The sequence below is a fragment of the Burkholderia pyrrocinia genome, from assembly GCF_001028665.1.
In the GTDB taxonomy this organism is placed as follows: Bacteria; Pseudomonadota; Gammaproteobacteria; order Burkholderiales; family Burkholderiaceae; genus Burkholderia; species Burkholderia pyrrocinia.
The window spans coordinates 2128324-2241699 of record NZ_CP011504.1 but is presented as its reverse complement, the minus strand read 5'-3'; the positions used below and the strand labels follow the sequence as shown (position 1 = coordinate 2241699).

General features: G+C 67.8%; 104 protein-coding genes and 1 pseudogene (2 of these 105 cut by a window edge). 48 read left to right on the top strand and 57 right to left on the bottom strand.

The genetic code is table 11. From position 1 onward, the window contains the following. The 7 genes from ABD05_RS26220 to ABD05_RS26190 all read right to left on the bottom strand — a co-directional run. On the bottom strand, nt 1-1858 hold the 5' portion of the coding sequence (locus ABD05_RS26220) for a tetratricopeptide repeat protein (protein WP_047903815.1). Its footprint begins 374 nt before the window's first position; only the first 1858 of its 2232 coding nucleotides appear in the window; it begins with the start codon at nt 1856-1858; its stop codon lies off the left edge, out of view. Between the two features lie 23 nt (nt 1859-1881). Then, nucleotides 1882-4125, bottom strand: a complete 2244-nt coding sequence (locus ABD05_RS26215) for a tetratricopeptide repeat protein (RefSeq protein ID WP_047902904.1) — start codon at nt 4123-4125, stop codon at nt 1882-1884. A gap of 42 nt (nt 4126-4167) precedes the next feature. Next, a complete protein-coding gene (locus ABD05_RS26210) occupies nt 4168-6390 on the bottom strand; it encodes a tetratricopeptide repeat protein (RefSeq protein ID WP_047902903.1) in 2223 nt (740 codons plus the stop codon). 176 nt (nt 6391-6566) lie between these two features. After that, nucleotides 6567-7229, bottom strand: coding sequence for a PulJ/GspJ family protein (locus ABD05_RS26205; RefSeq protein WP_047902902.1), 663 nt, complete (start codon nt 7227-7229; stop codon nt 6567-6569). Beyond that, nucleotides 7213-7644 (bottom strand): type II secretion system minor pseudopilin GspI, encoded by a 432-nt coding sequence (gene gspI, locus ABD05_RS26200; protein WP_047902901.1) that lies wholly within the window; start codon nt 7642-7644, stop codon nt 7213-7215. Before gspI ends, ABD05_RS26205 begins: the two co-directional genes overlap by 17 nt. A 321-nt stretch (nt 7645-7965) precedes the next feature. Next, nucleotides 7966-8172 (bottom strand): hypothetical protein, encoded by a 207-nt coding sequence (locus ABD05_RS26195; RefSeq protein WP_047902900.1) that lies wholly within the window; start codon nt 8170-8172, stop codon nt 7966-7968. Between the two features lie 343 nt (nt 8173-8515). Beyond that, on the bottom strand, nt 8516-9121 hold the full coding sequence (locus ABD05_RS26190) for an alpha-ketoglutarate-dependent dioxygenase AlkB family protein (protein WP_047902899.1): 606 nt from the start codon (nt 9119-9121) through the stop codon (nt 8516-8518). A gap of 238 nt (nt 9122-9359) precedes the next feature. Here ABD05_RS26190 and ABD05_RS26185 point away from each other — a divergent pair, with 238 nt between their 5' ends. Next, on the top strand, nt 9360-9947 hold the full coding sequence (locus ABD05_RS26185; protein WP_047903814.1) for a malonic semialdehyde reductase: 588 nt from the start codon (nt 9360-9362) through the stop codon (nt 9945-9947). Between the two features lie 7 nt (nt 9948-9954). On the opposite strand, the gene ABD05_RS26180 is transcribed toward ABD05_RS26185, so the two are convergent. Next, nucleotides 9955-11103, bottom strand: coding sequence for a metallophosphoesterase (locus tag ABD05_RS26180; protein ID WP_047902898.1), 1149 nt, complete (start codon nt 11101-11103; stop codon nt 9955-9957). A gap of 407 nt (nt 11104-11510) precedes the next feature. Between ABD05_RS26180 and ABD05_RS26175 the strand changes: the two genes are divergently transcribed. The 5 genes from ABD05_RS26175 (at nt 11511) to ABD05_RS26155 (ending at nt 17428) form a co-directional block, all read left to right on the top strand. Next, nucleotides 11511-11804: a hypothetical protein gene (locus ABD05_RS26175; protein WP_012339766.1), complete on the top strand. Its 294-nt coding sequence runs from the start codon at nt 11511-11513 to the stop codon at nt 11802-11804. Continuing rightward, nucleotides 11801-12850, top strand: a complete 1050-nt coding sequence (gene mdtN / locus ABD05_RS26170; protein WP_047902897.1) for a multidrug transporter subunit MdtN — start codon at nt 11801-11803, stop codon at nt 12848-12850. Before ABD05_RS26175 ends, mdtN begins: the two co-directional genes overlap by 4 nt. Next, entirely contained in the window at nt 12831-14882 is a 2052-nt protein-coding gene (locus ABD05_RS26165; protein WP_047902896.1) for an FUSC family protein, read from the top strand. The genes mdtN and ABD05_RS26165 overlap by 20 nt, the downstream gene beginning before the upstream one ends. Further along, the gene (locus ABD05_RS26160; protein ID WP_047902895.1) at nt 14869-16413 is read left to right on the top strand and encodes a TolC family protein; all 1545 of its coding nucleotides are present in this window, start codon (nt 14869-14871) and stop codon (nt 16411-16413) included. The genes ABD05_RS26165 and ABD05_RS26160 overlap by 14 nt, the downstream gene beginning before the upstream one ends. A 307-nt stretch (nt 16414-16720) precedes the next feature. Further along, entirely contained in the window at nt 16721-17428 is a 708-nt protein-coding gene (locus ABD05_RS26155; RefSeq protein WP_047902894.1) for an MgtC/SapB family protein, read from the top strand. 41 nt (nt 17429-17469) lie between these two features. Here the strand turns inward: ABD05_RS26155 and ABD05_RS36735 are convergent. Further along, nucleotides 17470-18190, bottom strand: a pseudogene (locus ABD05_RS36735) (autoinducer binding domain-containing protein). Nucleotides 18191-18263: 73 nt separating this feature from the next. Between ABD05_RS36735 and ABD05_RS26145 the strand changes: the two are divergent. The 4 genes from ABD05_RS26145 to ABD05_RS26130 all read left to right on the top strand — a co-directional run bounded on the left by ABD05_RS26145 (nt 18264) and on the right by ABD05_RS26130 (nt 21002). Beyond that, on the top strand, nt 18264-18707 hold the full coding sequence (locus ABD05_RS26145; protein ID WP_047902892.1) for a DUF4902 domain-containing protein: 444 nt from the start codon (nt 18264-18266) through the stop codon (nt 18705-18707). A gap of 210 nt (nt 18708-18917) precedes the next feature. After that, the gene (locus ABD05_RS26140; protein ID WP_047902891.1) at nt 18918-19526 is read left to right on the top strand and encodes an acyl-homoserine-lactone synthase; all 609 of its coding nucleotides are present in this window, start codon (nt 18918-18920) and stop codon (nt 19524-19526) included. Nucleotides 19527-19577: 51 nt separating this feature from the next. Beyond that, nucleotides 19578-20342, top strand: a complete 765-nt coding sequence (locus ABD05_RS26135; protein ID WP_047902890.1) for a hypothetical protein — start codon at nt 19578-19580, stop codon at nt 20340-20342. A gap of 273 nt (nt 20343-20615) precedes the next feature. Next, a complete protein-coding gene (locus ABD05_RS26130; protein ID WP_047902889.1) occupies nt 20616-21002 on the top strand; it encodes a VOC family protein in 387 nt (128 codons plus the stop codon). Between the two features lie 21 nt (nt 21003-21023). Here the strand turns inward: ABD05_RS26130 and ABD05_RS26125 are convergent, their stop codons facing one another. After that, on the bottom strand, nt 21024-21590 hold the full coding sequence (locus ABD05_RS26125) for a GNAT family N-acetyltransferase (protein ID WP_047902888.1): 567 nt from the start codon (nt 21588-21590) through the stop codon (nt 21024-21026). A gap of 152 nt (nt 21591-21742) precedes the next feature. After that, a complete protein-coding gene (ribA, locus tag ABD05_RS26120; protein WP_006480964.1) occupies nt 21743-22393 on the bottom strand; it encodes a GTP cyclohydrolase II in 651 nt (216 codons plus the stop codon). Nucleotides 22394-22569: 176 nt separating this feature from the next. Here ribA and ABD05_RS26115 point away from each other — a divergent pair, with 176 nt between their 5' ends. Further along, nucleotides 22570-23031, top strand: coding sequence for a CBS domain-containing protein (locus ABD05_RS26115; protein WP_047902887.1), 462 nt, complete (start codon nt 22570-22572; stop codon nt 23029-23031). A gap of 157 nt (nt 23032-23188) precedes the next feature. Here ABD05_RS26115 and ABD05_RS26110 read toward each other — a convergent pair whose 3' ends face one another. Beyond that, on the bottom strand, nt 23189-23518 hold the full coding sequence (locus ABD05_RS26110; protein ID WP_047902886.1) for a DUF4148 domain-containing protein: 330 nt from the start codon (nt 23516-23518) through the stop codon (nt 23189-23191). 512 nt (nt 23519-24030) lie between these two features. On the opposite strand from ABD05_RS26110, the gene ABD05_RS26105 reads away from it, so the two are divergent. Next, entirely contained in the window at nt 24031-24429 is a 399-nt protein-coding gene (locus ABD05_RS26105) for a GreA/GreB family elongation factor (protein ID WP_006486027.1), read from the top strand. Nucleotides 24430-24607: 178 nt separating this feature from the next. On the opposite strand, the gene ABD05_RS26100 is transcribed toward ABD05_RS26105, so the two are convergent. Next, the gene (locus ABD05_RS26100; protein ID WP_047902885.1) at nt 24608-25726 is read right to left on the bottom strand and encodes a porin; all 1119 of its coding nucleotides are present in this window, start codon (nt 25724-25726) and stop codon (nt 24608-24610) included. Between the two features lie 607 nt (nt 25727-26333). Between ABD05_RS26100 and ABD05_RS36725 the strand changes: the two genes are divergently transcribed. Then, nucleotides 26334-26705, top strand: a complete 372-nt coding sequence (locus ABD05_RS36725) for a YXWGXW repeat-containing protein (RefSeq protein WP_082146223.1) — start codon at nt 26334-26336, stop codon at nt 26703-26705. 495 nt (nt 26706-27200) lie between these two features. Here ABD05_RS36725 and ABD05_RS26095 read toward each other — a convergent pair whose 3' ends face one another. Further along, nucleotides 27201-27587 (bottom strand): winged helix-turn-helix transcriptional regulator, encoded by a 387-nt coding sequence (locus ABD05_RS26095; protein WP_047902884.1) that lies wholly within the window; start codon nt 27585-27587, stop codon nt 27201-27203. 335 nt (nt 27588-27922) lie between these two features. Here ABD05_RS26095 and ABD05_RS26090 point away from each other — a divergent pair, with 335 nt between their 5' ends. From ABD05_RS26090 to ABD05_RS26080, 3 genes are all read left to right on the top strand, one after another. Beyond that, a complete protein-coding gene (locus tag ABD05_RS26090) occupies nt 27923-28399 on the top strand; it encodes a nuclear transport factor 2 family protein (protein WP_047902883.1) in 477 nt (158 codons plus the stop codon). A gap of 229 nt (nt 28400-28628) precedes the next feature. Then, nucleotides 28629-29444, top strand: coding sequence for a helix-turn-helix transcriptional regulator (locus tag ABD05_RS26085; protein ID WP_175804779.1), 816 nt, complete (start codon nt 28629-28631; stop codon nt 29442-29444). A 418-nt stretch (nt 29445-29862) separates the two neighbouring features. After that, entirely contained in the window at nt 29863-31488 is a 1626-nt protein-coding gene (locus tag ABD05_RS26080) for an amidohydrolase (protein WP_047902881.1), read from the top strand. A gap of 19 nt (nt 31489-31507) precedes the next feature. Here ABD05_RS26080 and ABD05_RS26075 read toward each other — a convergent pair whose 3' ends face one another. The 3 genes from ABD05_RS26075 to ABD05_RS26065 form a co-directional block, all read right to left on the bottom strand. Further along, complete coding sequence (locus ABD05_RS26075; protein WP_047902880.1) at nt 31508-32119, bottom strand: cysteine hydrolase family protein; 612 nt, start codon at nt 32117-32119, stop codon at nt 31508-31510. 177 nt (nt 32120-32296) lie between these two features. Beyond that, nucleotides 32297-33547, bottom strand: a complete 1251-nt coding sequence (locus tag ABD05_RS26070; RefSeq protein ID WP_047902879.1) for an MFS transporter — start codon at nt 33545-33547, stop codon at nt 32297-32299. 157 nt (nt 33548-33704) lie between these two features. Further along, the gene (locus ABD05_RS26065; protein WP_047903813.1) at nt 33705-35021 is read right to left on the bottom strand and encodes an MFS transporter; all 1317 of its coding nucleotides are present in this window, start codon (nt 35019-35021) and stop codon (nt 33705-33707) included. Between the two features lie 316 nt (nt 35022-35337). On the opposite strand from ABD05_RS26065, the gene ABD05_RS26060 reads away from it, so the two are divergent. The 3 genes from ABD05_RS26060 (at nt 35338) to ABD05_RS26055 (ending at nt 37382) form a co-directional block, all read left to right on the top strand. Next, nucleotides 35338-36255: a LysR family transcriptional regulator gene (locus ABD05_RS26060; RefSeq protein WP_047902878.1), complete on the top strand. Its 918-nt coding sequence runs from the start codon at nt 35338-35340 to the stop codon at nt 36253-36255. A 202-nt stretch (nt 36256-36457) separates the two neighbouring features. Next, nucleotides 36458-36583, top strand: a complete 126-nt coding sequence (locus ABD05_RS39320; RefSeq protein ID WP_261309879.1) for a hypothetical protein — start codon at nt 36458-36460, stop codon at nt 36581-36583. A 43-nt stretch (nt 36584-36626) separates the two neighbouring features. Next, nucleotides 36627-37382 carry a glucose 1-dehydrogenase gene (locus ABD05_RS26055; protein WP_047902877.1) on the top strand — a complete coding sequence of 252 codons (756 nt, stop codon included), beginning with the start codon at nt 36627-36629 and terminating at the stop codon, nt 37380-37382. Nucleotides 37383-37487: 105 nt separating this feature from the next. Here the strand turns inward: ABD05_RS26055 and ABD05_RS26050 are convergent, their stop codons facing one another. From ABD05_RS26050 to ABD05_RS26025, 6 genes are all read right to left on the bottom strand, one after another. Further along, nucleotides 37488-39005 carry a purine-cytosine permease family protein gene (locus tag ABD05_RS26050; RefSeq protein WP_238594126.1) on the bottom strand — a complete coding sequence of 506 codons (1518 nt, stop codon included), beginning with the start codon at nt 39003-39005 and terminating at the stop codon, nt 37488-37490. A gap of 203 nt (nt 39006-39208) precedes the next feature. After that, a complete protein-coding gene (locus ABD05_RS26045; RefSeq protein WP_047902875.1) occupies nt 39209-39856 on the bottom strand; it encodes a glutathione S-transferase family protein in 648 nt (215 codons plus the stop codon). A gap of 189 nt (nt 39857-40045) precedes the next feature. Then, entirely contained in the window at nt 40046-40501 is a 456-nt protein-coding gene (locus ABD05_RS26040; protein ID WP_047902874.1) for a MarR family winged helix-turn-helix transcriptional regulator, read from the bottom strand. Nucleotides 40502-40681: 180 nt separating this feature from the next. Beyond that, nucleotides 40682-42205, bottom strand: a complete 1524-nt coding sequence (locus ABD05_RS26035) for an efflux transporter outer membrane subunit (protein ID WP_047902873.1) — start codon at nt 42203-42205, stop codon at nt 40682-40684. Continuing rightward, complete coding sequence (locus ABD05_RS26030; protein WP_047902872.1) at nt 42202-45375, bottom strand: efflux RND transporter permease subunit; 3174 nt, start codon at nt 45373-45375, stop codon at nt 42202-42204. The genes ABD05_RS26035 and ABD05_RS26030 overlap by 4 nt, the downstream gene beginning before the upstream one ends. Before the next feature lie 13 nt (nt 45376-45388). Then, nucleotides 45389-46615: an efflux RND transporter periplasmic adaptor subunit gene (locus ABD05_RS26025; protein ID WP_047902871.1), complete on the bottom strand. Its 1227-nt coding sequence runs from the start codon at nt 46613-46615 to the stop codon at nt 45389-45391. An 80-nt stretch (nt 46616-46695) separates the two neighbouring features. On the opposite strand from ABD05_RS26025, the gene soxR reads away from it, so the two are divergent. Further along, complete coding sequence (soxR, locus tag ABD05_RS26020) at nt 46696-47175, top strand: redox-sensitive transcriptional activator SoxR (RefSeq protein ID WP_047902870.1); 480 nt, start codon at nt 46696-46698, stop codon at nt 47173-47175. Nucleotides 47176-47277: 102 nt separating this feature from the next. Here soxR and ABD05_RS26015 read toward each other — a convergent pair whose 3' ends face one another. Beyond that, the gene (locus tag ABD05_RS26015) at nt 47278-47931 is read right to left on the bottom strand and encodes a TetR/AcrR family transcriptional regulator (RefSeq protein WP_047902869.1); all 654 of its coding nucleotides are present in this window, start codon (nt 47929-47931) and stop codon (nt 47278-47280) included. 148 nt (nt 47932-48079) lie between these two features. Between ABD05_RS26015 and ABD05_RS26010 the strand changes: the two genes are divergently transcribed. Together ABD05_RS26010 and ABD05_RS26005 are read left to right on the top strand one after the other, a co-directional pair. Then, nucleotides 48080-49372 (top strand): NAD(P)/FAD-dependent oxidoreductase, encoded by a 1293-nt coding sequence (locus tag ABD05_RS26010; RefSeq protein WP_047902868.1) that lies wholly within the window; start codon nt 48080-48082, stop codon nt 49370-49372. A 44-nt stretch (nt 49373-49416) separates the two neighbouring features. Next, entirely contained in the window at nt 49417-49806 is a 390-nt protein-coding gene (locus ABD05_RS26005) for a DUF3331 domain-containing protein (RefSeq protein ID WP_047902867.1), read from the top strand. Between the two features lie 2 nt (nt 49807-49808). Here ABD05_RS26005 and ABD05_RS26000 read toward each other — a convergent pair whose 3' ends face one another. Together ABD05_RS26000 and ggt are read right to left on the bottom strand one after the other, a co-directional pair. Beyond that, entirely contained in the window at nt 49809-51137 is a 1329-nt protein-coding gene (locus tag ABD05_RS26000) for a dicarboxylate/amino acid:cation symporter (protein WP_047902866.1), read from the bottom strand. A gap of 215 nt (nt 51138-51352) precedes the next feature. Continuing rightward, nucleotides 51353-53104: a gamma-glutamyltransferase gene (ggt, locus tag ABD05_RS25995; RefSeq protein ID WP_047902865.1), complete on the bottom strand. Its 1752-nt coding sequence runs from the start codon at nt 53102-53104 to the stop codon at nt 51353-51355. Nucleotides 53105-53464: 360 nt separating this feature from the next. Between ggt and ABD05_RS25990 the strand changes: the two genes are divergently transcribed. Continuing rightward, complete coding sequence (locus tag ABD05_RS25990; RefSeq protein WP_047902864.1) at nt 53465-54343, top strand: MurR/RpiR family transcriptional regulator; 879 nt, start codon at nt 53465-53467, stop codon at nt 54341-54343. A 28-nt stretch (nt 54344-54371) separates the two neighbouring features. On the opposite strand, the gene ABD05_RS25985 is transcribed toward ABD05_RS25990, so the two are convergent. From ABD05_RS25985 to ABD05_RS25975, 3 genes are all read right to left on the bottom strand, one after another. Further along, nucleotides 54372-55718 (bottom strand): ABC transporter ATP-binding protein, encoded by a 1347-nt coding sequence (locus ABD05_RS25985; RefSeq protein ID WP_047902863.1) that lies wholly within the window; start codon nt 55716-55718, stop codon nt 54372-54374. An 11-nt stretch (nt 55719-55729) separates the two neighbouring features. Then, nucleotides 55730-57484 carry an ABC transporter permease gene (locus ABD05_RS25980; RefSeq protein ID WP_047902862.1) on the bottom strand — a complete coding sequence of 585 codons (1755 nt, stop codon included), beginning with the start codon at nt 57482-57484 and terminating at the stop codon, nt 55730-55732. Between the two features lie 81 nt (nt 57485-57565). Next, nucleotides 57566-59155 carry an inorganic phosphate transporter gene (locus tag ABD05_RS25975; RefSeq protein ID WP_047902861.1) on the bottom strand — a complete coding sequence of 530 codons (1590 nt, stop codon included), beginning with the start codon at nt 59153-59155 and terminating at the stop codon, nt 57566-57568. A gap of 257 nt (nt 59156-59412) precedes the next feature. Here ABD05_RS25975 and ABD05_RS25970 point away from each other — a divergent pair, with 257 nt between their 5' ends. The 4 genes from ABD05_RS25970 (at nt 59413) to ABD05_RS25955 (ending at nt 62487) form a co-directional block, all read left to right on the top strand. After that, nucleotides 59413-60357 (top strand): metallophosphoesterase family protein, encoded by a 945-nt coding sequence (locus ABD05_RS25970; protein WP_047902860.1) that lies wholly within the window; start codon nt 59413-59415, stop codon nt 60355-60357. Between the two features lie 19 nt (nt 60358-60376). After that, on the top strand, nt 60377-60718 hold the full coding sequence (locus tag ABD05_RS25965; protein WP_047902859.1) for a cupredoxin domain-containing protein: 342 nt from the start codon (nt 60377-60379) through the stop codon (nt 60716-60718). A gap of 65 nt (nt 60719-60783) precedes the next feature. Then, nucleotides 60784-61227: a cupin domain-containing protein gene (locus tag ABD05_RS25960; RefSeq protein WP_047903812.1), complete on the top strand. Its 444-nt coding sequence runs from the start codon at nt 60784-60786 to the stop codon at nt 61225-61227. 120 nt (nt 61228-61347) lie between these two features. Next, nucleotides 61348-62487, top strand: a complete 1140-nt coding sequence (locus ABD05_RS25955) for a patatin-like phospholipase family protein (protein ID WP_047902858.1) — start codon at nt 61348-61350, stop codon at nt 62485-62487. A 39-nt stretch (nt 62488-62526) separates the two neighbouring features. Here ABD05_RS25955 and ABD05_RS25950 read toward each other — a convergent pair whose 3' ends face one another. Then, nucleotides 62527-63681: an alpha/beta fold hydrolase gene (locus tag ABD05_RS25950; RefSeq protein ID WP_047902857.1), complete on the bottom strand. Its 1155-nt coding sequence runs from the start codon at nt 63679-63681 to the stop codon at nt 62527-62529. 85 nt (nt 63682-63766) lie between these two features. Continuing rightward, on the bottom strand, nt 63767-64477 hold the full coding sequence (locus ABD05_RS25945) for an HAD family hydrolase (protein WP_047902856.1): 711 nt from the start codon (nt 64475-64477) through the stop codon (nt 63767-63769). Between the two features lie 297 nt (nt 64478-64774). Between ABD05_RS25945 and ABD05_RS25940 the strand changes: the two genes are divergently transcribed. The 5 genes from ABD05_RS25940 to ABD05_RS25920 all read left to right on the top strand — a co-directional run bounded on the left by ABD05_RS25940 (nt 64775) and on the right by ABD05_RS25920 (nt 69293). Further along, complete coding sequence (locus ABD05_RS25940) at nt 64775-65284, top strand: pyridoxamine 5'-phosphate oxidase family protein (RefSeq protein ID WP_047902855.1); 510 nt, start codon at nt 64775-64777, stop codon at nt 65282-65284. 131 nt (nt 65285-65415) lie between these two features. Next, nucleotides 65416-66927 (top strand): phytoene desaturase family protein, encoded by a 1512-nt coding sequence (locus ABD05_RS25935; RefSeq protein ID WP_238594187.1) that lies wholly within the window; start codon nt 65416-65418, stop codon nt 66925-66927. A gap of 153 nt (nt 66928-67080) precedes the next feature. Next, nucleotides 67081-67539, top strand: a complete 459-nt coding sequence (locus ABD05_RS25930) for an MEKHLA domain-containing protein (RefSeq protein WP_047903810.1) — start codon at nt 67081-67083, stop codon at nt 67537-67539. Between the two features lie 301 nt (nt 67540-67840). Further along, nucleotides 67841-68149, top strand: coding sequence for an ArsR/SmtB family transcription factor (locus tag ABD05_RS25925; protein WP_047902854.1), 309 nt, complete (start codon nt 67841-67843; stop codon nt 68147-68149). An 82-nt stretch (nt 68150-68231) separates the two neighbouring features. Beyond that, nucleotides 68232-69293 carry an alkene reductase gene (locus tag ABD05_RS25920; RefSeq protein WP_047902853.1) on the top strand — a complete coding sequence of 354 codons (1062 nt, stop codon included), beginning with the start codon at nt 68232-68234 and terminating at the stop codon, nt 69291-69293. Between the two features lie 18 nt (nt 69294-69311). Here ABD05_RS25920 and ABD05_RS25915 read toward each other — a convergent pair whose 3' ends face one another. Further along, complete coding sequence (locus tag ABD05_RS25915) at nt 69312-69839, bottom strand: GNAT family N-acetyltransferase (protein ID WP_047902852.1); 528 nt, start codon at nt 69837-69839, stop codon at nt 69312-69314. Nucleotides 69840-70205: 366 nt separating this feature from the next. Here ABD05_RS25915 and ABD05_RS25910 point away from each other — a divergent pair, with 366 nt between their 5' ends. Further along, a complete protein-coding gene (locus ABD05_RS25910) occupies nt 70206-72131 on the top strand; it encodes a potassium transporter Kup (RefSeq protein WP_047902851.1) in 1926 nt (641 codons plus the stop codon). Between the two features lie 87 nt (nt 72132-72218). Here the strand turns inward: ABD05_RS25910 and ABD05_RS25905 are convergent, their stop codons facing one another. Beyond that, the gene (locus tag ABD05_RS25905; RefSeq protein WP_047902850.1) at nt 72219-72581 is read right to left on the bottom strand and encodes a helix-turn-helix domain-containing protein; all 363 of its coding nucleotides are present in this window, start codon (nt 72579-72581) and stop codon (nt 72219-72221) included. A gap of 4 nt (nt 72582-72585) precedes the next feature. Continuing rightward, nucleotides 72586-72864 carry a type II toxin-antitoxin system HigB family toxin gene (locus tag ABD05_RS25900; RefSeq protein WP_047902849.1) on the bottom strand — a complete coding sequence of 93 codons (279 nt, stop codon included), beginning with the start codon at nt 72862-72864 and terminating at the stop codon, nt 72586-72588. Nucleotides 72865-73146: 282 nt separating this feature from the next. On the opposite strand from ABD05_RS25900, the gene ABD05_RS25895 reads away from it, so the two are divergent. Continuing rightward, nucleotides 73147-74103 carry an alpha/beta hydrolase family protein gene (locus ABD05_RS25895; RefSeq protein WP_047902848.1) on the top strand — a complete coding sequence of 319 codons (957 nt, stop codon included), beginning with the start codon at nt 73147-73149 and terminating at the stop codon, nt 74101-74103. On the opposite strand, the gene ABD05_RS25890 is transcribed toward ABD05_RS25895, so the two are convergent. After that, nucleotides 74100-75020: a phosphatidylinositol-specific phospholipase C gene (locus ABD05_RS25890; RefSeq protein ID WP_158361670.1), complete on the bottom strand. Its 921-nt coding sequence runs from the start codon at nt 75018-75020 to the stop codon at nt 74100-74102. The genes ABD05_RS25895 and ABD05_RS25890 overlap by 4 nt on opposite strands. Nucleotides 75021-75026: 6 nt before the next feature. Here ABD05_RS25890 and ABD05_RS25885 point away from each other — a divergent pair, with 6 nt between their 5' ends. After that, complete coding sequence (locus ABD05_RS25885) at nt 75027-76049, top strand: LacI family DNA-binding transcriptional regulator (protein ID WP_047902846.1); 1023 nt, start codon at nt 75027-75029, stop codon at nt 76047-76049. Nucleotides 76050-76081: 32 nt separating this feature from the next. Here the strand turns inward: ABD05_RS25885 and ABD05_RS25880 are convergent, their stop codons facing one another. The 11 genes from ABD05_RS25880 to ypfJ all read right to left on the bottom strand — a co-directional run bounded on the left by ABD05_RS25880 (nt 76082) and on the right by ypfJ (nt 88888). Beyond that, nucleotides 76082-76942 carry a carbohydrate ABC transporter permease gene (locus tag ABD05_RS25880; protein ID WP_047903809.1) on the bottom strand — a complete coding sequence of 287 codons (861 nt, stop codon included), beginning with the start codon at nt 76940-76942 and terminating at the stop codon, nt 76082-76084. Next, nucleotides 76939-77808 carry a carbohydrate ABC transporter permease gene (locus tag ABD05_RS25875; protein ID WP_047902845.1) on the bottom strand — a complete coding sequence of 290 codons (870 nt, stop codon included), beginning with the start codon at nt 77806-77808 and terminating at the stop codon, nt 76939-76941. The genes ABD05_RS25880 and ABD05_RS25875 overlap by 4 nt, the downstream gene beginning before the upstream one ends. Nucleotides 77809-77842: 34 nt before the next feature. Then, on the bottom strand, nt 77843-79081 hold the full coding sequence (locus tag ABD05_RS25870) for an ABC transporter substrate-binding protein (protein WP_047902844.1): 1239 nt from the start codon (nt 79079-79081) through the stop codon (nt 77843-77845). Nucleotides 79082-79310: 229 nt separating this feature from the next. After that, a complete protein-coding gene (locus tag ABD05_RS25865) occupies nt 79311-80519 on the bottom strand; it encodes a porin (protein ID WP_047902843.1) in 1209 nt (402 codons plus the stop codon). A 166-nt stretch (nt 80520-80685) separates the two neighbouring features. Beyond that, the gene (locus tag ABD05_RS25860; protein WP_047902842.1) at nt 80686-81624 is read right to left on the bottom strand and encodes a helix-turn-helix domain-containing protein; all 939 of its coding nucleotides are present in this window, start codon (nt 81622-81624) and stop codon (nt 80686-80688) included. Between the two features lie 64 nt (nt 81625-81688). Beyond that, the gene (locus ABD05_RS25855) at nt 81689-82276 is read right to left on the bottom strand and encodes a DUF3156 family protein (protein ID WP_047902841.1); all 588 of its coding nucleotides are present in this window, start codon (nt 82274-82276) and stop codon (nt 81689-81691) included. Beyond that, nucleotides 82273-83772 (bottom strand): APC family permease, encoded by a 1500-nt coding sequence (locus ABD05_RS25850; protein WP_047902840.1) that lies wholly within the window; start codon nt 83770-83772, stop codon nt 82273-82275. The genes ABD05_RS25855 and ABD05_RS25850 overlap by 4 nt, the downstream gene beginning before the upstream one ends. A 190-nt stretch (nt 83773-83962) precedes the next feature. Beyond that, a complete protein-coding gene (locus ABD05_RS25845; RefSeq protein ID WP_047902839.1) occupies nt 83963-85303 on the bottom strand; it encodes an aspartate aminotransferase family protein in 1341 nt (446 codons plus the stop codon). A gap of 70 nt (nt 85304-85373) precedes the next feature. Continuing rightward, entirely contained in the window at nt 85374-86876 is a 1503-nt protein-coding gene (locus tag ABD05_RS25840; protein WP_047902838.1) for an aldehyde dehydrogenase family protein, read from the bottom strand. Between the two features lie 115 nt (nt 86877-86991). Then, entirely contained in the window at nt 86992-87735 is a 744-nt protein-coding gene (locus ABD05_RS25835) for a helix-turn-helix transcriptional regulator (RefSeq protein WP_047902837.1), read from the bottom strand. A 271-nt stretch (nt 87736-88006) separates the two neighbouring features. Then, the gene (gene ypfJ, locus ABD05_RS25830) at nt 88007-88888 is read right to left on the bottom strand and encodes a KPN_02809 family neutral zinc metallopeptidase (RefSeq protein ID WP_047902836.1); all 882 of its coding nucleotides are present in this window, start codon (nt 88886-88888) and stop codon (nt 88007-88009) included. Between the two features lie 403 nt (nt 88889-89291). On the opposite strand from ypfJ, the gene ABD05_RS25825 reads away from it, so the two are divergent. The 5 genes from ABD05_RS25825 (at nt 89292) to ABD05_RS25805 (ending at nt 94273) form a co-directional block, all read left to right on the top strand. After that, a complete protein-coding gene (locus tag ABD05_RS25825) occupies nt 89292-90083 on the top strand; it encodes an SDR family NAD(P)-dependent oxidoreductase (RefSeq protein WP_047902835.1) in 792 nt (263 codons plus the stop codon). 196 nt (nt 90084-90279) lie between these two features. Beyond that, nucleotides 90280-91332 (top strand): LysR family transcriptional regulator, encoded by a 1053-nt coding sequence (locus tag ABD05_RS25820; RefSeq protein ID WP_047902834.1) that lies wholly within the window; start codon nt 90280-90282, stop codon nt 91330-91332. 100 nt (nt 91333-91432) lie between these two features. Further along, nucleotides 91433-92119, top strand: coding sequence for a DUF4286 family protein (locus ABD05_RS25815; RefSeq protein ID WP_047902833.1), 687 nt, complete (start codon nt 91433-91435; stop codon nt 92117-92119). 83 nt (nt 92120-92202) lie between these two features. After that, nucleotides 92203-93522 carry an MFS transporter gene (locus ABD05_RS25810; protein WP_047903808.1) on the top strand — a complete coding sequence of 440 codons (1320 nt, stop codon included), beginning with the start codon at nt 92203-92205 and terminating at the stop codon, nt 93520-93522. A gap of 49 nt (nt 93523-93571) precedes the next feature. Then, nucleotides 93572-94273 (top strand): DUF2848 domain-containing protein, encoded by a 702-nt coding sequence (locus ABD05_RS25805; protein WP_047902832.1) that lies wholly within the window; start codon nt 93572-93574, stop codon nt 94271-94273. Nucleotides 94274-94622: 349 nt separating this feature from the next. On the opposite strand, the gene ABD05_RS25800 is transcribed toward ABD05_RS25805, so the two are convergent. Further along, nucleotides 94623-95603, bottom strand: a complete 981-nt coding sequence (locus ABD05_RS25800; RefSeq protein WP_047902831.1) for an NAD-dependent epimerase/dehydratase family protein — start codon at nt 95601-95603, stop codon at nt 94623-94625. A 98-nt stretch (nt 95604-95701) separates the two neighbouring features. On the opposite strand from ABD05_RS25800, the gene ABD05_RS25795 reads away from it, so the two are divergent. Beyond that, on the top strand, nt 95702-96604 hold the full coding sequence (locus ABD05_RS25795) for a LysR family transcriptional regulator (protein ID WP_047902830.1): 903 nt from the start codon (nt 95702-95704) through the stop codon (nt 96602-96604). Between the two features lie 39 nt (nt 96605-96643). Here the strand turns inward: ABD05_RS25795 and ABD05_RS25790 are convergent, their stop codons facing one another. Both ABD05_RS25790 and ABD05_RS25785 read right to left on the bottom strand, forming a co-directional pair. Beyond that, on the bottom strand, nt 96644-96964 hold the full coding sequence (locus ABD05_RS25790) for a DUF7660 family protein (RefSeq protein ID WP_047902829.1): 321 nt from the start codon (nt 96962-96964) through the stop codon (nt 96644-96646). Nucleotides 96965-97024: 60 nt separating this feature from the next. After that, on the bottom strand, nt 97025-97897 hold the full coding sequence (locus ABD05_RS25785) for a LysR family transcriptional regulator (protein WP_047903807.1): 873 nt from the start codon (nt 97895-97897) through the stop codon (nt 97025-97027). Nucleotides 97898-98044: 147 nt separating this feature from the next. Between ABD05_RS25785 and ABD05_RS25780 the strand changes: the two genes are divergently transcribed. Beyond that, entirely contained in the window at nt 98045-99505 is a 1461-nt protein-coding gene (locus ABD05_RS25780; RefSeq protein ID WP_047902828.1) for an MFS transporter, read from the top strand. Between the two features lie 76 nt (nt 99506-99581). Here ABD05_RS25780 and ABD05_RS25775 read toward each other — a convergent pair whose 3' ends face one another. The 6 genes from ABD05_RS25775 to ABD05_RS25750 all read right to left on the bottom strand — a co-directional run bounded on the left by ABD05_RS25775 (nt 99582) and on the right by ABD05_RS25750 (nt 105563). Next, nucleotides 99582-99788, bottom strand: a complete 207-nt coding sequence (locus tag ABD05_RS25775; RefSeq protein WP_082146282.1) for an oxidoreductase-like domain-containing protein — start codon at nt 99786-99788, stop codon at nt 99582-99584. Between the two features lie 280 nt (nt 99789-100068). Next, nucleotides 100069-101460 carry a cell envelope integrity protein CreD gene (gene creD / locus ABD05_RS25770; RefSeq protein ID WP_047902827.1) on the bottom strand — a complete coding sequence of 464 codons (1392 nt, stop codon included), beginning with the start codon at nt 101458-101460 and terminating at the stop codon, nt 100069-100071. A gap of 103 nt (nt 101461-101563) precedes the next feature. After that, nucleotides 101564-103015: a two-component system sensor histidine kinase CreC gene (creC, locus tag ABD05_RS25765; protein ID WP_047902826.1), complete on the bottom strand. Its 1452-nt coding sequence runs from the start codon at nt 103013-103015 to the stop codon at nt 101564-101566. Between the two features lie 14 nt (nt 103016-103029). Next, the gene (gene creB, locus ABD05_RS25760; protein WP_047902825.1) at nt 103030-103740 is read right to left on the bottom strand and encodes a two-component system response regulator CreB; all 711 of its coding nucleotides are present in this window, start codon (nt 103738-103740) and stop codon (nt 103030-103032) included. Between the two features lie 94 nt (nt 103741-103834). Then, the gene (locus ABD05_RS25755; RefSeq protein WP_047902824.1) at nt 103835-104548 is read right to left on the bottom strand and encodes an SDR family NAD(P)-dependent oxidoreductase; all 714 of its coding nucleotides are present in this window, start codon (nt 104546-104548) and stop codon (nt 103835-103837) included. A 106-nt stretch (nt 104549-104654) separates the two neighbouring features. After that, nucleotides 104655-105563, bottom strand: a complete 909-nt coding sequence (locus ABD05_RS25750) for a sterol desaturase family protein (protein ID WP_047903805.1) — start codon at nt 105561-105563, stop codon at nt 104655-104657. A 728-nt stretch (nt 105564-106291) separates the two neighbouring features. On the opposite strand from ABD05_RS25750, the gene ABD05_RS25745 reads away from it, so the two are divergent. From ABD05_RS25745 to ABD05_RS25720, 6 genes are all read left to right on the top strand, one after another. Then, entirely contained in the window at nt 106292-107410 is a 1119-nt protein-coding gene (locus tag ABD05_RS25745; protein WP_047902823.1) for a hypothetical protein, read from the top strand. A gap of 108 nt (nt 107411-107518) precedes the next feature. Beyond that, a complete protein-coding gene (locus ABD05_RS25740; RefSeq protein WP_141685022.1) occupies nt 107519-107824 on the top strand; it encodes an EF-hand domain-containing protein in 306 nt (101 codons plus the stop codon). Nucleotides 107825-107869: 45 nt separating this feature from the next. Beyond that, a complete protein-coding gene (locus ABD05_RS25735) occupies nt 107870-108583 on the top strand; it encodes a response regulator (protein WP_047902822.1) in 714 nt (237 codons plus the stop codon). Further along, the gene (locus ABD05_RS25730; protein ID WP_047902821.1) at nt 108583-109929 is read left to right on the top strand and encodes an ATP-binding protein; all 1347 of its coding nucleotides are present in this window, start codon (nt 108583-108585) and stop codon (nt 109927-109929) included. Before ABD05_RS25735 ends, ABD05_RS25730 begins: the two co-directional genes overlap by 1 nt. Before the next feature lie 242 nt (nt 109930-110171). Further along, the gene (locus ABD05_RS25725; protein ID WP_047902820.1) at nt 110172-110963 is read left to right on the top strand and encodes a DUF4410 domain-containing protein; all 792 of its coding nucleotides are present in this window, start codon (nt 110172-110174) and stop codon (nt 110961-110963) included. Nucleotides 110964-111118: 155 nt separating this feature from the next. Further along, on the top strand, nt 111119-111826 hold the full coding sequence (locus tag ABD05_RS25720) for a dihydrodipicolinate reductase C-terminal domain-containing protein (RefSeq protein ID WP_047902819.1): 708 nt from the start codon (nt 111119-111121) through the stop codon (nt 111824-111826). A 98-nt stretch (nt 111827-111924) separates the two neighbouring features. On the opposite strand, the gene ABD05_RS25715 is transcribed toward ABD05_RS25720, so the two are convergent. Further along, nucleotides 111925-112734: an SDR family oxidoreductase gene (locus ABD05_RS25715; protein ID WP_047902818.1), complete on the bottom strand. Its 810-nt coding sequence runs from the start codon at nt 112732-112734 to the stop codon at nt 111925-111927. Beyond that, a protein-coding gene (locus tag ABD05_RS25710; protein WP_047903803.1) for a molybdenum cofactor biosynthesis F family protein crosses the window boundary here: on the bottom strand, nt 112731-113376 show its 3' portion. Its footprint extends 188 nt past the window's final position; 646 of the gene's 834 nt are visible here — the last part of the coding sequence; the start codon falls outside the window, past its right edge; its stop codon occupies nt 112731-112733. Before ABD05_RS25710 ends, ABD05_RS25715 begins: the two co-directional genes overlap by 4 nt.

The following is a 113376-nucleotide window of genomic DNA, read 5'->3' as shown; positions in this document are numbered from 1 at the left end:
GCGCCATCAGCGGCGCAAGCGCGGTGAACGGCATCGAGCGGTTCTCGTCGTTCGCATGGCGCGGATTGCCGGACCACGCGAGCCCGACCCGCAGCCGGCCCGGCGGCGCAAGCGCGTCGAGGCGCTGCGCCCACGCAGCGCGCCGCCGCGCATCGGCGCGGAGGTACGGCACGTCGGCCGGCACCGTGCCGAGCGTCGTGCGGAACGCGTACGGCAGGCTCATCAGCGGACACTGCAGGTCGAACGCCGGCGTCGGCTGCCCCTCGGTGACGATCCGGCTCACGCCGCGCAGCGTGCCGAGCAGTTCGCCGAGCGCGGCCGGCGCCTCGACGATCACGGTCGCGCCGAGGTCGTGCGCAAGGCTCGCATAGCGGCAGAACTGCAGCGTGTCGCCGTAACCCTGTTCCGCGTGCAGCAGCAGCGTGCTGCCCGCGAGCGGTTCGTCGCCGGTCCACAGCGGCCGGTCGGCATGACGCCGGCGCAACATCGCGTCGGCCGCGTCCCAGCGCGTCTCGTGCTGCCGCCAGCCCGCGTCGAAATCGCCCATCAGCAGCCGGCAGAATGCCTCGGAGCGGCGTGCGGCGCCGTGGTGCGGATCGCGCCGGCAAGCGTCAGCGTAATCCGCCAGCGCCGCGTCGTAGTCGCCCAGGTGCTGGCGCGCGAGCGCACGCGTAAACAACGCCTGCGCCGCTTCCGCCGGCGCGGCCGCCGCCGCCGCGTGGCTCGCGAGCGCTTCGTCGTAGCGGCCGAGCTGCTGCAGCGCGAGCGCGCGGTTGTAATGCAGCTCAACGTGCGGCCCGGTCAGCGCGAGCGCCGCGTCGTAATCTGCAAGCGCGTCTTCGAACCGGCCCAGCGAACGCAGCGCGGCCGCACTGTTGCGTCGCGCGTCGATATCGTCGGGTTTGCGCGCCAGCGCTTCGCGATACGCGTGCGCGGCTTCGTCGTAGCGTTCGAACCCGAGCAGCGCATTGCCGCGTCCGACCCATGCCGCGACGTTGCCGCGATTCAGCGCGAGCAGCCGGTCGCAGCGCTTCAGCAATTCGTCGCGGGCATGCAGCAGATCCAGCGCGACGCAGCTCGCGTACAGCAACTGTTCGTCGTCCGGCAGCCGCGCAAGCCCTTCGTCGAGGCACGCGAGCGCGTCGGCCGGCCGGCCGAGTTCGGTCATCACCACGCCGCACGCGTACACGAGCTCAGGCGTCTTGCCGCGCACGACCATCGCAAGCTGATAGCTGTGCAGCGCCTGCTCGCGATGGCCGAGCGCGCGCAGCGCATGCCCGCGTTCGGTATGCGCGGCCGGGTCGTTCGCATCGATCCGCAGCGCGCGCTCGATGCTGATCAGCGCGTCGGCGGGCCGCTCGAGCCGCCTCAGCGTCTCGCCTCGCTTGCACCACGCCGCCGCGTGAGCAGGCTCGCGCACGAGCGCGCGATCGTAGGCCGCGAGCGCTGCGTCGTATTGTCCGAGCGCGAGCAGCGCATCGCCGCGCGCCGCATTCGACGGCGCATGGTCCGGATCGGTCGCGAGCGCGCGATCGGCGACCGCGAGCGCGTCGCGATGGCGACCGACGCCGGTCAGCGCCGCCGCGTGATTCGCGAGCGTCCACGGCTGGTTCAACCCGAACCGCATCGACCGCGCAATCAGCGACTCCGCCCGCGCGGGATCGCCGAGCTTCAGGTGTACGAGGCCAAGCAGGTGCAGTGCCTCGACGTGGTCGGGCGCCATCGTCAGCACGCCTTCGTAGAGCCGCCCGGCCCCCGCGAAGTCGCGTTGCTCGAGCTTCGTGCGCGCATTGCGCAGCGCGTCGGCGACCACCGCATGCAGCGGCGCGGCCGCGGCGCCAAGTACCGCACCGGCCATCGGCGCAGCGTCGCGGCGCGCACTCACCGCGCGCCCCCGCCGACGATCGCCGGCAATTCGGCCGCGATACGCTCGACCACCGGCGCCCACTGCCCGCCCTCCGGCTGGCGGAACAACCGCGCGGACGGATACCACGGGCTGTCGTCCCGCTCCAGCAGCCAGCGGAAATCGGGCGTATGCGGAATCATCAGCGCAAGCGGCCGGCCGAGCGCGCCGGCGAGGTGCGCGACGGACGTATCGACGCTGACGATGCCGTCCATCAGCGCGGTCAGCGCCGCCGTGTCGGCGAAGTCCGCCAGATCGTCGCCGACGAAGCGGACCGCGCTCGCGTCGAGCACCGGCCGATCCTCGTCGCGGATCACCTTCTGCAGGCTGATCCACTCGTAGCGGTCATCGAACAGCGGCAGCAGATCCGCGAGCGTCATCGAGCGGTTGCGGTCGTTCAGGTGCAGCGGATTGCCGGACCACACGAGGCCGATGCGCGGCCGCGTCGATGCGCCGAGCCGTTCGCGCCAGCGCGCGACGCGCGCGGGATCGGCGGCGAGATACGGCACGCCCGCCGGAATCGACGCCAGGTCCGTACGGAACTCGAGCGGCAGGCTCAGCAGCGGGCAATGCACGTCGAACGGCGGCAGCGGCTCGCCGCGGGCGACCAGCGTGTCGACGCCGTCGAGCGTCGCCAACAGCGTCTTCAGCTCGACCGGCGCTTCGAGCACGACGCGTGCGCCGAGCGCTTTCACGAGCGGCACGTAACGGCAGAACTGCAACGTATCGCCGAGCCCCTGTTCCGGGTAAAGCAGGATCGTCTTCCCGTCGAACGGCATCCCGTGGGTCCAGCGCGGCTGCGCGAACGTGCGCCGGCTCGCGTCGAGCTGCGTGTCGCGCCAGCGCCATTCGTACTCGGCCCAGCCCGCTTCGAAATCGCCGATCGACAGGCACAGGAACGCGCGCATGCAGTGCGCAAGCACATAGTCGGGATCGAGGTCGATCGCATCCGCGTACGCCTGCCGCGCGGCGTCGTGACGTCGCAGCGCGCGCAGCGCATTACCCTTGTGGAAGTGCGCGAGCTTGTCGCGCGGCGTCGCGTCGATCACGCGCGCGAAATCGTCGAGCGCGGCCTCGTAGCGGTGCGTTTCGAGCTGCACGCGGCCGCGCGTGAACCATGCGGGTACGAAGCGCTCATCGAGCGCGAGCGCGCGGTCGCACATGTCGCGCGCATCGTCGTGACGTGCGACGCGCATCAGTGCGCTCGCGTAGTTGCACAGCACGCCGGTACTGCGCGGTTCCGCATCGAGCGCGCGCGCATAGCTGTCGACCGCGTCGCGGTAGCGCTCCAGATGGCTGGCTGCGTTGCCGCGATTCGCGAGCGCCCGCGCATGGCGCGGATCGATCGCGAGCACGCGGTCGCAGCGCCCGAGCGCCTCATCGTGCCGGCCGAGCTGCTCGAGCGCGATCGAACTGTTGAAGATCGCATCGACGAAGGTCGGGCTCGTCGCGATCGCCGCATTGAAATCCGCGAGCGCACGTTCGGGATCGTGCAGGTCCAGATACGCGACGCCGCGCAGGAACAGCACCTCGGCACTGCCCGGCATCTGCGCGAGCGCGTGGCCATAGCTGTCGACCGCATCGCGGAAACGGCCGAGTTCGCGCAGCGCGAGACCGCGCCCGCGCATCGCGTCGAACGAACGCCCGCCGAGCGTGATCGACCGGTCGCAGTCGGCGAGCGCTTCGTCATGGCGGCCGAGTGCGCGCAGCATGTCGCTGCGCTTCACGTAGCCGTCGGCGAAGCCGGGCGTCAGTTCGAGCAGGCGATCGTAGACCGTGCGCGCGTCGTCGTGCCGCGCGAGTTGCGCAAGCAACCCGGCGCGCTGAAACAGTACGCGCTGATGGACGGGATTGATCGCGAGCGCCTCGTCGAGGCGCGCGAGCGCGTCGTGATCTCGCCCGAGCCCGGCCAGCACCGCCGCATAGTTCGCGAGCGCGAGCGGCACCGGCTGGCGCTCGACCGAGCGCCGCATCAGCGGCTCGGCATCGTCGAGACGCCCCTGCTGGAAGCGCACCGCGCCGAGCAGGTGCAGCGCCTCCGGATGCTCGGGATCGAGCGTCAGCAATTCGGCATACGCGTTCTCCGCATGCTGCAGCGCGCCCTCGTGATGCGCCTTGCGCGCACGCAGGAGCAGCCGTTCGAGCTGCGCGGTGTCGGGCGGACGGCGATCCGGCGCGACCGGCGCGCTCGCGAATGTCATCCCTTCCCCGTTCGGTGTCATCGTGTGGCTCCCACTGGTCGCTGTTCGCATCGCGTGTCGTGTCTAACGTGTCATCGGCTCGAGCGCGGCACGCACCGCGTCGATCGCGCCCGTCCAGTCCCCGGGCGCCGGCTGCCGGAACAGCCGCGCGGACGGATACCACGGGCTGTCGCCGCGCGTCCGCATCCAGCGCCACTCCGCCGGGTCGGGCAGCAGCACCCAGACCGGGTGGTCCAGCGCGCCGGCCAGATGCGCGACCGCGGAATCGACCGCGATCACGAGGTCCAGCGCGCCGATCAGCGCGGCCGTATCCGCGAAGTCGCCGAGTTCGTCGTCGATGCGGCGGACCGGTGCATCCGCGAGCAGCGCCTCGTCGCGTTCGCGCACGGGCTTCTGCAGACTGATCCATTCGACGTCGAGATCGAACAGCGGCGCGAGCCGCGAGAAATCGATCGACCGGTTGTGATCGTTGCGGTGCTCCGGATTGCCGGCCCACGCGATCCCGATGCGCGACCGGCGCCGTTCGCCGAGCAGTGCGTCCCACTGGCGCGTGCGCTGCGGGTCCGCCTGCAGGTAGGCGCCGGTGCGCGGAATGGTGGCTTCTTCGGTGCGAAACGCATGCGGCAGGCTCAACAGCGGCGCGTGGCAGTCGAACGCCGGCAGCGGCTCGCCGCGCGCGATCACGTCGGCCGTGCCGGGCAACGACGCCATCAGCGCGCGCAGCGTCGGCTGCACCTCGATCACGACCCGTGCGCCGCGCGCAGCCACCAGCGGCACATAGCGGCAGAATTGCAGCGTGTCGCCGAAGCCCTGTTCCGCATGAATCAGCACGGTCCGGCCGTCGAGCGGCGTGTCGCCGTGCCACGCCGGCTGCGTGAACGGCCGGTAGTGCCGCGCAAGCTGCGCATCGCGCAGCCGCCATTCGTATTCGGGCCAGCCGCGCGCGAAATCGCCTTCGATCAGAAACAGCGACGCGCGCGCGAAATGCGCTTCGGCGTAGTCGGGACGCAGCGCGATCGCGCGGTCGTACGCGGCGAGCGCGTCGTCCGTGCGTGCCGTTTCGAAATGCAGGTTGCCGCGATTGAGCCAGTTCGTCGCGTGATCGGGACGCAGCGCGAGCGCGCGGTCGAGCGACGCCATCGCTTCGTCGTAGCGGTGCAGGTCCTGCAACACGCTGCTGCGGTTGGTCCACGCCTCGGCGAACCGCGCGTCGCGCGCAAGCGCGGCGTCGTAGCTGGCCAGCGCGTCGTCGTAACGTTTCAGATAACGTAACGCGGTGCCGCGGTTGCACAAGGTCTCCGCCGCGTGCGGATCGAGCGCCAGCGCGCGCGCATATCCGGCCAACGCGTCGTCGTAGCGCTTGAGCTGCAGCAACGCATTGCCGCGGGTCGCATGGGCGCGGACATGATCCGGATCGAGCATCAGCACGCGCTCGCAGCGGACGAGCGATTCGTCGGCGCGACCGAGCCGTTCGAGCGCCACCGCGCTGTTGTAGAGCACGTCGATTCGCGCGGGATCGGCCGCGATCGCTTCGTTGAAAGCGGCGAGCGCCTCGCCCGGCCGATCGAGATCGATCAGCGTGCGGCCGCGCTCGGCCACGATCGCGGCGACGCCGGGCCGGATTGCATTCGCGCGATCGAAGCACTGCAGCGCATCGGCCGGCCGCTGCAGTTCGCGCAACACGAGGCCGCGGTTGAACCACGATTCGAACGAACGCGGGTCGACCATCAGCGCGCGATCGTAGGTGTCGAGCGCTTCGTCGAAGCGGCGCAGCGCACGCAACGCGCTGCCGCGATTGCAGAGCGCATCGAGCACGAGCGGCGACACGGCGAGCGCGCGGTCGAACGATGCCAGCGCGTCGTCGTAGCGGCGCAGCCCGATCAACGTATTGCCGTGACGCACGAGCGTCTGCACGTCGTCGGGCGTCGCGCGCAGCGCGGCCGTGAAATGCTCGAGCGCCTCGTCGACGCGGCCGCGCTCGCCGGCGATCGCGCCGAGGTCCGACAGCGCGCGCGTGCCGGGTGCGATCGCGATCGACTGGCGCAGCAACGCTTCGGCAGCGTCGGCCGCGCCACGCTGGAACTGCAGTACGCCGTACAGGTGCAGCGCCTGGGGATTGTCCGGCTCCTTCGCGAGCACGGCGAGATATTCGCGCGCAGCGTCGTCGAACCGTCCGGCGCTGTGCCAGTTTTGTGCGCGGCTCAGGATCGCCGCCGCTTGCTGTTGCCCGCGCGCGTCGTTCCCCGACGCGCCCGCGTGTGCATCATGCCGGTGCTCGACCGTCACGTTCGCCCCCTTCCCGTTTGCCGATGCCGCCGCTGAACCGGCCGATGGAACCGGTCGCGGCGGTCATGCTCGTCACGAGACTAACGGACGGGCAATAACAGACGTATGACGAAAGTTACGGACCTTTTTGCCCGGGGGACGGAACGCGTTTCGGGCCGGGGCGGCACGCGCCGCCGTCACTGGCCGATCGGAATCGTCCGCACGTATTCGACCGCCGGCGAGCCCGTCGTGATCGCGAAGCGCACCCCGCGCGGCAGCGGCATCCCGAGCGACGTGATGTTGCTGATGCCGTGCTGCGCGAGAAACTGCGCGTAGGCCTGCTCGATGACGGTCTGGCTCGTCGTCCAGCCACCCGGCGGAATCCATACGGCAAGCTGCATCGACCGCGCATCGTTGCTGGCCACCACCCGCGCGAACGCATCCATGTGATGCAGCGCGTCGTCGACCTCGGCCAGCGACGCGAGCGGCTGCGACGCGCTGCGCGCGAGTTCGCGTCCCTTGAGCTGGTAGCGCACGACCTGCATCTGCGTCGGTCCGCCGCCGACACCGAGATGGCGCACCATCACCAGTTCGTTCGGGCGGATGCGCAGCGGCGGCCCGAACACTTCGTCGGCCGTCACGAGGTTCGTCAGGTCGAACTGCAGCTGGGAGAAATAGCGGCCGAGCAGACGCGTTTGCGCCAGATTCGACGCGATATCGTCGCGGCCGCGGATCGTCGCGTCGAGGCCGCGCCACGACAGCAGCGCGATCACGGCGAGCAGCGCGATCGCGACCAGCATCTCGATCAGCGTGAAACCGCGGGCGCGCGCCGCCGCGCGCGGTTCAGCGGCGCGCTTCATTCTGGATCACCGTGACGACTTCGGCGAGCACGTTGCGGCTCGACGCGGACGGATAGACGCTCACCGTCACGCGACGCACGAGCGGGCTCGGCAGCGCGGCCACCGACTGGCGGCACACGAACCGGTAGCGGCCCTGCGGGCAGGCAAACGTATTCGTGCCGACGGGCGGCCAGGTCGATGCGATGCGGATCTCGCCGAGCGCGTTATCGGCGCTCCATAACGCCAGCAGGCGCATGCGTGCCGTATCGGTATCCGACGCGAGCGCGCCGATCGCGCGCATCACGGCACCGAGCGCCACCGCCACGATCGCCAGCGCAATCAGCACCTCGATCAGCGTGAATCCCCGTTCCGGCGCCCGCGCCGTGCGCGATCCGCCGCGCGCATGGCGGTTGTAGTCGGTGTTGTCGTCGCACATGACCTGCGTTCTTGTCGATGGGTCGTCGCCCGGCGCCCGGCGCCCAAACCGCGGCGCAGGCCGCATCGCCGGCGCGACGGGCGCCGTGCAAGGACGTTAAGCGCGGCGTATGGCACACACGTGTCGAATGGTACGGACCATTTGGCGCGGCAAGCGCGGGCGGGCAGGCGCGGCGGCGCGTCGGCGCACCGCATGCGGTATCGCGCGATGCGCGCATCACGGCAGACGGAAGACGGGAAACTGGCAACGATCGGAAAAGACCGTCCGGCAGCGGACGGTACGCGGTGAAGGCGATCCTCAGGCGGGATCGACGCGACGGCGTCAGGCCGTCACGGTGTCGTCATACTCGGCGCGGGCAAGCTGGCCGGCGGCGTAAGCTTCGGCTTCGCCGCGAAAGCCTTCCCGACTGAATGCAACGACTTTCACCCCGACACCGGTCGCCCGCTTCACCGTCAGCGCCCATTGCCATCCGCCGTCTTGTTCGAAGACGTGCAGCGAGGGTTCGAAGGAAGGGTCGAGTACGGTCACGCGTTATGCTCCTGCCCCCTTGCGCATTGCATCGGCAACGCACGGGGCATGTCGAAAGGGTCGCGCCGGTATACGACGCGTTTCAGCCATTCGACAGTCTAGTCAATGATTGTTGCGACGCACCATCAGAGGTTTCACTCATCTATCGGAACCGGACGGTTGATCGAAATTGCCTGAAGCCCATATGGGACAAGCCTCAGAGCCGTTTCAGGCCGCACGGCAAAACACTCATGCGGCAACGTGCCGCACGCGCCGCCGATTGCGTCTATCGCTCGTTCATGGGTCGAAAAAAGGGGCGGGAATCACCCGGCCGCCCAGGCACCGCTGGTGTGACGACCGGCCGCTACCGGCCCGTACCGTCCGGCATCACCCGCCGGAATGTCAGGTTGACGCGCTCGCCCTGCACGCCCGGCGCCTTCGGCACGCGATGCTGCCACTCGGACTGCGTACGCCCGCGCATCACGAGCAGGCTGCCGTGCACGAGGCGAAATGCATGCGTGACGCCGGTCGCGCGATGGCGGAGATCGAACACGCGCATCGCACCGAGGCTCACCGACGCGATCACCGGCGCATCGCCGAGTTCGGGCTCGTTGTCCGCATGCCAGCCCAGGCTGTCCTGCCCGTTGCGGTAGCGATTGAGCAGCACGCTGTTGAAGCGAGCGCCGCACGTCGCCTCGACCGCGTGCTTCAGGTCGAGCACGGCCGGCGTCCACGGCGCCGGCACGTTGCGGATCCCCGAATACACGTAAACGGCATCGGGTTCGCCCTGCCACGCCGTGAGCCTCGGCAACGGAATGCGCCCGCGCGGCGTGCGGATCGTGTCCTGCCGCCACGCGACCTCGCCGATCAGCGCGGCCAGCGCGCGATCGGCGTCGGGCTGCGCGAGCCAGTCCGGATACCAATCCACGTCGGGCGCGGGCGTGTCAGGGAAAAGATCGGGTGTCGACATGTCGGGAAGGAACGGGCGATGAATGGGACGAGCCATGCATGTCTGCATACTAGCCAACGGCGCCGCGCGCCGCCATGCGCTGTCATTCGCCGATGAAAGGAAACCGCCGCGCACCGCGATGCGCTTTCGCGCATCACGCTATCATCGCGGCGTGTTGCGGTACGCCCTGCCGAGGGGTGCCGCTTTCTTCCGCCATGCCGGCCGGCGCGACCCGGCCGCTTTCTTTCCGGATCCCATCATGACGACGCTCTCCGATTCCGCCCTCGATCAACTGTTCCGCACCGCGCGCACGCACAACGCGTGGCAGGACAAACCCGTCGACGACGCGCTGCTGCACCGGCTGATCGACCTGACGAAATTCGGCCCGACGTCGGCGAACTCGAGCCCTGCGCGCTTCGTGTTCGTCAAGTCGCCCGAAGCGAAGGCGCGCCTGAAGCCCGCATTGTCCGAAGGCAATCTCGCGAAGACGATGGCCGCGCCCGTTACCGTGATCGTCGGCATGGATTTCGCGTTTTACGAGCACCTGCCGCGCCTGTTCCCGCACGCCGACGCACGGAGCTGGTTCGCCGGCAACGATGCGCTGGTCGAGGCCACCGCGTTTCGCAACGCGTCGCTGCAAGGCGCGTACCTGATCCTCGCCGCACGCGCGCTCGGCCTCGATGCGGGCCCGATGTCGGGCTTCGACAACGCGAAGGTCGATGCCGAGTTCTTCGCGGGCACCACGATCAAGAGCAATTTCCTCGTGAATCTCGGCTACGGTGATCCGGCCGGCCTGTTTCCGCGCAGCCCGCGCTTCGACTTCGACGATATCGCCCGCATCGAGTGACGGCGCGCTAACCGCCGCGCGTCAGCCGGATCAGCGTGATCTCGGACGGCACGCCGAAGCGGTTCGGCGGCCCCCAGTATCCGGTGCCGCGGCTCGTATAGAGCCACAGATCGCCGAAGCGGCTCAGCCCGCCGATCACCGGCTGCTGCATCCGCACGAACGGCGGCCACGGCAGGAACTGGCCGCCGTGCGTATGCCCCGACAACTGCACGGTAAAGCCCGCGCGGTTCGCCGCTTCCGCGCTGCGCGGCTGGTGCGCGAGCAGGATCTTCGTGCCGACGTCGCGCGGCGCGCCCGCCAGCGCCTGCTCGGGGTCGCTGCGATGCGCGGGATCGAACCCGCCCGCCGTGAAGTCGGTCACGCCGGCAAGCACCGCGCGCGCGCCGTCGTGCTCGATCAGCACGTGCTCGTTCAGCAGCACCGTCAGCCCGATGCGCCTGAATTCGTCGATCCACTCATGCGCGCCCGCGTAATACTCATGGTTGCCCGTCACGAGAAAGCTGCCGTGCCGCGACTGCATGCGGCCGAGCGGCGCGGTGTGGTCGCGCAGGCGCTTGACCGAGCCGTCGACCACGTCGCCCGTCACGACGACGAGGTCCGCATCGAGCGCATTGACCGCGCGCACGATCCGTTCGATATAGGGCCGCTTGATCGTCGGCCCGACGTGGATGTCGGACAGCTGCACGATCGTCAGCCCGTCGAGCGCGGCCGGCAGCCCCGCGACCGGAATCGACACGCGCTTGACCGCCGCCGTGCGGCGCGCGCCGACAAACCCGATCGCGGTGACGAGCACCGCGGCCGCCAGCACGCCGAGCGCCGTGTCGGCCGCGGCGGCGCTCCACGCGCCATCGTGCCCGAGATGCCGCCACGCGAACACGCCGAGCAGTACGAACTCGCGCAGGAACGTCAGCGCGAGCAGCGACGAGAAGAAGCCCATCACGAGCGAGCCGATCCAGCCGACCAGCGTCGCGGCCCAGCCTTCGTCGAAGCGGCGCGAGAACATGCCGACCGGAATCAGCACGACGAAGCTCGCCAGCACGAGCGCCGCGACCGTGCGCGCGACCGGCGACGCGAATGCGTCGGGGATGATCCGCATCCCGACGTACAGATGGAACAACACGCCGATTGCAATGAACCGGACAAAGAAACTTCGCATGGAGCGCTCACCTTCGTTGCGATACGGCTTCCGCGATGCGCGTCCCACCGGGCCGTGACACCCGGTGCCGCGCTTCGCGCCATACGCACGATGGTACACAGATCCCGGCTGCGACGACCGGTCACGGCCGCCGGTGGAGGCTCGCGCGGCGATCGGCCATCCTCGTGCGATCCGGGCCATGCGTTTCGCTTGCGTCGACGTCAAACCATCGAACGCGAGTGCGATCCGCAACGTCTTGAAACGCGACGCCGGCCGGGCCGACGGGGCTTGTCGCACATGCGGGACGAACGGCTGGCGGTCCGCATCGCGCTGCTTTATTATCGGCTCCGTATCGCGGAATCGTCGTCGCGGCGACGCACCGCATTGCGCCGCGCCCGGCATCCCCCCATCGTCGAGCTCGTCACACCATGAGAAAAACAACGCCACGCGCACCCCTGCGCGTCGCCGCCGTCCTGGCGCCAGCCCTGCCGCTCGCGGGCTGCGCATCGCGCGGCGCACCGTCGTACGTGCTGTTCGGCGCGTATTTCCCGCTCTGGCTCGTCAGCGCGATCGTCGGCATCGTCGGCGCGATCGTCGCGCACCGCGTGTTCGTCGCGACCGGCTGGGCCGCCACCGTCCCTTACCAGCTTGCCGTCTGCACCGCGATCGGGCTCGTGGTCGCCGTGATCGTCTGGCTCACCGGCACGGGGCCGTTCGCATGAAGGCCGCCGGAACCGCCCGCCCCTCCATCAAAGGCCGCGTGATCGCGCTCGCGATCGTCGCGCTCGGCATCGCGGCGCTCGCATACGCGTACCACCGCACGACGGCCTACCCGTCCACCGACGACGCGTCGATCGACGCGGACGTCGTGCATGTCGCGTCGCCTGTCGGCGGGCGCATCGTGCGGCTCGCGGTGCATGAAAACCAGCGCGTCGCGAAAGGCGACCTGCTGTATGAAATCGATCCCGTGCCGTACCGGCTGACGGTTGCGCAAGCGCAGGCCGATCTCGAGCTCGCGCGCGCATCGCTCGACACGCGCCGCCGTTCGCTGATCGGCGAACGCTCGAACGCGGCGGTCGCCGCCGAGCAGGTCAAGCGCGCGACGCAGAACGCCGACCTCGCGACGCGCGACGTGAACCGGCTCGCGCCGCTCGCCGCGCAGGGCTACGTCAGCGCGCAGCAGTTCGACCAGGCGAAGGTCCGCCAGCGCGACGCGGCCGTGTCGCTCGCGCAGGCGCAGGAACAGCAGCGCGCGTCCGCGCAGACGATCGGCGACGAAGCCGACGCGATCGCGACGCTGCATGCGCGCGAGGCCGCGCTGGCCCGCGCGCAGCACGCGCTCGACGATACGGTCGTGCGCGCGCCGCACAACGGGCTCGTGACGGGCCTGACCGTGCTCGCCGGCGAAACCCTCGCGCCGAACCAGTCGATCTTCACGCTGATCGACGCGAGCGAATGGTTCGCCGTCGGTAATTTCCGCGAAACGTCGCTGAACCGCATCGAGGTCGGCGACTGCGCGACCGTCTATTCGATGATCGACCGCAGCCGCCCGATGACGGGCAAGGTCGTCGGCATCGGCGCGGGCATCGCGGACAGTGCCCGCATCAACCTGCCGCGCTCGCTGCCGATCGTGCAGAACTCGGTGAACTGGGTGCACGTCGCGCAGCGTTTCCCGGTGCGCGTGAAGCTCGACGAACCCGACGGCAAGCTCGTGCGCGTCGGCGCCAGTGCGATCGTCGAGGTCCGGCATGGCTCAGCCTGCCGCTGACGTCCGCTCGCCGGGCCCGCGCGAAGTCCTGCGACTGCTCGCGCCGTTTCCGGGGCGCACGGCGATGGCCGTGCGCGTCGCGCTGATCTGCGCGCTGGTCGTGCTCGTGACGAGCGGGTACGGCACGCCGGAGGCCGCGATCTCCGTGTACGTCGTGTTCTTCCTGAACCGCGCGGACCGCGTGACGAGCGTCGTGCTCGCGGTCGCGATGCTGCTGCTCGTCACGGTCGTGATCGCGCTCGTGATGGGTGTCGCGATCTTCAGCATCGACTATTCGATCCTCCGCGTCGCGTGCATGGCCGTGCTGTCGGTCGGCCTGCTCTACCTGACGTCGGCGAGCAAGCTGCGCCCGGTCGGCGCGATCCTCGCGATGATCGTCGGCTTCGGGCTCGACCAGCTCGGCCTGGCGCCGTTCGGCGAAGCCGCGACGCGCGCGCTGCTCTATGCATGGCTGATGGTCGCGATCCCGGTCGGCGTCGCGATCGTCGTCAACCTGCTGATCGCACCGTCGCCGCGCAAGCTCGCGCAAGCGCAGCTCGCGAAGCGGCTGCGGCTCGCCGCGCGGCGGCTGCGCGGCGATGACGGCGGCGACGCGCGCGTCGCGTTCGACGCGAGCCTGCGCGAAGGCGACAAGCAGTTGCTCACGTGGCTCAAGCTGTCGAAGCTCGAAGGCTCGTCGACGGCCGCCGACGTCGTCGCGCTGCGGCAGGCCATCGCATCGAGCACCGCGCTGCTCGTCGCGGTCGCGCTCGCCGACCGCGAACCCGACGCAAGGCTGCCCGACACGTTTGCCGAGCCGATCGCAACGACGCTCGACGACATGGCCGCCATCCTCGAACGCGGCGGCTATCCGGTCGACGTGACGCTCGCGCTGCCGGCAGCCGATACGCTGCCGCCACTCGCGCGCGTCGTCGCAACGGATCTGCACACGGCGATCACGCATTTCGCGGAACCGGCCGCGATCGACGCATCGGCCGATGCGGCGCACGCTCACGTCGCCGACACGCCCGCCGCACCGCCGGCGCCGCCCGCCCCGAGCGGCGGTTTCTTCCTGCCCGACGCGCGCACCAATCCCGACCACGTCCGCTACGCGCTGAAAACGACGGCAGCCGCGATGTTCTGCTACCTGCTGTACTCGCAGCTCGACTGGTCGGGCATCCATACCTGCTTCATCACCTGCTACATGGTGTCGCTCGGATCGACGGCCGAAACGGTCGAGAAGCTCACGCTGCGCATCGCCGGCTGCATCGTCGGCGCGCTGATCGGTACAGCCGCGCTCGTGTTCGTCGTGCCGTCGCTGTCGTCGATCGGCGAGCTGATGGCGCTCGTGTTCGCCGGCGCGTGGCTCGCCGCGTGGGTCGCGTTCGGGTCGCCGCGCATCGCATACGCCGGCCTCCAGATCGCATTCGCATTCTTCCTGTGCGTGATCCAGGGCGCGGGCCCCGGCTTCGACCTGACGCTCGCGCGCGATCGCACGATCGGCATCCTGCTCGGCAACGTGGTCGTGTATCTCGTGTTCACGCGGATCTGGCCCGTCAGCATCGGCAAGCAGATCGACACGGCGCTCGCGGCGCTGCTCGACCAGTGGCGGCGCCTCGCGCAAATCGCACAGCCGGCCGAGCGGCGCGCGCTGGCCGCCGAAGCGTTCGCACGCCACGGTGCGATCGCGCAGGAGCTCGGCCTGATCCATTACGAACCGTCGTGGGTGCGGCCGGCCGCCACGTGGCTCGCCGCGCGACGGCGCGCACTCGCGGAACTCGGCGCGCTCGAAGGCCCGCTGTTCCTGCTCGCCGAACGCACGCCGGGCGACGCGGCGATCGGCGATCGGCTCGCACGCGTGGTCGACCTGCGCGACGACGAAGCCGCGCCTCATGCGGATTCCCCCGCGCCGCCGGCCCCACCGCCGAGCGCCGCCCCCACCGACCCCGCGCGCGACGCGCTGCTGAACCTGATCGACACGCGGCTCGCGCACATCGCCGACACCGCCCGTCAAGCCACACCGAAGGAGCCTGTCCCTCATGCGCCTACCTGAACCGCCGGCCGCCTCGATCGCCGCCGCCGCCCTCGCGACCGCCGTCGCGCTGGCCGGCTGCGCGACGTCGTCGATCGATCTGGCGCCGGAGGCGTCCGACCGCCCGTGGCAACCGCAAACGTCGGCCGCGGGCGACATCGTGCCGGCACCGCCGCGCGCGAGCGCGCAAGGCGCGCACGACTACACGCTGCCGGCCACGCCTGCGCTCGCGTCGGTACCGCCGCCTGCCGCGCTCGATGCCGCGCATGCGTACACGCTGCCCGAGCTGATCGACCTCGCCGAATCGGCGAACCCGCTGACGCGCATCGCATGGAACGACGCGCGCAATGCGGCGCTCGCGGTCGGCATCGCGAAATCCGCCTATCTGCCGAAGCTGTCCGCAACGGCCATGGGCGCGTACCAGGCGAGCCACGGCTCGACGTCGACGATACTCGGCGACTCGTCGAGCGACACGACCGTGCACGGCACGATCTCGGCGCTGTCGCTGCAATGGCTGCTGTTCGATTTCGGCGGCCGCGCCGCGCGCGTCGAAGCGGCCGAACAGGCGTCGATCGCGTCGAACGTCGCGTTCACGGCTGTACACCAGCAAGTGATCCACGACGTGACCGTCGCGTACTACCGGTACGAAGCCGCGCGATCGCGCGCACTCAGCGCGCAGCAGGGCCTCGCGAACGCGGACGCGATCCTCGCGGCGTCCCGCGCGCGGCTCAAGCATGGCGTCGGTACGGTCGTCGAGCTTGCGCAGGCGACGCAGAACCGCGCGCAGGCGAACCTCGCGCTCGTGCAGGCGAGCGGCACGGAAAGCGACAGTTACCTCGCACTGGTGTCAGCGCTCGGCATCTCGCCGCTGTCGAAGCCGACGATCGCCGCGCTGCCGAAACGGGCGCTGCCGCCCGCGCTCGGTTCGTCGGTCGACGCGATCGTGTCGGACGCGATCGCGCGCCGCCCCGACCTGCAGGGCGCGTTTGCGCTCGAAAAAGCCAATCGCGCGAAGATCAAGGCCGCCGAAGCCGCGTTCATGCCGAAGATATTCCTGTCCGCTTCGACGTCGTATGCAAGCGGCGGCACCGCCATCTCCGCACTGCCCGCGATCGGCGACCAGGCGCCGACGGTCAACCTGAACGGCAGCCGCTACGGCGGCGGCGTGTTCCTTGGCTTGACGATCCCGCTGTACGACGGCGGCCTGCGCTCGGCCGTGCTGATGCAGGCGCGCAACGATGCGGAAAGCGCATCCGCGCGTCTCACGCGGACCAAGGAGGAAGCGGTTCGCCAGGTCGTTGCCGCGCAGAACGCGGTACAGACCAGCCTCGCGTCGCACGACGCCGCGAAGGCGCTCGTCGATGCCGCGCAGACGAGCTACGATGCGGCGCTGACCGCGTACCGGAACGGCGTCGGCTCGGTGACCGATGCGACGATCGCGCAAAGCCAATTGCTCGCGGCGCGGAATGCGGAGGTCGACAGCTATGCCGGTGCGCTGTCGGCGGCTGCCGCGCTCGCGCTCGCGACCGGGACGATCGGCTCGGCGCAGTAGCGCAACCGCCCCCGGGCGGTTGACGCATGCGCTCGCCGCCCACTAGAATGCCGCCCATTCTTCCTTCAGGAACCATCGTGGACAGTTGCAGCACTCCGTTGCGTGCGCCGCTTGCCGCCTGAACGCCTGTCCGACGCAGTTCTCCTGCCCCGGCTCGCGTTCCGCGAGCCCGCACGCCTCCCGTTTCACACTGAATGACGCATACGCGCGGTACAGTACCGCGCGCTGACGGCTTTCGTCGCGTCGCCTTCGGCATAACGCCGCAGCGACGCGAGCCGGCATGCGCTCCTTGCACGGCAGGACAACCATGACTTTCGATTTCGCACTCCGTCTTTTCACCGCGTTCGCCTGCGGCGTCGCGATCGGCCTCGAGCGCCAGATGCGCCAGCGCACGGCCGGCCTGCGCACGATCACGCTCGTCGCGAGCGGCGCGTGCCTGTTCGTCACGCTCGGCGTGCTGACCGGCAACGGCGTCGCGGGCGTCACGCAGATCGCCGCGTACGTCGTGTCGGGCGTCGGTTTTCTCGGCGGCGGCGTGATCATGCGCGACAAGGGCTCGATCCAGGGCATCAACACGGCCGCGACGCTGTGGTGTTCGGCCGCCGTCGGCGTGCTGGCCGGCTCCGGCCATTACGTGCCCGCGCTCGCCGGCACGGGCGTCGTGCTGCTCACCAACACGGTGCTGCGCGGCGTCAGCCAGGCGATCAACGCGACGCCCGTGTCGAACGCCGATCTCGTGCGCGAATACCAGATCACCGTGATCTGCCTGGCCGCCGACGAAGTACACATCCGCACGCTGCTGTCGAACTCGATGTACGCGAAGCCGCTGTCGTTCCAGAGCCTGACGAGCGAAGACGTGCCCGACCAGCCGGACCGCCTGAAGGTGACCGCGACGCTGAAGCTGCATCCGAAGGATCAGCAGAAGCTCGAGCAGATCGCGAGCCGGATCAGCATGGAGAAGAGCATTTCCAGCGTGAGCTGGACCGCGAAGGAAGCGGAGCCGATGATGGAGTGAGCGGTGTGGCGGCAGCCGTATTCGCCGCCGCCCTCGCCGCGTCAGGGCGCCTCGATGAGCCCGGCCGAGATTGCCTTGACGACCCGCCTGGACCTTGTTCGTCGCGCCGAGCTTCTCGAGGATGTTGTTGACGTGGAAGTTGACCGTCCGCTCCGAGATGCTGAGGATCTGGCCGATTTCGCATGCGGTCTTGCCTTCGGCCGTCCAGCACAGGACCTCGCGCTCGCGCGCGGTCAGCGTGACGCCCGCCGCGGGCGACAGCTTCGGCACCATGAAGCGGCTCATCAGCGAATGCGACAGGTTCGCGAGCCAGTTCGTCTGCAGCGTCAGCATGTTGATCTCGGCCGGCGTGAGCCGGTCGGCGTGGCGCGCGATGCTCAGTAGCCCGAACGCACCGCGGGCCGCCCAGCTCGACTGCGCGACACCCACCGACAGCCCGAATTCGCGCGCGTCCTGCCAAAGCGGGCTCGGGTCGATCCGGTCGACATCCGGCCAGACGATCATGTTGGTGCTGTGCGCGCCATCGCGCACCGTCGAATCGATCTCGATGTAGTTCCGCGCCTGGTAGTGCGCCATCCAGCCGTCCGGATAGGTATCGAAGATCGCGACCGACGGCTTCGACACCGGGAGCGGTACGCGAATGCCGTAACAGCAATATTCGAATCCCAGCCGTCTGGAATAGGCGGCGATCCGCTGGAAGAGCTGCTGCTCGTCTTCCGCGGCGCTGAATTGTTGATAGGCATCCTGCCAGCGCAGTTCCATTCGTTCTCCGACAACGTCACGCTGTCATACTTGTCAGGTTTCAGCTCCCGTTCGGGGCTGCTACATTCCGCGCATGACTTCACCTTTGCTGCACTCGGTCCCCGGCCCGTCCCCGGACGGCTACGTGCGCCTGTCTGAAGGCGCACTGGCCGTGCTTGCGCTCGACCATGTCACAAGCTGCCTCGACTCATCGCTGCTCGCGGAACTACGCGACAACGCGATCGACGCACGCGTCGCCGGCTATACCGAATGGCAGCGTACAGCCGGTGCCGGCGCCCCTTACGTGACGATCGGCTGGGACTGGTACCTCGAACGCGCAACCGGCACGTTCGTGATCGCAGGCGGCGACGTCCGCAGCAATGTGATGGCCGTCGACGCCACGGGTGCCGACATCGGCATGTTCCAAACGGCCGTCGCACTCGCCGCACGGCTCGCCCGCATCGACTGGCCCGCCGCCGTCGCGTCGGCCCTGCTCGGTCGCAACGACGCCTATCATGCCGGTCCGACGCTCCAGTGACAACCGGTCACGCATTCCTCCGACCATTTCCGAGATGCTGGCGCTCTTTATAAGCAAAAGCGGCCCGGTTTTCAATCCCGTCGATCAAGAAACCGTTACCACGTCCTAAATGACGTCTTTGCGTGGCCAACCTGTAAGAGTTACCAGTTACCGCCCCCTCGTGCTGCGCGATGTAATGCACGCATACAAAAGCACAGATCCGAGGACACCATGCGGACCTTCGTTCACGAAGAAGGGCGGTTACCACACGAACTTGCAGCGGATCTCGGGCGTTATCGGCGCCGCGTGTTCGTCGAACAACTCGGGTGGGCGCTCCCGTCGGCGAACGAATGCTTCGAGCGCGACCAGTTCGATCGCGACGATACCGTCTACGTGTTCGCGCGAAACGCCGGCGGCGACATGTGCGGATGTGCGCGCCTGCTGCCCACGACGCGCCCGTACCTGCTGAAGTCGCTATTCGCCGACCTGATCGCCGAAGACATGCCGCTGCCGCAATCGGCGGCCGTCTGGGAGCTGTCCAGGTTCGCGGCAACGGACGACGACGGCGGGCCGGGCAATGCCGAATGGGCCGTGCGGCCGATGCTCGCGGCCGTCGTCGAATGCGCGGCGCAGCTTGGCGCGCGGCAGTTGATCGGCGTGACGTTCGCGAGCATGGAGCGGCTGTTCCGCCGGATCGGCATACACGCGCACCGCGCAGGCCCGCCGAAACAGGTGGACGGGCGTCTGGTGGTCGCGTGCTGGATCGATATTGATCCGCAAACGTTTGCGGCACTAGGAATCGAGCCGGGGCAGGCAGCCCGGCAAGCCATCGCCGCCTGAGCCGGAACACGCGTTTCCGTCCGGGCGGCATCGTAACGAAGGAGAACCAACGTGGACCAGTCTCAGGTCTTTCGCGCGATGATGCCCGGGTTGACGAGCGCCAACGGCGCCCGCATCGCGGTCGCTTATCCGTCGTTTCCCAGGCCGCTGCCGCTCGTGCGGCTCGACCGCCGCGGGCTCGTGTTTCGTGCCGCCGGCGCCGCGCCGCTCGTCTGCGGGCTGCCGCGCGCCGCGACGCTGCTGGTCGCGGACGAGCCGCTCTGCTCGCTGCGCCTCGTGATCCGCGACATCGCCCCGGACGGCGACGGCCGCCACGACCTGACGATGCAGCCGTCCGGCGCCGCCGGCGACGAATTGCTGTGGCATGCGCTGCGCGACCACGCACCTTACCGGCAGATTCAACACCCGCTCGCGCCCGTCGACGCGTCCCTCGCCGCGGACAGCGAATCGCACGCGACAGCCGGCGAAGCCGGGCCGCGCCCGGCGCGCCGCGCGGCGTTCCGCCTGCCGTGCCACAGCGACGCGCTGTTCTTTGCGGACTGGCTCGAATATCACTTCGACGAGTTGCGCGCGCTGTCGCAACAGCACGGGCCGCAACTGCAGCTCAACCAGCTCGAGCGGCAGGTTGCCGACGACGAGGTCGGCGTGCGCTTCGTCTACGACATCGACGGGCACGCGACACGGCACGCGCTGACCGACTGTGCGCGCGAAGCCTGTGCGTGGATCGAGACGGAGATGCGCAACAAGTACGCGCTGCCTGTCGCGCAGGAGCGGTTCAGCGCGTTTGCGGCGCACGCGCGGGCCGGCGGCATGTGAGTGCGGGACCGGCCGCGTCGCGCGAGGCGGTCGGTGCCGCAGCCAAGTTGCATCGATACAACGGGGGCTTGCCAACCTTCGGGTTTTCCCTTAAATTTACGTCTGTCTCCTCCATGTCTCCAAACATGGATTCAGCCCGCTCAAGCAGCGGGCTTTTTCTTGCCTGCACGAATTGCGGGGCCACATCACCGCCCGCCCCGCTCAACCTGCCTCACGCAATCCGGATCGGCCGGCTTATCATTGACCGGCCCGCTACTCCCCGCCGAGGCCATCTTGCACGCCCATCTGCGCATTGCCCGCCCGGTCGGCAACCTCGCCAAAACCGAGCGCATGTATCGCGACGCCCTCGAATTGTCGGTACTCGCGCGCTTCGAAGATCACGACGGCTTTTCCGGCGTGATGCTCGGACGCGAAGGACTCGACTACCACTTCGAATTCACGCACTGTCCGGACCATCCGATCGCGCCGTCCCCGACGCCCGAAGACCTGATCGTGTTCTACCTGCCGGATCGCCCTGAATGGGAGGCCGCCTGCGAGCGCGCGGCCGCGCACGGTTTCATGCCCGTGACGTCGTTCAATCCGTACTGGGAGATATCGGGGCAGACATTCGAGGATGCCGACGGCTACCGGATCGTGCTGCAGAACGGTACGTGGCGCTGACAGGCCGATGCACGTGAGCCGTTACGCACTTATGTTGCCGCCGGGATGCGCGACATACACGACGTGTCGCCGCAGCGCATGCCCTTCCGGCAACGCGGGATGATCGAAATCGCGCGCGGATTCGCGCTGCATGCCGAGCCGCTGCATCACGTGTTGCGATCGCAGGTTGGTGTCGGCCGTCCACGCGAAGATCTCGCCGAGCGCGATCCGGTCGAATCCGTCGGCCAATGCCGCAGCCGCCGCTTCGGCAACGTAACCATGCCCCCACGCGTGACGCGCCTGCCGCCACACGATCTCGACGCACGGCGCCATCGGATGCGCTGTTCGCACTTCGTGCGACAGCCCGCAAAGCCCGACCAGCATCTCGTCGGCGCGACGCTCGACCGCCCACGTTCCGAAACCGTGCGCATCGAAATGCGCTTCGAAGCGCGCAATGACGTCGATCGCCTCGTCGATGGACATCGCGCCGCGCGCGAGCCACGCGGTTACGTCCGGATGCGCATGCATCGCCGCAAGTGCGTCCGCATCTGCCGGTCGCCAGCGACGCAGCGTCAGGCGTTCGGTTTCGATCTGCTGTGGCGTGGTCATGGGTGATACGGATCTACGGGCGGCGACGCAATGCAGGTAACGTCACGAACCCGGATGCAGAATGGATGAACGGGAAATCGCGATCGTCGCGTCGGCCGGTGACGATCGGAAGAACAGACAGCGAGAAACGGGCGCCAGTGCGCCCGCTGTGATTACTCGTTTTCTTCGAAGTAATGGCCGAACTTCGTCTGCTTCGTGCGGATATAACGCTCGTTTTCCTCACGCACGGGCACCGCGAGCGCCACGCGCTCGCAGACGGGAATGCCGTGCTTCACGAGCGTGTCGAACTTCTTCGGGTTGTTGCTCATCAGGCGCACCGACGTCACGCCGAGGATCCGGAGGATCGCGGCGGCCGAGTCGTATTCGCGGGCGTCGTCCGGCAGGCCGAGGTCGAGGTTCGCCTCGACGGTGTCGCGCCCCTGCTCCTGCAGCGCGTATGCGCGGATCTTGTTGCTCAGGCCGATCCCGCGCCCTTCATGGCCGCGCAGATACAGCAGCACGCCGCGGTCTTCGGCCGCGATGTAGCGCAATGCGAGATCGAGTTGCTCGCCGCAATCGCAGCGGTACGAGCCGAACACGTCGCCGGTCAGGCATTCGGAATGCAGCCGCGTCAACACGGACTGCTCGCCGGTCACGTCGCCCATCACGAGCGCGAGATGTTCGGCATCGCTGCCCGATACGCGGAATGCGTATGACGTGAACGTACCGTAGCGCGTAGGCAGCGACGCGGTGGCGACGAGCGTCACGCACTCGTCGGCCTGGCCATTGCCCGGCGTGGGCGATTGGGGACGCGAAGACATCATGAATTCAATCGAAACGTTCAGGAATATAGGAATTGTGTGGATAGTGCGTGACGGGAGTTTACCGCTAATCTGGAAACGTCATGCGACTGCCGCCGCCTGCCCGGCTATACTGGGCTCATCGGGTGACGCGCATCACGCCTGCCTTCCCTGCATCGTCCTGCATACGGAGAAAGCGAATGAGCACGACTGTCGCGCAGATTCTCAAGGCCAAGCCGGATTCGGGCCGCACCATCTACACCGTCAAGAAGACCGATCTCGTCTACGACGCCATCAAGCTGATGGCGGAAAAGGGCATCGGCGCGCTGCTGGTTGTCGACGGCGACGACATCGCGGGCATCGTCACCGAGCGCGACTATGCGCGCAAGGTCGTCCTTCAGGACCGTTCATCGAAAGCCACCCGCGTCGAGGAAATCATGACGGCGAAGGTGCGCTACGTCGAACCGTCGCAATCCACCGACGAGTGCATGGCGCTGATGACCGAGCACCGGATGCGCCACCTGCCCGTCCTCGACGGCGGCAAGCTGATCGGCCTCATCTCGATCGGCGACCTCGTGAAGAGCGTGATTGCCGATCAGCAGTTCACGATCAGCCAGCTCGAACACTATATCCACGGCACGCCTGCGGTTACGTCCGTCTGACCAGCCCCAGCAAAAAAGGCCCAAACGCGTAAGCGTCTGGGCGGAAAGCCGCCGGGTTGCGGCGACGGAGGTTCTGCTCCTGCGGGCGAACGACGCGCGCAAATGGCGCGCGTCTCGTCGATTAAGTGGTGCGCTCGGGCAGACCGGGGACGTTCGGTCAGTTGCCGAAGTAGACCGAGTTCACGGGATTCGGTGCTTCCCGCGTCATGCGACGGCCTGCTTGTCCGGCACCCGTCGCCACCGCACCGTAGCCGCTCGTATCTGCTTGCGCGAGCATCGGCTGGTTCGGCTGGATCCGCTGTTCGGCCGCCTGGATATTGCTCGGATATTGCGAATCGCTCGCCAGCGGCTTGTAGCCGTTCTGTTCGAGTTGCACGAGTTCGGCCTTGACCTGGTCGCGGGTCAGCCCTTGGTCGGACTGCGCAAACGATGCGATCGGGGCGGCAAGGACGGATGCAGCGATGGCTGCATAGATGATCGACTTCATGATTTACCTCCGGAATATGTTCTCGTTTGACGTCGCCTCGGCAGGAATGTCTGAAGCGATTGAGATCAGTGTAGTTCTCGCCACCCCAAGGGGAAACCCTTAGTTTGAACATACAGCGTTGCGATTTTGGAAAATATAGGCGACTGTTTACGGACCGGGTTGCCTCCACTTGCTTCATCCGCACAACAATCGCTGACGAAACGCCAACAGCCGAATCACATATCCCGAAGGTTGTGTTGTAAAATCGTAAGGTTTTATTCGCCAGTCGATATTCCATCCACCATGTACGCGCTCACGCCCCTTTCGGTTTCGCCGTCCGGCCCGGCCGGCGTGCGCGCGCGCGCCGGCCATCCGGCGCACCCACTCGCTCGACGCACGGCCCAGGCGCCGCTCGCCCCTGCCCGGCGCCTGATCTGACGGCTCGGTCTCCTCCCGGAGCCAGGTCAGACAGGCTCCGGGCGATCCCCATAGGCACGCCACGCCTGCCCCTGCCGATCATTTGGAGAACTGCCATGAAACAACGCCTTTATCAGTTGACCGAACTCGACGTCGCTCGCCTCGAGAAGCACGCCGAGCACAACCCGCGATTCCAGACGATGCTCGACACGCTGCTCGAGCGCGCCGACATCGTTCAGCCCGACGCCATCAAGGCGAACGTCGTCACGATGAACTCGCAGATCACGCTGCTCGACGAAGCGACCCAGGAACAAGCCACCTGGACGATTGTTTATCCGGACGCCGCCAATCTCGAACTCGGCCGCCTGAACGTCTTCTCGCCCGTCGGCATGGCGCTGCTGGGTACGCAGCGCGGCCAGATGGTCAAGGTGATGCAGCCGAGCGGTGCCGAAAAGCTGATGAAGGTCGCCGCGATCGTGTTCCAGCCGGAAGCCAACGGCGAATACACGCGCTGACGCCGCCGGCCGGCCAGCGCCGCGCCGCACCGGGCGCAGAACGAAAAAAGCGAGGCACAGGCCTCGCTTTTTTGCGTCCGGACGATCCGGCTTGTCGTCATCGCATGCTGCTGACGAAAAAAAGGCGCCCGAAGGCGCCTTTTTCGATGCTGCGAAGCGGGTTACCCCGCCGTCACGCTTAGAAGCGGTGACGCAGACCAACCGTTGCTGCGGTTTGGTTGATCGACGAGCTCGGCAGGACCGAGTTGTCGCCGTTGTAGATCGATGCGCCGACGCCGTTCTTCGCTGCACGCTGGTACACAGCCTGTGCGTAGACGTCCGTGCGCTTCGACAGTGCGTAGTCAGCTTGCAGACCGAACTGGTTCCAGTGCGTGCTGCCGTTGTTGATCTTCGCGTTCGTGTACGTGTAAGCAGCACCCAGGCCGAGAGCCGGCGTCAGGTTGTACTTTGCGTTGACTTCGTAGTTGTCGGTGCGAACCGAGCCCAGGCTACCGACTGCATTGTTGTCGAGACGCGCTTGCGTCCATGCCGCGCCGACTTGTGCCGGACCGAATGCATAACCAGCAGCAGCACCGTACGTGCGGACGCGGCCTTGGCTAGCGATGCCACCGATCGCCGACGACGTTGCGCCGTTTGCGTTCGTACCGTCACCCAGGTTCGCTTGCGAGTATGCAGCAGCCAGCTTCAGACCTTGGAACTGGTATGCAGCACCCGCGCTGTACGCACGGTTGTTGCCGAAGTTCGTGTTGTTCGAGAACGAGTACGTGCCGCCGAATTGCAGGCCAGCGTAGTTCGCGCTCGTGAACTTGACCGTGTTGTTCTGTGCGACATCGCCGTTCGTGCTCAGACGGTCAAGGTTCAGCGGGTGCGCGAAGTACGTGCCGCCCCACGAGCCCGTTGCCGTCAGCGGCGCCAGGTAGTCTTGCGTTGCGTCGTATTGCTTACCCAGCGTGACCGTGCCGTACTGGCTCGACAGGCCGACGAAAGCTTGACGGTTGAACATGCCGCCGTTGCCGTTCGCGAACTTGCCGTTACCGATGTTGAAGCCGCTTTCCAACGTGAAGATTGCCTTCAGGCCGCCACCCAGGTCTTCCGAGCCACGCAGGCCGAAACGGCTCTGGTCAATGCCCGAACCCATCGACCAACGCGACTTGCCAGCTTGGCCCAGTGCCGGTTGGACGTTGCTTTGGTAGGTGATGCCTGCGTCCAGCACGCCGTACAGCGTGACGCTGCTTTGCGCGTGAGCGACGGTAGCGAACGATGCTGCAGCTGCTGCAACGATCAGAGTCTTGTTCATTCGTGGAGCTCCCTTCTAAAAAGAGGCAGGTCTCGCGACCTTGTTTCATAAACGGTCTCAACCGCCCGGGAACGCCATCGGTCCTGCTGGCCGCGCCCGGATAGTTGCCCGTTTGGGAACCGTGAGTTTAGGGGTGTACCCTAGGGGCGCGATCCGCAAATAAAGAAATAAGCTTTTCCAGAACTAGAAATAATGAAAGTGGGGCCGCGTTATAAGTATTTGTTTTGATGACTGTTTTTGACTTCTTGACGGCTGCTTTTTGGAGGCTTTCATCGCACCATTCTTTCATGTCATCGGCTTGACGGTTGCATAGAAACAACAAACGGGTTCGGGCAAACCCCATAAATCGGCAATTTTTACCCAATCCAACCTCGAATACCGGGTTACAGATCCCTAAAACGGGTCGGCCAGCGGATAAACATCCGGTCGGTCGGATACAGCTCACGTCACGCAGCTGCGCGGCAGGCACAAACGGCCCCGTGCGGCGGCAGCGGCCGGCCCGGCCACCAGCCGTGACATGCGGTAACAGGCTTGACCGCCTGCGTAACCCGGCCCGCCGACCGGCAGGCTAATGTAAGGCGAACCCGATTCAAGAACAGGACACGCCATGAACCGACGCTCGTTGTTGCGCGCCATCGGATTGACCGCCACCTTTGTCGGCACCGGCTGGCTCCGCGCGGCCTCGGCCCAGCCCGCGCCGCCGGTATACCGGCCGTCCGGCCCGCACCGCGTGCCCGGCGGGCCGCCTTATGCCGACCGCCCGGGCTTCGGGCCGCCGGCTGTCCGGCACGATCGCCGACCGCCGCCGCCACGGCCGCACGGCTATATATGGACGGATGGTTACTGGCGCTGGCAGCGCGGCCGCTATATATGGGTGTCCGGCCGCTGGGTCGCGCGGCGCCCCGGGCGTCGGTGGGTGCCCGGCTACTGGCGTCGCCAGGGGCAGGTGTGGGTCTATGTCGACGGTTCGTGGCGATAGGCGGTTGCCCGGCTCAGGCCCGTGACAGGCCCGGAGCCGGGCAACGCGTGCGAACCCGTGCCGTTCGACTCCGGAATCATGGTGCCCGGCAGGTACGCTTGCGACTGCTGCGCAGGTTGCCCCTCTCGGGAACGATCCCGACCAGCCAAACCGATGCCCAGGCGTTCAATCCGCCAACGTCCATAACAGACAAGCCTGCCGATCTCCGGCGCGTAATCGTGCATCAACCGGATTCCTCCCGGCCTCCGGGCTTGCGCATTGCACGCCACCCCACAGAAGACTGCATGTTTCGCTCGCGCGGATGCAAGGCCCGCGATTCGGACGTCGAGTCGCAAGCACATTGCCGCATTCGCAACGAACACGGCAACGTATCGTCAGGCTTTCCATTCTGACGAGTTCCTTCGGATAACGAAATCACGCGATGCCGATGCTGCGCATCGAGCCCCTCTCCATTTGCAACACACCGCCAATGGCCAGAATGGTGCGTGCCCCCCCTCAGCGCCCGCCGCCCTCCTGCTCCCGCGCCCGGCGGCGCGCGGCGCAGATCGCGCGATGATGCTCATCGGCCCACCGGATCATCGCCTGCATCGGCGTCAGGAACGAACGCCCGAGGTCGGTCAGCGCATATTCGACGCGCGGCGGCACTTCGGCAAACAGCGTGCGGCTGACGAAACCGTCCTGCTCGAGCCGCTTGAGCGTGCGCGACAGCATCTGGTTCGACACATCGCCGATCGCGCGGCCGAGTTCGTTGAAGCGCATCGTCCCTCCGGACAGCGCTTCGAGCACGAGCAGGCTCCACTGGTCGCCGAGGCGGTCGAGTACATCGCGGATCGGGCACGGCTGATCGAGTTCGACGGTTTCGTCGGCGGACGGGAACGGCATGACTGGATTCTCTTTCACGGGCAACGCACGGTCACCGCGGTGTGACCTGTTCACACCGCGGTGACTTCTTGTGACGGGTTCGCGGCAACTGTACCATTCGATCGGCCCGGAAGCCGCACGTACGAATTGGGCAGTTCAACGAAGCATGACGGCGCAGCCCGTCATCGCAATGTCGCCGGCCGTGACGGCACCGGATTCGCAACGCACCCTGCGTGTCGATACGGCATGCGTGCTCGCGGCCACGCCCCCATCGCCCGCCGATCGTCACGATCGGCACAACCCGCAGTCGCGCATCGCGCGCCAACCGACGAATCGCCAGACAAGGAAAACGCCACATGTCATCGCTCCGCTCCCCCGTTCGCGCCGTTGCCGCGCTCGTCCTGCTGGCCGCATCGGCGGCCGCACTCGCCGCCGGCCCGGCCACGCGCGACCTGGCCGCCGAGGAAGCCAACCGCCAGCTCGTGCTGACGTTCTACGACCGCTTCTTCAACAAGCACGAAGCAGTCGAAGCCGCTGCCGTCGTCGCGGACGACTACAAGCAGCACAACCCGCAAGTGCCGGACGGCAAGAAGCCGTTCGTGTCGTACTTCGTCGGCGCATTCCAGAAGAACCCGGCATCGCAGGCGCGCATCGTCCGCAGCGCGACCGGCGGCGATCTCGTTTACCTGCACGTGCACGCGACCGAGCATCCGGGCGATCGCGGCGAAGCGGTCGTCGACATCTTCCGCGTGAAGAACGGCAAGATCGTCGAACACTGGGACGTGATCCAGCCGGTGCCCGAAGCATCCGAGAACAAGAACACGATGTTCTGACGCGCGGGGCCGGTACGCGACGAAGCGCGCCGCCCGTTGACGGCCGATCCGGCCGCCGCACCGGCCAGACACGGCTGCCCCGCACCGGCGAACTCCCCTACAATCGAGCATCGCCGCCGCGCCGGCATCCGTCTCGCCTGACCGCACCGCCGGCCGCCGCCCCGCCAGCGCGCGGCCGCACGCGAAGTACGGCCGGCACAAGCGGCCGTTCGCGAAGACGGTGTCAACGATGAGCCCCGCCCACATTTCCCTGAGCAACGCCGGCGACCTGGTCGCCAGCCTCGGCAGTGCGCAGTTTCCCGCCCGGCTTTGGGCGTGGCTGCGCGAAACCGTCGACCCGCAGTCCCATTACAGCGTCGCGACGCGTTACCGGCGCGACGCGCCGTCGCAATCGGTCGACAGCGTCGACGTACTGTTCTTCGCCGGCGGCGACGATCCCGACGGCACGCGCCATGCACTCGATCTGTATACACAGGGCGACTGGCGCACCGACACGCTGCTTCCGCATATCGAGCGCGTCACCGATTCGCAGCTCGTGTTCTCGTGCAACGAGGAAATCGACACGGCGACCGAATACGGCCGCCAATTCGCGCTCGGCGAACTCGGCGAGGACTGCACGCTGCTCGGCAGCGAGCGCGACTATGTCTATGCGTTCTCGCTGTTCCGCCGGCGCGGCCAGCCGTCCTACACGCTGGCCGAACTGGCGCTCTTGCGGCAGCTCGGCGATTTCGTGCTGCCGCTCTTGATCCAGCATGCGCGGCTCGCACGCCTGACGCCACGTTCGGACGACGGCGCGCTGCTGCAGCGCTTCGAACAGCGGCTGTCGGCCAGCGGCGCGGCACTGTCGCAACGCGAACGGCTCGTGTGCCGCGCCGTGCTGCAAGGCCAGCCCGTCCCGCAGATCGCCGACACGCTCGCGCTCAAGCCGAGCAGCGTGCGCACCTATCTCGCGCGTGCGCTCGCGAAGCTCGGCGTCGCGAACCGGGCCGGGCTCTTCGCGTGGTGCGTGACCGAAGACGAAACACCGGATGACCGCGGTCGCTAGATGACGCCACCGCATCACCGCAGCAGCGCCCGCCCCCGCCGCCTTTGTCGCGCGTTGTCCTCAAAACGATGACAGACAGCCGGCTCTCCCGCTCCTAGTATCTGACTCACCCAACGCCAGGAACGCGTCGGATGCCACGGAGACACGGAATGCCGAATACCGGATGGACGCCGGCCCGCACGGCCGCGAGCGCGCCGCCCATCGCGTCGCCGATACGAACCGATCGGCGAACTCGGCATGACGCGCCGCCGGCGGCGCCCGGCCTTCGCCGCAACGCGTCGCCGCCTGTGCCACGCAGCACCGGCACGTAACGCCACACCCATTCCAACCCGACCGGGTACACGCGACCGGACGAGCCAGACGGCCCGCCCGCGGGACACGTGCGCCCGTCGATCAGCCCCCGATCCGGAGGAGACACATGCAACACGCCGATACCATCTATCTGAACGGCCTGCTTTACACGGGCGATGCGCAGCGCCGCTTCGCGCAGGCGCTCGCCACGAAGGACGGCAAGATCGTCGCCGTCGGCCGCGACGACGACATCCGCCCGCTGGCCGGCCCCGCGACACGGATGGTCGACCTGGCCGGCCGGCTGATGCTGCCGGGCCTCATCGACGGCCACGTGCACCCGCTCGAAGGCCACCAGATCCTCGGCGACTTCGACCTGTCCGGCATCAACGATCCCGACGCGATCGTGCAGCGCATCCGCGCGTGCGCCGAAGCGACGCCGAACGAACCGTGGGTCTATCTCGGTGGCGCCAACCTCGCCGCGTTCGGCGCGTATCCGACTCGCGAGCTGCTCGACCGGATCGTGCCCGACCGGCCGCTGCTCGTGGTCGGCTTCGACGTGCACAGCGGCTGCCTCAACACGAAGGGGCTCGAAGCGGCCGGCATCAAGGCCGATACGCCCGATCCGACCGGCGGCGTGTACGAGCGCGATGCGTCGGGCGCGCCGAACGGCGTCGTGCACGAAGCGGCGTTCTACCGGATCTGCCCGATCATTCCGCAACTGAGCCCGGCCGGCTACCCGAAGTCGCTCGCGAAGGCGCACTCGATGGCGCACGGTTTCGGCATCACGGGCTGGTTCGACGCGCGTGTCGAGGAGGCCGAACTCAAGGCCTACGCCGCCGCGCAGCGCGCCGGCACGCTCAAGGCCTACATGAGTGCGGGCCTCTATGCGAACCCGCGCCGCGATCCGCGCGAGCAGGTCGAGCGCTTCGTTGCATGGCGTCGCGAATACGAACGCGACAACCTGCGCCTGCATACGGTGAAGATCTTCGTCGACGGCGTACCCGAATCGAAAACCGCCGCACTGCTCGAACCGTACGCCGACACCGACGATTGCGGCCTCGCACTGTGGAGCCAGGATGCGCTGAACGAGATCTGCCTGCTCGCCGATACGGCCGGCTTCGACCTGCACTTCCATACGCTCGCCGACCGTGCGGTGCGCATGACGCTCGACGCGCTCGAACACGTGCAGCGCCGCAACGGGATGCGCGACCGGCGCGCGCAGCTCGCGCACCTGCAGCTCGTCGATCCGGCCGACATGAGCCGTTTCAACCGGCTCGGCGCGATCGCGAGCGTGCAGACGCTGTGGACGGCCGCACGCGAGGAGCAGCAACAGCTCTACCGCGATCTGCTCGGCGACGAGCGCGCCGCGCGCAATTACCCGTTCCGCAGCATGCGCAACGCGGGCGTGATGCTCGCGGCCGGTTCCGACTGGTCGGTCAGCACGATGGACCCGATGCAGATCATCCAGACAGGCGTCACGCACCTGCTGATCGACCAGCCCGACAGCCCGCCGTGGAATCCGCACGAACGCCTCGACCTGCTCACGATGCTCGAAGCCTATACGGTGAACACCGCATATGCGCTGCGCTTCGACGACTGCACGGGCTCGCTCGAAACGGGCAAGGACGCGAGCTTCGCGATCCTCGACCGCAATCCGTTCGCGCACCCGGTCGAGACCTTCGCGCAAACCCGCGTGATCGAGACGTGCTTCCGCGGCGAAGTCGTGTACGCCGCGCCGGGCTGGGCCGACTGAAGCACGGACCGGGCGGCCGTCAGGCGACGTCGAGCGCCAGCACCTGCCCGGTCGTCAGCACGTCGCCGAACGTGTCGGACAGCGCGGCCAGCGTCGCGCGATGGAGGTCGCGGTGCGGCACCGTGCCGCCGTCCGCGACGTCGAGATCGCGCGTCGCGCATGCGTCGTCGACGACGATCACCGCATAGCCGAGCGGCACGGCATCGCGTGCCGCGCCGGCGACACAGGCATGCGTCATCAGGCCCGTGACGATCAGCGTATCGATGCCGGCCGCCCTCAGGCGCACATCGATGTCCGTGGTCGGGAACACGCTCACCGACGTCTTCTTCACGACCGTGTGGTGCGGCGCCGGCTGCAGGTCCGCGTGAAAGCGGAAGCCATCGCTGCCGTCGGCAAAGATCGGGCTGTCGGCCGTATCGACGTGCTGGACATGAAACACCGGAATGCCCGCGCGATCGGCGAACGCGATCACGCGCTGCGCGTTGCCCAGCGCGCGCGACCCTTCCGGAATCGGCAGCCGACCGCTGAAATATTCATTCTGGAAATCGATCACCAGCAGCGCGGTGCGGGCGGCGACGATCGACGTCGGCGCCGTTGCGCCGGCCAGGGTACGGATGGTCGGATGTTGCATGGGTCACTCTCTCGGTTGGCACACTGAACGAAACGGCGCGCCGGGCCTGCCAGCGCCGCCGGACGCGGCCTGGGGCCTCCCCGGCCGCGAGACGCCAGTGTCGGGCCGCGCGGCTTTGCACGACAGCGGCCCGCGGGACAACGTCCGACAGGATCGGGCCAACGTGCGCGCGACCGCCTACGACAGCGCTGCCGCCCGCGCGCCCGGTCGCGTGCGCCCGTACGCGACCATCATCACGAAGCTGAGCAGGAAGCCCGCGCCGCCGATCAGCAGCAGGCCGGTCTCGCCGAACACGGGCAGCAGGTTCGTCAGCGCGCCCGTGACGACCCACGCGACGGCCATCACCGACCCCGCGACGCCGAGCGCCCAGCCCTGCCGGTCCTCGCTGACCGCGTCGGAGAACGCCGTATACATCGTCGTGTACGCGACCATGTCGAAGCACCCGACGACCATCGCGAGCGCCCACAACACGGGCTCGTGCGGGAACAGCGCGGACAGGACCTGGCCGACACCGGCGACGAGCAGGCCCGTCTTCGCGATGTCGATCACGCGCCACACGCGCAGCATCAGCCGCACGACGCACAGCAGGCCGAACACGAAGCAGATGCCGATCACGCCGCTGAACAGCCCGAGCTGCGCGCTCGTATAGCCGAATTTCGCCTGCAGCAGCAGCATGATGGTCTGCAGGTAGAGGCCATAACCGACCTGCATCAGGAAGAACACCACCGACAGGAACGCGACGTTGGGCTGGCGCGCGGCCTCCCGGATGATCCGCAGCGGCAGCAGCGGATCGATGCGCGTGTCGCCGCGCGGCGCGGCCGAGTCGCGATACGACGCCCAGGTCCAGCATGCGCAGATCAGCGACAGCGCCGCGACCAGCACGAACGGCGTGCCATAGTCGAACAGCGGCGAGATCGTCCGGTCGGACGTGACGCCGCCGAGTACGGGGCCGACGATCACGCCCGCGCTGAACGCGAGCGACATGATGCTCATGTTGACCGCCTTGTTCGCGGGTGTGCTCAGGTCGGTGATCGCCGCCTGCGCGATGCCCTGGCAGCCGGCCATCAGGCCGGTGAGCCCGCGCCCGGCCAGCAGCAGCGCGACGCTCGCGCGCCATGCGCCGGCCGCCATCATCGCGTAGCCGGCCGCGAGGCCGAGCACGCACAGCAGCAGGATCCTGCGGCGTCCGTAGCGATCGGACAGCTCGCCCATCAGCGACGAGCCGAAGAACATGCACAGCGGGTAGATCCCGTAGCCGAGACCGAGGTAGAAATTGCGCGCATGCGCGCCGGCGTCGGCCGGCAGGATGCCCGCGTGCGGATCGCTGAAGATCGCGGACATCATCGGATAGACGAGCCCGAACCCCATCGCATCGATCGCGATGGCGAGCAGGCAGGGGCCGAGCAGCTTGTAATCGAGCCGGGACATGGCGACCTTCCGGACAGAGTGGATGATCGCCCAAGCGTAATGATCGGGTGGCCGCCGCGGTAGGCCGCCGCCCGCGATGTTGACCATCGGCTGCGCCGACACCCTGCATGCCGCCCGCACCGATGGCTGGCCGGCGCGGGCGACGGACCGCCGGCCGCTACCTGGCGCTCAGCGGCTCGCCCTGGAACTGCCGGCGCGCGAGCACGCACGGCGCGCTGTCGTGCATGAACACGCTCGCGAGCAGCCCGAACGACGCCGCGAACAGCACGTACCACGCGGGCGCGACCGGCGACCCGCTCGCGTGCGTCAGCCACGTGACGATGAACGGCGCGAAGCCGCCGAAGACCATCACCGCGACGTTGTACGCGAGCGCGATGCCGGTCGAACGCGAGCGCGTCGCGAACTGTTCGGCGAGCGTGGTCGGCGCGGGGCCGTAGCAGATGCCGATGATCGTGCAGATCACGAGCTGCATCACCAGCAGGCGCCCGATGCCCGGCGCCGCGGCCAGCCACGAGAACAGCGGATAGGTGACCGTCAGCAGCGCCAGCGTGCCGGCGATCAGCACGGGCCGTCGACCGATGCGGTCGGACACGATCGCGGCGAACGGAATCGTCACCGTCAGCAGCGCGACCGCCGCCATCTGCACCTTGAATACCTGGTCGAGCGGCAGCCCGAAGGTCTTGTGCACGAACGTCGGCATGTTGACGAGCATCACGTAGAACACGGCCGTGCCGGTGATCGTCTGCCCCATCGACACCAGCACGCCGCGCAGGTTGTCGCGCAGCACGCGCGACACGCTCGCCGGCGGCTCGACGGTCGACTTGCTCGCGTCGAGGAACGCCTCGGTCTCCTCCATGTGCCGGCGGATCCACAGGCCGACCGGCCCGATCAGCAGCCCGAGCGCGAACGGCACGCGCCAGCCCCAGCTGTGCAGCGCGGCATCCGACAGCGACTGCGTGGCCCACGCGCCCATCGCCGCGCCCGAGAACACCGCGAGGCACTGGCCGATCAGTTGCCACGACCCGTACAGTCCGCGCCGGTTCGCGGGCGCGCTCTCGACGAGGAATGCGGTGGCGCTCGCATATTCGCCGCCCGTCGCGAAACCCTGCAGCAACCGCGCGACGACGATCAGGATCGGCGCCGCCGGGCCGATCGCCGCGTACGACGGCGCGAACGTGATCAGCGCGATCGACAGCGTCATTAGCAAGATGATGAGCTGCATCGCGGCCTTGCGGCCCTTGCGATCCGCATAGAGCCCGAGCAGGATGCCGCCCACCGGACGCATGAAGAAACCGACGCCGAACGTCGCGAGCGACATCAGCAGCGACGCGTACTGGCTCTCGGCGGGGAAGAACAGCCGCGCGATGATGCCGGAGAAGAACCCGTAAACGATGAAGTCGTACCACTCGAGGGTATTGCCGACGACAGCGGCAACCACCTGCCGATGCCGCGTGTTCCGACGTGAGTCGTGCATGCCTTTCTCCTGCAGTCCCATGGTGCCGCGCCGCATGCGTGCCGCCTTCCGTGGCAGGCATCGACGAATCGGCCGTTCGCATCGTCGACGGTTCGCGGCGGAACGACGAAACCTGTCGCCCCGCGCGCACGACCGGCGTGAAACGATCATAGGGACGCCGAAAACCCGCATCAATTAATGCCGGCGGTAGATGATTAGCCGGAGATTAAATGTTTGCCGAACCGGCCCCGCCGCGCGACAAACCCGGTGATTCGCGCATTGTTGCGGCCCGGGTTCTGCGGCAGAATCGTCGGCTGCCCCTCCCGTCGCCCGCATCATGCGCAACCGCATCAACGAAGAGATCACGTTCCGCAAGCTCGAGGTGCTCCTCGCGTTCATGGAAGCCGGCAGCCTCGCGAAGGCGGCCGAGGCCCTGGGCGTCAGCACGGTCAGCGTGCATCGCGCGCTGCATACGCTCGAGGAAGGGATGCACTGCGCGCTGTTCCGCCACGAGGGGCGCAACCTGATTCCGACCGAAGCCGCGCAAGTGCTCGCCGAAGTCGCGGGCGAAGTGCTGAAGACGATGACGGACGGGATCCGCGCGACGCGCGAGGCGGCCGGCTACGGCGCCGGCCAGTTGAAGATCGGTTCGCTCTACTCGCTGACGATCCGCACCGTGCCCGAAGTCGTGATCGCACTGAAGGCGCGGCGCCCCGAGCTGCAGGCCGAGCTCGTGCTCGGCTCGAACGCCGACCTGCTCGACAAGCTCAGGCAGGGCGCGATCGACGCGACGCTGATGGCGCTGCCCGAACCGGACGCCGAGATCGAGTCGATCGCGCTGTTCGAGGACGAGATGTTTTTCGCCGCGCCGATCGATTCGCCGTATGCGCCATGCGACGCGATCGATCTCGGCGCGTGTCGCGACGAGCCGTTCGTGTCGCTCGGCGAAGGCTTCGCGACACATCAAGGCTTCACGGAGGCGTTCCGTGCTGCCGGCGTCACGCCGAACGTCGTGATGCGGGTGGGCGACATCTTCTCGCTGATCAACCTCGTGTCGGGCGGCGTCGGCTGCTCGCTGCTGCCCGGCCGCGTGCGCGACCTGTTCGCGCACAAGATCGCGCTGGTGCCGCTCGCCGGCCCCACGATCCGCCAGACGATCGGCCTGAGCTTCCTGCACCGGCGCGAACGCGACCCGAACCTGCTCGCGCTCGCGACCGTGTGCCGGCTGACGGTCAAGGGGCCGAACGCGCGGTGATGCGCGGATCGGTCTGTATCACTCGGCGTCCGCCATTTTCCTTCCGTCTCACGGATCCACATCCGCTTCGTCGCAACACCGCGTAACGCGGCCGTGAAAACCGCGGTTCCCCGCGATGCAAACAACGCGTGCTAGTCCGTTCGGACGGCACGAAACGCGCGCTTTGTTGCGATCATGGCCGTCCGACGCCGACGATCCCGGCGTGCGCGTCGAAGTCATCGAAGGCACCGGCATGCGGGACATGATCGCGCACGGCATTGCCGAAGCGCGCGCCTGGGACGGCACCGATCCGGTTCGCATCATCGACGCGGCGGCCGCCTCCACGTGAGCGAGCCCGCGCGCGTCCCCTCTCACTCACCGGAGCAAGCAGCATGAAACGACTCGAAGGCAAGGTAGCGCTGATCACGGGCGGTGCGCGCGGCCAGGGCGAAGCGGAAGCGCGCCGGTTCGTCGCCGAAGGCGCACGCGTGGTGATCGCCGACGTACTGGACGAAGCCGGCCAGCGCGTCGCGGCCGAACTCGGCGACGCCGCGCGATTCCAGCATCTCGACGTGACGAACGAAGGCGACTGGCAGGCGGCCGTTCAAGCGACGCTCGCGCATTTCGGCCGGCTGGACATCCTCGTGAACAACGCGGCGATCCTGAAACTCGTGCCGATCGAATCGTGTTCGCTCGACGACTATCGCAAGGTGATCGAAGTCAACCAGGTCGGCTGCTGGCTCGGCATGAAGTCGGCGCTTGCCGCGCTGAAGGATGCGGGCGGCGGCTCGATCGTCAACGTGTCGTCGACGGCCGGGATGGAAGGCGTCGCGGGCGGCAGCGCGTACGTATCGAGCAAGTTCGCGGTACGTGGGATGACGAAGGCCGCCGCGCTCGAATTCGGCCGCCACGGCATTCGCGTGAACTCGGTGCATCCGGGCGGCATCGATACGGTGATGGCACGCCCGCCCGAGTTCGCGGACTTCGATCCGTCGTCCATCTACAGCGGCTTGCCGATCGCGCGCATCGGCAAGCCTGACGAAGTGGCCAGCCTCGTGCTGTTCCTCGCGTCCGACGAATCCGCGTATTGCACGGGATCGGAATTCATCGTCGACGGCGGGATGCTCGCGGGCAGCACGTTCCACTGACACCCCGCTCCTGCCGGCAACGCAAACGGAAACGACTACGCCGCCGGCGGTTATGCCCGCACGGCGGCGTTATCGTGCCGAAGCCCGGCGCAACGCGCCTCTGACTCAGTATCCCTTCGGCTGGATCGCCGGTGCGCCGACGCCGCGCGCCGCGTGCTTGCCGCCGCGCACGAAACGGCGCCCATGCGGACCGTACACGCCGTCCGGTTCCGGATACAGCGTCAGCAGCACGAAGTACAGCACCCCGCCGACCGCCAGCGACAGCGGCACGCTCAGGTCGAGCCCGCCCGCGAGGTTGCCGAGCGGCCCGACGAACTGGCCCGGCAGGTTCACGAACGACAGCCCGACGAACGCGGCCGGCAGCCATGCGCCCATCGCGCGCACGTTCCAGCCATGCGTGAACCAGTAGTGGCCGCCGCGCAGCCCGCGGTTGAACACCTGCAGGTCGTCGCCGAGATAGTAGCCGCGGCGCGTCACGTAGCCGATCACCATGATCGCCATCCACGGGCAGCTGAACGTGTCGATCAGCGTCGAGAACGTCGCGACGCTTTCGACGAGGTTGAACCAGAAACGGCCGACGAAAATGAACGCGATCGCGATCGTGCCGATCAGCAGCGTCGCACGCACGCGGTTCAGGAAGCGCGGGAACATGCTCGATACGTCGAGCCCCGTGCCGTACAGCGCGGTCGTGCCGGTCGACATCCCGCCGATGATCGCGATCAGGCACATCGGCAGCAGGAACCAGCGCGGCGAGATCGCGAGCAGCCCGCCGACGTAGTCGTTCGACGCGATGAACGCGGGCGCCTTCGACGCGATGATCGTCGCGGTCGCTAGGCCGAAGAAGAACGGTACGAAGGTCGCGATCTGCGCGGCGAATACGGCGCCCATCACGCGATGCTTCGGCGTGTGCTGCGGGATGTAGCGCGCCCAGTCGCCGAGCGTCGATGCGAACGACACCGGGTTGCTCAGCGCAACCAGCACCGCGCCGACGAACGCGGCCCAGAAACCTGCGCTGCCCTGCTGCAGCGTGCCGGCGTAGTTCATGTCGAACAGGCCGGCGAACGCGAACAGGCCCGCGACGAACAGCACGCTCGCCGCCCACACGGCGATCTTGTTGACCCACAGCATGAAGCGGAAGCCGTAGATGCAGACGATCAGCACGAGCACCGCGAACACCATGTACGCCGCGCCGAGCGTGAAGCCGTTGACGGGCACGCCGACCATGTCGTGCGCGCCGCCGACGAGCGCGTCGCCCGAGCTCCACACCGCGAGCGAGAAAAACGCGATCGACGTGAGCAGCGCCAGGAACGAGCCGACGATCCGGCCGTGGATGCCGAAATGCGCGCCGGACGACACGGGGTCGCTCGTGCCGTTGCGCGGGCCGAACAGGCTCATCGGCGCGAGGATGCAGGTGCCGGCCAGCACGCCGAGCACGATCGCGGCGACGCCCGCCTTGAACGACAGCCCGACCAGCACGGGAAAGCTGCCGAGCACCGATGTGGAAAATGTATTGCAGCCGCCGAACAGCAACCGGAACAGATCGATCGGCCGCGCATAGCGCGATGCATCGGGAATGCGCTCGAAACCGAACGACTCGACCTGCGTAATCCTGCCTTCACCCATTTGTCTCCAACTCCTCTGGTGCATCTGTACGGCCCCGGGGCTGCGGCCATACGACACATCGTCTTCGATTCACGGCCACTCTAAACCGGATCGAGCGGCGCAAATATCACGCATTCGAGACGTTTACGACGAAGGAGAACAATGTTTCCCGGCGGGCGAGCGGCCGGCTCCCGCGCCGCCCGTGCGGCACGGGCGATGCATCGTCAGTGCGCCGGCGCTGCGGCCGGCGCGAGGCATGCGGCCAGGCCTCGCTGAACGGCCGGCCGCGCGGCGATGTCGGCGAGCCAGCGCTCGACGTGCGGGTAGTCGGCAACATCGAGATCGAGCTCGTCTGCCGAGCGCAGCCACGGAAACGCGGCGATATCGGCGATCGAGTATCGCGACGATGCGAGATACGCCGATTCCGACAATCGGCCGTTTACGACCCCATAGAGACGCCGTGCTTCGTTCCGATAGCGGTCGATCGCTTCCGCATTGACCGTCTTCGATGCATGCAGGAACCACCAGAGCTGGCCGAGCATCGGCCCGATCCCGCCGATCTGGAAATGCAGCCATTGCTGGACAGCAGTGCGCTCGGCCAGCGTTTCGGGATGCAGGCAGCCCGTCTTCGCGGCGAGATAGCCGAGGATCGCGCCGGATTCGAACACGGCCAGCCCGGTGTCGTGGTCGACGATGGCCGGAATCTTGCCGTTCGGGTTGATCGCGAGAAACGCCGGGCTGCGCTGCTCGCCGGCGGACAGGTTCACGTGCACGAGGTCGTGCGCGAGCCCCGCCTCTTCCAGATAGATCGCGATCTTTTGGCCGTTCGGCGTGTCGGCCGTATAGAACGTGAGGGAGTGCGTCGAGGTCATGTCGGGTCCTTGTCATTCGGTTAGCGTTGCAACTGCAATCGTTGCAATTGCAATCCTATGCCGGGACCGATGGCTTCGGCAACATGCCAATACTCGAAGGAGGGATATGCAGATTGCGCGATCCGGGCGGGCCGAGCAGCGCAGGCGATGCGTCGGCAGGTGCGCGACCGACGTGCGTGCCGGCCGCCGCTACCTGGCGTCGGCCGCCGCTTCGCGCGCCGCGGCGGTCACCCGATCGAGCGCAGCGGTCAACGCCGCCTGATCCTTGCCGGAGAACTGGCCGAGAAAGAGTTCCGCGACCGTCGACTGGTACACCTTCCACATCTTCTTGCGCAGCGCCCGCCCCTTGTCGGTAATGCTCGCAAAAGCGGCGCGGCCGTCGTCGGCCGAACGGGCACGCGTGACGAGCCCCTCCTGCTCGAGCCGGTCGACGAGCCGCGTGAGGTTGTAGCGCTCGATCGCGAGCACGTCGGCCAGTTCGTGCATCCGGCGCGTGCCGTCGGGCCCGCTTTCGAGCCCCCACAACGCGTCGTACCACGCATACGCGGGCAGGCCGGCATCCGCGAGGCGGCGTTCGATCTCGCGAATCATCGTCCGGTGCGCGCGGACGAACGAGAACCACAGATCGGGTTCGGGTGCGCTCATGTCAGGTCGTTCCTTTCGTTTAATTGCAGTTGCAATTAAATTTTACCTCGATACGATTTCCCTCCACGTCGTTGCAATTGCAGTCGCATGCACACCCATCGGCGGGCAGATCCGCGCGGTCGTCGACGACGGCGCGCGGCAGGCACATCCGCTTCGGCCTGCCGCACCACCGTGCCCGTGCTACTGCCCCGACTGCGCGAGCGGGCCTTGCGCATGCTGCGCCGTTCCCGACGGCCAGCCGCCCGCGAGCGCCTTGTACAGCGCGACCGTCGATGCCGCGCTGCGCGTTCGCGCGTCGGCCGCCGCATCCTGCGCCTGCAGCAGCGTCCGTTGCGCGTCGAGCACTTCGTAGTAGTCGATCGCGCCCGCCGAGAAGCGCGTCTGCGCGAGCTGCGCGGCACGCGCGCTGTCGTCCGCCGCACGCACGAGATGGGTCGTCTCGTCACGCGTACGCGCAACACGCAGCAGCGCGTTCTCCGTTTCCTCCAGCGCACCGAGCACGGTCTGCCGATACTGCGCGAGCTGGCCGGCCGCTTCCGCGTCGCTCGCGGCGATCCGTGCGCGCACGCGGCCGACGTCGAGGAACGACCAGTCGATGCCGAGCGCGATCAGGTTCGTGTCGCTGCCCGCGCGAAAGAACCCGTAGCTGCTCGTCGCGCTGCCGAGCAACCCCGACAGCGTGAAGCGCGGAAACAGGTCGGCCGTCGCGACGCCGACACGTGCGGTCGCCGCATGCAGCCGCGCCTCGGCGGCCGCGACATCGGGACGCCGGCGCAGCAGGTCGCCCGGCGTGCCGGGATCGAGATCGGCGGCAAGCGCCGGCAGCGGCACGGGCGTGCCCGCCGACGCGACTGCCTTCGGGAGATCGAACCGGCCGATCAGCACATCCGGCGTCTGCCCGGTCAGCACCGCGAGCCGGTGTTCGTCGACGCCAATCGCGGCTTCGTACACGGCAATCCGCGACGTCGTCGATTCGTACTGCGCCCGCGCACGCGCCGCATCGAGTTCGGAGCCGCGCCCCGCACCGACGCGCGCATTGATCAGCGCGAGCGTCTGCTTCTGGTTGTCGGCGTTGTCGCGCGCAATCCGCAACCGCTCCTGCGAGCCGCGCAGATCGACGTACGTGCTCGCGACCTCGCCGGCGATCGCGACGCGCACCGCGCGCACGTCCGCGGCGCTCGCGGCCGTTTCCGCGCGCTGCGACTCGATCGAGCGGCGCACCCGGCCGAACAGGTCGAGCTCCCACGCGGCATTGATCCCGATGCTGGAGATCGCCGTATCGCGCTGGCTGCGCGGCGCGCCGAACGCCTGGTCCTTGCTCATCAGCTGATGACCGATCTGGCCGCTCGCGGTGATCGTCGGATAGCGGTCGAACGTCGCCTGCGACAGCAGCGCGTTCGACGCGTCGTAGCGCGACACGGCGACCTGCAGGTCCTGGTTCGCCGCGAGCGCCGTGTCGATCAGCCGCGTCAGCGCCGGATCGCCGAAGCCGCGCCAGAACGCGGCATCGGCATCGGCCGACGCGTCGGGCGGTGTATCGGACGGTGTATCGGACGGCAATGCATCGCGCTGCGTGGCCGGCGACGCGTCGCGCGCGAACCGCGCGGCAGTGGCCGTGTCAGGCCTTTTGAAATCGGGGCCGACCGCGCACGCGGCCAGCGTCACCGACATCGCGAGCGCGGAAAGACGGAAAGCGGCGCTCATCGGTTTTCTCCTTCAAGGGTGCCGTGCTGTTCGCTCCAGACGGCCGGCGTACCGCCCGCGAGCTTGCGGATCGCGACATAGAACACGGGTGTCAGGAACAGCCCGAACAGCGTGACGCCCAGCATCCCCGCGAACACGGTGACGCCGGTGGCCGCGCGCACTTCGCTGCCCGCGCCGCCGCCGATCAGCAACGGCACCGAACCGGCGATAAACGCGACCGACGTCATCACGATCGGGCGCAGCCGCAGCTTGCATGCCTCAAGCGCCGCCTCGATCATGCCCTTGCCCTGGATTTCGAGCTCGCGCGCGAACTCGACGATCAGGATCGCGTTCTTGCACGCGAGCCCCATCAGCACGACGAGACCGACCTGCACGAACACGTTGTTGTCGCCACCCGACAGCCACACGCCGAACAGCGCCGCGCACATGCAAACCGGCACGATCAGGATCACCGCGAGCGGCAACGTCCAGCTTTCGTACAGCGATGCAAGCACGAGGAACACGAGCATCACCGCGAGCGGGAACACGACGAGCGCCGCGTTGCTCTGCGTGACCTGCTGGTAGCTGAGGTCGGTCCATTCGAGCGTGATGCCGGGCGGCAGCACCTCCTTCGCGATCTGCTGGAGCTTCGCAATCGCCTGCGACGACGACATCGCTTTCGGATCGGCGTCGCCGATCAGGTCGGCGGCCGGATAGCCGTTGTAGCGGACGACCGGGTCGGGCCCGTACGCGGGCCCCACCGTCACCATCGAGCCGATCGGCACCATCTCGCCCTTCGCGTTGCGCGTGCGCAGGTTCGCGATGTCCGCGGCCGTCTGCCGGTGACCGGCATCGGCCTGCGCCATCACGCGGTACACGCGGCCGAACACGTTGAAGTCGTTCACGTACATCGAGCCGAGATAGACCTGCAGCGTGTTGAACAGGTCGGTCAGCGCGACGCCCTGCGCCTTCGCCTTCAGCCGGTCGACCTTCACCTCGAGCTGCGGGATGTTCGCCTGGTACGAGCTGACGGGGTAGCTCATCCCCGGCGTCTTCGCGACCGCCGCCTGGAACGCGGTGAGCGCATTCTGCAATGCGCCGTAGCCGAGCCCGCCGCGATCCTCCAGGTACAGCGAGTAGCCCGAGCCGTTGCCGAGGCCCTGGATCGGCGGCGGCATCAGCGCATAGGTGATGCCGCCGCCGATGGCCGCGAAGCGCGCGTTCAGGTCCGCGTTGATCTGCGCGGCGCTGCGGTGACGCTGGTCGAACGGCTTCAGGATCACGTACGAGTTCGTGATGTTCGGCGTGTTCACGCCCTGCAGCGCATTCAGCCCCGCAAACGCCGGCACCATCTCGACGCCGTCGGTGCCGAGCGCGATCTTCGTCATCTGCTCGGTCACCGCGCTGGTGCGCGAAAGCGACGCGCCTTCCGGCAGCTTCGCGCCCGCGAACAGGTACAGCTTGTCCTGCACGGGGATGAAGCCGCCCGGCACCGCGTTGAACAGCAGCGCGGTCGCCGCGAGCAGCGCCGCATAGACCGCGAACACCGCGCCGCGCCGCTTCAGCGTGCGCGCGACGACCCCGTGATAACGGTCGGAGCTGCGTTCGAAGAAACGGTTGAACGGATGGAACAGCCAGCCGAACGCGCGGTCGAGCGCGCGCGTAAGCGCATCCTTCGGCGCGCCGTGCGGGCGCAGCAGCTTCGCGGCGAGCGCGGGCGACAGCGTCAGCGAGTTGATCGCGGAGATCACCGTCGAGATCGCGATCGTCACCGCGAACTGCCTGTAGAACTGGCCCGTGACGCCCGACATGAACGCCATCGGCACGAACACCGCGCACAGCACCAGTGCGATCGCGACGATCGGCCCCGACACCTCGCGCATCGCCTGGTGCGCGGCATCGCGCGGGCTCAGCCCCTGCGCGATGTTGCGCTCGACGTTCTCGACGACGACGATCGCGTCGTCGACGACGATCCCGATCGCGAGCACGAGCCCGAACAGCGTCAGCGTGTTGATCGAGTAGCCGAGCAGATGGAGAAACGCGAACGTGCCGACCACCGATACCGGCACCGCGACGAGCGGAATGATCGACGCGCGCCAGGTCTGCAGGAACAGGATCACGACGAGCACGACCAGCACGACGGCCTCGATCAGCGTGTGCTGCACCGCGCGGATCGATTCGCGCACGAATACGGTCGGGTCCCACACGGGGCGATATGCGACGCCGGGCGGGAACCGCTTCGACAGTTCGTCGAGCTTCGCATACACGGCCTTCGCGACGTCGAGCGCGTTCGCGCCCGGCGACAGGAAGATGCCGACCACGGCCGAATGCCTGTCGTTGAAATACGAACGCAGCGTGTAGTCGCCCGCGCCGAGCTCGATGCGCGCGACGTCGGACAGCTTCACGACCTGGCCGTCGTCGCCGTTGCGCAGCACGATGTCGCTGAATTCCTGCACCGTGCGCAGGCGGCCGCGCACGTTGATCGACACGAGGAAGTCGTTCGCCTTCGGCGACGGCTCCGCGCCGAGCTGGCCGGCCGACACCTGCACGTTCTGCTCGCGCACGGCCGCGATCACGTCGCTCGCGGTCAGCCCGCGCGACGCGAGCCGGTTCGGGTCGAGCCACAGCCGCATCGCGTAGTCGCCCGAGCCGTACACGCCGACGTCGCCGATGCCGGTGAGCCGCGACAACTCGTCCTTCACGTTCAGCGTCAGGTAGTTGCGCAGATACAGCGAATCGCGGCTGTTGTCCGGCGAGTAGAGGCTCACGTACATCAGCGGTGTCGGCGACTGCTTCTGCGTGGTCACGCCGTACTGGCGCACCTCGTCGGGCAGGCGCGACAGCGCCTGGCTCACGCGGTTCTGCACGCGCACGGCCGCCGTGTCGGGATCGACGCCCTGCAGGAACGTGACGACGACCTGCAGGCTGCCGTCCGACCCGGCGACCGACTTCATGTACATGATGCCTTCGACGCCGTTGATCGCCTCTTCCAGCGGTTCGGCGACCGATTCGGCGATTTCCTTCGGGTTCGCGCCCGGGTACGTCGCACGCACGACGACGCTCGGCGGCACGACTTCCGGATATTCGCCGGCCGGCAGCATCGGAATCGAGATCAGGCCGATCGCAAAGATGACGATCGACAGTACGACCGCGAAGATCGGCCGGTCGATGAAGAATCGGGAGAAATCCATCACATGTCTCCCGTCATTGCGCGGCCGGCGCGCCGGCATCGGCCACCGCCTGCGTGCCGCCGCCCATGCCGCTGCCATTGCCGTTGCCGGCACCGGCGTCGGCACGTACGGGCAACGCCTTCGGCTTCACCTGCGCGCCCGGATAGTAGATCCGCTGCACGCCGTCGACCACCACGCGATCGCCCGCCAGCAGCCCCTTCTCGACGATCCGCTCGCCCTGGAGTTCACGGCCGATCGTCACGTCGCGCCGCAGCGCCTTGTCGCCGGGGCCGATCACGTACACGTACTTGCGGTCCTGGTCGGTGAGCACAGCCTTGTCGTCGACGAGCAGCGCATCCTGGTCGCGGCCGCTGACGAGCTGCACGCGTGCATACAGCCCCGGCGTGAACGTGTGGTCCGCGTTCGCCAGCCGCACACGCGCGCGGATCGTGCCGGTTTGCGGGTCGAGCCGGTTGTCGAGGAAATCGACGGTGCCTGCATGCGGGAAGCCCGTCTCGTTCGCGAGGCCCACGCGCACCGGATCGGCGCCGATCGCACGATGCTTCGGATCGGCGCGACGCGCGTTGTAGCGCAGGTAGCTCTGCTCGTCGCAGTCGAAATACACGTAGACAGGATCCTGCGACACGACGGTCGTCAGCAGCGTGTCGTCCGCGCGCGCGAGATTGCCGACGGTCGCGACCGCACGGCCGACGCGGCCCGCGATCGGTGCGCGCACTCCGGTGAAGCCGAGGTTGAGCTTTGCGTCGGCAACGGCCGCGTCGGCCGCCTGCAGGTCCGCACGCGCCTGCTCGGCGGTGGCTCGGGCGTTGTCGAGCTCTTCCTGCGACGTCGCATGCGCATCGATCAGCGTCTGCACGCGCTTGAGCTGCACATTCGCGAGGCTCGCAGCCGCGCGGGCCCGCTGCTGCTGCGCATTCGCGCGGTCGAGCGCGATCCGGTACGGGCGCGGGTCGATCTCGAACAACAGCGTGCCCTGCGCGACGAGGTCGCCCTCCTTGTACGCGACGCGCTGCAGATAGCCGCTCACGCGCGGCCGCAATTCGACCGCGTCGACCGCTTCGACGCGTCCGTTGAATTCGTCGGCAAGGCGGACCGTGCGCGGCGCGACGGTTGCCACGCCGACTTCGGGAAGGGGATGGGCTGACGCTGCGCCTTTGCCGTCGTGACAGCCCGACAACGCCAGCAGCAGTGCGCAGGCGGCGCCCAAAGGCGACGTCCTGCGTAGGGATAAGGAAAACATGATGCCTCGCGACGGGTTAAACTGCCGCGTAGCATAAAAGTTGAAGTTAACTTCAAGTCAAGCTTTTCCCGGAGAACGTCATGGGTACCCCGGAAGAACCGAAATGGCCGCTGATGTCGATCCGCGAAGTGGCCGCGCGCAGCGGCGTGCCGGCGTCGACACTGCGGTTCTACGAGACGCGCGGGCTCATCAAGTCGCACCGCAACGGCTCGAGCCACCGCCACTATTCGCGCGCGGTGCTGCGGCTGATCGCGTTCATCGTCTTCGCGCAGAAGATCGGCTATTCGCTCGACGAGATCGCCGAGCAGCTCGTCAGCCTGCCCGAGGACGCCGCGCCGAGCAACAAGGACTGGCAGCGGCTGTCGCGCGGCTGGAAGCAGCGCGTCGCGAGCCGGATCGAGGAACTGCAGCGGCTCTACATCAACCTCGACGAGTGCATCGGCTGCGGTTGCCTGTCGCTGAAGCGCTGCAAGCTGACCAACCCGGAGGACCGCGCGGGCCGCAACGGGCCCGGCGCGCGGCGTTGGCTCGGCGACAAGCCGCCTACCGATCTCGAATGAGGTGCGACTCCGCGCCCGCCATCGGCGCGGATTGCATCACCCGACGCGGCAGCCGCCGTACACCGCGATCGTCACACCCGTGACGAACGACGCGCGCGGAACTCAGTCGCCGAGGAGGTTGAGCGCGACGTCGAGCACGGCCTGCCGGAACGCGTCCCGCTGCGTCGGCAGCGAAGTGAACTCCAGCATCATGTGGCTGTACGACACCGTCGTGCCGATCGCGCTCGCGAACATGAAGAACAGCACGTTCGGATCGACCGCGCGAATCGCGCCGGCCTGCACGGCGTCCGACAGCAGCGGGAACATCACGTCGTGATACGGCCGCACGATCCGCTCCTGCAGCCGGTCGAGCCGCCCGCCCACTTCGGTCGCCGCCGTCGAGAAGAACATGCCCATGTCGGGCTCGTCGAACTCGTGGTCGACGCACAGCTCGAGTGCGCGCCGCACACGGTCGCGATGCGGCAGTGACGACGTGCGCAACGCACGCAGCGCGTCGAACATCGGCTCGGCGAGTTCGACGATCTGCTCGACGACGGCCAGCCACAACGTTTCCTTCGTCCCGAAATGATGGGCGATCAGTGCCGCGTCGACGCCCAGCTCGCGCGCGACTTCGCGCACGCTCGTCGCGTCGTAGCCACGCTTTGCGAACGTGCGGCGCGCGGCCCGCAATATCACGTCCGGACCGACGGACGCATCCGCCAGCGGCCGCCCGCGCGTACGCCGCTTCGACGGCGCGCGCTCAGTGACTTCAGCCACGTTTTCCTGCTCCCCTTGAATGGTTCGAATGCCCGTGTTCGGGCCCCGGTTTCACGTCGCCGGAACCGGACTGCCTGCCCCGCTCCGTTGACACGCGAAGCCGGGAAGCGCTAGGATCATACATTATTCATCACGTGATGATTTATCCATGACAACCCCTACACGCATCGTCATCGTCGGTGGCGGGATCGCCGGACTGCAGCTCGCGACCCGCCTCGGCGAGCGCCTCGGCCGGTCCGGGCGTGCGCAGGTCACCGTCGTCGACCGCAGTCCCACCCACATCTGGAAGCCGATGCTGCACACGATCGCGGCCGGCACGCGCGACGTCCAGCAGCAACAGGTGATCTTCCTCGCCCATGCACGCGACCACGGCTACACGTACCAGCCCGGCGAACTGAAAGGGCTTGATCGTGCGCGCCGCCGCGTGCAGCTCGGCGAGATCCGCTCGCAGGAAGGCGATGTGGTGATCGAGGCCCGCGAACTCGACTACGACGTGCTGATCGTCGCGCTCGGCAGCCAGGCCAACGATTTCGGCGTACCGGGCGTACGCGAGCACTGCTACTTCATCGACAGCCAGCAGCAGGCCGAAACCTTCAACGAAGCGTTGCGGATGCGCGTGTTCCGCAGCATCGCGCGCGACGAGCCGTTTCGCGTTGCGATCGTCGGCGCGGGCGCGACGGGCGTGGAACTCGCGGCGGAATTGAGCCGGTTACTGGAAGTGGCGCAGGCGTATGGCGACGCGACGGTGCGCGAGCGGCTGCAGCTCACGCTGCTCGAAAGCGGCCCGCGCATCCTCGCTGCATTTCCGCCTAGGATTTCCGCGTCAGCGCAGCGGCGGCTCGAACAGATCGGTTTTCACGTGCTGACGTCGACGCGCGTCACGTCGGCCGACGCGACCGGCTTCCACTACGGCGACGGTTCGTACGCCGAAGCAGACCTGATGGTCTGGGCGGCCGGCGTGAAAGCGCCCGATTTCATGCAGGCGCTGGGCGGGCTCGACACGAACCGCGCGAACCAGATCGTCGTCGGGCCGACGCTGCAGGCCACGGACGACGAGCACGTGTTCGCGATCGGCGATTGCGCGAGCCTGTTGCCCGACGGCCATGAGCGGCCGCTGCCGCCGACCGCGCAGGTCGCGACGCAGCAGGCCGAGCATCTCGCGAAGCACCTGCCCGCGTGGCTCGACGGCAAGCCGATTCCGCCGTTCGCGTTCCACGATTTCGGCGCGCTCGTGTCGATCAGCGACTACGACGCGTTCGGCACGCTCGGGCAGTTCGGGTTCTTTCGCGGCGGCTTCATCCAGGGGCGCTTCGCGCAGTTCAGCCACCTGATGCTCTACCGGCGGCACCAGCAGGCGCTGCACGGTTTCTCCAAGGCGACCCTGCTGTGGATCGCCGAACGGATCAACGGCTGCGTGCAGCCGCGCATCCGCCTGTCGTGATGCCGCACGTCGCGGCGTCGCGTAATGTTTCGAGGAAAATCGACATGAACAACAGTGCAGCGCGCTGGCTCATGACCGTCGCCGCGATCGGCAGCTTCGACATGCCGTCCGTATCGTGGGGCGTGCCGCGGCGGCGCAGCGTCACGCGCGACCGGCTGCCGTCGTGGGACGCGACGAGCAAGCCGAGCATCAGCGTGCTCGAGCGGCCCACGGCCGACACCGTGATGATTTCGTGGTGCGACGCATGCACCGGGCACTACGGCTACCAGAAATGGCGGCTGTTCACGACGCGCAAGCGCGGCACCTGCGCGCTGTCGGGGCGGCCGATCGGGATCGGCGACAGCGTCTATGCGCCGCAATTGCTCGGCTCGACGCCGGGCAACGCCGCCGCGATGGTGCTGGCGGCGTGCATCGACGACGCGCTGGCTGCCTGACGTCAGGTCGACGTGGCCTGACCGGCGCCGTAGGCCGGATCGTTGTTCTGCCGTTCCAGTTCGGCATCGAGATGCGCGGCATGCGCGTCCGCCTCGGCTTCCGACATCAGCTCGCCTTCCCACTTCGCGACCACCGCGCTGGCGATCGAGTTGCCCACCGCGTTCGTGGCCGAGCGGCCCATGTCGAGGAACGTGTCGACGCCGAGAATCAGCAGCAGCCCGGCTTCCGGGATGTTGAACTGGTGCAGCGTCGCCGCGATCACGACGAGCGATGCGCGCGGCACGCCGGCCATCCCCTTCGACGTCAGCATCAGGATCAGCAGCATCGTGACCTGCGTGCCGAGCGACAGGTGGATGTTGTAGGCCTGCGCGATGAACAGCGACGCGAACGTGCAGTACATCATCGAGCCGTCGAGGTTGAACGAATAGCCCATCGGCATCACGAAGCTCGCGATCTTGCGCCGCACGCCGAAACGGTCGAGCGCGTCGAGGATCTTCGGATACGCGGCCTCGGAGCTCGCGGTCGCGAACGACAGCATGAACGCTTCCTTGATCAGCACCAGCAGCTTGAACACGCGGCGGCCGAGGAACAGCAGCCCGGCGGCGACGAGCGTGGCCCACAGCAGCACCAGGCTCACGTAGAAGTCGCCCATGAATACCGCGAACTTCAGCAGGATCGACAGCCCGTTGATCGCCACCGTCGACGCCATCGCGGCCATCACCGCGAGCGGCGCGAGCTTCATCACGTAGCCGGTGATCTTGAGCATCACGTGCGACAACTGGTCGATCGCGGCGACGAGGATCTTGCCGCGCTCGCCGAGCGCCGACAGCGCGACGCCGAAGAACATCGAGAACACGACGATCTGCAGGATCTCGTTGTTCGCCATCGCCTCGGCGAACGACTTCGGCACCATGTGACCGACGAAATCCTTCAGCGTGAACTTGGCCGTCGCGAGATGCGCGGACGCGCCGATGTCCGGCAGCGGCAGGCCGAGGTTCTCGCCGGGCCGCAGCAGGTTCGCCATCAGCAGCCCGAGCAGCAGCGAGATCAGCGACGCGGTGACGAACCAGCCGAGCGCCTTCACGAACACGCGCCCCACGGACGACGCATCGCCCATGTGCGCAATGCCGACGACGAGCGTCGAGAACACCAGCGGGCCGATCACCATCTTGATCAGCCGCAGGAACACATCGGACACGAGCGAGATGTAGCCGGCGATTTCCGCGGCCGACTGCTTGTCCGGAAGCTGCGTGAAGATCATGTAGCCGATGAAGATGCCGGCCGCCATCGCGAGCAGGATCCAGCCTGCCGCAGACATTCGTTTGTTCATAACGGAATTCGTCGCACGGTGAAGGGGTTGACGGATGAAAGGCGCGCGTCCGGTGTCGTGCCAGGGCGCGCGCATGACGGGCCGGTCGTGCGCGGTGTGCCACGCACGGGCACCGATCGGACTTGCGGATGTTCGCGAACGGACGCGCCGCCGCCATCACGACCTTCGCGGGAACGCGAACGCGGGCGGCAGCGGTCCGGCATGATGCGATCGGGTCAGTAGCCGATCGCCGATCCGGCCGGACGGCGCGGATCGTTGTAGCCGTAGATGAAGCCGACACGCACGCTGCCGGACACGGACGAGTCGTTCCCGGAACTCTGGCGGCTCGCCGCTTCGGTACCCGGCAGGCCGACCATGATCAGTTCGGCTGCACCCCACGGCGTCTGCTCGACCATCTTGTAGCCCATGTTGCGCAGGATCGCGAGCGTGTCGGGCGACAGGCCGTAGGTTTCGTAGTAGACCTCGTCGGGCAGCCACTGGTGGTGGATGCGCGGCGCGGTGACCGCATCCTGCGGCGTCATCCCGTAATCGATCACGTTCAGCACGGTCTGCAGCGTGATCGTGATGATGCGTGACCCGCCCGGCGAGCCGACCACCATGAACACCTTGCCGTCCTTCTTCACGATGGTCGGCGCCATCGACGACAGCGGACGCTTGCCCGGCGCGATCGAGTTGCGCGTGCCCTGCACCAGGCCGAACAGGTTCTGCGCGCCGACCTTCGTGGTGAAGTCGTCCATCTCGTCATTCAGGAAGAAGCCCGTGCCCGGCGCGATGACCACGGCGCCGAAGCGACCGTTGACCGTATAGGTCGTCGACACCGCATTGCCGTCATGGTCGATGATCGAGTAATGCGTCGTTTCCGGCTTCTCGTGAATGCCGACACCGGGCTGCACGTCGACCGACGGCGTCGCCGTATCGGCATGGATGCTCTTGCGGATCTGCGCCGCATACTCCTTGCTCGTCAGCTTCGCGATCGGGTTGTCGATGAAGTTCGGATCGCCGAGCAGCGTGTTGCGATCCTCGTACGCGTGCCGCATCGCTTCGGTCATGTAGTGGACCGACGCCGCGGAGTGATAACCGAGCTTGCGCAGGTCATACCCTTCGAGGATGTTCAGCGTCTCGCACATCGTCACGCCGCCCGAGCTCGGCGGCGGCGCCGACACGAACTCGTAGCCGCGATACGTGCACGTCAGCGGCGCCATGTCCTGCGCGCGGTAGGACGCGAAATCGGCCGCCGTGATCAGGCCGCCCGCCTGCTTCGACGCGGCCTCGACGATCTTCGGAATCTCGCCGTGATAGAACGCGTCGGGCCCCTGCTCCGCGATCCGCTCGAGTGTGCGGGCCAGGTCCTTCTGCACCAGGCGGTCACCCGGCTGCAGCGGCGTGCCGTCCGGCCGCAGGAAGATGCGCGCCGCGTCCGGGTCCTTCTTGAAGCGCTCGATCGTCGTGTCGAGGATGTCCGTATCGCCGCGCGTCAGCACGAAGCCGTCGCGCGCGAGCCGGATCGCCGGCGCCATCACCTGCTTGCGCGTCAGCTTCCCGTATTTGCGCTGCGCGAGATCGAGGCCGGCGACCGTGCCCGGCACGCCGACGGCGCGATAGCCGTACAGGCTTTCGCCCGGACGCACGTTGCCCGATGCGTCGAGATACATGTTCGCCGTCGCCGCGGCCGGCGCGGTCTCGCGGAAATTGATGAAGCGGTCGCGGCCGTCGGCCAGGTGCACGGTCATGAAACCGCCGCCGCCTATGTTGCCGCAGCACGGATTGGTCACCGCCTGCGCGTAACCGACCGCCACCGCCGCGTCCACCGCGTTGCCGCCTTCCTTCAGGATGTCGACGCCGATCTGCGACGCGAAGTGCTGCGACGACACGACCATGCCGTTCTTCGCTTCAACCGCGGGGTCCGAAGCGGCGAACGCGCACACGCTCAATGCCGACAACAGGGTGAGTACGACGAGCCGCCTCATGCGGAATCCTCCAGACAAATGACCGGGCCAGGCCGGGATGCGCCGCCGCATCATCGCGGGTCGACGCTGCCAATCCGACATGTAATAAACCGTACATTCCGGCGAGGCCGCGATCATAGCACTCGTCTTTTTGCGCCAAAACCTAGGGTTAGTACTGAATTTAAAGGGAATGTGCGCGGAAACGCTTTCCGGGAAATGTTCGTTTCATTACATTGAATGAAGGACAACCTGGCCGGGTGATGCGTCCCTCTAATTTCGGAGCATCCGCGGCCCACTGCACGTCGATCGGCTAACATGCGTGGGGTCCCGGCAGACGCACGTCTGCCGTTTGTCATTCAGATAAGAGAGCTGGAGTGCCCGATGGGGACGAGCATCAGGGCGTTGCTGTTATCCCAGATGGATAGCTTCACGCCGTCGGAACAGAAGGTTGCGCATGCGTTGCTGGATCGCTATCCGAGCCTCGGCCTCGGGCCGATCGCGAGCGTCGCCAAGCAGGCTGAAGTCAGCGACCCGACCGTGTTCCGCTTTGTCGTCCGGATCGGCTTTCCGAACTACTCGTCGTTCCAGCAGGCGCTGTACGACGAGATCGACACCGCGATGAATTCGCCGCTCGCGCGAATGGATGCGTTCCATTCGGAAACGGGCATGCGCGACAGCCATTCGGCGATTTTCCAGCGGCTGTCCGAGTCGCTCGCGACCACAATCGAAGGGCTCGACGCGGCCGCGTTCGACGCTGCCGTGGCGCTGCTGGCCGATACCGACATCCGCATCTTCTGCGGCGGCGGGCGCTACACGGCGCCGCTCGCGTCGCTGTTTTCGTTCACGCTGGCCTATGCGCGCCCGCACGTCCAGTACGTCGAACCGAACGTGAATCTCGCGTCGGTCGCACTGACCGACATGGGGCGTGACGACGTGCTCGTCATCTTCGACTTTCGCCGCTACCAGAAGGACAGCATCCGCTTCGCGCAGGCCGCGCACCGGCTCGGCACGCGGATCCTGCTGATCACCGACGAATGGATGTCGCCGATCGGCCAGTTCGCGGAGATCGTGCTGCGGATCCAGGGGCGCCCGTTCGCGATGCTGCAGACCAATGTGCCGGCGCTGGCGCTCACGGAAGCGCTCGTGATCGGTGTGACGAACCGGCTGCCGGAACTGGCGCGGCAGCGGATGGAGAAGATCGAGCATCTCAATACCGGGGGGATCGAGCTGGACGCCAACCAGCGCGATTTGCCAGAATGACGATCGCTCGCCATTCGGGGCGCAGGCATCAGCTCTCGACATCCTCGAGACTGAACACCTCGGTCTTGTCGTTATACGAAAACACTTCGCCGTAACGCCCCCAGTCGATCACCGCGTCGAGCGTTTCCTCGGCCGCTTCGTCCGACAGGAAATCCTCGAGTTCCTGCTCGAAGCGCACGCGCGGCGCACGATGGCCGGGACGCTCGTTCAGCACCTTCCTGATCCGTGCGGCGAGCGGCACGTGCTTCAGCAGGTGATCCGCGAACATCAGCTTGCGCTCCTGCGTGCCGAATTCCGCGAACACGCGCGCGGGCGGCGTGAGGAACACGTCGCCTTCCCGCACGTCCGCAAAGCCGAGGTACTGCAGCACTTCCGCGATCGGGAACAGCTCGTCGACTTCCAGATGCAGCGTGCGCGCGATCTCCGGCATGTCGGCGCGGCCATGGTACGGCGCCATCGCGAGCGTTTCGATCAGGCCGGCCATCAGGTTGGTCGACACGCGCGGCATCCAGCTGCCGAGCTCGAGCCCCTTCTTCGTCGCCTCGTTGGTCTGGCGCGCGGTCATCTTCGCGTAGATGTCGTCGACGAGCTTGCGGAAATCGGTGTCGAGCCGGTTGCGCGGGTGCTTGAACGGCACCTTGATCTCGGCGATCACGCGGCCCGGGTTCGACGACAGCACGAGGATCCGGTCGCACATGAACACGGCTTCCTCGATGTTGTGCGTGACGATCAGCACCGACTTGATCGGCATCCGCCCTTGCGTCCACAGGTCGAGCAGGTCGGTACGCAGCGTCTCTGCCGTCAGCACGTCGAGCGCCGAGAACGGCTCGTCCATCAGCAGGATCGTCGGATCGACGACGAGCGCGCGCGCAAAGCCCACGCGCTGGCGCATGCCGCCCGACAGCTCGCGCGGATACGCGTTCTCGAAACCGTCGAGACCGATCAGGTCGATCGCGGCGAGTGCACGCTCGCGCCGCTCACGCGCGCCGACGCCGAGCGCTTCGAGGCCGGCCTCCACGTTCTGCAGCACGGTGAGCCACGGGAACAGCGCGAACGTCTGGAACACCATCGCGACACCCTCGGCCGGGCCGCGCAGCGGCTGGCCGAGGTAGGTCACTTCACCGCCGGTCGGTTCGATCAGGCCGGCGATGATTCGCAGCAGCGTCGACTTGCCCGAGCCGGAACGGCCGAGCAGCCCGACGATCTCGCCTTCGCGCAGCGACAGGTTCGCGTCGTCGAGCACGAGCAGTTCGCCCTGCGACTTGTTGAAGCCGCGATTCACATGCTCGACGCGCAGGATTTCTTCGCCGAGGCGCGGCGGCTGCAGCGGCTGGGATGGCTTGACAGGGGCGTTGATAACGGTCGAATTTTGCATCGCGCTTACTCTCAATCGAGACGGAGCCGGGATTCCGCATAGGCGTACATCGGACGCCACAGCAGACGGTTGAACAAGGTAACGAACAGGGACATCACCGCGATGCCCAGGATGATCTTCGGGAAATCGCCGGCGGCGGTCATCTGCGCGATGTACGCGCCGAGGCCGTGCGCGACGACCTTCGTGTCGCCCCACTGCACGAACTCGGACACGATGCTCGCGTTCCACGCGCCGCCCGACGCGGTGATCGCGCCCGTCACGTAGTACGGGAAGATGCCGGGCAGGATCGCCTGCCGCCACCACTGCCAGCCGCGGATGCGGAAATTCTTCGTCGCTTCCTTGTAGTCGTTCGGATAGGACATCGCACCGGCGATCACGTTGAACAGGATGTACCACTGCGTGCCGAGCACGATCAGCGGCGACAGCCAGATGTCCGCATTCAGGTGGAAGTGGACAATCACGATCACGAACACCGGGAACAGCAGGTTCGCCGGGAACGCGGCGAGAAACTGCGCGAGCGGCTGGATCTTCTCGGCCAGCGCGGGGCGCAGCCCGATCAGCACGCCGAGCGGCACCCAGATCACCGACGCGATCGCGATCAGCACCAACACGCGCAGCAGCGTGATGAGCCCGAGCACGAGCACGTGGCCGACCTCGGCCATCGTCACGCCCGTCGCGACGAAGCTGACGACGCGCCAGACGACGTACACCGTCAGCAGGATCACGAACGCGCCCCACACGATGTCGCCGATGCGCGACGAGGCACGCGCCGATGCGTCGCGCGAGCGCGTGCCCTTCAGCGACGGCACGCGCAGCGGAATCCGCGCGGCCTGCGACAGCAGCCAGCCGGCCGGCACGAGCAACTGATGGATCAGGTGCGTGCGGCGCATCATGTCGAGCAGCCAGGATTGCGGCGCATCGCCCGACGCGGTGTTCTCCATCCGGAACTTGTCGGCCCACGCGACGAGCGGGCGGAACAGGAACTGGTCATAGGCCAGGATCACGACCGACATCGCAACGATCACCCAGCCGATCGCGCCGATGTTCTTGTCCGAGATGGCTTGCGCGAGATATGCGCCGACCCCCGGCAGCGTGATGGTCTGGTTGCCGACGGTGATCGCCTCCGACGCGACGACGAAGAACCAGCCGCCCGACATCGACATCATCATGTTCCAGATCAGCCCTGGCATCGAGAACGGCACCTCGAGCTTCCAGAAGCGCTGCCACGGCGTCAGGTGAAAGCCGCGCGACACTTCGCTCAGGTCGCGCGGCACCGTGCGCAGCGACTGGTAGAAGCTGAACGTCATGTTCCACGCCTGGCTCGTGAAGATCGCGAAGATCGCCGCGAACTCCGCGCCGAGCACGCGGCCCGGGAACAGCGCGAGAAAGAACGTGACCGTAAACGAGATGTAGCCGAGCACCGGCACCGACTGCAGGATGTCGAGGATCGGGATCAGCACCATGCCCGCGCGGCGGCTCTTGGCCGCGAGCGTGCCGTAGACGAGCGTGAACACGAGCGACGCGACCATCGCCGCGAGCATCCGCAGCGTGGTGCGCAATGCGTATTCGGGCAGGTTCGACGGATCGAGCGTGATCTTCTGCGTCTGCAGCACGCCGATCGGCGCCATCGTCTGATGGAAGCCGACGATCGCCATCGCCAGCAGGCAGATGATCAGCGGAAACGCGATGGCATCCCAGCGGTTGGGGAGCACGCGCCACGCCGAGGCGTTCGCGGTGCGATTCGGATCGAAGAACCTGATATCCATCGGTAGCGTCTTGTGTTGAATTGAAAATCGATGGGACCGGCCGCATGCCGCGCGGCCGGGCAGCGCACCCGCCAGCGCCGGTCAGAACAGCCCGTGCAGCGCCCAGTACAGGGTGGCCGACAGCGCGATCGACGCGGGCAGCGTCAGCACCCACGCGAGCACGAGGTTGCGCACCGTGTCCCAGCGCAGGCCCGCGCCGCTCGCGGTCATCGTGCCCGCCACGCCCGATGCGAGCACGTGCGTCGTCGATACCGGCAGCCCGTATGCGTCGGCCATCCCGATCGTCAGCATCGCGACGGCCTCGGCCGACGCGCCCTGCCCGTACGTGAGATGCGACTTGCCGATCTTCTCGCCGACCGTCACGACGATCCGCTTCCAGCCGACCATCGTGCCGAGGCCGAGTGCGATCGCGACCGCGACCTTCACCCACGTCGGGATGAATTTCGTCGCGCGGTCCATCTGCTTCTTGAACGCATCGAGCGCGCTCGCATCCTCGACCGAGAACGCTGGCGCCTTCGCCTTTTCCATCAGGCGGATCGCCTCGGACGCGACGTACATGTTGTTGCGCACGTTGTCGACGAGGTTCTGCGGCACGCTCGAAATGCCGCCGGCCTGCGCGACCTGGTCGGCGATCGTGTCGGTCAGCTTGCCCAGCGCGGGAATCGTCGCAGGCGTCAGCTTGTGCGTGCGCACGTATGCCTCGACGTCGGCGCGCGGGTCGGCGGACTGCACGGCCGGGCCCGCGTACTTGACGAGCGTCGTCGACGCGTGGCGCGCGACCGCGACGAACGTGCTCGTCTGGTCGGGCGTCACGGCCTTGTTCAGCGCGTAGGCGGTGGGCATCACGCCGATCAGGATCAGCATGATCAGCCCCATGCCCTTCTGCCCGTCGTTCGAGCCGTGCGCGAACGACACGCCCGTGCAGGTGAGGATCAGCAGCAGGCGGATCCAGAACGGCGGCGGCTTGTTGCCCTTCGGCTCCTGGTACAGCGCCGGCACGCGCACCAGCGCCTTCAGCAGCAGCAACACGAGTGCGGACAGCACGAAGCCGATCAGCGGCGACAGCAGCAGCGCCTTGCCGACGCCGAGCGCCTGGTTCCAGTCGACGCCGCTCGTGCCCGACGGGCCGCTGACGATCTGGTTCATCAGGCCGACGCCGATGATCGAGCCGACGAGCGTGTGCGAGCTCGACGACGGCAGCCCGAAATACCAGGTCGCGAGGTTCCACGCGACGGCCGCGATCAGCAGCGCGAACACCATCGCGAAACCGGCGCCGCTGCCGACCTGCAGGATCAGCTCGACGGGCAGCAACTGCACGATGCCGAATGCGACGGCGCCGCTCGACACGAGCACGCCGAACAGGTTCCAGAGGCCGGACCAGACGACGGCCAGGTGCGGGTCGAGCGAATGCGTGTAGATGACGGTCGCGACCGCGTTCGCGGTGTCGTGAAAGCCGTTCACGAATTCGAAGCCGAGCGCGATCAGCAGCGCGACGACGAGCAGCACGAACGGCAGGACCGAACTTTCCCTGACCGGACTGAGGTCGGCACTCAGGTGAATCGCGATATAGACGATGCCGCAGGCAATGATCAGAAAAAACAGCGCGAAGCTGAGGGTGCGGGTGCGCTGGCTGGCCGCGCCGCTGGTTTCCGTTGCCGCGAGATTCGGCATGAAGGGGGCTCCGGAGAGGTGACTCGGTGTCGCAGGCTATCGGGCGGCCATGACGCAAATATGACGTATCGATTACAGGACATTAACAAGTCATCTTCCGGCATCCGGACGGCCACCGTGCGGGCCGCGGGCACCGGCGCCCGAATTCGAACATGGCGGGAATAAAACCGTCGTTGCCCCGGTATGGCACACGAAGGCGCCGGTTTATTCCAGGACGATCCGGCCGTCCCGTTTCGTCATACGATTGCGAGGCTCCCATGTCTTCATCGAATCCCACCCGCCCGTCGCGCCGCAAGGCCCTGCAGTGCATGGCCTTCGGCGGCCTCGGCACACTGTTTACGCTGTCGGGCGGCATCCTGACGCCGTTCGACCTCGCGCTCGCGCAAACCGGCGATGCACTCCCGGCCGGTGCGGGCCGGCCGCTGTTCGTACAGATCAGCGACACGCACATCGGCTTCAACAAGGACGCCAATCCCGACGTGTCGGCCACGCTGCGGCAGACGATCGACCTCGTCAACGGAATGCCCTCGATGCCCGCGCTGACCATCCACACCGGCGACATCACGCACTTGTCCAAACCGGAGGAATTCGACCACGCGTCGCAACTGCTGTCCGCGCTGCGCGTGCCGGAACTGCACACGGTGCCCGGCGAGCACGACGTCACCGACGGTTCGGGCGCCGAATACTTCGGCCGCTTCGGCAAGGCGTCGGACAACCGCGGTTATTACAGCTTCGATCACGCGGGCGTGCATTTCATCGGCCTCGTCAACGTGATGCATTTCAAGCCGAACGGGCTCGGCAGCTTCGGCGACGACCAGCTCGCGTGGCTCGCGCAGGATCTGAAGGGCCGCTCGTCGAGCACGCCGATCGTCGTGTTCTCGCACATGCCGATGTGGACCATCTACGAGCCGTGGGGCTGGGGCACCGGCGACGCGCCGCAGACGATGGCGCTGCTGCGCCGCTTCGGCTCGGTCACCGTGCTGAACGGGCACATCCACCAGATCGTGTCGAAGGTCGAGGGCAACATCACGTTCCATACGGCGCGCTCGACCGCGTTCCCGCAGCCGACGGCCGGCAACGGCCCGGGCCCCGTGCCGCTCACCGTGCCGCGCGACCAGTTGCCGAAGATGCTCGGCGTGACGACCGTGGAATTCGCCGGCCACCCGGCCGCATCGGCGCTGCACGACGCGACGCTGGCCTGATAGCCATAAGGAGACCGACATGACCCGTCTCAAGCAACCAAAAATCATCGCGGCGCTGATCCTGTGCGCGGCCGCCGCCGGCACGCCGCTCGCCGCGTTCGCGCAGGGGCCGGCCGGCCCGCTGGTCACGATCCACAACTTCATGTTTTCGCCGATGTCGACCACGATCAAGGCCGGCACGACGGTCACGTGGAAGAACCTCGACGGGGAACCGCACACCATCGTCAACGACGCCGGCATCTTTCATTCGAAGGCGCTCGACCAGGACGATACGTACTCGTTCCGCTTCGACAAGCCGGGCGTCTACAAGGTGTTCTGCGGGATTCATCCGTACATGAAGGAGACGATCACCGTGGAATGACGCGGCCCGCCACGAAACGCGCGGGCGAACGGCGGGCGGTGGCGGCCTACAATGACCACCGTCCCATTCGCCCGCGTGGCAGACGGAGCCGCCCATGCCCAGGATCGACCTCAGCGCCGTGCGCGCAGCGCATCCGCCAGCGCCTCGGCGACGCCGGCGGGCTGCGCGATTTCGGTGTCAACCTGATGCGCGTGCCACCGGGCGGCTGGTCGAGCCAGCGCCACTGGCATTCCGACGAAGACGAGTTCGTGTACGTGCTCGAAGGCGAACTCGTGATGATCGAGGATGGCGGCGAGACCGTGCTGTGCGCGGGCGACTGCGCGGCGTTTCCGAAAGGCTCGGGCAACGGCCATCACCTGGTCAACCGGTCGGACGCGGTTGCCGTCTATCTCGAGGTCGGCTCGCGCTCGCCGGACGACGTGATCACCTGCCCCGACATCGACATGATGAGCCCGAGCCGCGACGGCCGGTTCCTGCACAAGGACGGTACGCCGTACCCGGACGCGTGACGCCAGCCGCCCGGCGGCGCATGCCCGCCGATACGCATCAGGCGATCCCCTGCCGCCGATCGCCTACACTGAATCGAACTGTTCGGATCCGACCCACCGTCACACGCAGCGAGGCAAGCCATGACCGCGAGCCAGCCGGCACGAATGGACCTCCCCGGGCAAGTCGTACTCGTGCTCCAGGGCGGCGGCGCACTGGGCGCGTACCAGCTCGGCGTCTTCCAGGCGATGGACGAAGCCGGTATCCGGCCCGACTGGGTGGTCGGCACGTCGATCGGCGCGATCAACGCGGCGCTGATCGCCGGGAATCCGCCGGAACGGCGTTACGAGAAGCTGCTGGCGTTCTGGCAGCGCGTGACCGAACGGACCCGTTTCGACGTCTCGCCGCTGCTGCCCGGCTGGGACAAGACACTGGCCGAGCTGATGATCATCGGCGGCGGCATCGCGGGCTTCTTCCAGCCCAATCCGGCGTCGTGGCTCGGGCCGATGGTCCGCCTCGGCGTCGATCGCGCATCGTATTACCGGATCGCGCCGCTGCGCGACACGCTCGCGTCGCTGATCGATCCCGACCTGCTGAACGCGGGCCACCCGCGCCTGACCGTCAGTGCGGTCAATGCGTGCACGGGCGCGATGCGCTATTTCGATTCGCGCGATACGCACCTGGGAATCGACCACATCATGAGTTCGGGCGCGCTGCCGCCCGCGTTCCCGGCGATACGGATCGACGGCGAGCCGTACTGGGACGGCGGCGTGTATTCGAATACGCCGGTCGAGGTCGTGCTCGACGACAACCCGCGCCGGAGTTCGATCATCTTCTCGGTGCAGATGTGGAATCCGGCCGGCCCCGAGCCCGAGAGCATCTGGCAGGTGTCGGAACGGCAGAAGGACATCCAGTACGCGAGCCGCACCGACAGCCACATCGCGCGCCAGCAGCAGATCCACCGGCTGCGCCACGTGATCCGCGAACTGGCCCGGCACGTGCCGGAAGCCGAACGCGCGTCGCCTGCCGTGCGCCGGCTCGCCGCATGGGGATGCGAGACCACGATGCACCTGATCAAGCTCGCGGCACCGCGACTCGACGGCGACAATCAGTTGAAGGACATCGATTTCACGCCGGCCGGCATCGCAGCCCGCCGGCAGGCCGGCTACGACGCCGCGAAGCGGGCCATCGCCGCACGTCCGTGGGACATTCCGACGGACCCGACGGAAGGATTGACCGTATTCGACCCGGACGCACCGCCGGCCGCTGAAAAACCGGCTTGACGCGCGGCGCTGCACCGCGCGCCGATCGTACCGGCGCGATCAGGTGGGCGCGGCCGGCGCGGTTCCGGCGACGACCGGACACGATTGCGGCAACGCCTGGCCGAACAGCACGGCCAGCCCGCAAGCCGACGTGAACATGCCGAGATTGTCGTGCCCGACGCCCGGCACTTCGACGACCTGCTGCGCAAGATCGTCCGGATGGCGCTTCTTCAGGTAATCGAAATACGCGAGCCCGCGCGCGAGCCGGTACGGCCCCTGCGCCATCGCCGCGCACGAGCGGTCGATGAAATGCGTGTAAGGGTTCGTGTCGGCCTGCCCGAGCAGGTACACGACATGGCGCTCGACATAGCGCGTTTCGAGATCGCGCACGTCCTGCGACGCGACGTAAGGCGGCGCCGATTTCAACCCGTATTTCCATTCCGTCGCGCGCGGGCAGGCGCCGCCCGCGATTGCGCCGGCGTCCGGCCGTTCGTCGTCGAAATACAGGTAGCTCGACGGGTTCGCCACCACATAGCGCACGGCAATGCCGGCCTGCGCCAGCGCGTCGCCTTCGTGCCCGGCCACCGCGTAGCGCTGCAGCAACTGCGCGCCGGCGGAATGACCGATCACGACCACGGTCGACAGCGCGGGGTACAGGCTGCGATCGGAGAAATGTGCGAGCAACGCATCGAGCGCGGCGAACGAACTGACCGGGCCCGGCTGGCGCGCCGGTTCGCCGCCCTTCCATCCTTCCTGGGTCCAGGCCAGCGTTTGCGCGGGCAGCGAGAACGCACGCGTATCGGCGCGCGTCAGGAACTGCGGGGCGACGACCATCGTGCCCTGCCCGGCCGCGCCGGCCTTCCCGACGACCTTGAGCCCCGACGCGTAGTACGCGTCGGCATTCCGAAGCGTGCCGTGAATCACGATGAAGACGCGCGTGACGTCGGGCGCGGCCTTGTCGAGCGGATGGTCGGCGTAGACCGGCAGCATCGCGCTGCCCTGCGGCGTAGCGACGGCCACGCGCTGGTCGGCGACGGCCTTGACCGGGGCCTCGAGACGTTCGCGCTGCGTGGCGGCATCGGCCGGACGCGCGCCGCCCAGCACACCGATTGCGGCACAGGCTGCCGCGAGCGGAATCGTGTATGACAGCGTTCGGGCGGCCGGCAGCACGCGCGAGAGCCGGATTCTTGCAAAGGCGACGGAAATGAGTGACATGGCGACGGACCGGGTTGCGGATAGGACTTTAACGGCGATGGTCGCAGAATCCGTCGCGCGCTGCCGACCGGTTGCGGAAAGCGGTTCAGTCGGCCTGTTCTGCACCACGTTCGGCATCGACGCGGACTTCACCCGAAGCACGCTGCATCCGCCGCACGATCGCGGCCAGTTCGCCGATATGCGCGGTCACCGCCTGCTTGCCCGCACGCGCCCATGCGTCGAACGACGTCATCCCGCTCACCGCGCCGACAAACGGCACGCCGGCCCGCTCGGCCGCCTGCGCGTCCACCGCATGGTCGCCCACGTAGATCGCCGAAGCGGCCGGCAAGCCAAGCCGCGCCAGCGCCAGCTCGAGCCCTTCCGGATCCGGCTTGTGACGCTGCACGTCTTCTCCGCCGATCAGCACGTCGACCAGCGACTGCAATCCGTTCAGCGCGAGGATTGCGTCGATCCGGTAACGAAACTTCGACGAAACGATCGCGACCGCGAGACCCTGCTCGCGCAGACGCGCGAGCAGCGGCGGGACTTCGGGATAGATGCGCGTGCCGTGCACCATGATCTCGTCGGCGCGCGCCACGAAGTGCCGCGCGAACGCGTCGGCCCGCGCCGGGTCGGTTTCGCCTGTCGCCGAACGGAACATCTCGTGCAGCGGCAGCCCGATCACGGCGCCGATCTGCGCAGGCGTCGCGCCGGCGACGCCAAGCTGGTGCAACGCGTATTCCGTGCACTCGATGATCGCGGCGGACGAATCCGCCAGCGTCAGATCGAAGTCGAATATGACGGCCCGAACAGGCATGAAAGGTCTCCTCAAACAAGAAAGGCCCGCGCGCACGTGCAGACCGTTTCACAGCATGGGCAAAGAGGTCAGCGAACAGTTGCATATCGAGGTGCAGACGTCAGTACGGCAGCACGTGCGGAACACCACGCGGACACCTCCAGCGCATGTTGTCAAAATAATGCACGACGTATACAGTTGCATTTAGTGCACTAAATGGCATTACCTCCCGAGCAATTTGACATCTACGGCAGGCCTGACGTCCTGCGAAGCCTTCGATGTTCAAGGCTCACCACTGAAACGCTATCGCACATCATCATGAATGCAAGCCAACTCTTTCAACAAGCAACTGAAATCGTCAGCAATTGCGCCTTCTGTTTTGTATCTTCGAACGACGCGTCCGGTCAGATCAACTCCAGGGTCGTCGAGGTGCTGGAGATCGGGCAGGACCTCACGATTCGTTTCATGACCGATTCGAGAACGCGCAAGGCGCTGGAGATTCGCCAGGGGCAGGCGATCAGTCTGTCCTTCCTCAGCATGGCTGACCGAGGATACGTGACGATCGGGACCATCCCGACAGTCTCCGCGGAAACTGCGCTGAAGCAACGCATCTGGAAAGAATCACTGCGCACCTGGTTCCCGAACGGGCCGGACGATCCTTATGTGGTGACCATTACCTGTGAGCCCGCCTGGGTTGAACTGTGGTCGCGCATGCGGGGGATTGCGCCTGATCCGGTGGGTCTCAACTCGGTTCGGCTGATTCGGAAGGATGGCGACTGGCACGCCCGGAATACGTTCCCGGCCGATGGCGAACCGTTGCATCCTTGACCGCCCTCTCGACGCGGCAAGCCGAGCGTCGATCGTTGCCCTGTGATGGCAAGTCTTGTTCGCCGGCATTCGATGCGGTCGAGACTTGTCACGACTTCGCCTTTTATGCACGATACGCAATATTGCTCATCGTGCAAATCATGAGGGATCGTATGACGAGCAATGGCAAGGAACCCGTCGTCGTGATCGGCGCAGGCTTGGCCGGCCTGGCTGCCGCGCTGACGCTGGCACGCAATGACAGACCTGTCGTCGTACTGGAGGCCTCGGACGAGGCCGGCGGTTGCTGTTCCACCACGACGGCCAACGGGTTCACCTTCAACAACGGCGCGATGTATGTCGCGGTGCCCTCGCTCATTCGCGCGTCGTTCCGGCGCCTTGGTCTCGACTTCGATCGCGAGGTTCCGATGGTGGCCATCGAACGGCCTCACGTTACGCATCTGGAGAATAGAACGGCCGTTCATCTGTCCAGTGCCGGCACGTCATATGTGGAAGGCGACAGGGAGGCTTCACGGACACAGCAACTGCGTGACGGCCTTGGCAGGCTCCAACAGCAATGGGGCCCCGTCTACCGGATGCTGGTTGATGACGTTCTGCCGCAGGAGCCTTCGCTTCTGCGGACGTTAAGCAAACTGTGGCGTTACCTGCCCCGCATGAATGGGCAGGTCAGCCGCCTGATCGCGTCGCACTTCGCTGATGCAGACCTGCAGGCGGCTGTTGCATCGACACTGCTCTACACCGGGCAACCGCCCGATCGCCTTCCGGCAACGCAGATCATTGGCTTGCTGGCCATGCTGGAAGAGGGATTCCATTTGCCTCGCGCAGGCATGGGCGCCATCAGCTCCGCCATGGCGCGCGAACTGGCCAGGAGGTCGGTGCCGATCAGGTTCGGTGCCCATGTACGCGAAATCCTCGTAGAGAACGGGGCCGCCCGGGGCATCGCGCTTGCCGACGGCGAGCGCATCTCGACCGATTGCGTCGTGGCGACGTGTTCAGGTTTCGAAGTGGTCCGCCACCTGTTGCCCGCCCACGCCGTACCTCGACGGCTAGCGCACAAGGCCCGCGTGGCGCCGCTCTCGCATCGCGCGATTTCAATCCAGATCGGCTGCACCGGCGCCGCGCTGCCACGCGCCTTCATTACCAATCATGTTCCCCCGATGCCGCAACAGGCGGCCATGCATGAATTGACGCCCGGCGCTCCTCGCTGGCTCGCCTACACCTGTCCGTCACAGGTGCTGCCGGGTCTTGCGCCAAATGGCAAGGCAGTATTGGAACTGTATGCGCCAGCAACGGGAATCCATTCCGCATCGGGATGGACGAGCGCGATGACGCAGGCCGCGGTCGGCGACTATCTCAACGCGATACAGGCCCATCTTCCCGGCGTTTGCTTCGAAAACATCCGTGTATCGGATCCGCAGGATTTCGCGCGCGGACGGCATCTATACGAGGGGGCGCTCTACGGCATTGCGCCAGGCACCACGCCTGACAAGTTCTTTCCGCATCGGACTGGGCTGCGCGGTCTCTATCTCGGAGGACAAACTACGTTCCCGGGGTATGGCGTACCCACGGCGATTCTCTCCGGCGCCCAGGCCGCGGAAGCGGCAGTACGGGACATACGCGGGCATGTGCGAGTGAGCCTTGCATGACTTCGGGCAGGTCGATCCAGTGAAGCGGAAGGCTTGAGCGGTATTTGCATCCTGGCGATTTCAAACGATCCGGGAAATTCGGTGACGGCCCCGGCGTCGCATGAAGCTGCTGTATCGTAACGGCTTCCGATATTCCCGGGTGTGATGTGTCAGATGACTCCGCTCTTTCGCGATCCAGCCTTCTATCAGTTGCTTGCCGACAGCCATGCTCAACTGCTCGGTCGTCCGCTCGTGCCGGCAACCGTTCCCGAGAATGACGCAACCGAGTGGCTCTATGAGTGCGCCCCGTTCGCAGTGCTTGCACACAACACCGACCCTGATCCGCTCTTTATCTACGCCAACAAGGCCGCGCAGCGCCGATTCGGATATAGCTGGGATGAAATCACCCGACTTCCATCCCGGCTCTCTGCCGAAGCGCCGAATCGCGAGGAACGGCAGCAATTCCTCGCACGCGTACAGCGGCTTGGTTACGAGACCGGATACAAAGGCGTTCGCATCACGAAATCCGGCCAGCGCTTCATGATCGAGGAAGCAACACTGTGGCAACTTCTCGACACGGACGGCAGATTGCACGGCCAGGCAGTCGTCATTCCCCGTACAAGTGACATCTGATTGCATCACCGGCGGTCCGCACGACACAACGCAAAGCCGGTATTGATTGCGCCCCCAACCGGAAAAGGAGCACCTGCGACAAGCGTGCGTGCAGCGCCGGACCACCCGGCGCATCGTGAGCGATGGTTAGCTCTGGCCCCATAGCATGCGCCGGTCGGCCTCCCGCGGCGACAGCGGATCGCCTCGGTCGACAGCTATCAACCCCATAGCCAGCAGTGCTTTCAAACATATCGTCAAATCCCGATATATGATTCGCCCATCGACGATACCCGTCTGCCCGACCGAAACACCCGCTCCATCCATGCCGACCGAAATCGACATCGACGCAATCCTGAAAGCGCTCTCGAACCCCGTACGCCGGGAAATCCTCGTCTGGCTGAAAACGCCGGGCGAGCATTTTCCGGCGCAGACGCTGCCGTACGAACACGGCGTCTGCGCGGGCCAGATCGACGCGCGCTGCGGGCTGTCGCAGTCGACCGTTTCCGCGCACCTCGCGACGTTGGAACGCGCGGGGCTCGTGACGTCGACGCGGATCGGCCAGTGGGCGTTCTTCCGGCGCAACGAGGCCGTCATCGACGCATTTCACGACGCTTTGCGCCGCGATCTCTAGCCAACCGGCCGTATCGGCCATGCGGGCCTGCGTTGCGCATGACGCGACGGCGCGCCCGCCTTTCGTGAAGAGGTTATCTGCCATGCCCACGTTGTTCGATCCCGTTACCCTCGGCGACCTGACCCTGCCGAACCGCATCGTGATGGCGCCGCTCACCCGCTCCCGTGCGGGCGCGACGCGCGTGCCGAACGCACTGATGGCCCGCTATTACGCCGAACGCGCGTCGGCCGGCCTGATCATTACCGAGGCGACCTCGGTCACGCCGCAGGGTGTCGGCTACGCGGACACGCCCGGCATCTGGTCCGACGAGCAGGTCGAGGGCTGGAAGCAGGTGACGCAGGCCGTGCACGCGGCCGGCGGGCGCATCGTGCTGCAACTCTGGCACGTCGGCCGGATCTCCGATCCGGTATTCCTGGACGGCGACCTGCCGGTTGCGCCGAGCGCGATCGCCGCGGGCGGCCACGTGAGCCTCGTGCGTCCGCAGCGTCCGTACGTGACGCCGCGCGCGCTCGAACTCGACGAGATCCCGGGCATCGTCGCCGCGTACCGCAAGGGTGCCGAAAACGCGAAGGCGGCCGGCTTCGACGGCGTCGAGATCCACGGCGCGAACGGCTACCTGCTCGACCAGTTCCTGCAGGACAGCACCAATCGCCGCACCGATGCCTACGGCGGCCCGATCGAGAACCGCGCGCGCCTGCTGCTCGAAGTGGTCGACGCGGCGGTCGACGTGTGGGGCGCCGGCCGTGTCGGCGTGCACCTCGCGCCGCGCGGCGACGCGCACACGATGGGCGATTCCGATCCGGCGGCGACGTTCGGCTATGTCGCGCGCGAACTCGGCCGCCGCAAGATCGCGTTCATCTTCACGCGCGAATCGTATTCGGGCGACCACTTGAGCCCGCGCCTGAAGGAAGCGTTCGGCGGCCCGCTGATCGCGAACGAGCAGTTCACGCTCGATTCCGCGCAGGCCGCACTCGAGAGCGGCAGCGCCGACGCGATCGCATGGGGCAAGCTGTTCATCGCGAACCCCGACCTGCCGCGCCGCCTCGAACTCGGCGCGCCGCTGAACAAGCCGGTGCCGGAGACGTTCTACGCGGAAGGCGAAACGGGCTATACCGACTACCCGGCGCTGAGCGACGCGGCCTGACGGCCGGGCAGCACGTGTTCAGGCGCGCACGTCCGCGCGCATGAACACGCGCTGTGTCTCGTCGAGCCCGCGCGCGACGTGATGCGCGCGGATCGCGCGCAGCGTGTCGTCGAGCGATGCGTCGTCGATGATCCGGAAACCGAGGCGCGCGTAGTACGGCGCATTCCACGGTGCATCGCGGAACGTCGACAGCACGACCTGCGCGATACCCTGCTGCGCCGCGCGCGCCGCCACCTGTTCGATCAGACGCGCGCCGATCCGCTGTCCGGCATGCGACGGCGCGACATCCAGCTCCTCCAGATACAACCGCTGCGCATCGAGCAGCCGGTAGAACGCAAACCCGACGCACGCACCCTGCGAGTCGACCGCGACAACCGCGCGGCCATCGTCGATACGCGCAAGCACGTCGGCCGTATCGGTCGGCTCTGCGTCCGCAATGTCGGTCATGCCGATCTCGCGAAACCGCTGCGCGGCGGCGACTTCCACGGCGGCCATTGCGGCCGCGTCTTCCCGCTTGGCGGGACGGATCTGGATCGATGCGGACATGAAGGCAATTCAGGCAGGTAGTCTGGAACGGCCGTCACTATAATCGAAACTTCATACGTTTCGAACGCCCCACACACGAGGTCCGTCGCGCGGCCGCAATGGCCGGTGCGGCAGTGGCGATCGCGACGCGCTGAGCGGCGCGCCAACCGCTTCACCCTTCGCAAGCGCGCGCAAGTCAACGCCCGACCTGCCACGTTGCGCCCCCTTTCCAATGTCTTGCAAGCTATTCCTATACTTTCTCTAACCGCAGCGCCCAACGACGTTGTCGGCATTCGGATCTCACCCCGATAAAGAAAGAAACGAGCGACGGAGCACATCGGCCCGTATGGCCGCTTCGCCGCTGCGCGACAGAATCCGGAGGGACAGATGGGACATTCTGCATCCGCCGCGTCGGAGGCCGACCGGCTCGGCATGCCCGACCCTCACAAGCCGGCCCTCCCGGCGCTGGCGCTGGCCACACTCGGCGTCGTCTACGGCGACATCGGCACGAGCCCGCTCTACACGCTGTCGACCGTGTTCGATCCGGTCAACGGCCTGGCGCTCAACGCATTCAATATCGTCGGGATCGTGTCGTTGATCTTCTGGTCGCTGATGGTGGTCGTCTCGCTCAAGTACGTGATGCTGATCCTGCGAGCGAACAACCATGGCGAAGGCGGCATCATGGCGCTGCTTGCGCTCGCCGCGTCGTCGGTCACGACGCGTCCGCGGCTGCGCCGCACGCTGCTCGTCGTCGGTGTGATGGGCGCCGCACTCTTTTTCGGCGACAGCGTGATCACGCCGGCAATCTCGGTACTGAGCGCCGTCGAGGGCCTCGAGGTCGTGGCGCCGGTGCTGAAAACCTACGTGATTCCGGTCACCTTGGCGGCGCTCGTCGCGCTCTTCATCATGCAGAAGCATGGCACGAGCGGGATTGGCGCCGTGTTCGGGCCGGTGATGGTGGCATGGTTCGTCGTGATCGGCATCGCGGGCCTCGTCAATATCGCCGACGCACCGGCCATTCTGGCCGCGCTCGATCCGCTGCGCGGCCTCGGCTTCTGCCTGCATCACCGCTGGCTCGCGTTCGTCGCGCTCGGCGCCGTCGTGCTGTCGTTGACGGGAGCCGAGGCACTGTATGCGGACATGGGCCATTTCGGCAAACGGCCGATTCGCGTCACATGGTTCGGCGTCGTGTTCCCCGCACTCGCGCTCAATTACCTCGGCCAGGGTGCGCTGCTGCTCGCCAATCCCGGCGCGCTGCAGAACCCGTTCTATCGGCTCTTTACGCAATGGGCGATCCTGCCGATGATCGTGCTTGCGACGATCTCGACGGTCGTCGCATCGCAGGCCGTGATCTCCGGCACCTACTCGATGACGAAACAGGCGATGCAGCTCGGCTTCCTGCCGCGGATGAACATCGTCTACACGTCGGGCGAGGAAATGGGCCAGATCTACGTGCCCGGCATCAACTGGACACTGCTCGCCGCGGTGGTCGCGGCGGTGCTCGGCTTCGGCTCGTCCACCGCGCTTGGCTCCGCATACGGCATCGCCGTCACCGGCACGATGCTGATCACGACGTTCCTCACGTTCTTCGTCGTCCGCTACGCATGGCATTACAACTGGCTGCTCTGCGTGTTCGCGACCGCGTTCTTCTTCATGATCGACGCGATGTTCTTGTCCGCGAACCTGCTGAAGATCGTCGAGGGCGGCTGGTTCCCGCTCGCGATCGGCACGGTGGCGTTCACGATCATGGCGACCTGGGGCCGCGGTTGGGAAATGTTGCTTGCCGAAGCACGCGTGCGCGCCGGCACGACGCCGCTCAAGCCCTACCTGGCGTCGCTGCTCGCGCGCTCGCCGGCTCGTGTGGGCGGCACCGCGATTTTCCTGACGCCGACTCCCGAGGCGGTACCGCATGCGCTGGTCAACAACCTGATCCATAACCGGGTGTTGCATGAACGCGTGGTGTTCGTGACGGTGATCACCGCGGAGGTACCTTGGGTGCCCGACAGCGAGCGCATGCGGGTGCAGCTGCTCTGCCCCGGCTGTCATCAGGTAACGGTCACGTACGGATTCAAGGACGAAGTCGATCTGCCGAAGGCGCTCGGCGAGAGCAAGGCGGCGGGTCTCAAGTTCGAACCCGCGGAGACATCGTGGTTCCTGAGCCGCGCGTCGGTCGTGCCGACGCCAGGCCACGGGATGGCGCTATGGCGCGAACGCCTGTTCGCGGTGATGCTGCACAACGTCGGCAATATCGCCGCATTCTTCAAGTTGCCGGCCAACCGCGTGATCGAGGTCGGCGCACGGGTCGAGATCTAGCACGGCTCGCGCACTGGAATGCGGATATCGCGAATCGCAACCGCTTCCGGCGCGAACGCGCTACACGACCAGACACCCTTGCGTCGATTACGAAGTCCCGATCAGCACGTCTGCAGGGATATGCAACCCAGCATGCAGCTTGCGGATCATGGCAAGGCTCAGTGCCCGTCGGCCAGCCAGCACCTCGTACACGCGATTGCTGTTTCCAATGTACGGCTGCATGTCAGGAACCGACAGCTCTGCCTGCTCCATTCGAAACTTGATCGCATCGATCGGATTCGGTGCTTTCAACGGGAAGTGCTCGCTTTCGTAGCGCTCGATCAGGATCGCCAGAATCTCCAGTTCGTCGCCATCCTGCGTGCCAGGCGCCGGATCGGCATCGACAAGCGCGGACACTGCCTTCAAAGCGGCATCGTAATCGGCCTCGGTTCGGATCGGGTGAATGTTCATTTCGTTACTCCATGTCTACGGTTGCTGCATCCACCTTGTCGTATTCCGCATGCGTGCCGACAAACTTCACGTACACCACGCCGATCTGGTAGGCCACCGCAACGATCAGCCGAAAGTCGTTGCCCTTGATGTTGAAGACCACACGATTCCGACCGACGAAGCTGGCGCTAGCGTACTGATCCTTGATGTGCTGCGGGGCCTTCCAATCGGCCTTCGACGCTTCCGCGTGCCACGCGAGCAATGCCTGCTCGGCCTGCAGACAACCGCGCATCATTCCGCGCATGCGCACCAGTCGCCCGATTATTCGTTATGAAGTGTGGCGAACATATCAGATCGCAGGCAGAACTCTCGCAGTGCCGCGACACGGAACTCGTTCCAGCACCACTGCACCGCGCTCAATAATGTGCGTTGTGACGTGCAGCGGATATTGACCGATGCATCGGCGATTGGGTCACGGCAGAGCGAGGTCGGTAAAGGCGCCTCTGTACACGGCTGCAGATTTTCGTCACGATACGCCGCATCGTGATGGCGACCTGCCAACGCCCTGCTCCGGGAACCATACACAATGAAAACCTGGCTATCGGCTATCCTGCTCTGTCTGTCCGCAACGGTCGCGCATGCGGCCGGCGTCAAGTTCGTCCGGATCCCGGCCGACGCCGCCGGCCCCGAACTGAAGGCCATCGTATGGACGCCCTGCGCGGACACCGCGCAGGCATTCACAGTCGGCCCTTACGAGCTGAAAGGGAAGCGCGATTGCCCGACCGCCGGCGACAAGCTGCCGCTCGTCGTGATCTCGCACGGCCACGGCGGCACGTTCCTCGACCACCACGATCTCCCGGAAACGCTCGCCGACGCGGGCTTCGTGGTCGCGGCGATCAATCATCCGGGCGACACGTTCTCCGACATGAGCCGCGCGGCCGACATTCAAGAGTTCGTCGAACGCCCCGTCGACATCAAGCGCCTGGTCGACTACATGCTGGGCAATGCATCCGACGCCGCTCGAATCGATCCCGCACGGATCGGCTTCTTCGGTTTTTCGCGCGGCGGCTATACCGGTCTGGTGCTGGCCGGCGGCAATCCGGATTACGTGCATGCGCAGGTCGCGTGCACAGACCCGACCTTGCTGATCTGCCGGCAGATTCGCGACCGCGAACTTGTCCTCCCGCCGCCGACGCACGACCCGCGCATCAAGGCCTACGTGCTGGCCGATCCGCTCGACGAATTCCCGACCGCCGACACGGTGAAGGACGTTCATGCCCCGATCCAGCTCTGGGCGTCGGAGGATGGCGGCGACGGCGTCGAGCCGGCCACCCTCCCCGCGCTGGCCGGCCTGTTGCCGCAGCGGCCGGAATTCCACGTCGTTCGGCATGCCGCACATTTCGCGTTCGTCGCACCCTGCTCCGACGCATTGAAACAAAAGGTGCCGCGCGTGTGCGTCGACGCCGGTGAATTCGATCGCGTCGCCTTTCACCAGGCATTCGACGCCAAAGCGCTCGCGTTCTTCAGCGCGAAGCTCCGCTAACAGCGAAACGCCTTGCGCCAGACGCCCCGCGCCGGCGCATGGTCGTTGCACTCGATCAGCGCGCGCACCAACGCCCAATCGTCGTCGTCGCAGAAATCGAGCAGCATCGCGCCGCACGGGCCGCGCTGCTCGCGCAATCGTTCGGCCAGCCGCGCATGAATGCCCTGCACCCGGCCGTCGCCATGCGCGACCGTCGACGGATTCGCGCCCATCCCGGTCCCGCTGCAGAAATTGATTGCCCAGCGGCCGCTTTCCGGCGACGGCAGATGCGTCAGCAGCGTGTCGATCGCGCGCCACTTCCAGCCGATCGACGCGGCGATGGGCACGCGGTATTCGTCCTGGATCACGAACGCGCCGTCGGGATGATCGATCGTGAACGTCGCATTGTCGGGCCACGCGGTCAGGTCGATGCCGAGCGGCCGGCCGCTGCGAAAGCGCCGCAGCAGCACGACCGCGCCGCGCACGTCGCCGAGCGCGGGCAGCGTGCCACCGGCATGCCAGCGCAGCCGCGGGTGCCGCGCACGATGCGCGTCGAACGTCGCATCGAAACTGCGCGTGCACGCGTGCGCCGGCCATTCGTCCTTCACCGACATCACGATGCATTCGCGCGGATGCGCATCGAGAAAACGCGTACAGGTTGCCAGCACATCGTCGAACGTCATGCCGAGCGCGATGCCGCCGTGATGGATGTCGAACGCATCGCGCACGTGCCGGCAACGGATGTCGAGCAGCCGCACACCGTGCGCGAGCTGCGCGTCGAGCGGTGCACGCTGCGTGCGCACGAGCCGATCGTCGACCGTATACGCACAGGTGTCATGGCTGCCCGGTAGGGTCAGCGTATGCAGCAGCCGCGCATCGTCGAGCGCCGACATCCAGTCGGCGAGCGGCATGCACGTTTCGTGGCTCGAAGGGATCATGAATCGATGAATGACAAGGAAAGAAAACCGTGGGTGACGGCGTCGGATGTCGCGGCGCGGGCCGGTGTATCGCGCTCCGCGGTGTCGCGCGCGTTCTCGCCGACGGCGAGCATCGCGCCGCAAACGCGCGAACGCGTGATGGTCGCCGCGCGTGCGCTCGGCTACCAGGTCAACCTGATCGCGCGCGACATGATCACGCAGCGCAGCAGCATGATCGGCGTCGTGACGGCCGGCTTCGAGAATCCGTTTCGCGCGCGGCTGCTGACGGACCTGATGGCCGCGCTCGGGCAGCGCGCGCTCACGCCGCTCGTGACCAATGCGGAAGACCCGCGCCAGGTCCGGCAATCGCTCGAGCAACTGCTCAGCTACCGGATCGCAGGCCTCGTGATGACGTCCGCGTCGCCGCCGCTGTCGGTGGCGCAGCAGTATCTCGAACACCGGATCCCCGTCGTGATGATCAACCGCGACGCGAACCTGCCGGGCGCGGATGTCGTCGTCAGCGACAACGCGGCGGGCGCCGTCCATGCGGCGCAGCGGCTCGTGCGGGCCGGCGCGCGCCGGCTCGCGTTCGTCGGGCCGCGCGGTGCGAGCTACAGCGCGCAGTCGCGCGCCGCCGCGTTCGAGCAGGCGATCGGGCACGGCGACGCATTCGACGCGACGCTCGCGCGGGTGCTCGACACGCCATCCGACACCCATGCATGCGGGATCGACGCCGCGCGGCAACTGTTCGCGGCCGGCGAGCGGCCCGACGGCGTGTTCTGTTCGTCCGACCTGCTCGCGCTCGGCGTGATCGACGTCGCGCGCAGCGAATTCGGCTTGCGCGTGCCGGACGACCTGCGCGTGATCGGCTTCGACGACATCCCGGCCGCCGAATACGACGCCTATCGGCTGACGACGCTCCGGCAGGACACGCGCGGCCTCGCGCGCGCGGCGATCGACCTGCTCGCCGACCGGATGCAGACGTTCGACGGCCCGTCGCGCACGCGCGTCGTGCCGGTCACGCAGGTGGTGCGGCATAGCTGCGCATGACACGGTGAAATCGGGCGCGGCATTGCCGCGCGTCACTTCAACCCGCCCGCGAACCCCCGCAACAGGTAGCGCTGCACATAACCGGCCACGGCCAGCGTGGGCAGCGACGCCATCAAGCCTGCGCTCATCAGGTCGCCCCAATCGATCCCGTTCTCCGTCACATAGCCGGCGATCGCGAGCGGCAGCGTGAAGCGGCTCGGCGTCGACACGAACAGCAGCGCGATCAGGAACTCGTTCCATGCGGCGATGAACACGAAGATCGCGGTCGCGATCAGCCCCGGCGCGCACAGCGGCAGCACGATCTGCACGAGTCGCCGCGCGAGTCCCGCGCCGTCGATGCAGGCCGCCTCCTCGTATTCGACTGGCACGTCGCGCACGAACGCGAGCAGCATCCAGATCGCCATCGGCAACGCATAGATTTGATACGCGAGCATCAGGCCGAGCGTCGAATCGAGCAGGTGCAGCCGCTTCGCGAGCGCGAACAACGGCACCGCGATCGTGATCGGCGGCATCAGCTTCAACGCCAGCACGAGCACCAGGAACAGCAGGTCGAGCCGCGCCGGGAACCGCAGCCGCACGAGCGCATACGCGGCCGGAAACGCGAGCGCCAGCGCCAGCAGCGTCGTGCCGAATCCGACCAGCAGCGAATTGAAGAGCGGCGCGCCGATGCCGTTGGACCACACCGACGCAAAATGCTCGAAGGTCGGCGCGGCCGGCCAGATCCGCAACGGATGATCGAGGCGTTCGAGCGTCGGCATGAAAGCCGCGCCGGCCATCCACAGGCACGGCAGCAGCAACAGCGCGAGCGCGGCGACGCGCAGCGCCCACGGCATCGCGCGACCGAATGCGGCGCCCGTTCGCGCGTGCGTGATGCCTGCAGGGCGCGCCGTCATGCGCGCCGCTTGCGAACCGTTTGCCATACATACCCCGAAACCAGCACCGCGGACGCCGCGAGCATCAGCACCGACGCGGCACTCGCCGGCCCGACGTTGAAGAAGCGGAAGCCCGTGTCGTAGATATAGGTCGACAGCGTCTGCGTCGCGTTGCCGGGGCCGCCGCCCGTCAGCGCATAGACCTTGTCGAACAGCTTGAACGTGTCGATCGAGCGCAGCAGCAGCGCGAGACCGATCTGCGGCGCCGCGAGCGGCAGCGTGATGTCGCGCAGGCACTGCCACTCGCTCGCGCCGTCGGTGCGCGCGGCTTCGTACAGTTCGCCGGGAATCGACTGCAGCCCGGCCAGCACGATCAGGAACGCCATCGGCGTCCACTGCCATATGTCGACGAGCGCGAGCGACCACAGCGCGAGATGCGGATCGGACAACCAGCGCACGCCTTCGATGCCGAACGCCGCGAGCAGCGCGTTCAGGAAGCCGTCGAAGTTGAGCCAGTTGCGCCAGATCGCCGAGCACACGAGCGTGGACAGCATCATCGGCAGGATCGCGAGCGGCAGCGCGATGCGCCGCCCCGGAAACGCGCGCACGAACAGCAGCGCGAGGCCGAAACCGAGCGCGACCTCGGCGAGCGACGCCACGATCGTGAAGCGCAGCGTGTTGCCGAAGCCGGCCGTGAACGCGTCGTCGCCGAGCACCGCGCGATAGTTCGCGAGCCCCGCGAACGCACGGCGGCCGGCCGCGTAGTCGACCCGGCAGAACGAATCGATCAGCACCTGCGCGACCGGATACAGCGCGAGCGCGGCGAGCACCAGCAGCGCCGGACCGAGCAGCGCGACGAACGGCAGGCTGCGGCCGAAGGTTTTCATGCGCGGTGTCCGGGCGATGTATCGAAGCGGGCCGTCACTTGCCGGCCGCAGCCATCGCCTGCGCGATCTTCTGCTGCGCCTGGCGCAGCGCGGCATCGGGCGCCGACTGCCCGGTCAGCGCGAGCTGGAGCTGGTCGCCGAGAATGCTCTCGACCTGCTGCCAGTCCTTCACGCGCGGCCGCGCACGGCCGGCCTCGAGCGCCTTCAACTGATCGGGATACCAGCGATACTGGCGCACCAGCGCCGGATCGGCGAACACGCTGCGGCGGGTCGGCGGAATGCCGATTCCGGCGAGGCGCGTCTGCGTGTCGCGCGAGCTCAGGTACGCCAGGAAGTCCTGCGCGAGCTTCGCGTGCGGCGCGTCCTTCGGAATGCCCATCTGCCAGATGCCGAGCATCGGCGCCGGGCCGGCGGTCTGCCCGGGCGGCGGCTGCAGCGCGATCTGCCCGACCACGCGCGACTGCTTCGGATCGTCGAGCGCCGGCACCCACGCGGGCCACACTTCGATCGACTGCGCAGCCGTGCCGCGCTGCAGCGCATCGCGCACTTCCGCCGCGCCGTACACGTCGACGTCCTTCGGCGCGGACGCCTTCAGCGCGAGGAACGTCTTCAGTGCGGCCTGCGCCTCGCGCGAATCGATCGTCACGTTGCCGGCATGGTCGAACACGTCGCCGCCGTACGCCCACAGGATCGGCAGGAAGCCCGTCACGACCGGGTTGCCCTTCGTGCCGCGAAACACCACGCCCGACACGCTCTTGTCCGCGCCGCCGACGGTCTGCGCGATCTTCAGCACGTCGTCCCAGTTGCGCGGCGGCTGCAGCTTGTATTTCGCGAGCAGGTCCTTGCGGTACGCGAACATCTCGACGTTGCCGACGATCGGCAGCGCATACAGCGCGCCGGCCGCGTTGCGGCCGAGTGCGACGGCGGACGGCACGAGATCGGCGTCCGCAAGCGACGCCGGCAGCGGCTTCAGCCAGCCGTTGCCGATGAATTCGGGCGCCCACGTGTCGTCCATCATCACGAGGTCGTACGCACCGGTGCCTTCGCGCATCGACAGCTTGAGCTTCTGGTACAGGTTCGCGTTCGGCAGCTTGAGCAGTTCGATCTCGGTGCCCGGGTGCAGTTTGTTGAAGCCGGCGACGGCGTCGGCCAGCCCCTTGCCGTAGATGTCGTCGCGGCCTGCGATGACGAGATCCGCGGCAACGGCGTGCGTGGCGGCGAAGGACAGCGCAAGGGCGGCGGACAGCGCGCGCAGGCGGCTCAGCAAGGTCATGAGGTCTCTCTCGTTCGGCGTGGTGGCGGGACGGCCAGGCGTTGCACACGTGTGCAACACGAGTGACGCTTCCGGCCGCCTGAAGCGAACGCCATTGTTCACGCCGATCGTTAAGAATTTATGGCACGCGACGGAAGAGACAGCCGCCGTGCCCTGCCGCCCCGCCCGCCTGACCGCCCCGGCGCCGCCTTCCCGGCCGGACCTTCCCGGCCAGACCTTCCCGGCCGGGTCAGAAGTTCACGCGGATCCCGGCCATCACCGCCAGTTGCCGGCTCGAGTTGCTGTTCGCGAGCACCGGAATCTGCGCGTAGTTCACCGCGCTGCCGTTCGCGTCGGTCCCGAGCCCCGTGCCGCTCGCGATCTGGCCGATCGCGACCGCATACAGCGCCGTGCGCTTCGACAGGCTGTAGTTCGTGCCGACGTTCACCTGGTGGAAACGCGTCGTGCCGCGCCCGTCGGTATGTGCGGCGTTGAAGATGTACGCGACGCCGCCCTGCAGCGCGGGCGTGAACATGTACGTGACGTTCAGCTCGCCGATGTCGAACGTGAACGCCTGCGTGCGCGGCTGCGCGGTGGTCGAGAAATAGCGGCTGTCGCCGAGGTGCGTATGCGTGTACGTGAGCGCGACCGTCGCCGCGCCGAGCGTCACCGAGCCGCCCGCGCCGAACGCGCGCATCGAGCCGGCGTCCTGCAGCAGGCAGTACATCGCGCCCGGGTTGCTGCACGCGAAATCGCCGATATAGCCGCTCGCGCCGCCGAGCGCCGCGTCGAGCGGCTGGTGCAGGTCAAGATAGCCGACCGAGAACGCCACCGGCGCGCGCGCGTACGTCGCGGCCACCGCATAACCGCGCTTCGCGGAAAAGTCGCCGGCCTGCCCGCCGAAGCTGAACGTGCCGCCGAACGTGAGGCCGTTGAAATCGGCGCTGGTGAACTTCACCGCGTTGTTGAAGTTGAACGCGGCGTTCAGGTTGTCGACGTCGCCGAGATGCGAGCCGTACGGCGTCGCCCAGTTGTTGCTCGACACATACGCGCCGAGCATGTCGGTGTACGAATCGTATTGGCGGCCGAGGCCGAGCGTGCCGATCCCGTCCTGGCGCAGCCCGACCCACGCCTGCCGGCTGAATGCGGTGCCGCCCTGCAGCGCCTGCCCGTTCGCGGACAGGAACTGCTGCTCGAGCGTGAACACCGCGTCGAGCCCGCCGCCTAGCGGCTCGGCGCCCTGGAACCCGAAGCGGGATGGCACGAGGTTGCCGCCGCCCATCTGCCACGCATGGCCGCCGCCCGTGCTGCCGTCGGCACGCGTGAACTGCTGGTTCGTCGAGTAGATGATGCCGGTGTCCACGGTGCCGTACAGCGTCACGCTGCCCGAGGTCTGCGCGTGCGCGTGCATGCAACCCAGCGTAGCCGCGGCGGCGGCCAGTCGTCGTCCGATCGTCATGTCCCGTCCTCTGGTGTCGTCGATTCGCAGTGCAAATCGATGATGTTGTCGATATGAGTGACGGGACTCTATCCAGCGAAAATTCAGGACCTCTATCGCAAATCGGCAAACGGTGGATCGCGCCGCCTGCGACGGTGCCCGACGGCGCCGTCGCGGTGCGCGTGCGTCAGTCGGGACGCGTCGTCTGGGAAGGCAGTTCGCCGAACAGGTCGCGATACTCGCGCGCGAAATAGCCGAGATGCGTAAACCCCCAGCTCGCGGCGGCCTCGCCGACGCCGAGCTGCTGCACCGACGTCGTGCGCAGCATGCGCCGCACCGCGTTCAGCCGGATCGTGCGCAGATAACCGACCGGCGTGACGTCGGCGACGCGTTGAAAGCTGGTTTGCAGCGTGCGGCGGCTGCAGCGCAGCGCGCGGCACAGTTCGAGCACGGTGACGGGTTCTTCGGGCCGGTCGCGCAGATGCTTCTCGCAGCGGCTCACGATGTCGCTGTAGGTGGCATGCGTGATGTCGCGGCGCTCGACGCCGATGCCCTGTTCGAGCGCATCGAGGAACATGCCGAGCATCGCGTCGCGGAACATCTTGCGGGTGGCCGCGTATTCGAGGTGGCCCGGGTCGCGCTGCGCATCGTCGATCAGCGACGACAGCCGCACGCCGAGCGCGACACCCTGCGCATCGGACAGCCGCGTCACGTGCCGCAGCTTGCGCGCGCCGGCCGTGCCGAATTCGGCCTCGCACAGCTCGTCGACCATGTCGGACGCCGCGCTGATCCCGACGAGCCCCATCCCTTCCGGCGTGTGGAATTCGAAATCCTCGCCCGCGCGCAGCGCGAGCAGCGCGTAGCCGTCGACCGGCTGGCCCTGGAACGTGCCCGCCAGCGGCACGGACAGCGGCACCGCGAGCGACGTGCGCCCGGCCGGTGCGAGCCCGGTTTGCGCGACGCGCCGGTTGGTCGTTTCGCGGAAGAAGTGGAAATCGTCGTACAGCACCTGCGTGACCGTGCCCCTGAAGCGGCCCGGCGTCATCTGGCGGTAGACCTGATGCCAGCCCGCAATCGCGAGCCCGTGGTCGTGCACGTCTTCGTGCGAGCGTGACTGGAACAACATCGGCGCCTCCGGTGAAACCCTGATTCCTGGGCGCGGCCGCCGGCGCGGCGCGCAACGCCACACTTTACCCGCGCAAAATCCCGTGCAGTGCGGTTTCGAACGCAAGACAGGCCGCCGACAGCGCGGCGGCCTGCTCGCCGGTCAGCCGGACGTAGCGGCGAAACGACGGCATCCGGTTCACGACCTCGCTGCCGCCGAACGGCACGATCGCGAGCGTCCAGCGGCCGTCGCGCGCGTCGATCGCGCAGTCGGTCAGGTGCAGCAGCCGCAGCGCGTCGGCCAGCGACGGCTCGGCGACCAGCGCAGCCACCGTGTCGACGAACCCGGGGTCGCATCCCGGCGCGGGCACTGCATCGATGCCGGTGCGACGCAGCCAGCCGGTTTGCCGCACGCGGGCGCGGCCCTCGGCGGCCGGGCCGCGTACGGTCGCCGACACCGTCACGCTGACCGTATGCATCAGGAACTGGCCTTCGACGCGCTCTTCGACGCTCACGCGCACGCCGTTCGGCAGCCGCGCCGTCGGACTGCCGGCACCGTCGGCGTCGCGCGCGGCATGCAGGTCGGCGAGCACGCGTGCGGCGATCGCGCCGGGCCGATGGCCGGGTGGCGGCGCATCGGGCGCCGCGCGCCACCGGGCAAGTGCGGCCTTCACGATGCGACGTGCTCGTTGCGCAGCACTTCCTCGACCGGCACCGGCCTGAACGGATGCCGGCGCTGCACGACGAGCGTCCAGAACAGCGCATACAGCGCAGTGAGCCCGAGCATCGCGCCGAACGGCACGTAGATGTCGCGCGCGTTCATGCCGGGCGGCGTGATGTACCAGATCGCGAGCACGATGCCGACGCTCGACACGATCTGCGGCAGCGGGAACAGCGGCGAACGGTACGGGCGCGGCAGGTCCGGGCGGCGGATGCGCAGCATCACGACCGACGCGGTGACGAGCAGGTACGCGGTGCCCCACGCGCAGGTCGCGGCGAGCACCAGGTGCAGGATGCTGTCGAGATTGCCGTTGATCAGCCACGCATGGAAGATCGGCACGACGGCCGCCGCGACGATGCCGACCACCGGCGTCTTGAAGCGCGGATGCAGGTACGCGAAGCAGCGCGGCAGCGCGCCGTCGATCGCCATCCCGTACAGGATGCGCGGCAGCCCGGCCATCAGCGTGTTGATCGTCGCGGCGCCCGCGAACAGGAACGCGACGCCGAACCAGATGCGGCCGAACGGGCCGAGCACCTGCAGCGCGAACGCGGGAATCGCGCCCGGCGTGTCGAGCAGGTGCGTGAGGCCGTCGGGGCTCACGGGCACGTTCGCGACCTGGCGGCGGATCGCCGCGCCGTACAGGAACATGCAGATCGCGACGCCGACGAGGCCGATCGTCATCGCACGTGGAATCGTGCGGCCGGGCTCCTTCATTTCCGGTGCGAGCGGCGTGACGAACTCGCAACCGACGAACATGAACATCGCCATCCCGACCAGCGACAGCACGGCCGGCACCGACGTGCCGACTTCCGAGCCGCCGAACCAGCCGTCGAGGTGCACGGCCGGCGCGGCCGCGAGCCCGAGGATCCCGAAGATCATCAGCGACAGCCACATGCCGGCCGTCAGCACGATCTCGAGCTTGCTGAACACCTTGATGCCGATGATGTTGGTGATCGCGAACGTGATCACGAGGCCGACGCCGACGAGCCAGGAGCTGTTGTGCTTCTCGAACGCGGCGTTCAGCGATTCGAAGTTGACGAGCGCCATGATGCCGCTCAGGATCGTCTCGGCCGTGCCGGCGAACACGTGCACGAGGAAATACGCGGAGATCGTGCCGGTGATGGCCCAGAAGCGGCCCAGCCCGCACGACAGGTAATCGTAAACCGAGCCGGCCGTCGGCAGCATCGCGGCAGCTTCCGAGAAGGTGGTCGCCTGCGCCTGCATCATCACGAACGCGATGATCATCGCGACCGCGAACGCCCAGCCGCCCATCCCGAAGCCCGACGTCGCGGTGAGGATCACCGGGCTTGCCATGATGAGGCCGACGGCGCTCGCCAGCGCGGTCGGAAAACCGACCGCGCCTGCCTTCAGCGCCGTGCCGCCCGCTTCGGCCGGCGTGCCGGCGGACGACTCGCCCGCGGCGCCGGTAACTCCTGACCATCCCGACATCTTAGTCTCCTTCCCTTGTTGACCTGAACCCGCGCTACGGCGCCCGGGCCCGCTGTCGATCACACGTTGATCCGATGTCGAAAAAATACGCAGGCAAAATAATCCGGTCATAGCGCAAATCGGCAAACCGGCGGCGGCGGCCACGCCGCACGCCGCCGGTTAGCGGTCACGCACTCACGCCGTCATGCCATTAAGCGAACGGCACGGCCTCGAAGCCCGCCGCGAGCGCGTCGACGATCCGGTCGAGCTGTTCGCGCTGGATCACGAGCGGCGGCGACAGGATGATCTTCGTGCCGACCGGCCGCACCAGCACGCCGTTCTCGCGCGCGACTTCCGCGACCGCGTTCGCATAGCCGGACAGCGGGTCGATCGGCTCGCGCGTCTCCTTGTTCGCGACGAGGTCGAGCGCGAGCATCAGCCCCTTGCCGCGCACCTCGCCGACCGCCGCGAAGCGTTCCGCGAACGGCTGCAGCGCTTCGAGCAGATACGCACCCTGCTTCGCCGCATTCGCCGGCAGGTCTTCCTTCACGACGATGTCGAGGCTCGCGATCGCGGCCGCGCACGCGACCGGGTGGCCCGCATACGTGTAGCCGTGCATGATCGCGCCGCCGAAGTCCGCATTCGCGGCGAACGCGTCCTCGATCCGCGCGTTCACGACCGTCGCGCCGAGCGGCACGTAACCCGACGAGATCCCCTTCGCGAGACACATGATGTCCGGGCGCACGCCCCAGCCGCGGCTGCCGAACAGGCTGCCGCTGCGGCCGAAGCCCGTCACGACTTCGTCGGCGATCAGCAGCACGCCGTAGCGGTCGCACACCTCGCGCACGAGCGGCCAGTAGTTGGCCGGCGGCACGATCACGCCGCCCGCGCCCTGGATCGGCTCCGCGATGAACGCGGCGACCGTGTCGGGGCTCTGGAACAGGATCTCGCGCTCGAGCATTTCCGCGCAGATCCGACCGAGTTCCTCCGGATCCTGCGTGAACGGGTTGCGGTACAGCCACGGCGTCTCGACGTGGAAGCAGCCGGGCAGGTTCGGCTCGTAGTTGCGGCGAAACACCGTGTTGCCGTTCACCGACGCGCCGCCGAAGTGCGTGCCGTGATAACCCTGCTTCAGCGAGATGAATTTCGTGCGATCGGCCTGGCCGCGCACCTTCCAGTACTGGCGCGCGATCTTCAGTGCGGTCTCGATCGAGTCGGAACCGCCCGAGCTGTACAGCACGCGGCGCATCCCTTCCGGTTCGAGCATGTCGATCACCTTCTTCGACAACTCTTCCGCGCGCGGATGCGAGATCCCGTCGAACAGCTGGAAGTATTCGAGCTCGTCGAGCTGGCGCACGATCGCGTCCTTCACTTCCTCGCGGTTGTGGCCGACGTTCACATTCCACAGGCCCGCGACGCCGTCGACGAGCTTTCGCCCCTCTTCGTCGAACACGTAGCAACCGTCGCCGCGCACGATGCGGATCGGCTTGCGCTGCTTCATTTCGTTCGGGTGCACCATCGGATGCCAGAATTTCGCTTCGTTGTAGCTCATTGCAGTCTCCACTGTCGGATCGTTTGAACTTGGGTCGTTCGGGGTCGAGGTTCGAGGTTCGCGCCGCGCGTCAGTGCGCGATGCAGACGGATTTGGTTTCGGTGAAGCCTTCGATCGCGTACTGGCCGAACTCGCGGCCGATGCCCGATTGCTTGTAGCCGCCGAACGGCATCGACGGGTCGAGCGGGATATGGCAGTTCACCCACACGGTGCCGGCCTCGATCTGCGGCACGAGGTTCATCACACGCTTCAGGTCGTTGCTCCAGATGCTCGCGGCGAGGCCGTACGGCGACGCGTTCGCGAGGCGCACGGCGTCGGCCGCGTCGTCGAACGGCACGACGACGATCACCGGGCCGAACACCTCGTCGCGCACGATCGCGCTGTCCGGATGCGGATCGGCGATCACGGCCGGTTTCACGAAATAGCCGGGCAAGTCGCCGGCCGGCGTGCCGCCCGCGAGGAACGTGAGGCCGGCGCGACGCGCGCCCTCGATGTGCTGGACGACCTTGTCGCGATGGTGAGCGGAGACGAGCGGGTTGATCTGCGCGGTCGTGTCGAGGCCCGCGCCGAGCTTCATCGACTGCGCGACGTCCGCGAGGCCGTCCGCGAGCTGCGCGAACTTGCTGCGATGCACGTAGATGCGCGATGCGGCCGCGCACACCTGCCCCTGGTTGAAGAACGCGCCGGCGGCGACGCCGTCGAGCGCCTGCGCGACGTCGATGTCGTCGAGCATCACGATCGGGTTCTTGCCGCCGAGCTCGAGCGAGAAGCGCGTCATGTTCTGCACGGCCGCCGCACCGACCAGCTTGCCGGTCGCGGTCGAGCCGGTGAACGAGATCTTCGCGACCGACGGATGGCTCGCGAGCGCGGCGCCGCACGTGCGGCCGCCGGTGACGACGTTGAACGCGCCGGGCGGCACGCCGGCTTCGCGCGCGAGCTCGGCGAGGCGCAGCGCGGTGAGCGGCGTTTCCGGCGACGGCTTCAGCACGATCGTGCAGCCGGCCGCGAGCGCGGGAATCAGCTTCCACACCGCGATCATCAGCGGGAAATTCCACGGCACGATCGCGGCGACCACGCCGACGGGTTCCTTGCGCGTATAGGCCGTATAGCGCGTGCCGGGCGGGAACGGGATCGACACGTCGAGCGTCTGGCCGGTGATCTTGGTCGCCCAGCCGGCCATGTAGCGCACGTATTCGACGCTCGCGCCGACCTCGATCGCGCGCGACACGTGGATCGACTTGCCCTGGTTCAGCGTTTCGAGCTGCGCGAGCGTTTCGGCGTCGCGTTCGATCAGGTCGGCGAGTTTCAGCAGGATGCGTTCGCGGTCGGCCGGACGCAGGCCGCTCCACACGCGCGTGTCGAACGCGTGCTTCGCGCTGGCGACCGCGCGGTCGACGTCGTGCTCGTCGGCGTCCGCGACCGTTGCGAGCCGCTCGCCTGTCGCGGGGTCGTACACGTCGAGCCGAGCAGCCGCGTGAGCGGGCTGCATGTCACCGTCGATGAAGAGGCCGAAATCGCGCGCAACGAAGGTGCGCACGGTGTCGCTGACGGCGACGAAGTTCGTGTTGCTCATGGGCGTCTCGATGATTGTCGTGGCTGGACCGCGTGCGCGTGGGCACGCGGGCGTCGGACCACTGTATCGAGCGAGGCAGGCGCGCAGTTAGCGCAAATTGGCAGCGCGTGGTGAGTTACAGAAACAACGCGCCGACCAGTTCAGTGCGATTCGACACGCCGAGCTTGCGGTACATGCGCATCAGGTGCGTCTTGATGGTCGGTTGGCCAAGCGCGAGATCGCGCGCGATCTCCTTGTTCGAACGGCCGTCGCGCACGAGGCGCGCGATCTGTTCCTCGCGATAGGTCAGCCGTTCCTCGCAGCCGATCCGGTGAATCCCGCGCCGCGCGCGCAGCAGCGGGCTCAGCGCGGCTTCGGCGACAGGCTGCAGCCGGGCGAGCGCGTCGACCTCGCCGGGCGCGAACCGGCCCGCCGTGCTGTTCCCGGCCGCGCCTCCGCCCGCTTCATCCGTGCCGAAGCGCAGCAACGAGAACGCGCCGACCGTGCGGCCCGCGTCACGCAGCCAGATCTCGACGACGTCGGCCACGTCGTGGCGCCGCAGGAAACGGGTCCAGTACGCGGACGCCTCGCGTCTTTCGTCAGGCAATTGGGAAGCGAGCGTGACGACCGCGCATTCCCCTGCCGCGCAACGCGACGGATGCAGCGGATCGAGCATCCGGTAACGCGCGACATAGGTGCGATGCATCGACTCCGACATCCCGAACAGCTCGAAATCGGCCGGTTCGCCGCTCTGGTCGAGCCGGTAGAACACGATCGCGGACGGGCTCGCGAACGCGTCGAACGCGTCCACGCACGCGCGCAGCGCGCGTTGCCAGTCGTCGGCGGCGCACTGGTCGGCGGGAACGGATGGGGTCGGCATGGTGGAGTCGGCTGGCGGTCGAACGCGTCGAAGTTCGGGCCAGCCTACCGGCGCCTAAAAGCGCCGGTGAGCACAAATCGGCAAGTCGTCCCGGTGTGGCCGGTTCAGCCGGTGTGTCCGGTGTGGCCGGCCGGTTTGGCGGTTTGGCGGTTTGGCGGTTTGGCGGTTTGGCGGTTTGGCGGGTCGGCGGGTCGGCGGGTCGGCGGGTCGGCGGGTCGGCGGGTCGGCGGGTCGGCCCAGACGATGCGGGCGCGACGGTGCGCGCCCTCCGTCAGCGCGCGTTCGCGGCGAACGTGTCGCAGGCGCTCAGTTGGCCCGCCTCCATCCCGCGCCGCAGCCAGTACACGCGCTGGTCGCTGCTGCCGTGCGTGAAGCTTTCCGGCACGACATAACCCTGCCCTTGCTGCTGCAGCCGATCGTCGCCGATCGCGGCCGCCGCCTTCAGCCCCTGCTCGAAATCGCCGGGTTCCATCAGCCGCTGGTTCGCGTGCTGCGCGTTGTTCGCCCACACGCCGGCGAAGCAATCGGCCTGCAGTTCCATCCGCACCGACAGCGCGTTCGAGCGCGCCTGGCTCGAACGCCTGCGTGCGGCGTCGACCTTGTCGGAAATACCGAGCAGGTTCTGCACGTGATGGCCGACTTCGTGCGCGATCACGTAAGCCTGCGCGAAATCGCCGCCCGCGCCGAAACGCTTGCGCAACTCGTCGTAGAAGCCGAGATCGATATAGACCTTGCGGTCGGCCGGACAATAGAACGGCCCCATCGCCGTCTGGCCCGTGCCGCATGCGGTCGGCGTCGAGTTCGTGAACATCACGAGCTTCGGCGGCTCGTACTGCGCATGCAACTGCGTGTTGAACACGCCCGTCCACGTGCGCTCGATATTGCCGAGCACCTTGCGCGTAAACACCGAGCCCGGATCGTTCGCCGGCGCGCCCTGACGTTGCGTCGGCGCAGGCTGCGCCTGCTGCTGGCGGCCCTGCAGCGCCGATGCGCCTTCGAGCACCACGCGCGGGTCGATCCCGAAGAAATACGACGCGGCCAGCGCGACCACAATCGTGCCGATGCCGATCGTCGCGCCGCGCCCGCCGCCGAAACCGCCGGCGCCGCGGCGATCCTCGACGTTCACGCTTTCTCTTTCGTCGTCCAGCCTCATTGCCGGCCCCTCCCTGTTCTTGTCGATGGTCCGGCCGCGCCAACGCGCAACCGGAAGAAACGCCGTGGCGACACGATCCATCGGCAAACACGATGCCTGCACATCGGGCGCATGCTCGCGCCGATCTCTCCGGCCTGCTGCTCCGCACGCACGCCGGAATCGGCCGTCGACGCGCCGCGCGTCGATGCGCTCGCTCGCCCGCGCTATTTTGCCGGGCTTTCGTGACTTATCCCAAAAATGTGGAGGATAGAGCGATTCGACGCCGGACATCGTCAGCTTTTGCAAAATGGGCCACGCCTGTTCCTGCCGGGCGGATGCCCTCCGCGTTCATCCTTTCGGCTGATACCCGCGTTTGCCGGTGCCGCCTAAAGTGACCGGAAACGACCCCCTTCCGGAGAACGACATGACACACCCGCAACCGCGCACGATCGCCATCACCGGTGCGGGCACCGGCATCGGCGCAGCATGCGCGCGCCGCTTCGCCAGTCGCGGCGATCGCGTCGTGCTGATCGGGCGGCGTCAAGCGCCGCTCGACGCGCTGGCCGCCGAAACGGGCGGCCTCGCGCTCGCCGGCGACGCTGCGCGCACCGCCGACTGGACCGGCTTCCTGCCACGAATCGCCGCACGCTTCGGCCGCGTCGACGCGCTCGTCGCATGCGCGGGCGGCCACGGCGTCGGCCGCGCGGACGAAACCGACGACGCGCAGTGGCGCGACGCGATGCACGCAAACCTCGACACCGCATTCGTCAGCGCGCGTGCGTGCCTGCCCGACCTGATTGCGCAGCGCGGCAGCATCGTGCTGGTCGCGTCGATCGCGGCGCTCGCGGCCGGGCCCGGCGTGTGCGGCTACACGGTCGGCAAGCACGCGCTGCTCGGGCTCGCGCGGTCGCTCGCGCGCGACTACGGCCCGCACGGCGTGCGGGCGAACGCCGTCTGTCCGGGCTGGGTCCGCACGCCGATGGCCGACGCGGAAATGGAGCCGCTGATGGCCGCACATGGCGACACACTCGACGGTGCGTACGCACGCGTCAGCGCCGACGTGCCGCTGCGGCGCGCTGCCGATCCGGACGAAATCGCAGCCGTGTGCGCGTTCCTCGCGTCGCCGGATGCATCGTTCGTGACCGGTGCGACGCTCGTCGCGGACGGCGGTGCGATGGTCGTCGACGTGCCGACGCTCGCGTTCGACAAGCTTTGATGCGCGGGGGCACACCGCCCGCGTGACGCGTCGCTGCGGGCGGGGTGCCGTGCACGTCCTCCGGCACTCCGCCGCCGGCCCCGGCGCCTGCTGCGGCACGCTCGCCGCACCGCCCGCTCGTTTCCCGCCCCGAAAATCCGCTACCATCGACCGATCCCGCCGCCCCGCCCGGCGCCGCCTTACCGATCGAACGTCGATGAACATCCGGTTTCTTGAAACCTTCGTCTGGCTCGCGAAGCTGGAAAACTTCCGGCTGACCGCCGAAAAACTGCACACGACGCAAGCCGCCGTGTCGAGCCGCATCGCGTCGCTCGAAGAGGCGTTCGACGTGCGCCTGTTCGACCGCAACACGCGCTCGGCCACGCTCACGCCCGCGGGCCGGCGCATGCTGGCCTACGCGGAGCGGATCGTGCGGCTCGACGGCGAAATGCGCCGCGACATCGACGCAGCGAGCGATGCCGGCCTGATCCGCATCGGCGTGATCGAATCGATCGTGCATAGCTGGTTCCCGGCGCTGATGGCGCAACTGCGCGAGCGCTATCCGCGGCTCGACGTCGAGATCACGAGCGACACGACGCTGCACCTGATCCGCCTGCTCAGCACCGACGGCGTCGACCTGATCCTGCAGACCGACCCGGTGCCGGGCCCCGACTTCACGAACCTGCCGCTGTGCGAATTCCCGGTGCGCTGGGCCGCGAGCCCGCGCCTCGGGCTCGGCGGCCAGCCGCTCGACGTCGCGCGCCTCGCGGAATTCCCGATCATCAGCTTCTCGCGCCACTCGGGGCCGCACGCGACGATCGAGCGGCTGTTCGCAGCGGTCGAGCGGCCGGCCAGCATCAACTGCATCACGTCGGTCGCCGCGATGATCCGCCTCGTCGCCGACGGCCTCGGCGTGGCCGCGCTGCCGCCCGCGATCATCGGGCGCGAGCTGCACGAAGGCGCGCTCGAACTGCTCGACGTCGAGCCCGAATTCCCCGCGCTGCCGCTCGTCGCGACGTACCGCAGCCAGGGCCTGCCGGTCGCCGCGCGCATCGCGGAACTGGCAAGCGAAGTCGCACGCGCGATGTCGGCCGCCGCGAGCGTCGCGAAGCCGGCCGCACCGGCCAGCCCCGATACTGTCGACGCATCGCGCGCCCGTACGGCGGCCAAAACAAAAACAAAAACAAATACGAAGACAACAGCAAAGCGCACGACAAAATCCGCGCCGCCCGCCGCCGCCCCGGCAAAACGCCGCCCGCGCCGCTCATAAGAAAACCTGTTCACCGCGAATTTGTTTTCTTGTTGGACGGGCGCGGCCCGTCTTCGGGAAACTGCGGTTCCTGACACCCCCCGTCACGAGGAACCCCGCGATGATCCGCCTTTCCCTTCCGCACGGCCAGCTTTGCGTCTGGACGGATATCGACCCCGCGCACGAAGCCGATTTCAACGCGTGGTACGACCGCGAGCACATGCAGGAACGTGTCGCGATTCCCGGCTTCACGCACGCACGGCGCTTTCGCGCGACCGACGGCGGCCCGCGCCAGTACCTCGCGCTGTACGTGACCGACGCGCTCGACGTGTTCCGTAGCGACGCATACCGGCGCGCGTTCACGCAGCAGACCGCTTGGTCGCTCGCGAACTTCGAACGCATGACGGGCACGCAGCGGCGCGTCGGCGAACTGACGATCGAAGCCGGCGACGGCGAAGGTGCGCATCTCGCGCTGTTCGTGCTGCCGCCGGAGCGCATCGACTTGCCACGACTGCGCGAGCGCTTCGACGCCGCGCTGCAGGAACCCGGCATCCACGCCGCGCGGCTCTTCCGCACCGCGCCCGAGCTGTCCGCGCCGATCGGCGCCGATGCGGCCGCCCGCCCGGCCGCCGATGCGCTCGTGCTGATCGAAGGCAGCGACGCGGCCGCGACGCGCCGCGTGGCCGCCGCGCTCGCCGGGCACGACGACGTGCGCACCTTCGACCTGCTGTGGCGCGCCGCCGCGCCGCTGCCGGTTGCGCGCCAAGGCTTCGAAGCCGAACCGGCCGCCGCCGCACTGCCGGCCTGAACGCCAACGCCGACGCCGGCCGCGCCGCTTCCGCACGCGGCCGACGCGTCGGGCCCGCGCCTGATCCCGTTCTCCGTCACGACATACCCGATACCATGAGCACTCTCGCCCAGCCCGCCGTCCACGCGCCCCGCCGCGTCCGCAACAGCCGACTCGCGACCGCGAGCATGATCGGCACGTCGCTCGAGTGGTACGACTTCACGATCTACAACACGCTCGCCGCGCTCGTCTTCAACCACCTGTTCTTCCCGTCGGTCGATCCGCTGGCCGGCACGATCCTCGCGTTCTCGACCTATGCGGTCGGCTACGTGTCGCGCCCGCTCGGCGGCTTCGTGTTCGGCAATCTCGGCGACCGCATCGGCCGCCGCGCGGTGCTGATGCTCACGCTCGTGCTGATGGGCGTGACGACCGCGCTGATGGGTGCGCTGCCGACCTATGCGCAGGCCGGCATCCTCAGCCCGATCCTGCTCGTCGCGCTGCGCTTCGTGCAGGGCGTCGCGCTCGGCGGCGAATGGGCCGGCGCGGTGCTGCTGTCGGTCGAGCATGGCGACCAGAACCGGCGCGGGCTGTCCGCGTCGTGGACACAGATGGGCCCGTCGTTCGGCACGCTGCTCGGCACCGGCTGCATCGCGCTCGTGACGCTGTCGACCACGTCCGCGAACTTCCTGTCGTGGGGCTGGCGCGTGCCGTTCGCGGCCAGCGCGCTGCTCGTCGTGTTCGGCTTCTGGCTGCGGCACGGCGTCGACGAAACGCCGCAGTTCGAGCAGCTCGCCGAATCGCACGCGACCGCCGAGGTGCCCGTTGCCGACGTGCTGAAGTACCACTGGCGGCGCCTGCTGATCGCGGGCGGCGCGCGGATCGGCTCGGACGTGCTGTACGCGCTGATCGTCGTATTCACGCTGACCTACGTGACGACCGTGCTGCACTTGTCGCGCCCCGTCGCGCTGACGGCCGTGATGATCGGCACGGCCTGCAACGCGCTCGCGGTGCCGTTCTTCGGCGCGCTGTCGGACCGTTTCGGCCGCCGCCCCGTGTATCTCGCCGGCGCGATCGCCGGCATCGTGTGGGCGTTCGCGTTCTTCGCGCTGCTCGATTCTGCACGGCCCGTCGCGATCGTCGCGGCCGTCGCGATCGGCCTCGTGATCCATGCGGTGATGTACGGCCCGCAGGGTGCGTTCGTCACCGAACAGTTCCCGACGCGCGTGCGCTATGCGGGCTCGTCGCTCGCGTACACGCTCGCCGGCATCGTCGGCGGCGGCTTCGCGCCGCTCGTGATCGCCACGCTGTTCCGGCAGACGGGCTCGACGACGGCCGTGTCGCTGTACGTCACCGCAGCGCTCGTCGTCACGTCGATCGCACTCCTCGCCGCGCGCGAGACCGCGCACCGGCCGCTCGCGGATTGAGCGTCGCCGCAAGCCGATTCATTCCTTCGCACTTCAAACGGATATCCGCATGCAAGCCCTGTCGTTCAACGTGATTTCCCTGCAACGCGCGCCGGCCGCCGTCGATGTCGAGATCGAGCGCGTCGTGATTGCCGGCTGGGCCGGCCGCGATCCGGCCGCGATCCGCGCGCACATCGACGAACTCGCAGCGCTCGGCGTCGCGCCGCCTTCGACCACGCCGTGCTTCTATCGCGTGTCGTCCGCGCTGCTTACGCAGGCGCCGTCGATCGGCGTGCTCGGCGCACGCTCGGGCGGCGAGATCGAATGCGTGCTGGTCGACAGCCCGGCCGGCACGCTGGTCACGGTCGGCTCCGATCATACGGATCGCGAAGTCGAGGCGTACGGCGTCGCGGTGTCGAAGCAGGTGTGCGCGAAACCGCTCGGGTGCGATGCGTGGCTTTATGCGGATGTCGCCGATCACTGGGATGCGATCGAGATGCGCTCGTGGTTGATCGCGCGTGACGGCGAGCGGGTTGCGTACCAGCACGGCACGGTCGGCGGCCTGCTCGCGCCGGACGCGCTGTGGCAACGCTTCGACGACCGCCGCACGATGCCCGCGCGCTGCGCGATGTATGGCGGCACCGTCGCCGTGCATGGTGCGATCGCGGCGATGGGTGACGGCGACGCGTTCGAGATGGAACTGCACGATCCGGTGCTCGGGCGTAGTCTTCGGCACCGGTATGCGGTCGAGGTGTTGCCGGTCGTGGCGTGACGGACAGCGGGAAACCGCACGGGACGCGGGCGCGGCGGCCTTCCGTCGTCGCGCCTGTTCCTACCGGTACGACTCAAAGCAGTGGTAGTCCGGGAAGTTGAACTGCGAGTTGACGCAGGACAGCACATCTGCCAGGTTGGTACATCCACTCAATGTGAACATGATTGCTCCCGCAACCGACATTTTCCATCCGAAATACCACATCGCCCCCCCGTTTTCGCATTATCGGTGTTGACCGACATGATGCGCATCGGACGCGCGCGGGTATGTGGAGAATTGTTGTCCCGGCGTTCTTCAATTCGCGATGACGCTTTCCCGTACACGGGCGTAGCCGTGGCACGGGCCCCATTCACTTGAGACACCCCAGCCCCGCCAGCGTCGCCTCCACCGCCGTATCGAGCGGCGTCAACGGCTCGCGGCCGAGCACCGCGGTCACCCGCGCGTTGTCCATGCGGAGCGGCTCGCGCCACAGGTAGCGCATCTCCAGCATCTCGCGCAGCGTCGTGACGAACGGCGCCGCGGCCCACACGACCCACCACGGGAATTTGCGTACAGCAGGCCGCATCCCGTGCCGCTGCGCCACACGACTGATGGCCTCTGCCATCTGCGTGCCGTCCGCGTCCCAATGCCCGCCGAGATGAAAGCGCGCAAACGGCTCCAGCGTGTCGCGCCGCTCGATCAGCTCGACCATCGTGCGCGCGACGTCCGGCAGATACGCCCACTGATGGCCAACGCCCGGCCGCCCCGGCACGCTGATCGTCGAGATTGGCCGCCCCGGCTTGATCAGCCCCTGCGCAAACCAGTTGTTGCCGGCACGCACTCCGAAGAAATCGCCCGCGCGCACGATGATCGTGCGGACGCCCTGCGCGGTCGCCTCCTGCAGCCGCCGTTCCAGTTCGACGCGGATTGCACCCTTGCGGGTCGTCGGATGCTGCGGCGCGTCTTCGCGCAGCACCGGAAACGCGTCGGCGCCGTAGTTGTAGACCGTGCCGGGCAGCACGACGGTCGCCTGCGCCACCGTCGCCGCCGCGATCGTGTTGTCGATCATCGGCAGCACCTGCGTCGGCCAGTTCCGGTAGCCGGGCGGGTTCACCGCGTGGACGATCACACTGCAGCCGCGCGCGGCCCGCACCACCGCCTCGCGATCCAGCGCGTCGCCGCGCATCCACGTCATCCCGTCACGCTCCACGACATCGGCATCGAGCCCGCGCTTCAGCGCACGCACCTGCCAGCCGGCATCGCGCAACTGCCGTGCGACTTCCCCGCCAATCCCGCCGCTCGCGCCGAGCACGAGTGCCTGTCGTTGCGTCCCGCCTGCGTTCGTCGTCATAACCGTTCTCCTTGAATGAACCGTCGTGAGATGCATTCTGGCGTGCCGACGGCTAACAAGGAATTGCCTAACCCGGTAGATCAGCTATACATTTATGCATGACCACCGATCTGAACTGGGAACGCTACCGCACCTTCCTCGCGGTGCTGACGGAAGGCTCTCTGTCCGGCGCGGCACGCGCGCTCGGCATTACGCAGCCGACGGCCGGCCGTCACGTCGCGGCGCTCGAAGCCGCCTTCGGCCAGACGCTGTTCACGCGCTCGCCGTCGGGCCTGCTGCCGACCGAGGCGGCGCTCGCGCTGCGCGGCCATGCGGAGGCGCTGCGCAGCGCGGCGGCCGCGTTCGAACGCGCGGCTGCGAGCCACGGCGCCGGCGTGCGCGGCACCGTGCGGATTTCGGCCAGCGACGTGATCGCCGTCGAGGTGCTGCCGCCCATGCTCGCGCAATTGCGGCGCGACCATCCGGGGCTCGTCATCGAACTGGTGCCGACCGACCGCATCCAGGACGTGCTGAACCGCGAAGCCGACATCGCGGTGCGGATGGCGCCGCCCGCGCAGGACGCGCTCGTCGCGCGGCGCGTCGGCGCGATCGAAGTCGGGATGTATGCGCGCGACGACTACGTGGCGCACAACGGTACGCCCGCGACGGTCGACGAACTCGCGCATCACGCGCTGATCGGCTTCGATACCATCACGCCGTTCATCCGCTCGGCGGGGCGCGGGATGCCGCTGTGGAATCGCGATGCGTTCGCGCTGCGCACCGACAGCAACCTCGCGCAACTCGCGATGATCCGCGCGGGCTACGGCATCGGCTTCTGCCAGACGGGGCTCGCGAAACGCGACGCGCGGCTCGTGCGCGTGCTGCCGGACGGGCCGGCGATGAAGCTGGAAACCTGGGTCGTGATGCACGAGGACCTGCGGACGAGCCCGCGCTGCCGGGCCGTGTTCGATGCGCTGGCGGACGGGCTGCGTGCGTATGCCGACGGAGAAGCCGCCGAGTAGCGGCGCACGAAGCGGCATGCGCGAATCGCCCGGACGCTACTACTCGTAGATTTTCCCGGCGAACAGGATGTCCGCCATGCGCCGCCACGGATTGCCGGGCACGTCGTAGAAGCGCAGCCCTTCCTCCGACGCTTCGGCCCACTCGACCATCGCCTCCAGGTACTCGCCGATCGAGCGGTTTTCCCAGCCGAGTGCGGCGCGCGCGTACGGCGACGGCGGCAAGTCGGCTTCGAGCTGCCGTTCCGTGTTCCAGTCATGGCCGAGCACGCGCAGGAAATGGATCAGCGAGCGCTCGTCGACCACACGCTCCAGCGCGTCCTGCAGCCTGTCGGCCATCTGGCTTTTCAGTTCGTCGTTCATGCGTAGGCCCCCCTACTGCTGCTCTCGAATGCGCGCCGCTGCGTGTCGCGCGGCGCGTTTTTACATCAGCAATTGCCGCGACAGCACCTCGCGCGCCTGCGTGACGGTCTCGCGTTCGCCCGGCATCGGCGGCGTCAGCGAAAACACCGCGTCGGGCAGCGGCGGCAGACGGTGTTTCGCGCCGAGCCGCATCATGCCGTCGCCGATCGCCGACGCGCACAGGCAACCGACACCGAGCCCCGCCGCGAGCATCGACTGCAGCCCCGCGACGCCCGACGCGCTGTGCACGAGCACGTACGGCATGTGCTGCTCGTCGAGCGAGCGCACCGCGATCTGATGCATCATGCAGTCGTCCGGCAGCAGCACGAGCGGCAACGGCTCGGGCAATTGCTCGGCCAGCGCCGGCGACGCAACCCACGACAGCGGCTCGCGCCGCAACACCCAGCGCGTATCGGCCGACGCCGGCCGGAACGGCCCGCTAGACATGTTCATCACGACGCCGAGATCGATCTGCCCCCGCGCGTGCGCCGCTTCGATATCCACGCTCTTCATCGCGCTCACGTGCAGGCTCAACTGCGGGTAGCACTCCCGCAGCCGCGCCAGCATGCCCGCGACTTCGTTCGTCCGGTAGTAGTCGGTGATCGCGACACGCAGCTCGCCCTTGATCGCCTGCCCGCGCAGCTCGTCGAACGCGGCCTCGTTCAGCGCGACGATGCGCCGTGCATGCTGCAGCAGCCGCGTGCCGGCCGGCGTCGGCTCGACGCCGCGCTTGCTGCGCACGAACAGCGGCACGCCGGCGCGCACTTCGAGCTTGCGCACCTGCTCGCTGACAGTCGACTGCGACAGGTGCAGCAGCGGCGCGGCGGCCGTCAGGCTGCCGGCGTCCGCGACCGCCGCGAACGTGCGCAACTGGTCCAGGTCGAAACCGCGCATCGCCATTCCCCATCCATCGATTAACCCGATGGATGCTACCACTCTTTCCCGCTTTTCCGATTCGTTGACCGCACCCAGAATACGGGGTCAATGGCCGACCTGCGCCGCTCGTGCATACGGCCCTCATTCTTTTCGGACCCTTCGTTCATGACGACCCCCACCCTTGCCCCCTGCGCGCCGGCCGGCGCGGCTGCCGCGGCGACGCCGCGCAGCCATCACGGCTGGGCGCTCGCGGTCCTGCTGGTCGGCGCCATTCTGCCGCCGCTCGACTACTTCATCGTGAATCTCGCGCTGCCGGCCATCCGCGACGGCATCGGCGCGCGCCCGGCCGAACTTCAGCTCGTCGTGTCGGCCTATGCGTGCGCGAGCGCCGTCGTGCAGATCACGGGCGGCCGCCTCGGCGACCTGTACGGCCGCAAGCGCATGTTCATGCTGGGGATGGCCGGTTTCGTGCTCGCGTCGACGCTGTGCGGGCTCGCCGGCAGCGGTACGGTGCTCGTCGGCGGCCGCGTGCTGCAGGGCCTGTTCGCGGCGATCCTCGCGCCGCAGGTGCTCGCGACGATCCGCAGCGTGTTCAGCCCGCAGGAACAGGTGCGCGTGATGGGCTTCTACGGTTTCGCGTTCGGCCTCGCGGCCGTGATCGGCCAGCTCGGCGGCGGCGCACTGATCAGCCTGCATCCGTTCGGGCTCGGCTGGCGCGCGATCTTCCTCGTCAATCTGCCGATCGGCATCCTTGCGCTGATCGGAAGCTGGCGCTTCATCCCGGAAAACCGGCCGCCGCGCGGCCAGCGCATCGACGTGCCGGGCACGGTGCTGATGTCGCTGTTCCTGCTGATGCTCGTGTATCCGCTCACGCAGGGCCGCGAGGCGGGCTGGCCGCTGTGGATGATCGCGTGCGTCGTCGGCGCGTTGCCGATGCTCGGCGCGCTGCTGGCGGTCGAAGCGCGCAGGCTCGCCCGCGGCCACGATCCGCTGCTCGACGTGCGCCTGTTCCGCAACCCGGTCGTCGCGCTCGGGCTCTTGCTCGCGTTCCTGTTCTACACGCTGAGCGCGTTCTTCCTGAGCTACGGGATCTATCTGCAGGGCTGCCTGAACTGGTCGCCGCTCGCGTCCGGGTTCGCGATCCTGCCGCTCGGGCTCGGCTTCCTCGCGAGCCCGCTGCTGATGCCGCGCCTCGTCGGCCGGTTCGGCGGGTATCGCGTGCTGACGCTCGGCTTCGTCATGCTCGCGGCCGGCGTCGCGACCGCCGCCGCGCTCGCCCGCGAAGGCGCGCCGGGGCCCGGCTTCTACGCGGGCATCGCGGCGATCGGCATCGGGCAAGGGCTCGTGCTGCCGTCGGTCGTGCGGATCGTGCTCGCGGAAGTCGACGCGGCCCGCGCGGGCGTCGCGTCAGGGATGGTCAGCGCGATGCTGCAGATCGGCGCGGCCGTCGGCGCCGCGACGATCGGCGGCGTGTTCTTCGCGCGGCTCGGCGTGCATCCGGCCGCGGTCGACTACGTGCAGGGGTTCCGGACGTCGATGTTCACGCTGACGGTCGTATTGCTTGCGTGCATCGCACTGTCGACGGCGCTCGGGCCGCTGCATCGGCGGCTGCATGCGGGCGCGTGACGCGGGACGAAGATCGCACCGCCGGCAGGACCCGAAGCGGGAATGGCGAATGCGCGGCCGCTCGCCGGCATCCGGCTTACCGGTGTTGTTTGCGTTGCGCCTGCCGCGCTTCCCACTCGGCCAGTTCGATGCGATAGCGCGCGAGCGCTTCGTCGTACAGATCGAAAACGCACGGTGAGCAGCCGCTGTTGCAGCAGTCTTCCAGTTCAGGCTGTTCGGGCGGGGTCGGACGGGGATCGTCGGCGGACGGATCGGACGGATCGATGGGGGCAGGCGTGGGCACGGCGAAGATCGAATGACGAGGAACGTCCACCAGTATAAGTGGATGCCGCCCGGCCTGCCGGCAGCGTCACATCCTTCGGCAGGCGTGCGCAGATGGCCCGCCCATGAGTTCGAGGTACGCGGTACCGTCGAGCGCCGCGAGATCCCTGATCACGGCCGTCGCCGACATTCCGCTGGCTCGGTATCGGCGGCCTTCGTCTCACGCGTGAATCGCGGCCGTCCCGCGCGGCGTTGCGCGCCGACCGGGCAACCCCGGCCGGCAACGCACGCGAAACCTGCGCTTACTTCGCCGGCGCACCCGGCTTCAAGGCATCCGCGCCCGACTTGTCGGCCAGCGGCTGCCACGCGGCGCCGAGCGCATACCAGTCGATGCGGCGCGTGAGCGTCATGATGCCGGCGAGGATCGCGAACAGCAGCAGCGAACCGAGCATCAGCGCGTTGTCTTCCGACAGCAGCAGCCCGTAGAGCGCCGCGTACAGCATCGCGAGCAGCGCCGCGAACGTCGCGCCGCGCTTCACGCTGTGCAGCACGAACGACAGGTAGAAACCGAGCAGCCCGATGCAAGCGCCGCTCGCCGCGAGATACGCATAACCGAACGCGATGTGCTCGGACAGGCTCAGCAGCAGCAGGAAGAACAGCGCGAGCGACAGGCCGACCAGCAGGTACTGGATCGGGTGAATGCGCAGCCGCTTCACGAGTTCGTACATGAAGAAGCTCGCGAACGTGAGCATCACGAACAGCGCGCCGTACTTCGTCGCGCGTTCGGCTTGCAGATAAACGTTCACGGGTTCGATCACCGACACCGACGCCATCTCGATCGCGCCTTCCCCGTTGCCGGTCGCGACCTGCTCGCGTGCCTTCGTGTTGAACGACGTCACGTGCCAGTTGCTGGTGAACCCGTGCGCATCGATCGTTCGCTCGCCCGGCAGGAACGCGCCGCCGAAGCTCGGATGCGGCCACGTCGATGTCAGCGCGAAATCGTTCTGGTCAGCCACCGGTGCGAACGCGACGGATTCCGCCCCCGCCAGCGGCAGGTCGACGCTGAACGGCACGACGGCCCCTGCGTTTGCGTCCGCCAGCGCCGCGAGGTCGAGATTCGCGTGCACGCCCTGACGCAGGCTGTCCAGCCGCGTGCCCTGCTCCACGTCGAACCGCTTGCCGCCGACGCGCAGATCGGGCTGCGCCTTCAGCCCGCGAATGTCGCCGATGCCGATCGCGACATACGCGCTGTCGACCGCGAAGCTCACGTGGCCGTCGGCCTGCGGCAGCTTCTTCAGGTCCGGCAGCGCCAGCGTGCCCGTCAGCCGGCTGTCCAGCCCGTACACGAGCGCCTTGTGGATGCCACGGTAGCGCACCTCGACCTTGAGCGTGCCGTCGACGTTCAGCGTCTTCGGAAACACGAGCAGGCGCTTCGTCTCGCTCTTGAGGCTCGTTTTCGCCGCGCCGCCGGCCTTCGTTTCGTCGCGCACGCGCGTGACTTCCGTGTAGCGCACGACGAGCACCGGCCCCGTCACCGTCTGCGGCCCCGCGTAGCTCGCCCAGATGCTCTGCAATGCGCTCTCGCGATACTCGGCGCGTTCCTGCACGATGCTTTGGACCATGTGCAGCGGGATCAGGATCGACAGCGCGAGAAACGCGGTGATCACGGACTTGAACAACAGGACTCGATTCATTGCTGACGGGTACCGGAGTGGAAGATACGGTCAGCATGAGCGGGCCCGGTGAAGGGCGATTGAAGCCGGTGTGAAGCGAATGTGTGGCGAACGTGAAGCGCGTTCAGCCAGCCGACGGCAGCGTGAGCGTCGCGCACGCGCCGCCTTCGTCGCGGTTCGCGAGTGCGACCTGGCCGCGATGCAGCATCGCGACTTCGCGGACGAAACACAGCCCGAGGCCCGTGCTGCGATCCTGCCCGTCGGGGCGCGGCAGCGAATAGAAGCGTTCGAACACGCGCGACAGCGCATAGTCGGGCACGCCAGGGCCGTCGTCGGCGACGCGCACGACCGCGACGTGCGCCCTGCCCGCCGGCTGCCGTTCGAGCGCTATCCGGATCGTGCTGCCCTGCGGCGCGAAATCCAGCGCGTTGTCGAGCAGGTTGCCGAGCGCCTGGCGCAGCAGGAACGGATCGCCTTCGACGATGGCCGGATCGGCCGCGTCGTTCGCGTCGATCCGCAGGCTCACGCCGCGCTGGCGCGCACGCGGCTCGATATCCTCGACGAGCTGTTCGAGCACCGGCAGCAGTGCCACCGGTTCGTGCACCGACAGGCGTTGCTTCTGCTCGACTTCGGCCAGCGCGAGCAGCTTGCGGATCATCTGTTCGAGGCGGCCGGCCTGACGGCGGATGTTCTCGGTGAAGCGCCGGCGGTTCGCGACCGGCATCTCTTCCTGCAGCAGTTCCGCCGCGCCGCTGATCGCGGCCAGCGGGCTTTTCATCTCGTGCGTGAGCGTGTGGATGTAGGTTTCGACGTACTGCCGGTCTTCCAGGCGCTGGTGCATGCTTTCCACCGCGCGCCCGAGCTCGGCCAGTTCGTTCGCGCCCTGCAGCGGCATCGCCGCGCGCTCGCCGGCCGCGATCGCGCGCGCATAGCGTTGCAGGCGCCGCAGCCCGAGCACCAGCCACCACGTGCAAGCAGCGCCGATCAGGATTGCGCCGCCCATCAGCAACGCGCCGTACAGCATGATCTTGCGCTGGCTGCGCGCGATGAACGGCGCGACGGTCTGGTTCGGTTTCGCGATCGTCAGCACGCCGATGATCTCGTTCCCGCGCCGGATCGGGGCAGCTACGTGCATCACGGTGCTGCTCTCGTCGTTCGGATCGGCGCGCGTGCTGCGTGCGCCGTATTCGCCGCGCAGCGTCCGGTACACGTCGTTCCAGCGCGAATAGTCCTGCCCGACCGCACCGCCGGCCGAGTCGTAGCGCACGATGCCGTGCACGTCGGTAATGTAGATGCGGTAGCTGATCGTGTTCTTGTGCATGCCCCACACGTTCGCGCTGACCGGGCTCTCGTGCAGTTTTTCGAGCTGCCGCGCGAAGGCGCCGTCGGCGATATGCCCGTTCGCCATGTCGTCGGCGGACAGTGTCGCCAACACCTGCGCGGTGTCGACGAGCGTGTCTTCCATCGCCTCGCGCACGCCGGGTTTCACCTCCTGCACGAACACGCGCAGCGTGATCAGCGCGGCGAGACCGACGATCAGGAAAAAGCCGAAGAAGATGCGCAGGCCGATATGCATGGCAGTGCCGGTCGTTACGGTTGCAGCGAATAACCCATCCCGCGATGCGTGCGGATCGGGTCGCGCCCGGGATCGATCGCGCGCAGTTTCGCGCGCAGCGTCTTGATGTGCGTATCGACCGTGCGGTCGGCCGAATCGAGCGCCTCGTGCCACACGAGGTCCATCAGTTGCTCGCGCGAATAGATGCGCCCCGGATGCCGGACCAGCAGCGCCAGCAGGCCGAATTCGTAGCGCGTGAGGTCCAGCGCGTGGCCGAGCCACGACACGCGCGCGCCGTCGGCGTCGAGCACGAAGCCCGGCGCGGTTGTCGTGGCCTGCGCCTCTGCCGGCGCGGGCGTCGGTTGCGGCGTGGCCGTCCGGTAGAAGCGCCGCAGGATCACGCGCACCCGCGCGGCCAGCTCGCGCGGCGAAAACGGCTTGACCACATAATCGTCGGCGCCGATTTCGAGCCCGACGATCCGGTCGATCTCGTCGTGCCGCGCGGTCAGGAAGATCACCGGTACGTCGGTGAACGTGCGCAGCCGCCGGCATACTTCGAAGCCGCTGAGGTCCGGCAGGCCGACGTCGAGCACGACCAGGTCGAAGCGCGTATCGCGCAGATGGTCGAGCGCCGCCTGCCCGAGCGTGCAGTGGACGGTCTGCATGCCGTCCGTGCCGAGGGCATAGACGATCGTGTCCGCGATCGCCATTTCATCTTCGACGATCAGGATATTGGGCTGATTCATGGTCTCAGGCTGGGCTCGCGCGTTTCCGGTGCGACATTGTACGCACGGCCGGCCGCGGCGCGAGCCGCCGCACGGCGAGCCCAGCCCGGGCGCGCTACGCGACGCGGCCGTTCACCGGAATCGATGCGCCGGTGATCGCCTGCGCGTCGGCCGACAGCAGGAACCCGATCGTCGCCGCGATCTGTTCCGGCCGGACCCAGCGCGTGAAATCCGCGTCGGGCATGTCCGCGCGGTTCGGCGGCGTATCGATGATGCTCGGCAGGATCGCGTTCACCGTCACGCCGCGGTCGAGCAGTTCGGCTGCCAGCGCCTCGGTGAGCCGCGCGACGCCGGCCTTCGCGGCCGCATAAGCGCCCATGCCCGCGCCGGCCTTGAACGCCGCGCCCGCACCGATGTTGACGACACGGCCGGCCGGGCTCGCGAGCAGGTAAGGCAGCGCAGCCTTCGACGCGTTCAGTGCGGTCTTCACGTTCAGCTCGTACATGCGGTCCCACGTGGCGGCGTCGCCATCGGCGATCGTCTGCCACACGAATGCACCGGCGATGTTCAGCAGCGCGTCGACCCGGCCGAATTCGCCGTGCACCGATTCGAGCGCCCGTGCGGCGGCCTGCGGGTCGACGAGGTCGATGCCGCCTATGCACAGCGCGTCGGCCGGCACGCCGGGCAGCGTCTGCGCAGCCGGCGCCGCGCCGCGGCCGATCAGCGCGACGCGTGCGCCGCGCTTGCCCAGCCACGCGGCCGTCGCGACGCCCAGATGACCGAAGCCGCCGGTGATCGCGACTGCCTTGCCTTTCAGGTCGTGTTCCATCGATGTGCTCTCCTGGATCGAAGATGGGTTGGTTGTGCGTGATGCATGGGGCATGCCGGCCGCGGCACGGGCGTGCGCGGCCGGCGTTTCGACAGCGTAGCGCCGTTCACGCCTGCGTGCGCGTAGCGCCGAGGCTGCGGCGGCGCAGCTCCTCCGTCGTTTCGCCCTGGTTGCCCGGACGCCAGCCCGGCGGCAGCATCACGAAGCGGATCGCGGTCCACACGTCGCGGGCCGTCGCGACGTCGCGGGCGAGGCTCGCCCAGTGCTCGAGCTCGACGACGAACGGATTGCGCGAGCGGGTCGGCGTGACGAGGCCGTAGCGGCACGGCTCGTCGGCGCGCTCGGCGACGTAGGTGCCGAACAGCCGGTCGAACACGATCAGCACGCCGCCGTAGTTCGCATCGAGGTAGTCGAGATTCGACGCATGGTGCACGCGATGCGCGGACGGCGTGTTGAACACGTATTCGAGCCAGCCGAGCTTCGGCATCCACGTGTTGTGCAGCCAGAACTGGTACATCAGGTTGAACGACAGGATCGCGAGCACGGCTTCCGGACGCACGCCGAGCCACACGAGCGGCGTGAAGAACATCGCGGCGCCGGCGATCTTGCCGGTCCAGCCGAGACGGAATGCGGACGACAGCGTCAACTGGTTCGGCGAATGGTGCACCGCGTGCGTCGACCAGAAGAAGCGCACGCGGTGCGACGCGCGGTGATACCAGTAGTAGCAGAACTCCTGGCCGACGAACACGAGCAGCGCGAGCGCGACACTGTGGAGCGGGATCGTGAAGAGCCGGTGCGCCCATGCGAAATCGAACACCGGCGTGGCGAGCGACAGCGGCACCAGCGCGAGCAGCTTGCGGCCCGCGAGATCGGCGAGCGAAAGCCAGACCTCGTTCCAGTCGAACGGTTCGGGCTGGCGGCTGCGGCGCCAGGTGAGCACGACCGCCTCGACGAGCGAAACGACGACGATGAAGAGTGTGACGAAGTACGCGAGCTTTCCTGTGGTCGTGAGCATGATGGGTCTTTCCTTCGGTTGAGTCGGACGCGTCATGTGCGGTACGTGCTGCCGTCGCGTCGAATGGAACGCACTGTAGTGGGCGCGGAATGGAAAAACCACGCATCAAATGTGTCGCCGTATGTCGTGGCGAATTGCGTTCGGGCGGCGGGTGGCGGTTGCGGGCGCTTGTGGACTGGAGGTTCGACGGTTGATGGCCCCGCGTGAACATGTCGCGCGCGAAATGTGTCGCCGTATGTCGTGGCGGGGCCGGTCGACAGTGCGCGACACATGTGTCGACGGATGCGGATGCACGACACACGAACACGGAGGTTTCCGATCGCGTGGTGATTCATCGGCCGGTACATGGCTACGGCTGCACGTTGACGTTGAGCGGACTCCGGTCGTACGTGCCGCACCGTCGGCGTTCAATATGCGCTGCGCCTCCGTGAACCGGTCGGCAAATATGTCGCCGCGTGTCACCGTGACACCTGTTCGGACTGCGCACGACACGCGTTGACCGATGCGGCCGCCTGCCACCCGAACGCGACTGCGTCGCCGTCATCCTTGCCTGGCATGGCTCGCCCCTGATCGACGCTTCCGATTCGGGCATTCGTCGTACTGAAAAAAGGCACGTCACGTGTAACACCGCGACATCTTTTATGACGCGACTGGCGCGCGTTGCCGTCCTAAAGTTCGTCCCGTCGCCACGCCACCGCGTGCACCGAAACGAACCGCAAGGACACCCGATGAAATCCCGCTTCCTCTTCACCGCCGCCGCACTCGTCACGCTCGCCAGCGCGCCGGCCTTCGCCGGCTGGTCCGGCCACGGCACCGCCTACACGCCGCACGGTGCCTACAGCGGCGCGCACGCCGGCTCATGCGGCGGCGGCAGTTGCTCGCATGCGGGCGGCGTGATCGGCCCGGGCGGCGGCATCGCGACCAATACGGGCACCGTGACGCGCACCGCGCCGGGCCAGTTCTCGAACAGCGGCACCGCCGTCGGCCCCAACGGGCGCTCGGTCGAACACAGCGGCGACACGAGCTGCGCGGACGGCACCTGCTCGCATACCGGTTCGCTGACGGGCTCGGACGGCCGCAGCGCATCGACGTCGGGCAGCGTGACACGCAACGGCCCGGGCCAGTACTCGTCGAGCGGCACGATCACGGGATCGGGCGGCAACACGGCCAGCCACACGGCGTCGACGAATTGCGCGGGCTCGACCTGCTCGCGCTCGGGCGCCGTGACGGGCCCGGACGGCGGGAGCGTTACCCATTCCGGCAGCGCCACGCGCGTGGCGCCGGGCATCGTGACGACGTCGGGCGGCTCGACGATCGTGCACGGCGGCACGGTATCGACCGGCGGCACGGCGGTGATTCACGGCAGTACGGCGGCAGGCGGCACGGTGGTCGTAGCCGGGGGGACGGTTCCGCTGCCGGTGCCAGTGCCGGTGCCCGTCGCGCCGCCCCCGCCGGCCGCGGTGGTCGTGACGGCTCCGCCGCCGACCGCCACCACGGTCGCGGTGGCAGCGCCTGCGCCGCCACCGGCCACAGTCGTCGTCGCACCGCCGCCGCCCGCACCGGCCGCCGTCGTCGTCACTCCTGCGCCCCCCAAAGCCGTCGTCGTCACGCCGCCACCGCCGAAAGTCGTGCATGTTGCGCCGCCGAAGGCCGTCGTGATCGCGCCCGCGCCGCGCATCGTCTATGTCGCACCGCCGCCGCCGAAGGTCCTGTACCTCGCGCCGCCGCTGCCTCGGTCGGTGTACGTCGCACCGCGCGCCGTGTATGTCGCTCATCCGCCGCGCGCCGTCGTCTGGGTGCCCGGCCACTGGGCCGGCCGCGTCTGGGTGCCCGCGCACTGGGCGTGACCCGGTATCTGCCTGAATCCATTCATCGACCCGTTTCGCTTTCCATCCGTTTCAGTTTCATCAACCACCCGGCCGGCGCAGACCGTCGGCCACGCAAGGAGAAACCCAATGAAGTCCATCAAGAAGATGATTGCCGTCGTCGTTTTGTGTATCGTCTCAGCAGCAGCGTCGGCCCAGCAGGTGCCGCCGGGCGCGGCGAACGGCGGTGCACGCGTCGAACATGCGCTCATGCAGTTGCAGACCCGCTTCGCCACCGCAAACACGACGCACGACGGCAAGCTCACCCGCGAGCAGGCCGCCGCGGGCATGCCGATGGTTGCGCAGCATTTCGACGAGATCGACGCGCAGCACAACGGCTACGTCACGCTCGCGCAGATCGGCAGTTTCATGCGCCAGCGCATGGCGGCCCGCTGACCCGGACGCAAGTCCGGCCGCGCGGAACGCACCGGGAGGCAACCGATGGAACAGTCCTGCAGGATCGTCGTGCTCGACGACGAAGCCGAGTTGCGCAACATGCTGCAGCGCTTCCTGACCGGCCACGGCTTTCAGGTCCGCGCGGTCGCCGACGGCAAGCGGCTCGACCGCCTGCTGCAGCGCGAACCGTACGACCTGCTGGTGCTCGATCTGATGATGGAGCCCGAAGACGGCCTGAGCGTATGCCGGCGCCTGCGCGCGGAAGGCCAGACGCTGCCGATCCTGATGCTCACCGCGAAAGGCGATGCGACGGACAAGGTCGTCGGCCTCGAGACCGGCGCCGACGATTACCTGGCGAAGCCGTTTCTCCCCGACGAACTCGTGGCCCGCGTCCGCGCGCTGCTGCGGCGGCAGAAGATGGCGGCCGGCGAGCCGACGGTGACGTCGCAACGATTGCGCTTCGGTGCGTTCACGTTCGACGTCGGCCAGCAGACGCTGATGCGCGACGACGTGCCCGTCGAAATCCATTCGGCGCAGATGCTGCTGTTGCATGCGCTCGGCTCGTCGCCGAACCGTGCGGTGAGCCGCGAGAACCTGCTTGCCCGCGCGCGCGGCCGCGACCACGCCGCGCTCGACCGCAGCGTCGACGTACAGATCCTGCGGCTGCGCCAGATCGTCGAGGACGATCCCGGCAAGCCGCGCTTCATCAAGACGGTCTGGGGCATCGGCTACATGCTGGTGGCCGGCGTCGAGCCGTGATGCGCGTCCCGCTGCCGCGCTCGCTGCTCGCGCGCAACATCGCGCTGCTGGTTGCGCTCGTCGCGCTGTCGCTTTCCAGTTCGCTCGGCGTGCTGCTGCACTACGTGCAGCGCCCGCGCATCGAGCGTGCCTCGATCATCTTCTCCGACTACGTGCAATTGCTCGACCGCACGCTGGCCAGCATGCCGCCTGACGCGGGCCGCACGATGGTCGCGCAGTTCGGCGGCCAGGCATCGCCGCCGCCGGCTGCGCCGCCGCATGCGCCGAGCCTGGCCGCCTTCTTCCGCACCTGGCAGCGCGACGTGTTCATGCAGGCGCTCGAACGCCACCTGCCGCCCGGCCTCCCGGCGCGCTGGCAGTCGGGCGACGACGAACGCCTGTGGATCCGGCTGCACGCCGCCGGCTCGCCTGTCTGGGTGCCGCTGCCAATGGCCGCCGACGCGCAGGCAAGCGGCATTACGACGGCGCTCGTGCTGTCGGTCGGGCTGGCGCTGCTCGCGGCGCTGACCGGCTACCTGATCCAGCTCCACCTGAACCGGCCGCTCGACGCGCTGGCGCGCGCGGCGCAGCGCGTCAGCGCGGGTGAGCGCCCGCCACCGCTGCCCACCGACGGCCCGACCGAGATCGCCGACGTAAGCCGCGCGTTCAACCGGATGGCCGACGCGCTGCAACAGGCGGAAGCCACCCGCTCGCTGATGCTGGCCGGCGTGTCGCACGACATCCGCACGCCGCTCACCAAGCTGCGCCTTGCGATCGCGATGGCGCTGCCGCGCGGCACGCACGACGCGCTCACCGCATCGGCCGAGCACTACCTCGACCAGATCGACACGATCCTGCAGCAATTCATGGACTACGCGGGCAGCGGCGAGCGCGAAACGCCGCAAACGAGCGACCTGAATGCGCTGATCGGCCAGCTCGTCGCGGATTTTGCGGGGCTCGGCCACGAATTCGAATTCGACGAAGGGGATGTACCCGCGTTCGCGTTCCGCCCGATCAGCCTGATGCGGCTGCTGATGAACCTGATGCAGAACGCGGCCGTCTACGGCCGTACGGGCCTCGGCGTGCGCACGTGGAGCGAACGCGGCATCGCGTACGCGGTGGTCAGCGATCGCGGCAACGGTATCGGCGCGGCGGAACTCGAACGGCTCAAGGCGCCGTTCAGCCGCGGCGCGAACGCGCGCAGCCACGCCGGCGGCACCGGCCTCGGCCTCGCGATCGTCGAGCGGATCGCCCGCCTGCACGGCGGGTCGCTGACGTTCCGCGACCGCGATGGCGGCGGGCTGGAGGCCGTCGTCGCGCTGCCGCTCGATGCGTCCGTGCCGGGCCGCCCGTCGCTGTCGGCTTGAGGGCTTGAGGGCTTGAGGGCTCGACTGCTTGACTGCTTGACGGCCGCGCACGCCGGCCCGCGACATGCGCCGACATAATTCCTGCGTGGCGTACACCGCCCCATCTCCGCATACTTGCGCCTGCGTGTTGCGCAACGGCATGAAACCGCTCTCCCGCCCGCGTCCACGCCCCGCTTCCGATCGTTCGCGTTCCTGAATGCCGCGACAGTATCGGCAACTTCATCCAGGCAACGGAGATCGACATGTTCACTTCCCTTCACGCACTTACCGCCCACGCCAAACATCTGACCAGTGCCGCGCTGATCGCCGGCGCGCTCGCGATGACCGGCTGCGCATCGACCGCGACCACGGCCACGGCCACGGCGCCCGTCGCCCGCACGCTGCCGCAGGTTCATGCGGACGTCGTCTATGTGTCCACGTTCGACGTGGCCGCGACCGACGTGAAGGTCGACGGCGGGATGATCAACAAGCTCGCGACGCTCGCGAACGGCTTGTCCGCCGACGTGCAGCGCCAGCAGAGCGCGCTGAAGACCCGCGCGCAACTCGCCGACGCGCTCGTGCGCGAACTCCGGTCGCAACGCATTCCCGCGCTGCGCGCCGACGGCCCGGTGCCGAACGACCGCGCCGCGCTGGTCGTCCAGGGCCGGTTCGAGACGATCGACGCCGGCAACCGCCGCCGCCGCATCCTGATCGGGCTTGGCGCGGGCAAGAGCGAAGTGGGCGCATCGGTGACCGTGCTGTTCCAGCCGGCCCACGGCACACCGCAGCCGCTCGCCACGTTCTCCGTCAGCGCGAACAGCGGCCACCTGCCCGGCATGGCGGAAACCGCCGGGGTCGGCGCGGTGGCCGGCCGCCTCGCGACGTCGGCGGCGGTCGGCGCCGGCCTGCACGGCGTGTCGGAGGCGAAGCACGATACGGTGGCGTCCGATACCGACCGGCTCGCACGCTCGATCGCAAGGCAGCTTGCCGCGCAGAACACCGCGAATGCCTGGTTGCCGATGACGTCGGCGTCGGCGTCGGCATCGGCAAGCTGACACGCCACGGCTGCCCATGCGCGGCCCGACAGGCGCACATGCGGGCGGCCGGGCATAATGCGCGAGGCTGGCCCGGCGCGCACCTCGACCGGGCCGGGCTACCCGACGCCCTCGCCGATCCCGTATCGAATCCTGAACCTCAACCCGTCAATCCCATGCAAGTACTCGTCGTTGGAACCGGCAAGCTGGCTAACGAGCTGCTCGACGCCCACAAGCTCGACCCGGCAACCTGTCGCGTGATGTCCTGGCCGGACAGCGCGCGAACCGATGAGCGACGTAGCGACGCCCGACGTAGCGACGCCCGATCGATCGTCGTGCATGCCGGTTCCGGCCGCGAACTCCCCGCCGTAATCGCGTTCTGCGAAGCCACTGCGTCGCCGCTCGTCGAACTGTCTACCGGCTCCGACCTCGAAACCGGATCGCACGACTTCCCGGTCGTGCTGTGTCCGAACACGAACATCCTGATGCTCAAGTTCATGAGCATGCTGGAAACGAGCGGCCACCTGTTTCGCGACTGCGAGATCAGCCTGACGGAGTCGCATCAGGCAGGCAAGACGTCCGTCCCCGGCACGGCCGTCGGCATCGGCCAGTCGCTCGGTGTACGGCCGGAGGACATCCGCTCCGTACGCGACCCGGACACACAGCGCAACGAATTCGCGATCCCCGACGATCAGCTCGGCCGCCATGCGGTTCACCGGATACGCATCGACGACGGCGCGTGCAGCCTGCAATTCGAATCGCGCGTGTACGGTGCGACACCCTACGCGGACGGCGTATCACGCATCGTCGAGGCCGTCCGGCAGCACGATCTGGAGAACCGCCGCTATTCGATCGTCGAGTTCATCCGCAACGGCTGGCTGTAGTCGCAGCGACGTGCGGCGGGCCTGCGACGGCGCCGCAGCAGGAACCTGCCGGCCGCGATCGCGCCGCAGCCACATCTGACACAGGTTCGACGCCGCCGTCACACGTCTCCCAGCACCGCGCCGCTCTCCGGCAAGGTCGCGCCGCCGTCGACGACGATCGTCTGCCCCGTGATGTACGCAGCGTCGGCCGACGCGAGAAACAGCATCGCGTTCGCGATGTCCTCCGGCTCGCCCATCCGCGCGAGCGGAATGTCGCGAGCGATCTGCGCCGCGACCGACGCGTCGCCGAGATTGCCGGCCGCCGGCGTGCGGATCATCCCCGGCTCGACACCGTTGACCGTCACGTTGCGGCGCGCCAGCTCCAGCGCCGCCGCGCGAATGAAGCCGTTCACGCCAGCCTTCGACGCCGCGTAATGCGCGAGCCCCGGATAGACGACGCGCGGCCCCGTCACCGACGACGTGACGAGCAACCGGCCGGCCCCCGCGCGCTCGAATGCCGGCAACGCTGCCTGCGCGAGCCAGAACAGCGCCGACAGGTTGACCGACAACGTCCGCTGGAGCATCGGCTCGTCGATCTGCGCGAACGGCGTCAGCGGAAAATACGCGGCATTGTGGACGACGACATCGAGCCGGCCGCCGTCGCGCTCGACCGCCGCGACCAGCGCGCGCAGTTCGTCGCGGCTGGCGGCATCCACCCGATACGCGCGCGCATCGCCGCCCGCGCCGGCAAGCGCATCGGCCTGCGCGGCGGCGGCCTCGCCGTTCAGGTCGGCGAGCGCGACGAACGCGTCGGATTCCGCGAAACGGCGCGCGATCGCCGCGCCGATCCCTTGTGCGGCGCCCGTGACGAGCACGACGCGCCCGCTGAAATCCGCACGCAGTCGGCCGCTGCCCGGCACGGCATTCATCGCTGCGCCTCGCCGCCGAGCGGATGGACGGTTTCGTTCAGCACCTGCGCATGGGCGCCGATCTGGAAATTCGACAGCGTGCCGAAATCGCCGCCCTGGTAACCGAAGATCTTGCCATCGGTCTTGCGCTGCGCGAGGTCGATCAGCACGACGCCGAGCGTCGGCACCACCTTTTCGCGCCACACGAACAGATACAGCTCGTCGGCAATCCTGAAGTAATGGCAGCGGTCGACGTCGGCCAGCCCGCCTTCGACGCCCTGCAGGCACTGCCACGCGTAGAAGTTCTCGTTCAGGTAGATGTGCTCGTAGCATTCGGTCGGGCTGTAGCGGTACATCGTCCGCTTGCCGATCAGTTCGCGCGTCGGCCCGTGCAGCAGCCCCGGCTGTGCTTGACCGCCGAGCGTACCGTGCCGGAACGTGGCATTGACGGCCGTCAGCGGCAGCCCGTGCACGACGCGCGTGAACGCGTCGATGCGCGTGTCGGCTTCGGTCGGCAGCGTGCCGACGACCGACGTCCATACGCCATTGTCGAGATCGATCACGAGACTGACCGACGTCGCGCGGGCGGCCGTGTCGATGTAGTCGACGAAGTACAGCCCGTCGCGCAGCCGCGTCACGCGGCACGGCTCGCGGCCGCCCGCG

Excerpts from the sequence above, each read along its gene's own strand:
- ABD05_RS26155 (WP_047902894.1), top strand. The coding sequence starts at position 16,721 with ATGACTTTCGATTTCGCACTCCGTCTTTTCACCGCGTTCGCCTGCGGC.
- ABD05_RS25815 (WP_047902833.1), top strand. The coding sequence starts at position 91,433 with ATGATCCGCCTTTCCCTTCCGCACGGCCAGCTTTGCGTCTGGACGGAT.
- ABD05_RS26160 (WP_047902895.1), top strand. The coding sequence starts at position 14,869 with ATGCGCCTACCTGAACCGCCGGCCGCCTCGATCGCCGCCGCCGCCCTC.
- ABD05_RS25950 (WP_047902857.1), bottom strand. The coding sequence starts at position 63,681 with ATGTCACTCATTTCCGTCGCCTTTGCAAGAATCCGGCTCTCGCGCGTG.
- ABD05_RS25845 (WP_047902839.1), bottom strand. The coding sequence starts at position 85,303 with ATGAGCTACAACGAAGCGAAATTCTGGCATCCGATGGTGCACCCGAAC.
- ribA (WP_006480964.1), bottom strand. The coding sequence starts at position 22,393 with ATGATGTCTTCGCGTCCCCAATCGCCCACGCCGGGCAATGGCCAGGCC.
- ABD05_RS25940 (WP_047902855.1), top strand. The coding sequence starts at position 64,775 with ATGAATGCAAGCCAACTCTTTCAACAAGCAACTGAAATCGTCAGCAAT.
- creB (WP_047902825.1), bottom strand. The coding sequence starts at position 103,740 with ATGAATCAGCCCAATATCCTGATCGTCGAAGATGAAATGGCGATCGCG.
- ABD05_RS26140 (WP_047902891.1), top strand. The coding sequence starts at position 18,918 with ATGCGGACCTTCGTTCACGAAGAAGGGCGGTTACCACACGAACTTGCA.
- ABD05_RS25805 (WP_047902832.1), top strand. The coding sequence starts at position 93,572 with ATGCAAGCCCTGTCGTTCAACGTGATTTCCCTGCAACGCGCGCCGGCC.
- ABD05_RS25735 (WP_047902822.1), top strand. The coding sequence starts at position 107,870 with ATGGAACAGTCCTGCAGGATCGTCGTGCTCGACGACGAAGCCGAGTTG.
- ABD05_RS25715 (WP_047902818.1), bottom strand. The coding sequence starts at position 112,734 with ATGAATGCCGTGCCGGGCAGCGGCCGACTGCGTGCGGATTTCAGCGGG.
- ABD05_RS25840 (WP_047902838.1), bottom strand. The coding sequence starts at position 86,876 with ATGAGCAACACGAACTTCGTCGCCGTCAGCGACACCGTGCGCACCTTC.
- ABD05_RS25970 (WP_047902860.1), top strand. The coding sequence starts at position 59,413 with ATGTCTTCATCGAATCCCACCCGCCCGTCGCGCCGCAAGGCCCTGCAG.
- ABD05_RS25790 (WP_047902829.1), bottom strand. The coding sequence starts at position 96,964 with ATGAACGACGAACTGAAAAGCCAGATGGCCGACAGGCTGCAGGACGCG.
- ABD05_RS25945 (WP_047902856.1), bottom strand. The coding sequence starts at position 64,477 with ATGCCTGTTCGGGCCGTCATATTCGACTTCGATCTGACGCTGGCGGAT.
- ABD05_RS26180 (WP_047902898.1), bottom strand. The coding sequence starts at position 11,103 with ATGCGAAGTTTCTTTGTCCGGTTCATTGCAATCGGCGTGTTGTTCCAT.
- ABD05_RS25885 (WP_047902846.1), top strand. The coding sequence starts at position 75,027 with ATGAATGACAAGGAAAGAAAACCGTGGGTGACGGCGTCGGATGTCGCG.
- ABD05_RS26000 (WP_047902866.1), bottom strand. The coding sequence starts at position 51,137 with ATGAACAAACGAATGTCTGCGGCAGGCTGGATCCTGCTCGCGATGGCG.
- ABD05_RS25880 (WP_047903809.1), bottom strand. The coding sequence starts at position 76,942 with ATGACGGCGCGCCCTGCAGGCATCACGCACGCGCGAACGGGCGCCGCA.
- creD (WP_047902827.1), bottom strand. The coding sequence starts at position 101,460 with ATGAATCGAGTCCTGTTGTTCAAGTCCGTGATCACCGCGTTTCTCGCG.
- ABD05_RS25990 (WP_047902864.1), top strand. The coding sequence starts at position 53,465 with ATGGGGACGAGCATCAGGGCGTTGCTGTTATCCCAGATGGATAGCTTC.
- ABD05_RS26050 (WP_238594126.1), bottom strand. The coding sequence starts at position 39,005 with ATGGGTGAAGGCAGGATTACGCAGGTCGAGTCGTTCGGTTTCGAGCGC.
- ABD05_RS25835 (WP_047902837.1), bottom strand. The coding sequence starts at position 87,735 with ATGCCGACCCCATCCGTTCCCGCCGACCAGTGCGCCGCCGACGACTGG.
- ABD05_RS26085 (WP_175804779.1), top strand. The coding sequence starts at position 28,629 with ATGAGCCCCGCCCACATTTCCCTGAGCAACGCCGGCGACCTGGTCGCC.
- ABD05_RS25800 (WP_047902831.1), bottom strand. The coding sequence starts at position 95,603 with ATGACGACGAACGCAGGCGGGACGCAACGACAGGCACTCGTGCTCGGC.
- ABD05_RS25745 (WP_047902823.1), top strand. The coding sequence starts at position 106,292 with ATGAAATCCCGCTTCCTCTTCACCGCCGCCGCACTCGTCACGCTCGCC.
- ABD05_RS26055 (WP_047902877.1), top strand. The coding sequence starts at position 36,627 with ATGAAACGACTCGAAGGCAAGGTAGCGCTGATCACGGGCGGTGCGCGC.
- ABD05_RS25915 (WP_047902852.1), bottom strand. The coding sequence starts at position 69,839 with ATGTCCGCATCGATCCAGATCCGTCCCGCCAAGCGGGAAGACGCGGCC.
- ABD05_RS26070 (WP_047902879.1), bottom strand. The coding sequence starts at position 33,547 with ATGTCCCGGCTCGATTACAAGCTGCTCGGCCCCTGCCTGCTCGCCATC.
- ABD05_RS25920 (WP_047902853.1), top strand. The coding sequence starts at position 68,232 with ATGCCCACGTTGTTCGATCCCGTTACCCTCGGCGACCTGACCCTGCCG.
- ABD05_RS36725 (WP_082146223.1), top strand. The coding sequence starts at position 26,334 with ATGAACCGACGCTCGTTGTTGCGCGCCATCGGATTGACCGCCACCTTT.
- ABD05_RS25930 (WP_047903810.1), top strand. The coding sequence starts at position 67,081 with ATGACTCCGCTCTTTCGCGATCCAGCCTTCTATCAGTTGCTTGCCGAC.
- ABD05_RS26065 (WP_047903813.1), bottom strand. The coding sequence starts at position 35,021 with ATGCACGACTCACGTCGGAACACGCGGCATCGGCAGGTGGTTGCCGCT.
- ABD05_RS25865 (WP_047902843.1), bottom strand. The coding sequence starts at position 80,519 with ATGACGATCGGACGACGACTGGCCGCCGCCGCGGCTACGCTGGGTTGC.
- ABD05_RS26115 (WP_047902887.1), top strand. The coding sequence starts at position 22,570 with ATGAGCACGACTGTCGCGCAGATTCTCAAGGCCAAGCCGGATTCGGGC.
- ABD05_RS26035 (WP_047902873.1), bottom strand. The coding sequence starts at position 42,205 with ATGAGCGCCGCTTTCCGTCTTTCCGCGCTCGCGATGTCGGTGACGCTG.
- ABD05_RS25895 (WP_047902848.1), top strand. The coding sequence starts at position 73,147 with ATGAAAACCTGGCTATCGGCTATCCTGCTCTGTCTGTCCGCAACGGTC.
- ABD05_RS26075 (WP_047902880.1), bottom strand. The coding sequence starts at position 32,119 with ATGCAACATCCGACCATCCGTACCCTGGCCGGCGCAACGGCGCCGACG.
- ABD05_RS25795 (WP_047902830.1), top strand. The coding sequence starts at position 95,702 with ATGACCACCGATCTGAACTGGGAACGCTACCGCACCTTCCTCGCGGTG.
- ABD05_RS25825 (WP_047902835.1), top strand. The coding sequence starts at position 89,292 with ATGACACACCCGCAACCGCGCACGATCGCCATCACCGGTGCGGGCACC.
- ABD05_RS25980 (WP_047902862.1), bottom strand. The coding sequence starts at position 57,484 with ATGGATATCAGGTTCTTCGATCCGAATCGCACCGCGAACGCCTCGGCG.
- ABD05_RS26110 (WP_047902886.1), bottom strand. The coding sequence starts at position 23,518 with ATGAAGTCGATCATCTATGCAGCCATCGCTGCATCCGTCCTTGCCGCC.
- ABD05_RS25900 (WP_047902849.1), bottom strand. The coding sequence starts at position 72,864 with ATGCGCGGAATGATGCGCGGTTGTCTGCAGGCCGAGCAGGCATTGCTC.
- ABD05_RS26060 (WP_047902878.1), top strand. The coding sequence starts at position 35,338 with ATGCGCAACCGCATCAACGAAGAGATCACGTTCCGCAAGCTCGAGGTG.
- ABD05_RS25910 (WP_047902851.1), top strand. The coding sequence starts at position 70,206 with ATGGGACATTCTGCATCCGCCGCGTCGGAGGCCGACCGGCTCGGCATG.
- ABD05_RS25780 (WP_047902828.1), top strand. The coding sequence starts at position 98,045 with ATGACGACCCCCACCCTTGCCCCCTGCGCGCCGGCCGGCGCGGCTGCC.
- ABD05_RS26080 (WP_047902881.1), top strand. The coding sequence starts at position 29,863 with ATGCAACACGCCGATACCATCTATCTGAACGGCCTGCTTTACACGGGC.
- mdtN (WP_047902897.1), top strand. The coding sequence starts at position 11,801 with ATGAAGGCCGCCGGAACCGCCCGCCCCTCCATCAAAGGCCGCGTGATC.
- ABD05_RS25870 (WP_047902844.1), bottom strand. The coding sequence starts at position 79,081 with ATGACCTTGCTGAGCCGCCTGCGCGCGCTGTCCGCCGCCCTTGCGCTG.
- ABD05_RS26185 (WP_047903814.1), top strand. The coding sequence starts at position 9,360 with ATGACGACGCTCTCCGATTCCGCCCTCGATCAACTGTTCCGCACCGCG.
- ABD05_RS25890 (WP_158361670.1), bottom strand. The coding sequence starts at position 75,020 with ATGATCCCTTCGAGCCACGAAACGTGCATGCCGCTCGCCGACTGGATG.
- ABD05_RS25740 (WP_141685022.1), top strand. The coding sequence starts at position 107,519 with ATGAAGTCCATCAAGAAGATGATTGCCGTCGTCGTTTTGTGTATCGTC.
- ABD05_RS25965 (WP_047902859.1), top strand. The coding sequence starts at position 60,377 with ATGACCCGTCTCAAGCAACCAAAAATCATCGCGGCGCTGATCCTGTGC.
- ABD05_RS25725 (WP_047902820.1), top strand. The coding sequence starts at position 110,172 with ATGTTCACTTCCCTTCACGCACTTACCGCCCACGCCAAACATCTGACC.
- ABD05_RS25985 (WP_047902863.1), bottom strand. The coding sequence starts at position 55,718 with ATGCAAAATTCGACCGTTATCAACGCCCCTGTCAAGCCATCCCAGCCG.
- soxR (WP_047902870.1), top strand. The coding sequence starts at position 46,696 with ATGGGTACCCCGGAAGAACCGAAATGGCCGCTGATGTCGATCCGCGAA.
- ABD05_RS25820 (WP_047902834.1), top strand. The coding sequence starts at position 90,280 with ATGAACATCCGGTTTCTTGAAACCTTCGTCTGGCTCGCGAAGCTGGAA.
- ABD05_RS25905 (WP_047902850.1), bottom strand. The coding sequence starts at position 72,581 with ATGAACATTCACCCGATCCGAACCGAGGCCGATTACGATGCCGCTTTG.
- ABD05_RS25755 (WP_047902824.1), bottom strand. The coding sequence starts at position 104,548 with ATGGAACACGACCTGAAAGGCAAGGCAGTCGCGATCACCGGCGGCTTC.
- ABD05_RS25860 (WP_047902842.1), bottom strand. The coding sequence starts at position 81,624 with ATGTTGTTCCAGTCACGCTCGCACGAAGACGTGCACGACCACGGGCTC.
- ABD05_RS25730 (WP_047902821.1), top strand. The coding sequence starts at position 108,583 with ATGCGCGTCCCGCTGCCGCGCTCGCTGCTCGCGCGCAACATCGCGCTG.
- ABD05_RS26175 (WP_012339766.1), top strand. The coding sequence starts at position 11,511 with ATGAGAAAAACAACGCCACGCGCACCCCTGCGCGTCGCCGCCGTCCTG.
- ABD05_RS25955 (WP_047902858.1), top strand. The coding sequence starts at position 61,348 with ATGACCGCGAGCCAGCCGGCACGAATGGACCTCCCCGGGCAAGTCGTA.
- ABD05_RS26045 (WP_047902875.1), bottom strand. The coding sequence starts at position 39,856 with ATGACCTCGACGCACTCCCTCACGTTCTATACGGCCGACACGCCGAAC.
- ABD05_RS26040 (WP_047902874.1), bottom strand. The coding sequence starts at position 40,501 with ATGAGCGCACCCGAACCCGATCTGTGGTTCTCGTTCGTCCGCGCGCAC.
- ypfJ (WP_047902836.1), bottom strand. The coding sequence starts at position 88,888 with ATGAGGCTGGACGACGAAAGAGAAAGCGTGAACGTCGAGGATCGCCGC.
- ABD05_RS25875 (WP_047902845.1), bottom strand. The coding sequence starts at position 77,808 with ATGAAAACCTTCGGCCGCAGCCTGCCGTTCGTCGCGCTGCTCGGTCCG.
- ABD05_RS26005 (WP_047902867.1), top strand. The coding sequence starts at position 49,417 with ATGAACAACAGTGCAGCGCGCTGGCTCATGACCGTCGCCGCGATCGGC.
- creC (WP_047902826.1), bottom strand. The coding sequence starts at position 103,015 with ATGCATATCGGCCTGCGCATCTTCTTCGGCTTTTTCCTGATCGTCGGT.
- ABD05_RS26025 (WP_047902871.1), bottom strand. The coding sequence starts at position 46,615 with ATGTTTTCCTTATCCCTACGCAGGACGTCGCCTTTGGGCGCCGCCTGC.
- ABD05_RS26165 (WP_047902896.1), top strand. The coding sequence starts at position 12,831 with ATGGCTCAGCCTGCCGCTGACGTCCGCTCGCCGGGCCCGCGCGAAGTC.
- ABD05_RS25850 (WP_047902840.1), bottom strand. The coding sequence starts at position 83,772 with ATGTCGGGATGGTCAGGAGTTACCGGCGCCGCGGGCGAGTCGTCCGCC.
- ABD05_RS26090 (WP_047902883.1), top strand. The coding sequence starts at position 27,923 with ATGTCATCGCTCCGCTCCCCCGTTCGCGCCGTTGCCGCGCTCGTCCTG.
- ABD05_RS25925 (WP_047902854.1), top strand. The coding sequence starts at position 67,841 with ATGCCGACCGAAATCGACATCGACGCAATCCTGAAAGCGCTCTCGAAC.
- ABD05_RS25720 (WP_047902819.1), top strand. The coding sequence starts at position 111,119 with ATGCAAGTACTCGTCGTTGGAACCGGCAAGCTGGCTAACGAGCTGCTC.
- ABD05_RS25975 (WP_047902861.1), bottom strand. The coding sequence starts at position 59,155 with ATGCCGAATCTCGCGGCAACGGAAACCAGCGGCGCGGCCAGCCAGCGC.
- ABD05_RS26100 (WP_047902885.1), bottom strand. The coding sequence starts at position 25,726 with ATGAACAAGACTCTGATCGTTGCAGCAGCTGCAGCATCGTTCGCTACC.
- ABD05_RS25750 (WP_047903805.1), bottom strand. The coding sequence starts at position 105,563 with ATGCTCACGACCACAGGAAAGCTCGCGTACTTCGTCACACTCTTCATC.
- ABD05_RS25785 (WP_047903807.1), bottom strand. The coding sequence starts at position 97,897 with ATGCGCGGTTTCGACCTGGACCAGTTGCGCACGTTCGCGGCGGTCGCG.
- ABD05_RS26125 (WP_047902888.1), bottom strand. The coding sequence starts at position 21,590 with ATGACCACGCCACAGCAGATCGAAACCGAACGCCTGACGCTGCGTCGC.
- ggt (WP_047902865.1), bottom strand. The coding sequence starts at position 53,104 with ATGAGGCGGCTCGTCGTACTCACCCTGTTGTCGGCATTGAGCGTGTGC.
- gspI (WP_047902901.1), bottom strand. The coding sequence starts at position 7,644 with ATGTGCGACGACAACACCGACTACAACCGCCATGCGCGCGGCGGATCG.
- ABD05_RS26205 (WP_047902902.1), bottom strand. The coding sequence starts at position 7,229 with ATGAAGCGCGCCGCTGAACCGCGCGCGGCGGCGCGCGCCCGCGGTTTC.
- ABD05_RS26105 (WP_006486027.1), top strand. The coding sequence starts at position 24,031 with ATGAAACAACGCCTTTATCAGTTGACCGAACTCGACGTCGCTCGCCTC.
- ABD05_RS26190 (WP_047902899.1), bottom strand. The coding sequence starts at position 9,121 with ATGTCGACACCCGATCTTTTCCCTGACACGCCCGCGCCCGACGTGGAT.
- ABD05_RS26030 (WP_047902872.1), bottom strand. The coding sequence starts at position 45,375 with ATGGATTTCTCCCGATTCTTCATCGACCGGCCGATCTTCGCGGTCGTA.
- ABD05_RS26095 (WP_047902884.1), bottom strand. The coding sequence starts at position 27,587 with ATGCCGTTCCCGTCCGCCGACGAAACCGTCGAACTCGATCAGCCGTGC.
- ABD05_RS26215 (WP_047902904.1), bottom strand. The coding sequence starts at position 4,125 with ATGACACCGAACGGGGAAGGGATGACATTCGCGAGCGCGCCGGTCGCG.
- ABD05_RS26010 (WP_047902868.1), top strand. The coding sequence starts at position 48,080 with ATGACAACCCCTACACGCATCGTCATCGTCGGTGGCGGGATCGCCGGA.
- ABD05_RS26145 (WP_047902892.1), top strand. The coding sequence starts at position 18,264 with ATGACTTCACCTTTGCTGCACTCGGTCCCCGGCCCGTCCCCGGACGGC.